The sequence below is a fragment of the Aquabacterium sp. CECT 9606 genome (assembly GCF_918741295.1).
Lineage (GTDB): Bacteria > Pseudomonadota > Gammaproteobacteria > Burkholderiales > Burkholderiaceae_C > Aquabacterium.
In genome coordinates this window covers 1,134,205-1,248,555 of sequence record NZ_CAKKNB010000001.1, presented here as the reverse complement: position 1 = coordinate 1,248,555, position 114,351 = coordinate 1,134,205, and the positions used below count along the sequence as shown (strand labels likewise).

Genomic DNA, 114,351 nt, shown 5'->3' with positions numbered 1-114,351 from the left:
GCAGGTTCCCCCGGTTGGTATCGAGCACAGGAATGGGAATGGCCAGGCCGATCACAGCCTGGTTGCGTCCGACCTGCTGATCCCGCTTGGCACCCAAGGTCAGGGTCACGTCCGGAACACGGCGCGCCTCCTCAAGCTCGACCATGGCTTGCCGCTTGTCGACCTCCAGGCGTGCCTGCCGCAGCACCGGCACATCTGACAACTGAGAAGCCTCCAGATTGCGAGCGGCTGGTTGGACACCCGATTGCCAGACCAGCGTCTGAGCACGAACGGCAGATGCTGGTCCCAGCAGAGCTGCCAGCCCTTGGCGAGCGGATCGAAGTTCGCTCTGCGCTTGAAGCAACTCCAGCCGGACACCAGCGTGAGCGACCTTTGCCCGCGTCTCGTCCACCGCAGAGACCTTGCCGGCCTGAACCCGCTTGGAGACCGCATCCGTGCCACGCATGGACAAGTCGACGGAGGCCTGCGCCAACTTCACCCGTTCCTGAGCGATGGCTGCGGCAAAGAATGCATCGGCCACATCCGCTCTGATCTGCGCGCGACGCCCTTCGATGTCCACGGCGGTTTGAGCCCGCGCGGCCTCGGCGACCGAGATCCGCGCTGAACGTTTACCGCCCAACTCGATGGGCTGGCTCAACTGCACCGTGGTCGTTCGGCTGTCTCGCCGCGTGTCTTCCAGCAGTGCCTGGACTTCAGGGTTGGGACGCGCACCCGCTTGAATGACGGCCCCTTCGCTGGCCGCCAGTTCCTGCTGATTCGCCACGATTTGCGGGCTGAACTGAAGCGCCAGCCTGATGGCTTCGCTCAGCGTCAGGGGCTGTGCCACGGGCACCGCCTTGTGCACGGCCTGCCCATCCGAATCGGACGGGCTAACTTGAGCAAAGGTGGTGGAAGAAAAAAGTGTGGCCGTGACCAACGCGAACGTTGTCATCGGCACCATGTGCCTGTACATCGAATTCTCCGGGTTGTGGGAACAACAACAAGAAGGAATCCGGCGAGAGAGGCCGTGGCCTCGCTATCTGAAGACAGGAAAAAAGCTTGCGCAGCAGCCGTCTCGCCGAATCAAACGGCGAGACGTATGTCGGGACGCTCGGGCCCCGCTGGAATGTTGGAGGCGTAGCCCTCGATCGAGTGGCCAAACCATTCCCTGCTAGACGCCACCTGGGGGGTGTGCGTCTCACTGACCGGCGAGGCAGCGCTCATGTGGCAGACAGTGCAGTCGTTGTCGGCACTGGCCTTCTTGTCGCTACCGCTCTTGTCCTTTGCGGCTTTATCGCCAGGGCGCTCCCCATGTTGCGGATCAAGATGGTTGTGCTCGTGGTGCCCGAAATGGCGCTGCGCGGCAGGGTTGCTTTCATGCTGACAATAGCTGGCCACCGCAGCCCAGGACATCTGGAGCGGAAACCAAATCAGCAGGAACAAGCAAAGCAATCGACGCATGGCGCGGCAAGTATAGGTTGAAAAAAATGCCTTGTGGATCAGAAATGAGTTGCGCCTGACAAATACACGTGAAGGAAGTTGCCTGGCATGTCCGTCGATAGAAGATCCAATCTCTTTGAATCCATTTGAATCCCTGTAGCGGCTACAGAGTCAATACCCTTCGCGAAGATTGTTGTGAATTTTTCCACAGGGCAATGAATCAAGCCTGTCTAGGTTGCTCGGTCTCGCTCTGAGCCACATGCCCGTCCACATTGCTGGCCTCCACACTGTGTGCATGCCGATCCGGCGCCGCTTTGGGATTGTCGACTTGGGGTTCTACGCCCTCGTCTTTGACAGCGTAGTTGCGCTGCGGCTCGCGATCTTTTTGAGGCTTCGCAACAGTCCTGGCATGTTTGGAAGTGGCACCCATGATGGCTCCTTTGCAATGACAACGAGTGTCATCGGCAAGGCATATGCCGATCTGGTTCGAATTGAATCCAATGTCATGCCAGACGCCAGAAGGCTGAAGCCACTATAGATTTTCCGACTCCCAGCCTTTCAAGGCGGTGTCTTGAAGATTACATTTTCGTCATGTTTGGTTCAGGCCGGTATTCATCGGCACACTTCGCAAACATGACAAGTGTGCAGGCGAAGATATTGGTCGTCGAAAACGACATTAAGACTGGCGATCACTATCGCCTAGGTTTGAGCGAGGCCGGATTCGCCGTCGACCTTGCCAAAAGCGGCATCGAGGCGTTGAAACTGGCATCGCTGCAAATGTTCGATCTCTTGATCATCGACACCGCCCTGAAAGGCATGACAGGCTGTGAACTGCTGCAGGCGCTCCGGCGTCAGGATTCGTTGATTCCCGTGCTTTTCTTGAATGGACGCGACCATCATGAGTGCCGCGTCAACACGCTCCAGCGTGGCGTTGAAGACTTCCTCAAAAAGCCGTTCTCCTTCTCGGAACTCTTGTGCAGCATCAGGACCATCCTGCGTGGACGCACGGTCGACGCCAGCAGCCTCCCTTCGATCTGCATCGGTGATCTGGAGTTGGACCTGTTGCGCCGCCGCGTGCACCGTGCAGGGACCCACATCGATCTGACGCCCAAGGAATTCGGCCTGCTGGAACTTCTGATGCGTCGCCAAGGGGAAGTCCTTCCGCGATCACTGATCGCCTCCCAGGTATGGGACATGCCCTTCGGGAGCGACACCAACGTCATCGATGTGGCCGTGCGTCGCCTGCGACTCAAGATCGATGAAGGGCAAGAGACGAAGATGATTTTCACGGTGCGAGGCATGGGCTACATGCTCGAAGCGCCCGAACAGTGACCGCATTCGAGGAACAAGAGCTTGATGTCGACCACAGGCAATTTCTACGAGGACAAGGCGGAGGAGTATTTTTCCCTCACCTTCGATGCCGACACGTCCGCACCCAGGGAACGCTTCCTGGCGAAGCTGCCTCGACGAGCACGTATCCTGGATGCGGGTTGCGGTTCAGGCAGGGATCTTCGCGCCTTCAAGCGTGCAGGCCATGTCGCTCTTGGAATCGACTCCTCAGTCGCCATGGCCAGCCTCGCTTATGCCTACTCTGGCGTCGAATGCATGGTGCTTCGTCTCGAAGACATTGCCTTTGAGCGCAGCTTCGATGGCATCTGGGCTTGCGCTTCCCTGCTCCACCTGCCAAGGGCGCAACTCGTTCCAGTACTGATGCGCCTGCACCAAGCACTCGTGTTTGGCGGAACGTTGTTCCTTGCTCTTCAAGAGGGACAAGGAGAACGCTGCATCGAGGATGGGCGACACTATGTGTACTACCGTCTCTCGGAGGTTCTAAACGCCCTAGGTCAGGCTGGTTTCGAAGCAAGCGAATCATGGCTGACAACCAGCTCCCCTCTTCTCTATGGCACGCCACATTGGATCAACGTCCTTGCCATCGCCAGTTGATATGAACCGTGCATAAGCCAAGGCTAATGCAACTTCAAGGTTTGATGCGCTGAATTGACACCGTCTGATCAAAGAAAGGAATCTTCATGCAATGCCCCGCTTGCAAAACCGTTCAACTTGCGATGAGCCATCGCGAGAACGTCGAAATCGATTACTGCCCGCAATGCAGGGGCGTATGGCTGGACCGAGGAGAGTTGGACAAAATCATTGAACAGAGCCAGCGCGACCCCGTGTCGACGCAGGCCCACATGGATCCCGGCATTTCGACAGGACGTGGTGAACACCATGGTCGGCGTGAACATGGCGGCGGCCATCAAAAGTCTGGTCATGGCTCCAGCCATGGAGGCAGTTTTCTGAGGAGACTGTTCGATTGATGTGCTGGCATTGCCGGAGCGATTTTGGTGACGGGAATAGTGGGCATCTGCATGCTCATGTCTCGTCATCCATCCTTGGCACACCCATTTGATGGTGATACATTTTTGCGATGCGCCGCCTGATTGCCATTTTCTTGTTGTTGATTGTGCCGCTGCAGCTTGGATATGCTGCGGCCGCGGCCTATTGCCAGCACGAGACTGGCAGTGCGGCCGGGCATTTCGGGCACCATGCGCATGAACACAGGGCGCAGGTAGGAGCCGATCAAGACAATGGCAAAGGCAAGTTGTCATTGCAGCTTGACCAGGATTGCGGCCTCTGCCATCTCCAGATGCCCCAGCTGCTGCCCCAGCACACCACGGTGACACCGACCTCCGTCGAGACTTCCCTCTACCGTGCACCGGTGATTGCGTATTCCTCGGCCGATCGCCGCCGTCTCGAACGCCCCAATTGGACATCCTCGCTGTAAATCGGCGAGCAGTTCGTCCATTCCTGGCTTCCATACGCTTCGAATGAATCCGTCATGAACTGACGGCTTCTGCTCGTCGAATTCCTCCCATCACGCTTGGAGAATTCGATGCGAAGTTCATTGGCCGTGCCCATGTTTTGCCATGGCAGACGCGGTAGTGCCCACCTGCCCTTGATTGCATCCATCCAGACAACGCCCGTAGCCACCGGAGCGCAGCGGCCAGTCCTGCGCGCGCAAGGGGCCCTTACATGACCACGCCCTTCACCCACAAGGAGTTGGGCCTGGTGTGGTTGGCTTTGGGACTGTGTGGGGTGCTTGCACTGCTTCTGTTTGCCTGGTGGCTGGCGCATCACCCTCCCAAGGTGACACCAACCTCACAGCCCAAGTACACCGATGCTCTCCGGCATCGACTGAACGGCAAACGATTTTCGGAACGGCAAGCGCCACCGAATTCGACCGGCACGGCATCGGGTACTCATGGTCAGCCGCCCGCTGGAAAACAAGACGGCAAAGCCAAAGGAAGAAGGCCATGAGCATACGTTCCACCCGTTTGTGGATGGCATGCCCCTCACTCCCTGAGCAAATGCCATGAGGTACACGACGCTCCGATCCTTCGGCTCCTTGCTGTGCATCCGGGTCGTGGCTGCGCGTCTCGCTGCCAATGATGAAGCTCCGTTTACGGCCCATTCATGGCGCGCGCCGGAGGTGGCAGCCCAGGTTCAGCCTTCAGGATCCAGCACCACATCAGATGAACTGATGCGCGCGGTGGTCTCCTGGCTGGTCTGCGAGTTGATGCTCCAACGCTCAGCCCTGCACTTCCGATTGTGCGGTCAAGCCATGACCGCCGGCCTGCACATCGCGCGTGCCACTTTGAGCTGGGATGGTCCGCACGGCAGGCGCAGCGCGGCGGTAAGCCCCCACAGCGGTTTGCTCGGCCCTCAAGGCATTTTCGAGCTACCTCCAGAAACCAGGATCACCGCCGTGTTGCACCTCCAGGGCCGCCGTCCAGTGACTGTCAGGTTTGTGCTACCGCCAAACCGACCTCCTTGTGCCTGCTGAGCATCAATCTTCGATCCGGCATCCGATTCAACACCAGAGACCGCATCATGATCAAACCCATCTCCATGAATCTGCCACTGCCCTCCACGCCGGCGGTGCCATCGCCCCGCTTGACGCCTCCAGTGGTTCCACCGACGAATCCTTCTGGGGAACAGGAGGAGGACGGTTTCAAAGAGCACGCGATCCTGCTGCGTTCCAAGAGGCAGGAAATACTGGCTTCCAACATCGCGAACGTCGATACCCCTCACTACCAGGCCAAAGACCTCGATTTCCGGACCAGCCTGCGGAACGCCGTGAACAACCAGCGCTCAGAGGGCACCGATCCCAGTGACCTTCGAAAGACGGCCGCGGGACACTTGTCGCAGTTGCCGCAACCATCAGGAAGCATATTCAACAGCACGGTGGCGCTTGTCTACCGCGTTCCGCTCCAGACCAGCCTGGACAGCAATACCGTGGACATGGACGTCGAACGTGGGCAAATCGCCGACAACGCCATCCGCTATCAGTTGGCCTTGCAGGCCTATGAGGATGAGTACAAGGAATTCCGGCAAGCTTCGATGACGGGAGGGACACGCTGATAGCGCTTGACTCTGTGCCCACTACAGGGTTTCTAATGCAGGTACGCGCTGACATGGCTTGTTGACTGCCTGTCCGCTTGGCCTTTCAGCACCATTGTTCGCCTTTCCCTATACTGCCCAACCATGCGCCGCTGGCTGATCTTGTTCCTGGTGTTTGTCCTTCCGCTCCAACTCAGTTGGGCGGCGGCTGGCATCGCCTGTGCGCATGAGACCGGCCCTGCCGCCGACCACTTCGGGCATCACGTGCATCAGCACCAGGACAGTGGCAAATCGGTGGAGCACGGAAAGTCAGTTGCCGACAAAGGCCAGGCCGATACAGATTGCCCATACTGCCATGTGAGCGTTCCAACGCCCGTCGTGGAGTTCCATTTCTTTGATGCTCCGCTGACCAGCTCGACCGCCTTGCCCGAACCGCTGTCCTGGCGGGCATGGGTATTCGAAGAGGCGCCCGAGAAGCCCAACTGGCGTATGCCCAGTTGATCCAGCTGAGCGCTCTTCCCCGCTGAAACCAACAGCCTCAAGCTTCCCGCGCCGCTGGATCCACCAGTTCTGACTTTGTTCAACTGGAGGACTCGATGCGCCATGTGCCATCACCCACTGATTGCCCTGCCTTGTCGGCCACCCTCCGGGACTGCTCGGAGGACTACTGCCGCGCTCGAAACGCTTCTCATGCGCCGCAGGCAATCCTGGTCCTCCGTAGATCCCTCTATCTGGAGTACCTCTCATGATCAAGTCACTGACTTGGGTATCACTGCTTCTGGCCCTGCTGGCGTCTGGATGCGCCAGCATGGACACCGACACTTACGGCCGCAAGGAAGGCTGGCGCAGGGCCCGTGTGGTCGAAGTGGGCGGCATTGAATCGCCCATGAAGACCCTGCAGACGGACTGCCGTTCGGAACTGGGTCCTAACCCGCCCTACACCCGGTTTGCCGTTGTTTCCTACAACGTGCGCGGTAGTCCAAGGAACAAGGCCCGGCGAATCTCGGCCATTCCCAATGATTTGGACCTCCAGGCCGACGACCTCGTCTTCGTCAACATTCAAAACTGCTTTGCGCCGTTGCGCAAGCGGGATGCGTTGGGTAACACCCCATGAGATGCCGGCCATGGATTCAACTCATCCCTGGGAGCGTCCTGATCAAGGCCGCTTCCCCAGGATACGGCTCGTTCATCGCTTATGCCCAAGGGCGCGTCTCTGATTCCGCTTCCATCAAAAAAGAAAGGTCGCGAAAATGACCCAGCCTCAAAAGCTTCGATTGGAAATCCCACTGTTGCTGCCCAGTCTCCCGGACATCAGGGATCGCTGCGTCAAGCTCCTGATCCAGACACTTGAATCGCGTGAAGGCATCGCCGCTGCTCACGTCGCTGATGCGGCCACCGGGGGCACTCCTGAGCTGTGCATCCACTACGACCCAGATGTCATCTCCCTGGGCAAAGTGCGTGACATCGCACGTGGGGCTGGCGCCAAGTTAACTGATCGTTTTGGCCACATGCTTTTGCGAGCGGGAACGAAACATCCCCGCGCAGCCCGAACTTTGACGGCAAAGCTCAAGGTCCTGAAAGGCGTCGTCGAAGCCGAAGTCAATGCCTCGGGTTCCGTCCGCATCGAGTTCGATCGGGAACAGGTCGAAGAGAAGGATTTGCGCACGATGCTCAGCGGCTTCGGCATCGAAGACCGCGCCTCTCTCTCGCCTGGTTCATCAACGTCCATCAAGGATGATGGACATGACCATCAGTCCCATTCCCATCCCGAAAAGCTCGCATCGGTGTCCGACCACACAGATCATGCGCACGAGCATGGTGACGGCCATGATCATTCGCATGGTGACGAGAAGCACGGCAAGCATGCATCAGGTGCTCATGAAGGCCATGACCATTCCGGTGGACTCTTCGGTGAAAAAACAGAACTGATCTTTGCCGCGATCGCGGGAGCCTTGCTGCTGGTCGGATGGGTGCTGGAATCACAGAAGCTGGCCACGGAAACCGTGAGCATGGCCTTCTTTGTGATGGCCTATCTGTTTGGCGGCTACTTCACCTTGCTGGAAGCCATCGACAACATCAAGGCCAAGCGCTTTGAGATTGACATGCTGATGTTGGTGGCCGCCGCTGGCGCAGCCGCACTCGGGCAATGGTTCGAGGGTGCCTTGCTGCTGTTCCTGTTCAGTATGGGGCACTCGCTTGAGCATTACGCCATGGGCAGGGCCCGCAAGGCGATCGAGGCGCTGGCCAAACTCGCCCCTGAAGTGGCATTGCGTCGGCGCGACGGCAAGAAAGAAGAAATCGCCGTGGCCCAACTGCAAGTGGGCGACACCGTCGTCGTGCGACCGAACGAACGGTTGCCCGCGGATGGCTTCGTGGTCTTGGGCGAAAGCAGCGTCAATCAGGCTCCCGTGACAGGCGAAAGCGTTCCGGTGGACAAGCGGCCTGTCCAAGACGCGCAGGCCGCGTTGCAAGGCTTCGACAAGTTGCCGCCGCAGCACCGCGTCTTCGCAGGGACCATCAATGGCTCGGGCGCGCTTGAAGTGGTCGTTGCGCGGCAGGCCAGCGAATCGACCATGGCACGCGTCGTCAAACTGGTCACGGAGGCTGAAACCCAACGCTCCCCTACTCAGAACTTCACTGAAAAATTCGAACGCGTCTTCGTGCCCCTCATCCTGGCGCTCGTGGGTTTGCTGCTGTTCGCATGGGTTGTCGTTGACGAGCCCTTCTCCGCGAGTTTCTACCGAGCCATGGCGGTGTTGGTTGCTGCCAGTCCCTGCGCGCTGGCCATTTCGGTTCCCAGCGCTGTACTCAGCGGCGTGGCCCGCGCGGGTCGAGGTGGGGTCCTGGTCAAAGGCGGTGGCCCGCTGGAGAACTTGGGCACGCTCACGGCCATCGCCTTCGACAAGACCGGCACGCTGACCGAAGGCAAGCCTCGCCTGACGGATGTCGTGGCCGCTCAAGGCGTCGACGAGAAGGAATTGCTGTCCATCGCTTTGGCCGTGGAAGAGCACAGCGATCACCCGCTGGCCTCCGCCGTGGTGGAAGGCGCCAAGCAGCGGTTGGGTGATGGCCATGCCGCACCCCAGGTCCAAGGCCTGGAAAGCATCACTGGCCGAGGTGTGAAGGCACGAATCGGTGGCGACGAGGTGTACATCGGCAAGCCGGTTCTGTTCGAAGAACTCAAAGGCGAAGCCGTACCGGCTGACTTGAAGACGGCCAATGAACGCTTGGTGGCCGACGGCAGGACCACCATGATCGTGCGACTGGGCGGGCGCTACCTCGGTGCGCTGGGCATGATGGACACGCCTCGGCCAGTTGCTGCTGAAGTGATGAAGTCCCTGCAGAAACTGGGGATCGAGCGTCTGGTGATGATCTCCGGAGACAACCAGAAGGTTGCCGAATCCGTTGCCAAGAGCGTGGGTCTGACGGAAGCGCGGGGCGACCTGATGCCGGAAGACAAGGTCAAGACGATCATGGACCTCCGGTCGAGCGCTGGTAAGGTCGCGATGGTGGGCGACGGCGTCAACGATGCGCCTGCCATGGCCAATGCCACGGTGGGCATCGCCATGGGCGCCGCTGGCTCGGATGTGGCTTTGGAAACAGCCGACGTGGCGCTCATGGCCGATGACCTGACCCAGTTGCCCTTTGCCGTCGGCCTGTCACGCCAGACGAGTCGCATCATCCGCCAGAACCTTTGGGTGAGTTTGGGCGTGGTGGCTGTGCTGATTCCGTCCACGATCCTGGGTTTGAAGATGGGCACGGCCGTGCTTTTCCACGAAGGCTCCACCCTCCTGGTTGTCATCAATGCGCTGCGCCTGCTGGCATTCAATCAGCCGGAATCGCTGACACCCGTCCCGTCCGACACCCCGAAGGCTTAAGCCACTGGCTTTCATCAAACAGAGAGGCGTCCAATGAAAATCGGCGATCTTGCCAACCTCACCGGCACCCAGGTGGAGACCATCCGCTACTACGAAAGGGAAGGACTCCTGCCCGAGCCCGCGCGCACGGCCACGAACTATCGCATCTACGATGTTGAGCACGTTGAGCGACTGGCCTTCATACGGCGCTGCCGCTCCCTGGACATGGGCCTCGACGAAGTTCGTGTCTTGCTTGGACTGAAGGACAAGCCCTCCCAGAGTTGCGAAGATGCCAACCGTGTGCTCGATGAGCACCTTGGTCATGTCACCCAGCGAATTGATGAGCTGGTGGCCCTGAAGGCACAGTTGGAGAGCTTGCGTTCCCAGTGCGGTGAGGCCAAGGAATCAGCCGACTGCGGCATCCTAAAAGAACTGAGCAACGGGAATCAACAGCCCTCGCAAACCGGCCACCAGCACATCGATTCGGTACATGGCCTTGGTAGATAGCCCCTCTCCCACGCCTCCCGCAGAAACTATAGGGTGGCGCAGAAGCGTGGTGCTTTGCATTTGGCAGCCAGTTCACGCTGAAATGCGCTCGGGCTCTTGGCTGTCCATGCATTTGTTGGCGTCGCCGCAATTCAGAGGCTTTTCTCGTTGCTGCATGGCTGGTCCAATCTCGTAGAACTGGATCTCGCCACCACCCTTGAGGTGTCGGCCAGATGGCCCATTTGCAGTGCATGAGCCATTGGCCTTGCCGGCGTCTCCACGCCGCGCGCATTGACAGAAATGCGAGCGCCCTCCCCGAATTTGAATGGGAAAACTGGCTACTTGCACATGGCAACGCTTGCTCTATGGCCTGGGCACACCCGTGCTCAGGCCACATCGCCGCCAATCCCCTTATCATTTGGCTGCTGCAGGTTCGTACCTCGGCCCGGCGTTTCCTCCCTGAGCCGGTGGCGCACCGTGATGACAGCGATGCGTCTTGTGCTCGCTGATCACCCGCTGATCGGCGGGCTTTTTTTGTCTCGCGGAAATTGAACTCCTCCATCTTGGCCGTACCGCGTCAGTACTCGCTATGAACTGGAGCCGAAATCCCCATGACAAAGCCCGCATTCACCCGTGACCATGCTGTACCCTGGCCCTAATCTGTACTCATGCGCTCATCCGAGCGATTGCCGAATCAGAGAACAGAGGTACGCACCATGCTCACCGCTGCACCGCCCGGATTTCAGGACTCTCGACACACCGCAACAGTGGAATCCCAGCCGTCCGACGTCATCGAAACGCGGCTGTGGCTGGAAGAACATGTCTGGCTTTATGGCGTGCTCAAGTCCGATCGCAACGTCGGCCCGATCTTTCGATTTCCTGACCTGATCAGTGCCTGCGTCTCCCAGGTCTTCTCCGGCCCCGAAGCGGCAAGACAGATCTTCAGCTTTCTCGGAACCGAGCTTGTGGCCCGCTCGCCCAATACGCCTCGTCGTCGGGAAGCCATGTGGCGACCGCAGTACGACTTGCTCCTTGAGTTGCAGCGCTCACCCGCCAATCGGCACCCCAACCCGAAGTTCCAGCTCGACCACTTGACCACCGCCTGCGTGGCGCTGTGTCAACAGGCGGATGAGACCGGCGCCAGCGTCCTTCAACAAGCTCGCATCAACATGGCACAGCGCTTCCGTCCAGAGCACGCCACACAGACCCGCTGAGGCCATCGACCGCCCAGCGCTCTGACCAGCACATGGCATGAAGAATCTCCAAACGATTCACGTGCCCTGACCACGCCAAGGTCGTCCAACCACGGCAGACCTGAACAAGACCTTGATCGGCACCGTGCCGGTCTCACCCCATCCGTCCCGCCGCGCAACGTGCATTGGCGGATTCATCGGTCTTGTTTGGAGTGCGCCATGCAATGGGGTCCCTTGTCTGGATGTCTTGCGCTGCTGAGCCTGCCGGCACACGCCCTGGCTTGCTGGGACGAGGCGGCGCATCGATATGGCGTGTCATCGCAATTGCTCTATGCCGTTGCAAAGGTCGAGTCGCACCTCAATCCAAATGCAATCAACCTCAGCCACCGCCAACGCACGGGCAGCTATGACATCGGGCTGATGCAGATCAACAGCTCGAACCTGCCTGCGCTGGCACGGTTCGGCATCACCGAAAGCGACCTGTACAGCCCTTGCACGAACATCCATGTGGGCGCCTGGCTGCTTGCCCAAACCCTGGCCAAGCAAGGGCTGACCTGGGATGGGGTGGGTGCCTACAACGCAGCGTGTACCCAACTCAAGGGAGTGGCCTGCCAGAGCGCACGCAGACGCTACGCCTGGAAGGTCTATCGGCAGTTGCACGCCTCGGCAATCCAGTCCCCACAGCCAACCGCCGTATGGCCGCAGAGCCGATCAGAGGCAAAGCAGCCCCTCTTCATCCTTGCCGCTCGGGTGTCGCCATGACGCGGGTACAGGACCTCGCCATGACCAGCGCCTCGGCAGCGGTGATTCTGTTTGCCTTCTCGTCTTGCACCTTGCCCGCCAAGCAGGGCCATGCAACCGCGATACCACAAGCTAAGCGGAACGCCTCACACATCGCGCAGCTTGAACGTGGCCGCGACGCGTACTTTGCCCAGTGCGTCGAGCCTGCCTGTCCTACCACCACACCCAAAACGCTGGCTGTGGCCGATGCACAGCCGCAGCCTTCGATGCGAGGCAACGCGCGCGCCCTTGCATCCGTCGCGCCAACTGAAGTGACCAAGCCTGCCCCGCTGCACAAGCCTCAGGTGCTGGTCCTGGAGTTTGCAACCGACAGTGCGGTGCTGACACCTGTACACCGGACCCTGCTGAACAGCGCAGCCAAAGCCCTGGGACGTGCCCAGCGTGTGCTCATCGTGGGACGCACCGACAACGTCGGCCCTGATGCGCCCAATCAGGCCATCGCGCTAGCTCGGGCTGATGCCGTTCGAGATCACATCAAGCGCATCAGTCCCTCACACCCCAATGACATCCGCATCGATGCCAGAGGCCTGTGCTGCTACATCGCCAACAACGACACACCTGAGGGCCGAGCCCGCAATCGTCGCGTTGAGGTCGTGTTCACAGCCTCATCCGAGGGTGGGCCATGACACACCAATGGCCCTCACCCGTGAGCCCGTCGCCCACCGCATCCCCCTCCTGAGACGTGCTCACACGTTCGCAGGATCGCCCCCGCCTGCGTCAGGCCTTGACGCGCAACCCAGCCAGGAGATTCCCATGCGCACAGCCATCATCCATCCCTTCGTCCCTGTTCGTCAAACTGTCCAACAGGATGATCAGCAAAGCAACCCATCCAGTGCCCGAGTCACCGGCAAGCCCACACACAAGCGCTGGCGTGTGGCCTCGGCGCTGGCCATGCTCACCCTGGGCTTGGGCCTGTCCATGCCTGGTTTCGCCCTCGACCTGGTGGCGTTCACCGGCATCACCGGGCCGCTGACATCCGCCCTCGCCCAGATCTCCGCGCTGGGGCCTAGCGTCAAGGCCCTGGTCGGCTTCGTCGGTTTCGTGGTCGCCCTGATCTCGCTGTCGGCCCTGCGCAATTTCGGGCCGGTGCTGTTCTACGTGGGCCTGGCCATCTTCGGTGCGGTAGGCCTGGTGATCGCGGGCGCCATCATGGGCGCCGTCGTCTGAGGTCAGCCCAAACCTGCAGGAGCCTGACATGCAAGCCGACACCTACATCCCCCGTCGCCTGGATGACCCCTGGAAGATCGGCTTCTGGGACATCGATGTGGCCGCCCCGGTGATCTTCTTTTTCTTTGTCGGCTACCTGTCGGGCACCAAGCTGGCCTTTGCGGCCTGCGCAGGTGCGGGGATCTTCCTGTCGCGCTGGATCGCCCGCATCAAGGCCGACAAGCACCAGGCCTTCGCGATGCACTGGCTGTACTGGCACCTGCCGCCCAGCCCCATGACCGCGATGCGCGCCACCCCGCCCTCGCACATCCGCCGCATGGTCGGCTGAGTCTGGAGCACGCCATGGACTTCGAGCGACTCAACAGCGACATCAAGGAGATGCGTCGCCGCAACCGCAGCCTGGGGCTCGCGGTGGGCGTACTGGCTTCGGGGCATGTTGTGGCACTGCTCGTCATCCTCAACCTGATTGGCACGGTGCGCACGGTGGTCGTGCCACCCACGATCGACAAGACCTTCTGGGTCAGCCGAGACAAGGCCAGTGGCGAATACCTGGAGCAGATGGGTGGTTTCATGGCCTGGCTGGTGCTGGACGTCACGCCCTCATCGATCGACTGGAAGAAAAACATCCTGCTCGGCTATGTGGAGCCCGACCAATACGGCCCGCTCAAGACCCGGCAGGAGGTCGAGGCCGAGCGGCTCAAGCGCATCAACGCCAGCACGATGTTCATGCCGCAGCAGTTGGTGCCCAGCGAGGACAAGCAAAGCGTCGTGGTGCGTGGCCGACTGCGCACCCTGGTCAATGGCTTCGAAACCGCCAACGACCTCAAGGCCTACCTGATCGAGTTCAGTTTCAACGGGGCACGCATGCACCTCAAGACCTTCAAGGAGGTTCCCAATGCGAGCTGATTTCAAGCGACGCCAGCAGCCCTCCACTTCGCTGACAAACCTGCTGCTGGCCCTGGTGACAGCCGTTGGGATGGCAACGGCACCAAGCCTCGTCAGGGCGCTCCAGTTGGTTGAAGCCCGCGACGGCGTCTCCGTTGAGGCCATGGTGTCGATCAAGGAGCCCACGCGCATCCGCATCGATGGCGCGCCCATCACCGATGTGTTCGGCAACATCTATTCGAGCAACTGCGCCAACGGAACCCCACCCCCCAACAACAGCCAGAACAGTCCGGCCATCAACCCCACGGGTGAACTGGTCCTCGAATGCGACAAGGACAAGGGCGAGGTCTACATCCGCCCCGTGGGCAAGTCCAGCAAGCCCATCAACCTGTTCGTCTCCAGCGCCCAGGCGACCTACACCCTGCTGCTGCATCGCTCGGACACCCCCGCAGACACCATCGTCATCCGGGATCCCAGTGCCAGGCTGCTGAAGCTGGACAACGCGAACCCAAGTCCCTCGGGTATGTCATTGGGCACTTCGGCCAACCACATCCGAGCCATGAAGGCCTTGCTAGTGGCGATGGCTTCTGACCGAGTGCCTCCCGAGGTGCGCGTTGAGGAGGTCAACCGCCTCGTCCCCCTGTGGCTCGAAGCGAGATTTTCCCTGATGCGTCGCTATGAAGGGCGAGGCCTGGTCGGCGAGAAATACCTGCTGCAAAACATCAGCCCGACCTTGATGGTGCTGGCCGAGCAGGAATTTGACCGCGAAGGTGCCCAGGTCATGGGCGTGTCCATCGAGAACTACAACCTGCAACCCGGAGAGACCACGAATGTGTTCGTGATCCGGCAGGAGGCCACGCGATGAACACGCCTTTCGACCAAGCAGCCAATGGGAGCGTCACCGGCTTGCTCGACCGCATCAAGGGGGCCGTGGGCAGTGCCCTTCAAAGGCTGTCTCCACGGCAACGCCAGTACGTCACCCTGGCCGCCATCCTGGTATGTGGTGTCGGCCTGCTGTGGCTGATCTTCGCCCTCACCGACACGCGCTCGCCCACCGCAGACGCCAAGAACAACGGCAGCGCGCAGCCTGCCACGGTCACAAACATCGGGGTGATGCCGCCGGGACAGCAGGTCAACCCGGTAGACCAATGGGTGGGCACCGCAGGGCGCAAGTTGGCGCAGTACGAGAACGAGCGCGATGAGCAGACCCGGCTCAACAAGGACCGGCAGGCGTTCGAGGCCCGCACCATGCAGCGCTTCGCCGAGCTGGAGCAAAAACTCACCTCGGCCAGCCAGGCTGCCAGCATGCCCTTGGCACCCAACGCTGCGGCAGCGTTAAACACGCCCGCGCCCCCAACGATGCCACCGGCATCCAGCCTGCCCCTTCCACCACCTCCGGCGTCCACCGCTCTGCCCCATGCAAATCCTCCGGGGCAGAGCATCAACATTCCCCCGCCGCTGCCGCCCGGCACATCGCCCGCAGGTACCATGCCCCTCGGTGATCCGGGCATGGCACCGCAGGACATGCCTCTCAATGCCCCGGTGTTGACGCGCGTTTCTCTGGTGGACCGGGAATCGGCCAAGGCCGCTGCAACAGGCGCCACGGCAAGCACCACAAACAATGCCACGCCCGGATCACCGTCAACGGCCGACACCCGCACCGTTTCGACCTTCCTGCCCGTCAGCTTCACGCGCGGCACCTTACTTGGTGGCCTGGATGCCCCCACGGGCGGGCAGGCCCAGTCCAACCCGCATCCGGTCCTGATCCGGCTCTCGGACAACTCGGTCCTGCCCAACCGCTTTCGGGGGGAATACCGGGACTGCTTCGTGATCGCGGCAGGCTACGGCGACATCAGCTCGGAGCGAGCCTACCTGCGCACCGAGAACCTGTCCTGCGTCCGCCCGGACGGCGCCACGCTGGAAGTCAAGATCCAGGGCAGCGTCTATGGCGAAGACGGCAAGGTGGGCATGCGCGGGCGACTGGTCACCAAACAAGGCCAGATGCTGGCCAACGCCCTTCTGGCAGGCGTGGTCAGTGGCATCGGCCAGGGCCTGTCAACTTCATCGACCACCTACAGCACCTCTGCTCTGGGCACGATCGCCAGCAGCGGTGGCAACAGCAGTGACGCCTACCGCGCAGGCATCGGCACCGGTGTCGGCAAGGCCCTGGACCGGCTGGCGCAGTACTACATCAAGCTCGCCGAAAACACCTTCCCGGTGATTGAAATCGATGCCAGCCGAGAGGTCGATGTGGTGATCACCAAGGGCGTGCGTATCGACGCGCCCATGTCGGCCAACGCCTACACCCGTACCGGCGGCACCCCCTCCCGCACGCTGTCGCGCTCGGCTGAGCCCGCCCCCGAAGACCGCTACCTGAAAGCCGCCAATGATGACAACTATTGACATGCGCCCGCCTCTGCGAGGCAGGCTTCAGGACGTGACGCTGATCTGGGCACTGTTCACGATGCTGGTCAATGGCATCGCCTGGGCGGGCGCTCCGCCATCTGAAGAGGCCCGCCTCCTGGCCGCACTCAGGAAGGCCAACCCCAGCACGCGCTTCACCCAGGTGCTGCCTTCGCCCATTGGCGGACTGTACGAAGTCTGGATGAACGGGAACGTGGCCTATGTGTCGGCCCGCCAGCCGCGCTACTTCGTGTTCGGCCATGTCTTTGACACACAGACCATGACCGACCTCACCGGGCCACGAATGGCCCTGGCGGCCAGGCGGGGCGCGATGGCGCCCGCTGCGCCTACAGCAGCAACTTCAGCACCGGCATCCACGCCAATTGCCTTCGACCAACTGCCTTTCGCTGACGCCATCAAGACCGTGCGCGGCAACGGCCAGAGGCAGATCGCCGTGTTCAGCGACCCGGGCTGCGGCTACTGCAAGCAACTGGAGCCTGAGCTGGCCCGGATCGACAACGTCACGGTCTACACCTTCATGCTGCCCTTTCAGGGTGAGGCCAAGCCCATCGCCCTCTGGTGCGCCCCTGACCGGGCTCAAGCTTGGCAGCGCTACATGGTGCAGGGCGATGCCACCGCGATCAATGCCCCAGGGCGATGCGATCACCCCATGGCCCGCAACCTGGCTTTGGCGCAGCGCATTGGTGTTCAAGCCACGCCCACCCTGATCTGGGCAGATGGCAGCCGCACCGAAGGCTACGTCGATCACCAGGTGATCCAGGCTCGCCTGAAACCGGCCACCTCGGAGGTTCAGCCATGAACGCCCACGGTCACCTCGCCACCCGCGCCCACCTCGTGCGCCTGATCTGGCTTCTGGCTTGCTTGCTGCTGAGCTTGTCGGGCTGCATGAACCTCTCTGGCCTGGGCGGCAGCTCCGACTACGCCTGCAAAGCCCCGGACGGGGTGACTTGCACCTCGGTGTCGGGCACCTATGCCAACGCCGTTCAGGACAACCTGCCCGCCCAGGTGGCCAAGCGCCGCATGGCCGCCAAATCCAATGGCGAGCCAGGTACCAATCCCGCACCCGGGTCGCCACAGCCTCGCCTTGCACCAGCGCGGGCGTCCGCCAAAGCCACTGTCCCGCCCGTGGCGCAGTCCCCCAGCCTGGCGCTGCCCCTGCGCTCATCGGCCCGGATCCTGAGGCTGTGGTTCAAGCCCTGGGAAGACGCCGACCGCGACCTCTACGACCAGGGCTATGTCTATGTCCAGATCGATGCGGGTCAGTGGCTGATCGACCACGCACAGCGCCAGATCCGAGACGCCTATGCGCCCATACGACCTCCGATGGGTGCCCCCGTCAAACCCGCCACGCCAGAACAGAGCACCTCGCCCGGGCGGCCCGCTGGCCAGCAGCGCCAGTCGCCGTACACCCCGGACAACCCAGACACAGGGCCCCTGCTGCCGCCCACCGACAGCCCTGACCCCAGCAACTGAACTGCCCTCAAAGGTTGCGCCATGCCTACCTCCTCAGTCACAGACACCTCAACAGTCACGACAGCAGCCAGCGTCTCCATGGACGCGGCCCGTACCGTGCGCAGGCCCGCACGCCCGGGCCTATTCGAGGCCATGGGCCTGGGCGCGCCACCAGACACACCGGCAGAGCAATTCGCCGCGTGGCTGCCCTACTCCGCCTACCTCGCAGACGAAAAAATCTTCGTCAACCGCGATAGCCTGGGCTTCATGCTGGAGGTCATGCCGCAGTCGGGCGCGGATGAACGCATGGCCGAGGTGCTGATCTCGCTGTACGCAAACTGCCCGACGGGCGCGGGCATCCAGTTCCACCTGTTCGCCTCACCTCACGTGCGCGGTCAGTTGCGCCGCTATGCCAACTTGCGAGTCGAAGACGAGGACCAGGCTGATAAGGCCAAGCATTGGGGGCGACCTGCCCGCAACGACAACCTCTTCCACACCCTGGCTCGCCAACGCGTAGGCCACCTGCTGCGCGGCGCGCAATCCTCGCTGACCTCTGGCTTTCACTACACGATCCGGGACTTCCGCCTGATGCTCAGCGTCACCCTGCCCGGTGACGCTCAGGACATGACCAGGCGCGAAGAGGTGATGGCCCAGCGCGAGTCCATGGCCTCCACGCTGCGTTCGGCCTCCCTGCCCAACCGCGTCTGCGATGCCGCTGACCTGATCAACTGGTGCGCACTGTTCACCAACCCTGACCGCATCTCGCAGACCGACGCGCCAGACCTGCACTACGACGACGGGCGCGAACTGCGCGACCAGATCATCGACTTCGACACCATCCAGGATCCCACCCCCAGCGGCCTGCGCCTGTGGAAGGAGACCGGATCGGACGAACTGGAGGCGCGCTTTTACTCCATCAAGTCCTTCCCTGAGCGCTTCGCCCTTTGGCAAATGGGCTCGCTGATCGGCGACCTGATGCAACCCGCCCTGCAGTACAGCGCGCCCTTCTTGCTGACCATGGGCGTGCACGTGCTCGACCCCAATGCCACCAAGGCCACGGTCACCGCCAACCATGTGCGCGCCACGCAGAACGCCAAAAGCAAGATGGCCGACGTGATGCCGGACGTGGGCAAGAAGCTGCAGGACTGGACGGCCGCCGCGCAGGCCATCGACACCGGTGGCAGCCTGGTCAGCCTGTACCACCAGTTGGCCATCTTCTCGCCACCGCGCAAGGCGGTGGCGGCCCACGAAGCGGCCAACGCCATCTGGCGTGGCCGGGGCTTTCAGCTCAATGCCGACGTGTACATGCACCGCCAGGCGCTGCTGGCCAGCCTGCCCATGACCCTCACGCCACGCTTTCATGGCGATCTGGCCAAGATGCGCCGCGTCTCGCGCAAGACCATGGCCAACGCGATCCACCTGGCTCCCCTAATCGCGGAGTGGCGCGGCACACGCACCCCCGCCCTGGTCTTCGGCGGGCGCCGTGGGCAGTTGATGACCCTCGACATCTTCGACAATGACCTGGGCAACTACAACTTCGCCATCATCGGCGCACCGGGTTCGGGCAAGTCGGTGCTGATGAACGAGATGGCCTGGTCCTACCGGGCCATCGACGCCAAGGTCTGGATGCTGGACCTGGGCCGCTCTTTCGAGAAGCTGTGCCGCAAGGCCAAGGGCACCTACATCGAGTTCCGCCCCGATGTGGACATTTGCCTGAACCCCTTCACCAACATCGTTGACATCCACGAAGACATCGACATGCTGGTGCCGGCCATCTCCAAGATGTGCTCCATGCAGCACACGCTGGAAGAGGTCCAGTACAAGGCCATATCGGCCATGGTGCTCAAGCTCTTCGCCGAGCACGGCAACGACCTGACCATCACGGCCCTGCGCGAGGCCTTCAAGACCGGCAACATCGAAGCCCTGGGCCTGGTTAACGACCAGCGCATCAAGGACCTGGCCGTGATGCTCAACCCCTACACCCGAGGCGGCCAGTACGAGCGCTTCTTCGAGGGGCCCAGCAACGTCGATTTCAGCAACGATTTCATCGTCATCGAAAACGAGGAACTCAAGCGCCGCCCCGACCTGCACGCCGTCGTCAACATCCTGCTGCTGCACCAGATCACTGGCGAGATGTACCTCAGCCGCAACCGGCGCAAGGTGCTGTTCATTGATGAGCTCAAGCAGCAACTGGGCGACATCGGGGCCGATGACCCCGTCAAGGCCGCCGTGATCGAGGAAGCGGCCCGGCGCGCCCGCAAATACGGCGGAGCCTTGGGCACGGCAACCCAGAGCGCCGACGACTTCTATGGCTCGGCCCAGATGGAAGCCGCGTTCAACTGTTCGGACTGGGTGTTCCTGCTGCGCCAGAAGCCCGAATCCATCGAGATGCTGGACCGCAAGGGCAGGCTGACCATGGATGAGCCCAAGAAGCGCTTGTTGAACTCGCTCAGGACCGAGGCGGGCGTGTACTCCGAGCTGTACATCTCCTCCCCGGTGGGCGAAGGGGTGGCGCGCAACATCCTGGATCCGGCCACGCACCTGCTGTTTTCCAACAAGCTGGAGGACAACGCGCCCATCGACGAGCTGCGCGCGCAAGGTCTGAGCATCGATGCAGCCATCACCGAACTGCTGCGGCGCCGGGGGCACACCGTATGAAAGCGATCAGCCTCATCCCTGCCCTGGTGCAGTCGCTGCTCACCCTGATCGTGGTCGCTGCCGCCTTGCTGCTCTATGACCGCACTGTGGTGCGCCCAGCGCTGCGCATCGGCATGGTCGATGTGGCCGAGGTGTACCGGCAAAAGGAAGCCGAGTTCACGCAACTGCTCACCAAGGCCGGCTCGGAAGACGATCGGCAAAACGCCATGCTGATGGCGCGCACCTTCGCCCAACGCCTGCCCATTGCGCTGGAGGAATTGCCCCGCGACTGCGCATGCCTGGTGGTACTCAAAGGCGCTGTGGCCGGGCCCACACCGCACACCGTGGACTTGACCGCTCAGTTGCGCCAGAAAGTGGGGATGCCATGACCTTGCAGATCGTCCGCATCCCGCCGCCCGTGCCCTGGCATGTGCGCAGCTATCGCCAAGCCCGGCAATCCTTTTGCGACCAACTGGCCCACATGCGTCGCCGCTGGTATCTCTACCTTCCGGTGTTCGCCATCTGGGCGCTGGCCTACGTCCGGTTGTTCCTGGATCCCACCCCACGCCTGCCCATTGTCTTCAACTGGACGCCCAGCCTGCCCTACCGTGTCGCCTATCGCGTGAGCTGGAAACAGACTGTTCCGCCCGCCTTGCACCGTGGTGACTACATCCTGTTCGCCTTCGCTGGCGATGCACAGCAGCACTACCCGGGCCTGCGCGGTCAGCCCTTCTTCAAGATGGTCAGGGGCCTGCCCGGTGACACCATCACCGTCCAAGACCGCATGGTGTTGATCAACGGCGAGTCGGTGGGGCATGCCAAGGCTCAGACCTTCGACCACCGTGGGCTCGATCCCATTCAGCCCACGGTGATCCCACCGGGCAGCTACTACGTCCAGGGCAGCAGCCCCGACAGCTTTGACTCGCGCTACCGCAGCAGCGGTCTGGTCCGCGCCGAGCAGGTCATCGGGCTCGTGCGGCCCCTGTTCTGAGGAACATGACATGCAAGCCTGTCCATGCCACCTCCAGCAACACCGCAAGTGCCGCAATGGCCGCAATGACGTGCGCCACTCGGCGCCTCGCTTGATCCTGTGCATCTGGATCGCTGGTTTGGCATCTGCAGCCCACGCTCAGGCCCAGACCACGCCCAAGCGGCCGGCCCAGCAACTGGCCGAAAGTCGCGCCCACATCAGCCCAGTCACTCAAAGCACAAGCACGCCTGCGTCCACGCCAGACGATGTGCCTCTGGAGGACTACCTGGCACTGCTGGCCCAAATCTCGCCTGCCGCGCGCGACGGCGCTCAAGCCTACTTGCGTGCGTTCGCGCAACGCTGCGGGCGGCCCCTCACCGCGCTGGAGTTGCGCATGGCCATTGCCCAGGGCAGCGGTGACCCGGTCCTCATGGGCATGGTCAGCGCCAGCCACCCCAGCCAACTGGCGCAGCGTGACGCCCTGCTGAGCCAACTCGCTCAACGCATCCGTTGCGACGGTCGGGGGCTGCCATGAAGCCCAAGAGCCCACAGTTGATGGTGATGGCCTGCCTGCTGACCATGACATGCGCAGGTGTGAGCTCATGCGCTTGGGGCGTGGACCTGGGCAGCATCGGTCCGACCTACCCGATCAGCGAAGCCAACCTGCTGGAGTTCATTGCGCAACGCCTGCGAGACAAGCAAGCCAGCGGTGAATTGGATCGCCTACAGGCACAAGCCCGTGAACGCGGCATTCTGGCGGTGCGCCAGCCACTGCCTGTGGCCGGTTTGCGCACCACGCAACAGCCGCGCACCTTCTACTTCGACCCTAGCTTCACGCTGGATCGCAACATCCTGGATCCCCAGGGGCACCTGATGTTTGCTGCTGGCTCGCGCCACAACCCGCTGGACGTGGTGTCCCTGTCCAGACACCTGCTGTTCTTCGACGCCCGTGATGCACGGCAGGTGAAGCGCGCACGGGAGTTGATCCAGCGCTACCGAGGCCAGGTCAAGGCGATCCTGACAGCTGGCTCCTACCTGGACCTGATGAAAGCCTGGCGCACGCCGGTTTACTACGACCAGCAAGGCGTGCTGACCCGGCGCCTGGGCATCGCACAGGTGCCCGCTCTGGTCTCGCAGGAAGGCAAGCGCCTGCGCGTGGATGAGTTAGGGGTGACACCATGACCCGATCCACCCCAAAAGCAAGATGGCGTCAATCGTGGGATCACATCGCGGTGATCCTGTTGATTTGCTTGCTGGCCATGACCAGCAAGCACAGCCACGCGGCGGGCATCGCCACCTGCACAGGCAAGTTCCCCAACCCCGTCACCGACATCTGCTGGAGCTGCATCCTGCCCATCAGCCTGGGCAGCATCCCCATCGCCAACTTCGGCGGCCAGGAAGACATTGCCAACCCAGGCAGCCCTGTGTGCAGTTGCGGCGTGAACCCGGTCATCGGTCTGTCTATCGGCTTTTGGGAACCGGCTCGCCATGTCGAAGTCGTGCGCAAGCCGTTCTGCCTGACCTCACTGGGCGGCATCGACCTGAACCCAGGCCTGCCTGCCCCGGAGGCCGCACGCTTCACCCACGCTGAAGGCGACGGAGATGGCGGCAGCTTCTACCAGGCCCATTTCTATGTGAACCCGATGCTCTATTGGCTGGAGGTCGTGACCGACTTTCCCTGCCTGGAAAAGGGCAGCTTCGATCTGGCCTATCTCACCGAGGTCGATCCGCTGTGGAACGACGACGAGTTGACCCTGATCCTCAACCCGGATGCGGTGTTGTTCGCCAACCCCATCGCGATTGCCGCCTGCGCCGCCGATTGCGTGGCCGCCTCACTGGGCTTTGGCATCAAGGAATTGTTCTGGTGCGCAGGATGCCAGGGCGGCATCTACCCGCTGGACGGCCAGGTGCCCTACCACTTGGGCGGTGTTCGCACGGCCGTTCTGCTGGCCCAGCGCCTGACCGCCAAGATGCACCGCGAATTGATCGCCTGGGGGTGGCATGGCACGCCCGGCCTGTGTGGCCCCTACTTCGAGCCCGTCATGGACAAGACGGCCTACAAGACACAACTCACCTACCCCATCCCCAACACCGAAAAGGACGGCGGCAGGTGCTGCCAGCCTTTCGGGCGCAGCACCGTGATCTGGGGGGCCGGCAAGGAATACCCGGTGCGTGGCGAAGACTTCGCCTTCATGTTGTTTCGCAAAAGGAACTGCTGTGTCGGCTTCTGACTTCCATCAAACCTCACGCTGGGGCTTCGGTCTTGGCCTGTCCATGCTGCTTGCACTGAGCGCACAGGCCCAAACCACACCGGTCATCACCGAAGCAGACATGGCTCGGGCCAGGCGCGCGCAACCCACCATCACGGACCAGGACATCGAACGTGCTCGGAAAGCGCACGGCGTGCCCAGCGCCGCAGACTTGGAACGTGTGCCCAACACAGCGGGACCAAGAATTGATGCGCTCCCGCAGCCCCAAGCCAAAGCGCCTGTGGACCTCGAAGCGCTGTCCAAAGCCTACGCCCTGCAGATGAAAACCGCCCAGCCCCCCGGCACCGGGGTGGGCAAGGACATGAGTGGTGGCCCGATCCTGATGGTGTTCATCAGCCTGTCGATGCCCGAGGCCACGCTCAAGAGACTGGTCAGCCAAGCGGCACGTGCCAAGGCATCCCTGCTGATCAGAGGCCTGCTAAATGGCTCCCTGCGCGACACCGTTGCGCGAACACAGGCATTGTTGGCAGGTCAGTCGGTGGCCTTCCAGATCGACCCGCAAGCTTTCGAGCGCTACGCCATCACACAGGTACCCAGTTTTGTGCTGGTGCGTGAGGGCGCTGACGGCACGCCCTGTGGTGATGGTGGTCGAGGCAGTTGTGCGCCGCCCAATGACCATGTCCGCCTAGCCGGAGACGTGAGCCTGGACTACGCCTTGGGCCACATTCAGCACCGCACACCCCGCTTCAGCAAGGATGTCGGCGCCTTCATCCAACGGCTCAAGGGTTAGGGATCGTCATGCTGCGCCGACTCGTCACCTGCTTCACCCTCTGGTGCTTCGTCACGGCGCAGACGATGGCACTGGCTGGGCCACACGAAGAAGGCACCGCCGCCGGTCAAGCGGCCAACCCGGTGATTCGGGGCACGGTCAGCAGGCCCAACGCAACGGCCAATGTGCCGGGATACACCCGCACGCCCGCTGAGGCGGCCTACTACGGCCAACCCAGCTTGTCAGGCCCGGCCAACGCGCGCCTCACCGCCTGCACCAGCACGCCCGATGACCCGGTGTGCCAGGCCCAACGCGGCGCGCTCAACTCGGCCAACACGCCACGCCCTGCCATTTCGCCCTACGACCCCGCAGTCATGGGCGCGCGGGACATCGCCGCAAACCCGTCTCTCGCCCTTGGCAGCCTCTCCTCCTATTACAGCGGCTGCGCCACCGCCGACGTCACCACACCAGCAGGCGCGGTCACCAAACAGTGCCAACGCTACAACGGTGTGGGCAACTACGCCACCCGGCGGGATCTGACGGTGCAAGTCGAACTCGTCCCCAGTTGCACAGCTGGCGACTGGTTTGCGCATGGTCAAGCCAATCGCAACGGTGCCGACTACATGGTGGCCGAGGCCCAGTGCCGCATCCGCACCGACCAGTTGCAACAATTTCGCTTCTATGCGGCAGGTGGCAACGGCGCCTGCATCGGGTGGCAAAACCTCGAACTGCCCAGCACGCCAGCTACGCAACCCGCGTTCGTCACCGACCTCTCACCACACTGGGGTGGCCATTGCTGGCGCCCCTTCAAGGTGGTCATGATGCCTGGATCCGGCTGTTCATCCGGCCAGTGCAACTACAACTTCCAGTTCGGCACGCCGGTCTATGCCTGCCCGACCGGCACCGTGCGCGGCGACCAGTTGCAGGCCTACTGGTCCAGCCGCATCCAATCGGCGGGCCCGGCTGATCGCTGCTTCACGCTCACCATGCCCCGCCCCCGCATGGGCTGTGACAGCGGCCCCTCTGTCGTGGTCAGCCGCACAGAGCCCCGCTGCGCTCAGGATGCGGGCGCGGCCAGCCTGGTCGGCGCTTCTGGCTGGAGCATCCCCTTGTCTTTCCAGCAGCCCACCATGAACCACATCGAAACCGATGTCTGGGATGACAAGAGCGCCCCACTCGAAGCAGGCGGACGCTGCACCGTTACCACAGCCGACAGGTGCGTGGATGGCCCCGCCACCAAGGTGATCGATGGCCGAGCCGTCACCCGCGCTTGCTGGTCCTACGAGCGCACCCTTTCTTGCACATCCGGTGCCCTCACAGACGAATGCGCCCCCTTGCTGAGCCAAGGCTGCACGCTGGGAAGCAGCACATGCAAGCAAACCAACGCTGCCACAGGCATGTGCGAGGTCTACCAGGACAGCTACACCTGCCCGGCCAGCGCCCAACCGATCACGACAGCAACCAACTGCCCATCCAATGTCTTTTGCCTGGGTGACAGTTGCTTCAACACGAGCTACACGAACGACGCGGACTTTGCCCGCTCCATGTCGATGCTGGAAGCCGCCCGAGAAGCCGGTGTGTACCTGGACACCAAGCTGATGCAGGTTTTCAAGGGCGAAGGCAACCACTGCCGAGACCGTCTGTTCAAAGATTGTTGCGACTCGGACAGCGCTGGCGCTGGGATGAGCAACCAGAGCACCTTCGGTGTGGGCTCACGCCTGGTATACGACGTGCTGATGAACTCCGAGAACCGGGAGTTCATATACCAGGGCATGTCCGCACTGCTCACCAGCGGCGGCTTCAGCGGCTCCTTCACCAGTTACGGCGTCACCGTGGCCGTCAACGGCACCGCTCTGCCCGCCGGATCGTCGGTGCTCTATGCAGGCGACAGCATGGTGGTCGCGTTCGATCCCTGGTCGCTGGCCATCGCTGTGGTGATCTACATCGTCATGTCGATGATGTCCTGCAATGAAGAAGAGGGCAAGCTGGCCATGAGAGAAGGCGCGGGGCTGTGCCACGCCACGGGGTCATGGTGCTCATCGTGTCTTCGCGTTCTTGGTGCCTGCGTGTCGTGCCTGGAGCACACCACAGGCAAATGCTGCTTCAACAGCAAACTCGCCCGGATAGTCAATGAGCAGGGGCGCATGCAGATTGGCAAGGGCTGGGGCAGCGGCCAGAACCCCGACTGCTCAGGCTTCACCATCGCTCAGCTGCAAAGCCTGGACTTCGCAGCGATGGACCTCACCGAGTTCTACGCCTCCATCGTGCCCAACAACCCGAACCTGGGTGCCATCCAAAGCGGCAACAGCGCCAAGGTGCCCAACTGCTACTACGGACAGGGGCGTTGCCAATGACACAGCACCTCAGGACACCGATCAAGGTCATTTCCATCACGGCGATGGCGATGGCAGTGAATTGCCAAGCACAAACGCAAACGCCTGAGAGATCGCCCGAAACGTCCGTCGGTCGAATGCCCGTCAAAGACGCCAGAGTGCTGATGGTGATGGCACTGCAAGCGCCAGACGGAAAGGCACACGGCACCTTGACAGGCGAATCTGCCGACGCCATCAGCCAGCGCTTCAAGGCCAACACACCCATCTCCATCGACGTCACCACCGACAAGCGCTACCGCCAGCCTGGTTGCAGCCGCCTGAAGGTGACCTTCTGGCAAGACGGTGTCTGGTTACCTGGTGCCCAGGCCCCTCGCAAACAATCCATCGAGTTCGGGATCAACTACTGCCTCGATGGCTTGCCGCCCAAGTCGCTGCAATGAGGAGATTGACATGCCTCGCCCATCTCGCCCGTCATGGGCGTCTCGCTCAGGTCTTTTCAGACGCCTTGCCAACATCGCCATCCTCGCCTTCGCATGCCTCAACGCAGCGCCCGAGGCAAAAGCGCAAGCCTTGCCAAAGCCGGACGAGCCCATTGCCACCCCTTACTGGTCAGATGCGTGGCGAGGATGGCACTTCTACGAAGATCCCGAACCCGAGCTACCTGACAACCCTGCGTCTCAACCCAAGACGCCCGCCCTCACGCCGCCCACTTCAGCAGCGCCCCCCACACCGGCCACTCGCCCGGCCAGAGCGCCCGAACTGGTCGAATTCGAAAGGCTACAAAAGGCGGTCGAGTCCTACCGCAACATCGCGATCATGCGGCCGACCGAGGCCAATGTGCGCCGCTACATGGAACTGGAAGCCAAGGTTGTGGCCAGAGCGTCCTACTTCGCCGACGTCGCCCAGCGCGTCGCCTGGGCCACACCGGAGCTGGACCCCACCGTACATGGCCGCCCAGTCAACGCCAAGGCGCTGGAGGTGTTCGACCGGGACCAGTTGCTCAGCCGTTCCCAATCCATCGCCTCACTGGGCAAGGACCACGTCCTGTTCTTTTTCTTCCGCAGTGACTGCCCGTACTGCCACGCCTTCGCCCCCACGCTGACGGCTTTCGAGGCGCGCCACGGCATCAAGGTGGTGGCCATCAGCGTGGATGGCGGCCCCATGCCTGGCTTTGCAGATGCCCGAGCCGACAACGGCATCGCCAACACCCTGAAGGTCACCCAAGTGCCAGCGGTATTCCTGGCCCAGCCCTACACCGGGCAGATCACACCCATTGGCTTTGGCGTGCTGTCTGAATCCGAATTGCTGGAGCGCATCACCACGGTGAGCACACCGGCTGCCCAGGCCATGTTGCCCAGCGTGAACAGGCAAGTCGTTCTGCAATAGGAGCAGATCATGATCCAGACACCGCACCTGCCCCTCCCGCACTTCAAGCGCGCTATCGCCGCATTGATGGCCATTCTGCTCATCGCGTCGCCGCTGCCCCTGCATGCAGGAGACCTCAATGCCGAGGTGAACAGCATGTTCAACAACCTGGGAGCCATCGGCAACTACACCGCACCAGGCGCCTTCCGTGGCCAGACCATGAACACCTACACCGGCGGCAGTCTGTTCATGCGCTCCCCCAACAAGGTGTACCAACTCGCCGCCATTCAGTTCCCCAGCGCCAAGGCGGGCTGCGGTGGCATCGATGTGTTCGGCGGATCGTTCTCGCACATCTCGGCCAGCGAGTTCAAGAACATGCTGAAGAACATCACCGCCGCCCTGCCCGGCATCGCCTTTCAACTGGCGCTCGAAGCCGTCTCCCCCCTCCTGGGCGGCTTGAGCAAGTGGGCCAAGGGCCTGGAGACCTGGATCAACAATGCCCGCATCAACTCCTGCGAAACCGCCAAGGCCATCGTCAGCACGGCGGCCGAGGCCACGGGGTACAGCTCGCAGGAGACCTGCGCCGACCTCGCCATCGAGATGGGCATGGAAAGCGACCGTGACGCGGCACGCAGGCGTTGCGCTTCCGACCGGCCCAGCATCCTCGCTTCGGCCCGCACCTCAGGCGATGCCAATGTGCGCAACAAGGCGCCCTTCGTGGGAAACCTGACCTGGAAGGCCCTGAAGTACACCGGGGTCTCCCTGGACGATCAGGAGCGTGAACTGATCATGAGCATGGTGGGCACCGTCATCTACCACCCGGAAGAAGCCGCCCGCGACCCGGAACCCATCGCCGCCACACTTACCTCGATCAGCCAGTTGCTCTATGGGCAAAGTGCTGGCGCTGGCGTGAACGTCACCCAGCACCTGCTCAAGTGCAATGACTACGTGAACTGTGATGCCGTGACCCTCAACACCACCTACACACACACGCCATTCACCGCCAAAGTCGAGGCACTGATGCGCTCCATCGCGGAAAAAATCGCCACCCGGACCGCCATTCCCAACAACTCGGCAGAAGTCGGTTTCGTCAACCAGACCACCGAGCCGGTCTACAAAATGCTGTCGGTGGGCGCGACCATCCCAGGATCGGGCCTGGCGGACAGCCTCATCGCCCAATACCGCGACGTGATCGCAGCGGACTATGCCTATGTGTTCCTGGAGCGCAATCTGCGCGTCGGCTTGGCTGCGCTCGACAAGGACTATCAACTGCAAAAGACACAGCGCGAACAGGCGGTCCAGATTCGTCAACGCGCCCTGGTCATGCTGCAGCAACTCTCTCAAGAGAAGAACCTCCTGTATCAGAAGGTCGGCTCTTACCGAGCTGTCTCCAGCCACCTGGAACAGTTGGAGCGGCAATTGCGATCCAGCATGCCGCAGCACGTGATGGACATGCTTGGGCAGCAGGCTGCTTACATGGCTCGTTGACCTTCACCGACCACAGGGGATGCCATGTGGGAGATCTACGCTTACCAGAACGCGGACAGCCTGTTCGGCGTCTTCAATGCAGCAGCGGCCATCCACGCCTCGGGCGACTACATGTCGGCCGTTGCCGCCGTGGCTTTCTGCGGCTTCGTGGCCGCCCTGATCGCCTACGCCTTTGCCCCTGAGAAGCTGCAAGGCTGGAAGTGGCTGGGCACAGTGCTGCTGGTGTTCTCCATCCTGATCCTGCCCAGGGCCACCGTGGGCATCGTGGACAAGACAGGCGGAGCCCCGGTCAAGGTCGTGGCCAACGTGCCCTTCGGCATGGTCATGCTCGGCAGCATCACCAGCACCATTGGCCACACCCTGACAAGCCTGTTCGAAACCGCCTTCCAGACCATTCCCGGCCCAGGCGCCTTGCCCAGCGAACTTACCTACGAGAAGAACGGCCTGATGTTTGGCAACCGGCTGATCAGGAGCACCAGCAAGGTGACGTTTCAGGATCCGAACTTCCGTACTGACTTGATCAACTTCATTCACAACTGCACGATGTATGACCTCATCGACGGAACGATTGGTCCTGCCGTGTTCTCGACATCCGCAGACGTCTGGCCCCTCATGGCCACGCCCAATCCTGCGCGCTTCAGCACGGTCACCAGCGCTGCGGGCATCGATGTGGACACCTGCCCCAACATCTACACAAACCTCAATGGCCGACTGCCAGCGCAGATCAACCAGATTCAGGGTCGCCTGGCCTTCGAGTTGAACCCCACCCTGCCTGGTGCCGCAGCCGCAGCCGTCATCGCCAACCAGATTCAGCAGGCGTACATCAAGAACAACATCGCCGATGCGGCCACCACCGCTGCCGACCTGATCCGCCAAAGTGCCATGCTCAATGCGATCAACGACACCAGCACCATCGTCGGACAGAAGGTCAACGACCCAGCGGCCATGGTGCTGGCCGTTGGCCGAGCACAAGCCGTCGCTCAGCAGAACGCCGCGTGGATCAACAACGGCAAGGTGGCCGAGCAAGCCCTGCCCGTGTTCCGCAACGTCATTGAAGCGCTCACCTACGCAATGTTCCCCTTGATGGTGCTGCTCTTGCCGCTGACCAGCGGGCGCGACACGATGCTGGCCTTCAAAGGCTACGCCGCCATCCTGATCTGGATCCAACTGTGGCCCCCGCTGTACGCGGTGTTGAACTACATGGCGTCCATCTACGCGGCCTACGATCTGGCTGCGGCTTCAGACATCGGCTCGGGCACCAAGGCCCTGTCTTTGCGAACCGCCTCGACGATCTATTCGGGCGCCATCTCAGGTGAGGCTGTTGTGGGCTACCTTGCAATCAGCATTCCTGTCATTGCCTGGGCGGCTTTGAAGAAGATGGAGGGTGTCGGGACCGCCCTGGTGGGTGGCTTGTCCGGCCTGCAAAGCATGCTGACCGGCAGCACAGCGTCTGCTGCCACCGGCAACATGAACATGGGCAATGTCACCATGGACCAGGCACAACTGGCACCTAACCGAACCTCGGCGTTCATGAGCAGTTGGCAAAGCGACTTGAGTGGTAACACCTTTTCGTCGAACAGCCTGACTGGGAGAACTGCCGTCAGCCTGTTGCGCAACCAGGGGTTTGCTTCGCGGGTGGTATCCATGCGGGTGTCTGAACAGGATGTGTCTGATGCGAGCAGGCAGGTCACTGCGGCACGCAGCGAAGCCTTGGCTGCCAGTTCGGATCGCTCCGCAGCCCTCTCCGAAGCATTCACGCGAGGACTGAGCAGCCTTCGCTCTGGCCGCAGCAGCAGCGGATCCACGTCCAGCAGCTTCGAGCAATTTGGAGAAACACTCAATCGCCTGGACCAGATCTCCAAGGGCATCGCCGACAGCACAGGGCTTTCACAGTCTCAGGTAGCGCGCATCGCATTTGGTGCGTCTGGACATGTGGGCGTTGACGGGCGCTTCGCTGGCGCAAAAGCCAATGCCAGCGCTGACAAGAGCTACCTGTCGGGCCTATCCGCCGATGAACGCAAGGTGCTGAGCAGTTTGACCAGCGAGCAAATAGCCGACTTCAAGCAATTCGGTGACCGAGTCTCCCGAGATTCGAGCTTCATCAACACCATCAGCAGCGACTCCCGAGAGGCCCGTGACATGGCGTCCAGGCTGACGAACACGGCCACGCGATCTGAACGTGCGGAGGCAAGCCTTGCTGAACGCACCGCTCTGTCAGAGCGCCTAACTTCCGCGTATGAAAAGGGCGAAACCATCTCCATCGACATTGCGCAGGATCCGCACAACCTGGAGATGTTCACTCGCTATGCAGAGCAATACGGGAGCGACAGCAAAGCGGCCCAGGCCTTGATGGCCTCAGAACTGGCCAGGCAGTCACTCAAGCCCAATCGGGTGTTCTCCGATGGCACGGCATTGCCATCTTCGTTTGAAGACGTTCAAGTTCAACACCGACAAGAAAAGGCCGACACAGCCTTGAATCCGGCGCTCGATGATCGCCATCGAAGCAATGATCGACAGGTGTCTCGCTTCGGCAAGTCTGCGCGTGCAGGCCAACCAGCCCCCGCCCCTGAGCCATCACCGGCAAGACAAGAGGTTCAGACCCGAGGTGCCGAGATACGCGCAAGTTCAAAGGCAGATCAAACCGGTTTCGATGCAAAAGCGGAGATCGTCGAGACCAATGATGGGGCGCTGGCATCGAAGAAGTCATTGCTTAGGCAGTCTGGCAAGCAGGTTATTGAGGACGCCGGAGCGGCGGTGGACAACGCGACGGGCATCGTGAAAGACCTTCTGAAAAAATAATCAGACTGGGTCATCGTGCGTGCCGCTCATGTTCGGATTCAAGTCGCTTTCAGGTGGCTTCATGAAAGGCGGATGCCCTTTGTCACGCCAGTAGTTCGCGGCCAAATCCTCTGACGTTACCCCCATCCCGTGGATCGGATCGACATCCCGCTTCGAAGTTCGCGCTCTGCCGCCAATGCTAGTCAGCGCCCCGCCGATGGCCGTGCCAAAAAGCATCCCAATGCCGATCATCACCACTCGTGTGCCCCACCCGTCCAATGCGGCTGAGAACAAGCCCACCAGACCACCTAAGGTAGGTCTGCATAAACCACCAAGCCATGTGCTTGGCGCAGACATGATGGCCTGAGACCATTGAACCCATGAAGCAGAGCAGCCTTGGATTGGGAACCTCGACGAAGCGCACGCGCCGTCGCGAGTTCCTCGACGAGATGGACCGGGTGGTGCCTTGGTCCGCCCTGGTGGCAGAGATCGCGCCATTCATGCCTGAAGGCAAACGCGGGCGCCCGCCGTTCCCGGTGGAGTCGCTGCTGCGAATTCACTTCATGCAGCAGTGGTTCACGCTGAGCGACCCGGCCATGGAAGAAGCGCTGCACGACATGCCGCTGTTCCGCGACTTCGCCGGTCTGGGCGGCTGGGATGACCGGCTGCCTGACGAGAGCACGATCTTGCGCTTCCGTCATGTTCTCGAGAAGAACAAGCTGGCCGAGCGCATCTTGGCCACCGTCAACTTGCTGCTGGGCGCCAAGGGCCTGATGCTGCGCAGCGGCACGGTGGTCGATGCCACGCTCATCTCGGCGCCGAGCTCGACCAAGAACGCCAGCGGTGAGCGCGACCCGGAGATGCACCAAAGCAAGAAGGGACAGCAATGGTTCTTCGGCATGAAGGCGCACATCGGCGTGGACGCTGATTCCGGCCTGGTGCACACCGTGCGCGGCACGGCCGGACACGTCAACGATGTGGTCGAGGCCAACAGCTTGCTGCATGGGCAAGAAACAGATGTCTTCGCCGACGCCGGCTACCAGGGGGCGCACAAGCGGCCCGACGCCAAAGCGGATGTGCAGTGGCATGTGGCCATGCGACCGGGCTTGCGCAAGTTGCTGGACAAGGCCGACCCCATGGATGCGCTGACCGATCAGGTCGAGCGCATCAAGGCCAGCATCCGCGCCAAAGTGGAGCACCCGTTCCGCGTCATCAAGCGCCAGTTCGGGCACGTGAAGGTGCGCTATCGCGGCCTGGCCAAGAACACGGCGCAGTTGCAAACCCTGTTTGCGCTGGCCAATCTGTGGATGGTGCGCAAACGTTTGACGGGGAGCCTGGCATGAGTGCGCCCAGTGCATGGGAAATGGGCGCGAAACGCGCCCACAACACCTGCCAGAGGTGCGCTCAGCCGCCATTGCGGTCATGTCAGCACACCCAATCATGGTCAGCACTCATTTGTGCAGACCTTCCCTAAAGCAATGAGGCTGAAGAAGATTGGTTTTCGCATTTGAGCACCTCGTACTTACCAACCTATAGCCGCTTAGGCATTGCTGCAACCCTTTCGACTCCTGCGTATATCCGTCAACAACACCAACTATTCCATTTCAAATCGGCTACTCAGTCCAGTGAGCAGATCGACAAACAAGAACTCACTCCGGCGTGAGCCTGGCCCGGCTCTGCTCGGCATACTCAGACCAGCAGGTGATTCAACGAAATAGAGTCAGTGATCATGGAATAGGGCTCTCAAGTAGTCAGCGAGCCTAGCGTGATGTTCGCAGAGACTCTAGTGATCCGGAACGTTGGAGTCGAAACACGGCCCCCTGTGGAGACGTGGCAAGAAACTCAATTTTTACAGGGCCGGATCAATAGGGTCGACGGCGCTCGGCCCGTCCAGCGTTTGAAGGCCCGCCGGAAATTGGCCGGATCGTTGTAGCCCAGCGTGTAAGCGATCTCCTGCACGCTCAGCTTGCCTGCTTGCAGGTATTGCATAGCCAGATGCTCGCGCACCTCATCCAAGATCTGCTGAAAGGATGTGCCTTCAGCCACCAGGCGGCGGTGTAGGGTGCGCGGGGTGAGATGGAACTGGCGGGCCACCACCTGAAGGGAAGGAAAGCCATGTTGGCGCGTCAGCAGGTTACGGCGCACCTGGATGCTCAAGGCCGCGTTCACATCGCGCTTGTCCAACTCTTCACGGCACAGGCGTGCAGCATCATCGAAGCTGGCCGGGTCAGCCGAGCTCAGCGGCAAGTCCATGGCTGCATCCGGCAACACCAGACCGCACCAGTCTTGGCTGTAACGCACCTCGCAACCAAACATGTCCCGGGCCAGATCTTCATACGCAGGCTCGACCTGTTTGAAGCACACACGTCGCACCTGACAAGTGCCCAAGGTGATCTGGTCAATCAGGTTCTTGATGGTCAACAAGATGGCTTCGCTGACCACGAGATCCAGCCCGTCGAGTGGGCGGGCCACAGGAAAGCCCACCCATACCTCGTCACCCTGAACCCGCTGCGTGACCGTCACCAGTGTGGTACGCAGCGGCAAGAAGCTCTCCAGCAGCGACACAACCTGACGCAAGGTGCTGCTGCTCAAGGCCGCGTAACCCAGCCTGCCGTGAGTGTTGATGCGCAGGCGCTCCCCCACGAGCAGGCCAAGAGCGGGCTCCTTTGCGGCGCCCAAGGCCGCATGCATCAACTTCAGAAAGGGCACGAAGCCCAAGCCCCGGTGGCCGTCGGCCAAGTCCGCCATTTGCAGATCGGCTGCCGCAAGCACCTCGGGCACATTCACCCCCATGCCAGACAGCATGTCGGCGATAAGGCGCACGTAGTGGAGGGGCAGTGCTGCGTTGTGCACGGTTTGATTTTTTGAAAAGCGCCAATTGTCAATAAATGACCTTTTTGTGTCAAGACAACCTACCCTTGATCTACCCCAGGATTCATAGGATACAAATACTTAGCGCCATCAAACTAACAGTACGCCAATGTTTTCGTTTTTCAAGAAGTCCGGCCCCAACCAGGCCAGCATCAATGGGGTGCCCATCATGGTCAATCCCAAGGAGACCTTGCTCCAGGCAGCGTTGCGCGAAGGCATTGATTTCCCGAACAGCTGCCGCGTGGGTGGCTGCGCAGCCTGTAAATGCAAGCTGGTCGACGGCAAGGTCAAGGAGCTGACTCAGACCGCCTACATCTTGTCGGACGAAGATTTGGACGCCGGCATGATCCTGGCCTGCCAGTCGGTGCCACAAACCAATGTCACCATCGAAGTAGACATGGCCGCCCAGCAAGCCCGCCGCACCGTAAGTGGCCGGGTGGTGGCCTGCACCGCACTCACCCACGACATCGTCAGCCTGCGCATCCAACTGGACGACTCGCTGCCTTACAAAGCTGGCCAGTACGCACAATTGTCGGTTGACAGCCTGCCCGGGGTTGATCGCAGCTACTCGTTTGCCACCGCCTCGCAGCCCAATTCCCAGGTCAGTTTCCTGGTACGCAAGGTGCCCAATGGCGTGTTCTCCAGCCATGTGCATAAACATGATCTGGTTGGACAGCGCGCCAGCGTGAAGGGCCCCATGGGCGATTTCTGGCTGCGCCCCTCTGACGCCCCCTTACTGATGGTGGCCGGCGGCAGCGGCCTGGCCCCCGTTCTGGCCATCTTGGAAGACGCTCTGGCCCAAGGCGTCAAACGCCCCGTCACCATCTTGTTTGGTGCCCGCCAGCAAGCTGACTTGTACGCTCAAGACACGCTGGAAGCCCTTCGCACCCAATGGCCTGCGGCCTTCCGCTTTGTGCCCGTGCTGTCGGCCGAACCCGATGGCAGCAGTTGGGCAGGTGCGCTCGGCAACGTTGACAGCGCCCTGGCCGAGCACCTGCCCTACGGTGCCCATGCCTACCTGTGCGGCCCACCCGTCATGGTCGATGCCGTCAGCGCAGTATTGCGCGACCGCGGCATCGCCAAAGAACAAATCCGCGCCGACCGTTTCACGACCTTGCACGACTCTACAGGAGCACAGTGATGATGAACATTCTGCACTACCTCAAGTATTTCCTATTCCATATCATCGGCCTGCTGGCTCTGACGATGGTCACCCTAGGTGGCGCTTACACCACCTACGGTCTGATCACCATCTTGGTTTTCTACATGGTGGGCGACGCTGTCTGTGGCGACGACACCACCACACCCACCTTCAAGTATCCCGGCATCTTGACTGCGCAGCTGTGGATGGCTTTGCCCTTGCTGTTAATGATCATCTTCGCATCGCTTTGGAGTGTGAGCTCCGGCGACGTGCTGGGCTATGGCGCCTGGGTGCAGCAGCTCACGGGCTTCGATGCCCTGGCAGCCCGCGAAAGCACCTTCTGGGGCCACCACATCTCGACCATCCTGCTCTCCGGCCTGATGATCGGCATGGTTGGCACCATCACCGCCCACGAACTGACTCACCGCACCTGGGATCCGATCTCGATGTTTGTCGGTCGCTGGTTGTTGGCTTTCAGCTTTGACACCATTTTCTCGATCGAGCACGTCTACGGCCATCACCGTTATGTGTCCACCACTGAAGACCCAGCCACCGCACCTCGCGGCCGCAATGTGTACTTCCACGTCCTGGCCTCGACCATCAAGGGCAACATCAGCGCGTGGAACATCGAGAAAAAGCGCCTCAAGCGCGATGGCCACGGCGCCATCTCCTTGCGTAACGGCGTGATCCGTGGTCACCTGATGAGTTTGCTGTTGGTAGCGGTGGCATATGCCATGGGCGGCTGGCCTGTGGCTGGCTTCTTCATTGCCAGTGCGCTGTGGGGCAAATCGCTGCTGGAGATCGTTAACTACATGGAACACTACGGCATGGTTCGCGACCCCAAGCTCCCGGTTCAGCCTCGTCACTCTTGGAACACCAACAAGCGCATCAGTTCATGGTCGATGTTCAACCTGACCCGCCACTCGCATCACCATGCCCAAGGCGAAGTGCCTTATCAAGACCTCAAGCCCTTCCCTGAAGCGCCCATGATGATCGGTGGCTACCTGACCACCATCCTGGTGGCCATGGTTCCGCCTCTGTGGTTCAAACTGATGGACCCCAAGGTCAAGGAGTGGGATCTGAAGTACGCCAGCCCCGAAGAGTTGAAGCTGTCTGAGGCCGCCAACAAGCGGGCTGGCTGGGGGCTCAAGGCTTCTGCTTGAGCCATGGCGTTGTAAAAATAGGGCTACGGTGGCAGACCTGTGATTGATGCTAGACCTGCATTCATGGCTTCTTCAAGTCGCTGTTTTCCATCCCCTGCTTGAATTGCTGCGTTTCGTGCGCCGCCCGGTGCCAGCATAGTAACCGCCCTGCCGCTCAAGGCGTACGCTCATGGCTTTCCATTGCGCCTGACAGACGCACCCGTGCATCGGGTACCAGCTTGAAAGAGGTACCTTCGAGGTTTTGCACATCGGTGGCCGACCTCGTGTGCGATCGTGTAGGGCTTGGGCAAAATCCTCCAGGCGCATGCTCAGCGTCGCCCTGTGTCGGTCTTGCAAATTCACCGCCACGCCCGTGAATATGGGCAGAGCCTGGCAACAGGGATGGCCAAAACTCTGGGTTTTTCCCCGGTGGATGCCATGATCGGCTTGCGCGACCCGCTGGCAATGCTGGTACTACGTGTGCCGTGGGCAGAGGTAGAGAGGTCGCTGGCTCCGCTATTCGCCCGCAAGGCGAGCATGGCAGCATGCCGACATGTTCGGCCCGACGCCGCGGACGTTGCCGACGGGCTCAGCGCGGCTCGTCGCGCGCGCCTGCCCCTTCGCCTGATGGTGGAGCCGCTATTCCAGGCGGCGCCATGCCTTCTGATGGATGACACGGGCGTGCTAACCGAGGAGACGGTGGTGCGCACGTTCTCGATCCTGAAGGCGACAGACCTTCTCAGCCACTCGCGATCAGTGTTGGGAGCTTATATTTCAGGCCGCTGAGGCCGTGTCCTGCATCTCATAGGTCTGGACCAAGCGCTTGCGTTGCGCCGGCAAAAAGTTGATGCGCGAGGCATCGCCACCGGTGGCTTTAACCACTCGCTTGTCCATCACGGCAAACCACAGCGGCGGCACGTAAGCGACCAGGAACATGCCCGTGTAGCCCAGCGGCAGGAAGGTCGGAATGTCGTGGAAGCTGCGCAGCGACTGGTAGCTGCGCGTCGGGTTGGCGTGGTGGTCGGAGTGGCGCTGCAGCTGGAAGGTCAGGATGTTGGACAGCACGTGGTTGCTGTTCCACGAGTGGTGCGGCTGGCAGTGTTCGTAGCGGCCATCGGGCTTCTTCTGGCGCAGCAGGCCGTAGTGCTCGATGTAGTTGGCCGAGGTCAGCATGAAGGCGCCCAGGAAGGCCAGCACCATCAGCAGCACCAGGGCCTGCGTGCCCAGCCAGGCGGTCATGCCGCCCCAGACGATGGCGGTGCCGATCCAGCCCTGCACGATCTCGTTGTCCAGGCTCCAGGCCGACTTGCCCTGGCGCTCCAGGCGCTCGACCTCCAGGTCCCAGCCGCGGAAGTAGGCGCCGGGCATCTCGCGGAACATGAAGCGGTAGATCGTCTCGCCCATCTTGGACGAAGCCGGGTCTTCCGGCGTGGCCACGTGGCGGTGGTGGCCGCGGTTGTGCTCGATGCAAAAGTGCGTGTAGGCGCCCAGCGAGAGGTTGAACAGCGCGGCCTTGCGGGGCAGCCATTCCTTCTTGTGGCCCAGCTCGTGGCTCATGTTCATCACCAGGCCCAGCATGAAGCCGTTGATGATGACGGTGGTGACCACGCCATACCAGGGCACCGCGTGCGTGCTCAGGAACCACACGTTGAACAGCGTGGTGGCCCAGCCCACGGGGATGGCCAGGTAGATCATCCAGCGGTAGAAGGCGCGGCGCTCGAGGTCGGGCACGGCGGCTTCAGGCGGGTTGCTGGTGTCGTCGCCGATCAGCCAGTCCAGGATGGGCACCAGCACGAACAGCACCAAAAAGGGCAGGACGTACCAGGCGGCGTGGTCCTGGCCCATCAGGTGGGCCACCGGGCCCGTGGCCACGATGGCGGGGATCAGGGCTGGCAGCAGCCAGAGGGGCTTCTTCGGGTCCCGGTAGGACGCGGCCAGCGGGTCGGGCAGCACGGCGCTCATGTTGTTGTCTCCTCGGTGTGAGTCGGTGAAATGGAGTGATGCGATCTTGCGAGCGCAGGCCGAAATGGGGTACCGTCTGCGCTGGCAACTTATCGTCATTTTGTGACACTCACCGTGAGCACCCGAACCCCTCCCACGCAGGCGGCCGACTGGCTGGCGCCCGCGCTGCACCCCATCTACGCCCGGCTGATCTGCGCCGAGATGCGCCGCCGTGGCTTCGACGAGGCGCAGATCCTGTCCGGCACGCGGCTGAACTGGGCGTCACTGCACGAGGGCAACCGCTACCTGAGCTTCGACGAGGTGACCCGGCTGATCCGGCGCGCGGTGGCGCTCACGCAGGAGCCCTGGCTGGGCATCACCGTGGGCTGGGGCACGCAGCTGTCGGCGCACGGGCCGGTGGGGGTGGCGGCCATGTCGTGCGACAACGTGGGGCAGGCGCTGGCCCTGATCCAGCGCCACGCCGGCTTGCGTCAGAGCCTGATCTCGCTGGAGGTCGACCAGCAGGGCGACGAGGTCACCCTGTGGATGCGCGAGCACCTGCAGGCCCCGGATGTGCGCGAGTACATCATGGGCCACCTGATGGGCGCGGGCCTGCGCCTGCTCGACACGCTCACGGGGCTGGACATGACCCGCGTGGCCCGTGTGGAGTTCGCCTTCCCGGAGCCGCCGTGGGCCGATGCCTACCGCCGCTGGTGGCCTTCGGTGCGCTTTGGCATGGAGCGCTCGGCCATGGTGTTGCCGCTGTCGCTCCTGAGCCACCCGGGCCTGGCCCCTGACCCGCAGACCCACCGCATGGCCTTGCGCGAGTGCGAGCGCCTGTGGTCACAGCAGAACGACCCGCGTGACCGCCTGGGGCCCGTGGGCGACCGCATCTTGAGGCTCTTGCTGGCCTGCGAGGGCGGCTACCCGACCCTGAGCGAGTTGGCCGAGCGCGAGCACGTCTCCAGCCGCACCCTGATCCGCAAACTGGGCGACGAGGGCCTGACCTACCAGCAGCTGCTCGACCGCGTGCGCGAAGACCTGGCCTGCTGGTGGCTGCTGCACTCGGACATGAGCGTCGAAGCCATCGCCGACCGGCTGGGCTATCAGGACACGTCCAATTTCAGCCGCACCTTCCGGCGCTGGGTGGGCATGCCGCCGAGCGACTTCCGGCGATCAGCGGGTGCTCAGACCTTGAACACCGCCACCGACTGAACGAGCTCGGCAGCCTGGTGCTGCAGGCTCTCGGAGGCCGAGGCCGACTCTTCAACCAGGGCCGCGTTCTGCTGCGTGCCGTGGTCCATTTGCTGGATGGCCTGGCCGACCACCGACTCCCCGGCTTGCTGCTCGGCGCTGGCCGTGCTGATCTCGGCCACGATGGTGTTGACCCGCCCGATGGCATCCACGATCTGGACCATGGTGTCACCGGCCTGGTTCACCAGCGTGCTGCCTCGCTCGACGCGCTCGGCGCTGGCCGTGATGAGGTGCTTGATCTCGCGGGCGGCGCCAGCGCTGCGCTGCGCCAGCGAGCGCACCTCGGCCGCCACCACGGCGAAGCCTCGGCCTTGCTCACCTGCGCGGGCCGCTTCCACCGCCGCGTTCAGGGCCAGGATGTTGGTCTGGAAGGCGATGCCGTCGATCACCGAGATGATGTCGGAGATCTTGCGCGAGGCCTCGTTGATGCCCTGCATGGTCTCGACCACCTCGCGCACGACCCCACCGCCCTGTTCGGCGACCTGAGCGGCCGCCTGGGCCATGGCGGTGGCCTGCAATGCGTTCTCTGCGTTGCGCTGCACCGTGTGCCCCAGGTCCGACATGGTGGAGGCGGTTTGCTGCAGCGAGCCGGCTTGTTGCTCGGTGCGTTGCGACAGGTCCTGGCTGCCTTGCGAAATCTGGGCGCTGGCCGTGGCCACGGCTTCGGCGTTGCCGCGCACCCGCGTGACCACCTGGGTCAAGCTGGCCTGCATGTCGGAAAGCGCCGCCAGCAGGGGCGTGAACTCGTCGCGCTGATCTTCGTGGATGGTGGTGCTGAGGTTGCCATCGCGCACGCGCTCGGCCACCTCCCGTGAGCGATCCACCCGCATCTTCAGGGTGCGCCCGATCCACCAGGACAGCGTCACCATGGCGCCGCCGATGAACAGGAACACGCCCAACAGCACCATCAAGGTCTGCTGGATGCTCGATTGGATGTGCGCGATGTCGCGCTCGGCGCTGTCGCGCTGGTAGCTCACGGTCTCCGCCAGTTCTTTGAGCAGCGCGTTGCGAGCCGGGATGGTGTGGTCGACCAGGTAAGCAAAGGCCTCGTCCTTGCGGCCCTCGGCGATGAGCTTGACGTTGGCCTCCCCTTGGACCCAGAAAGCCTGCACCGCTGGCGGGATGGCCTCAAAGCGTTCCTTGCCGGCGCTGGTGAACAGTTGCTGCTCATAGGTCTTGAGCAGCTGCTCGATCAGCTGGCGTTTGGTTTGCACGTCCTGCAAGGCCGCGTCGCGTTCAGCGGGCGTGCGCGCCAGCATGGCGTGGCGCAGTTGCAGCGAGGCGCGGGTGACGTTGAGCTCGACCTGGGCGATCTCCGAGAGTTGCGGGATGCGGTGCTTGGCCGTTTGATCGCTGACGGTGGAGACGTCCTGCAGCCGCCAGACCGTGAACAGGGCGGCCCCGATCAGGCCGGCGCAAACCAGCACCGAAGCCAGGGCGATGCGGGCGGCAAGCCCGCGCGCACCGAAAAATGACATGTCGAGCTCCTTTCAGCATTCGTCGTTGTTGCCGGCGCAGAACCAGAGAACTGAAGACATCGTTCGGAGATTCGGTCGCAAATTGATACATCCAGCGCATTCAAACCTGCGAATCTGAAAAAACTGCCCGGGGAATTGGGTGCAGGCGAGGGGCGCCGGCTTCTTACAATCGCCCCATGCCTTTTGTTCACCTCCGCGCCCACACCGAGTTCTCCGTCGTCGACGGCACCGTCCGCATAGACGACCTGGTCAAGCTTGCAGCCAAGGTTCGAGGTCGGGCACGGCGGCCTCGGGCGGGTTGCTGGTGTCGTCGCCGATCAGCCATTCCAGGATGGGCACCAGCACGAACAGCACCAAAAAGGGCAGGACGTACCAGGCGGCGTGGTCCTGGCCCATCAGCTGGGCCACCGGGCCCGTGGCCACGATGGCGGGGATCAGGGCTGGCAGCAGCCACAGGGGCTTCTTCGGGTCCCGGTAGGACGTGGCCATCGGGTCGGGCAGCACAGCGCTCTACACATCCACCGCCGCGAACTGGGTCTCTACATCGCCACCATCGCACCCAATCTCGCCCAGGCTGCGCTGCTCGCCATCCTCGTGCTGGTGCCGATGACCTTCCCTTCCGGTACCTGATCCCCACCCGAAGCCATGCCATCGGGCTGCGCGAAGCCATGTCTATCTCTCCACTTTATTACTTCGTCGAGATGGGCTACGGCATCCTGCTTCAGGGCGCGGGATGGGACATCCTGTGGGTTTGGCGCTGCTGCTTGGCATGGCGATCTTCGGGTTGGGCGTGTGGCGATTCAAGCGTCAGTTTTGATTCGTAAACCAGTCATGTCTCGACCGTGGGTCACGCGCTGCCTCCCAAGTCTGCAGTCCCCACGGGAAACAGGAAGCGCCCAATGCACGCCAGCTTATTGTCCAGGCGCAACTGCACCGAGACCGTTGTGATACGTCGTCCCGCCCGCACAATGTGGGGCACCGCGCAAATCGTGCCGGCGAAAGCCGGTCGCAAGTAATCGAAGGTAAGCGTCGAGCAAGCAGGTAACTCGACCCGCGCCAGGGATCGTGCAAGATGGGTAGCCGCGACCACTTCTCCAAAGCTGGCAAGTACACCACCATGGAAGGTCCGGATCAGGGGATTGCCGACATGATTTTCGCAAAAGTCCATGAGGTAGCGTGTCTCGCCCTCAACGACCTCCTCCCGCATACCCAGAAACCGATGGAAGGGCACCGCCGGCACGAGGACCATTGCTGCCTCTGCACAATCTGTCATTGATTTAACCACCCTCGTCATGCCGCACTCCTGTCCGTCGTATCGAAAGCCGGTCCTAACGTATCGATGGCAAAGGATCCCGTCACCGTGGCAAGCGGCATCTCGTCACCCGCCGCATAAGCCCGGCCGGAGACAAAGGCCACGCTGTCTGTCCAGCCGATGCATTCGACCACCGCGCGCAGGCCGCTGCCCGCCGGAATGGCACGAAGGTAATCGACGCGCAGGTCAATGGTGGCGATAGGCCTGAGCGAGCGTAGCGCGGAGAAAATCGCCAGTCCACACGTCGTGTCAAGCAGGGTCACGAGTGTGCCCCGATGCAACGCTCCAAGGCCGTCGGCCAGAGCCTCAGAAAACGGCATCACCATCTCCGCCTTGGCGTCGGCCACCGCCACCACGTCGACGCCGAGGGCGTTGAACAGTGGATGCTGACTGCCGAAAAAAGCTTTTGCCATGGCAGCTTGGTCCAGTTGCGGCTTCATATGCGACATGCCTGCTCCTCAATTTGCACTGTAAATGTGTTCACTCAATAGATCAGAGCAGCGTCGATATAGCGACGCTCCGCCGCCCGTACGGCTTGCAGGGCATCTGCGAGCAATTTCGTAGGGAAGCATTCACTCTCGGAGCCTGCTTTCAGCGCCAGCGCCAGCGATGTCCAGCATGCGGCACAGTCTGTCATAAGCTGCGGCAGTTGCAGATCGCTGATGCGTGGATCAGCCGATGCGGCTTCGTTCAGAAATTCTGCGTACATTTTGCGAAAACCGCCGCCGCCCGTGCCGCGCCGTTCGATGATTTGATAAGCAAAACGCGTCGTCCAGCGCCAGTCGCCCTCGCGTTCCCAGCGACCAAGATCGGCCAGCCAGGTATCGAGCGCGGCCACGCCGGCATAAGGTCCGCCCTCCAGCAGTAAACGTGCGTTGTGGCGTATGGCTTCAGCCACCCGCTCGACCGAAAGCCGCGCATGAATGGCGGGAGGCGCGAACAAGTTGCCAGCATGAAAAAAAGGAGGCAGTTCCGCGAAGCGGGCACGGGCCAGATCGGAACGTGCCACCGGGATGGGCGCGGGGCGCTCGGTATCGGTCACCAGAATGCAGCCGTCCGCCGGTTGGCGCTGCCAGGCAACGATGGCGTGGCCGGGAAAATGCGTCCGGCTGGTAAAGTACGGCAAGTGAAAAATATCGGTCAGGAGCAGGGCTGGGCGCCCCTGGTCGAGCAAGCCATCCAGCGCCTGCGCGCCCTCCTCGACGGAGCTGTAACTTGTCCAGGCGAACGGTACGTCCAGCGCCTGGAATACCCGCTCCTCATATCCCAGCGAGCGCACATGGACCAGAAAAGGTACCGGGGCATCAGGCAGCGTCAGGTATGTGATGCCCAGCCCCGAGCCCAGCCCAAAACACATGGCCTCGGTCAGCGTCGTGCCATGGAACTCAAGCAAGTCCCGGATGGCCGAACTCCCGCAATGGCGGCCGGACCGATGGGGAATGTCGGGGGCCTGTGCCATATCTGCTGTGTGTAATGTCACTATCGACTTACCCTTCTTAAAGAATGATGAATGAACTTGGGCTCATATCGCTCCGTCGCAATTTGCGTTGCCGTAACCATTGGCCCATCCCATTACCCAAAAACGTTTCAGGTCAGGCTGGTGACCTCAGAACTTGCTTGAGTCAAGCCTGCACCAGAACCCGTTCACCTAACTGTACCCGAGGCCTTCACCAAACCGATCATACGAGCCTTTCTGGACAGGCCCCAGATCCATTTCACTGGATCGCCCCTGCCCAGCTAACACCTATGACTCTCACATTGAAGGCCAATAGGAGGTGTCATGAGCAAACTACGTTACACCCCAAAATTCAATCTTGAAGCGGTCAAGCAGGTCACAGAGTCTGCTGCGGCAGGTTACTGGTGGGCACTTCGCGTAACCCAATTTCCCAAAGCGCAGGAGGCCCATTCGCCCCAGGCCTTGAGATTGTTCGGCCCGGCGGCCTCATTGCGGTACCCGCTCTGGCCGCCCGCCGCAGCGCAGGCTGACCCTGGCACGCTGCAAAACGCCCGCCTGGGCACCATGCGCGCGCATCTTGCCCCTCATGTCGGCGCGCCTTGCGCCACCAACCACACCAATGTTTTGGCGTTGTAGGCCACGCACTTGAGCGTGATCGCCAGCTCGTTTCTGGCCAGCGTCATGGCCCGAACCACTTTGCCACCCAGCTGCTCCAGCCCGGCAAACACATGTTCGACGCGGGACCTTGTCTTGTTGATGCTGCGGTTGCGCGCGCCCAGCCGCTGTCGGGCTTTCTGGCCTGGCTTGGCTCGCCGGGCGATACCGTCGCCCAACTGGTGTCGGGCCAGCAATTCACGGTTGGCCTGCGCGTCATAACCCCGGTCTGCCAACACGCGTCCTCGGGTGTTGCCCGCGTCTAGCACCTCCCCCAGCGATTGACCATCGTCCACATTGGCTGGCGTCACCACGATGCGGCGAATCAGCTTCCAGCGTGCGTCCACGTTGCTGTGCACCTTGTAGCCATAAAAGCTCTTGCCATGCTTCTTGGTCCAGCGCGCATCTCGGTCGGTGTGCTGCAACCGCTTCGTGCTCCAACCCTCAGGTGCCTGGCCTTCGTTGAGCGCCTGGCGCTCTTCGCTGAGGGCCTGCGTGATGGGCGCTTGCACGATACTGGCATCCACAATCTGCCCGCCACGCGGGAGGTAGTCCTGCTGCTGCAACTGCTGGCTCACCGCAGCGAAGATGACCCGTCCACCCAGACCGCCCTTGGCCAGGCGTTGCTTGAAGCTCCACAGCGTGCGCGCATCGGGAATGTGGAGCTGGCCGTCGACGCGGCAAAACCGCTGAAAGCTCATGCGGTCGAGCATCTGGTGCTCGCACTCCTCATCGCTGAGGTTGTACAGCGCCTGCAGGAACTCCATTCGCACCATGACCTCGCTGGCGTAGGGCGGTCGACCGCCCTTGCTGCGCTCTGCACGTGGGCACGCCGTCTCAACCGATTGGGCCACTGCACTGAAGTCGATCAGTCCATCCATCGCCGCCAGGTTGGCAACGTAGCTGCCCAACTTGGCTTGCCGATGTGCCTGCACAAACAAGTCGGTGTCGGGCGGGTCTTGAAAGAAGACCGATGGCTTGATGCGCGGTGTGACCATGATCAGCATCTTGCCGCGTCAGCTAGCGCGGCGCCAGTGGGTTTCAAGAAGTGCCCTGGTAAGTCACCAAGACCAATTCCCCTAGAAGAATAAGGAGATTGCCTACCTTCTGATAGATAGATAAACTTAGCAACCTGTCCACAACACAAAAGACACTCCATTCGACTTTTCCAACCTGAAGAAATACCTCGCCTTGCTGCTGGCGCTCCAGCAGCCATGAAAGGCTTCCAAGAAATGGACAAGGCAGCACTGGCAGAGGGCGCCATCTCAAAGAAACACAAAGAGTTGATCGCAATCGCTGTGGCACTTACCACGCAGTGCGGCTACTGTCTGGAGGTTCATCGCAAGGCAGCAGTTGCTGCTGGTGCCAACGAGCAAGAACTGGCTCAGGCAACCTTCGTGGCCGTAGCACTACGTGCTGGCGCTGCTCTCACCCATGGCACGCATCTGATAACCGACCCTGCGTGAATTCACAAACCCATGAACCCATGAACCCATAAATCATGAAAATCTACGACTTTGAAGGCTTTCCCAACCCCGCCCGTGTGCGCATTGCCCTTGCCGAAAAAGGCGCCACTGACAAGATGCAATTTGTGCATGTCGACGTTTTGAAGGGCGAGCACCGCCTGCCCGGCTTTTTGGCGATGAATCCCAACGCTACCGTGCCTGTGCTGGAATTGGGCGACGGCACCACCATCAGCGAATGCACGGCCATTACTGAGTACATCGACCATGCATTCGACGGCATTTCGCTGACTGGCACGACCGCCAAGGACCGCGCGGTGATCCACATGATGCAGTGCCGCGCCGAACAGGGCGTGATGGACGCCGTGGGTACCTACTTCCACCATGCCACACCCGGCCTTGGTGCGCTGGAGCTGTACCAGAACAAAGAATGGGGTTTGAAGCAGCGTGAGCGTGCCATCGCCGGCATGCGCTATTTCGACAGCGTGCTGGCAACGCAGCCCTTTGCAGCCGGCCAGCACTTCTCAGTCGCCGATATCACTTTGTTCGTGGGCCTGAATTTTGCTGACTTCGCCAAGATCGAGTTGCCTGCGGACTTGCCTCATCTGAAGGCGTGGCGCGCTCGTATGGCCCAGCGCCCCAGCATGGGTGGCTGATTCGAACAGTCTCAACTGCCTTCACCTGACCACCCAAACGGAGTACCGATGGACCTCATCAACGCCCAGTTCGACCAACGGGTGCTACTGCATGGTGCCGACCTGCCCTGGGTGGACTCCCCTGTGGCAGGTGTACAGCGCAGAATGCTCGACCGCATAGGCGGTGAGGTTGCCCGAGCAACCTCCATCGTGCGCTACGCACCCGGCAGCCATTTCAGCCCGCACACCCACCACGGTGGTGAAGAGTTCCTGGTGCTTGACGGGGTCTTCCAGGACGAGCGCGGCGACTACCCTGCCGGCAGCTATATCCGCAACCCGCCCACCACACGACACACGCCAGGCTCCGAGACCGGTTGCGTGATCTTCGTGAAGCTGTGGCAGTTCGACCCGGCGGACCGCACCCCGGAGGTGATCGACACCAACAAGATCGGCCGTGTGGACGACGCCACCCGCCCCGGCGTGGCGGTGACGCCCTTGTTCGAGGACGAGCGCGAAACTGTGAGCCTGGAGACCTGGCTACCCGGCACACGGCTTGACGCCGTGATGCCTGACGGCGCGGAACTGCTGGTGCTGTCCGGCGGCTTCACAGAGGGCGCAGACGAACTGCGAGCCTGGTCTTGGTTGCGCGTCCCTCGAGGGGGGCGACTCACCGCCATCGCTGGGGCGCAAGGCACCACCGTCTGGGTCAAAACGCGCCACCTGAGCTTGGTGCAAGTCCCACCTTCGGCTTGACTAGCACTTGGCAAAGCGATATCGCAAAAATATGTACGGTTGAGACAACGGTACCATGGCTAACAAACGTACCGAACTGCAAACCCTGGCGCAGGCCATCGTCCAGCGATCGGGCTTGCGCGAACTGAGTTTTCGCCAACTCGCCGAACAGACGGGCGTCAAGTCGTCTAGCGTGCACTACTACTTTCCGGAAAAGCACGACCTCACCGCCGTGCTGATCACCAGCTACAGCGAGGCCTTCGCGCAGCGCTTGACAGCCATTGCCAACAAGCCTACAGCCTTAAAACGCAAGCTGTCAGCCTTTATTGACCTATTTGAAGAAGCTGCTCAGGACGACAAGCTGTGCCTGTGCGGCATGTTGGCCGCCGAGTTGTCCTCACTCGACGAGCACTGCCGCAGCCTCTTGAGCGGCTTCTTCAAACAGGCAGAAGCTTGGTTGGCCCAGATCCTGAAGCAACATAAGGGCGAACTGCTTAACCCCCTGCCCCCAAGCCGGTTGGCCGCCGTGATGATGTCCGGGCTGGAAGGCGCCTTGTTGCTGGACCGCGTGAACAGCGCTGGAGACCACTTGCATGCACAACGCCAACTGATCAACTCGTTTGCGGCCGGCACGGCAGTCTGAGACGGCACCACTTTCCGCGACAGGCTCACGCAGCAGCCCGGCTCGCCCACAAACGCCCGCCGGGACTGTCGACCATCCCGCAGCCCCCCATATCCCTTCGGCAAACGGACTGCGCGCCAAGACCGGGAGTGGCTTATTGCGCTTGAAGATGGCCAAGTTTTTCCCCTGACGCCAGAGATCCTTCGTAAGCAATGGGATGGACGCCCCCACCCGATGACGGCAGAGTGGCGCGTGTCGGCCACTTGAAACGGAAGGAGCGTCCACCATGCAGACACGACAATTGGCATCGACCTGGCCAAGAACGTATTCCAGGTCCACGGAGCGAACGAGCGCGGCAAGGCGGTGTTGCGCAAGCAGTTAAGGCGAGACCAGGTTGCCGCCTTCTTCGCGAACATGACGCCGTGCCTGATCGGCATGGAGGCTTGCGGCAGCGCTCACCACTGGGCTCGCAAGCTGCAGGAGCTTGAGCACACCGTGCGGCTCATGGCGCCTCAGTTTGTGAAGCCCTGTGCCTCTCCCAGCTTTCGGTACTTGGTCGAAATCGTCTGAAGCTTCTCGACAAAGGTGTGGGTAGGCGCGTAGCACGGCACGTCAACAGCTCGGTTGTCTGCCACTAATACGCCGCGTGCGCTTGCTGTATCCCACGCCCAGGACGAGATTGTCACCGGTCTGTTGGGTGCGGTGTCATCAAAGCCGAGCTCCAGCAAGATCCCGTCTTTGACACCTGCCAATGGGGCCGTGCGCGCTGCATAGGACAGGCGAATGCCACCGCTGCGCATCTTCTCGTCGTCGAAATCTTCATCACGCGCGACTTGAAAAATGCCCGGGATTCTGATTTTAGTGGCCAGCCAGTCATAGAAAGCCCGACGGGACGAGACATGAGCGACCTTGTTGTGATGGCGGCCGGTCTTGACCTCCAGCTCTTTGGGAGGCGCGATCCGGATGTCGATGTCCTCCGAGAATCGGTGGATGACACCGAAGCCCTTGGACAAGGATGTGCCGCCCTTGAGTTCGAAGTTGAACCCCTAAGTTCGCAGCCCCAAAAGGCAATGCATGATCCAGTAGTCCTTCCCGACCAATGTCGGATCAAGGCTTCGTTCGTCAGCGACCACGGCAAGCAGGTCGCCGAAGTCCTTGCGGTGATGCAGAAATTCAGGCACTCAGCCAACCTTTGGCTCGCTTGCGGGTCGCCACAGAGCCAAACGTCGAGAGCGCGCGTTTGAGCTTGTCGAGGTCAAACGAAGACAGCTTGCTCTGCGCTTGCCGCAAGACAGCATCGCGATCTTCAGCCAACTGCTCAAGGTTGTTGAGCAGATCGACAAACAAAAACTCCGGCGTGAGCTTTTTGGGGAAACGTGGTTTCACCCGGAAATCGAACTGCCGATTGCCCAGCTTGAACACACCATGCCGCTTGTGGTTGTAGACCAGTGTGCGGTTGTATAGCTGCGTGGTACCCAGGCCCACAGCGTTGTATGCCGAAGGCGAGAACACGAGGAAGTCACTGTCGCGAAGAAAGCTGCCAACCACCTCGGCATCCTCAGGCGGTACAGGACCGAAGCTGGACACCCTCGGCACGTAGTACATGCCCTGCGCCAATTTCTTCACAAGCCCCTCGGCGACCAACTCACGCACGTGACGGTCCACCGCATTGCTCATCTCTGCCAGATCCTCTCGCCGGTACACGCGCCCGGGGCGCAATAAGGCAGCCAGCCGTTCGGCGGCACCGCTTACCAGCATCCTCGATGGAGCAGAAACGCTTTCCACGATTGATTTCTCATTGAAATTTCATGCAATCTTAGGAGGAAATGGCGATCTTTGCAAGGCACCCAGCGTCGCCGGCCACGCTGTGTGCGGCGAGGCGGCTACCGCGAGGGGAAATCGCTGTCGACATCCAGATGACCAGCGCTTCCCGACGAGATAATGCAGCCACCAGTTGGGAGCAGATGAGCACGTCGTCAAGCACAGACCATTTGGGTAGCTAAGTGGGTAGCTAGACGCAAAAATCAGCAAAACTCAGACAAAAACATCAATAAATTCAACGCGCTAGAAAACTCATGAAACTCTCCACCTGGAACGTCAACTCCCTGACCGTGCGCCTGCCGCAATTGCTGGACTGGCTGGCCGCCAACCCGGTGGACGCCATCGTGCTGCAGGAAACCAAACAGACCGATGACAAGTTCCCTTTGGCGGAGCTGGCGGCCGCGGGCTACCAGGCGCATTGCTTCGGCCAGAAGACCTACAACGGCGTGGCCCTGCTGACACGAGACAGCGTCGACAGCAGCACCGTGCTCAAGAACATCCCCGGCTTCGACGACGACCAAGCCCGCGTGATCGTGGGCACCGTGGCGCATGCCACCCTGGGGTCAATCCGGGTGGTGGGTGGCTACTTCCCCAACGGCCAGGCGCCCGACAGCGACAAGTTCGTCTACAAGATGGGCTGGCTGGAAGCACTGAATCAGTTCATCAAGCAAGAGCTGCTCATGCACCCAAACTTGGTCCTGATGGGCGACTTCAACATCGCGCCCACCGACGCCGACGTGCACGACCCGGTCCTGTGGGCAGGCCAGATCCACTGCACCCCACAAGAGCGCGAGCATTTTCAAAGGCTGGTGGGATTGGGTCTGCACGACGCGTTCAGGTTGTTCGAGCAGCCGCCCAAGCCCTGGAGCTGGTGGGACTACCGCAACCTGGCTTTCCGCAAGAATCAAGGCCTGCGCATCGACCACATCCTGGTCAGCGACGCGCTGAAGCCGCATGTCACCGCCTGCATGATCGACAAGGTGCCGCGCAAAAACGAACGCCCCAGCGACCACGCGCCGGTGATCGTCACGCTGGGCTGATCAGCTTTCCAGAAAGCGCCGGAAAGGTGCCGGCAAGCCAATCGAAGCCAGCTTGGCCAAAGGCACCCAGCGGCCCGCGATGTCGGTGTCGGCGCCGCTGCCGTGGGGCATCAAGGCCTCGTTCAAACCAGTGAGGCTGACCGAGCGCATGGGGTGCAAGCGCCAATCCAGGTGGGTCAGCACGTGGTTGACCACCGGTTGCGCTTCGGGCTCGGGCAAGCCCAGCGCCGCTGCCGCGGCCAGCAGATCGGCTTCGCTGTCGAACAGGGGCAAGGTCCACAAACTGGCCCACACGCCCGTACCAGGGCGCTGCACCAGCCACACGGCATCGCCCTGCTCCACCCACAGGCACCAGCTTTCGCGCTTGCTGCGCTTGAGCTTGCGCGTCTTGACCGGGTAGGTCTCAGGCGCCCCCAAGACACGCGCCTGGCACAGGTCAACCCAGGGGCACATCAGGCAAGAAGGCTTGCGCTGCGTGCACACCGTGGCGCCCAAGTCCATCAAACCTTGCGTGTACGAAGGCATGTCACGGCCCCGGCGCGGCAAGACCAATACCGCCGCTTGCCAAAGCGCCTTCTCGTTCGCCGAGAGAGCCAGGTCCTGCCCCCAAGCCATGACCCGCGTCAACACGCGCTTCACATTGCCATCCAGGATGGTGGCGCGCTCGTCAAAGCAGAAGGACGCGATGGCCGCCGCCGTCGATCGGCCAATGCCCGGCAAAGTCTCCAGCAATTCAGCCGTGGCGGGGAATTGCCCACCATGCTCGACCATCACCGCCTGAGCGCACTTGTGCAGGTTGCGGGCACGGGTGTAATAACCCAGCCCAGCCCACAAGGTCAGCACGTCGTCAAGCGGCGCTGCGGCCAGCGAAGCCACATCCGGAAAACGCGCCAGAAACCGGTCAAAGTACACCAGCACGGTGCTGACCTGGGTCTGCTGCAGCATGATCTCGGACAGCCAGACGCGGTAGGGATCTCGCACGCCTTGCCACGGCAAATGGTGCCGCCCTTCCTGGCGCTGCCAGGCCACAAGGCGGTCCGCCAAGTCAGGATTGAGCGCCTGGGCCCGTTGCTGCAACTCGTGTGAAGAATCGACCATCAACAAGGCGGCTTGGGTAGCCTGCCGCCTCATGCCCCTTGCGATACCTCGTCAGCGCCCGACAGGTTCAGGGAAATGGGCTCGATGTGCGCGGCTTTCAGATACTCGGACACGGACGCATGGCCCTCTGGGCCACCCAGCACCACCTCGGCTTGCGCCTGGGCCACCAACTCTTCGATCAGCGTGTTCAAACGCGTCTGCAGTTGCAGCACCCGCTCGTCTTGCGCCTGGACTTCCTGCAGGCGGGTGTCCAGTTCATTGGACGCCGACTGGATGCGGTCCAGCGATTCATAGCGGCGCTTGAAGTTGCGGCGGCGCTCACGCAGTTGGCTGTCCACTTGGGCGGAAGCCGTCTTGTTCCAGAGCTCGATATCGTTGCTGACGGTCTCGAACACCACCCGCAAACGCGAGATCAACATGCGGCGGAACTGCTCCTGGAACCCCGGCTGGGCCAGGCGGAAGGCCTGACTCAAGCCCAGGTACTGCACGTAATTGCGCTCGATCAGCGTCAGGTCGTCCGTGTACTTGCGCACATCCAACTGCTGCTCGGCCAGCAAGCTGAAGCCAAACTCGGCATTGAGCTTGGCGAACGAAGCCACCAACATTGAATGGGTTTCGTCATTGCGCTGCTGGGCCTGCTCGATCAGCAAGCGCAAGCGCCCGCATAAATCCACAAATGCTTTTTTGGCGCCCAGGGGCAGCCAAGAACCACCCAGCACCTGCCCCAACACATCCACTTCTTGGCGCAAACGGTCGGACGACAAATCATGCAAAGCCGCCTTCAGCATGCGCGAATGCACGCTGCGCATGGCCGACAAGCGGGCCGTGCATTGCTCAAACTCGGTGGCTTCGGCCTGCACGCGCTGCAACATCAACTGGACCTTGCCAGTGCTCTTGCCACGCAAGCCGCGCAACTCGAGCAATTGCTCGGCATGCTGGCGGCGCAGCTCGCCAAACCGGCGGCCCAACTGCGATTGAAACTGACGCGCACCCTCGATGGCCGAATCGGCCAGCATCTGGCGCCGCTTGGGCAAAAGGCCTTCCGACAAGGCGGTTTCGAAGGACTCCAGGCGGCTGGCACTCAGGCCGGCGGCATCGCCACCCAGGCGAGCGGCCAGCGCTTGCCGGGCCGAAATCGGGAACACGTGTTCTGGCGGGATTTCAAGCGTCTGCGCCACGCTCTCGCATTGGCGGTGGATCACGTCCTCCACCTGCTGAGGCGTGCTCAGCGGGTCTGACAAGGAGTCGATCTTGTTCAAAGCGACAAAGCGGGCCAGCGCAGGGCCACACAGGTGGTCTCGCCAGATGCTCAAATCGGATTTGGTGACGCCCGTGTCGGCGCCCAGGATGAACACCGTGGCATGCGCTTGGGGCAGCAGGCCCAGCGTCAGTTCAGGTTCCGTGCCGATGGCGTTCAGGCCAGGAGTGTCCAGCACCACCAGCCCGCGTTTGAGCAAGGGGTGCGGCAGATTGATGCGGGCGTGGCGCCACACCGGCACCTCGACCTTGTCACCCTCTTGCAAAGGAGGGTTGTCTTCAACACGCTCGTCGTCCCAGAAGCCCAGCAACTTGGCTTCTTCCTTGGTCACCAAGCGGGTTCGCACGACCTCGCCCAAAGCCTGGGCCATGCCATCGGGGTTGCTCAGGTCAAGTGCGATGTGGGTCCAGGCCTGGGGTTGCAGCCGAAACTCGGCCAGGGAAGCCGCCTGCAGCCGGGTATCGATCGGCAGCAGGGACAGGCCCACCGGATCTTCCGCGTCGTAGCCCAATTCCACCGGGCACATGGTGGTGCGGCCGGCCGAAGCGGGCATCATGCGCCGCCCCTTGTCCGAGAAGAAGATCGCGTTGATCAGCTCGGATTTGCCGCGCGAAAACTCGGCCACGAAGGCCACCATGAGCTTTTCGCCAGACAAGCGATGGCGCATGGCCTCGAACCATTCAGCCGACGCTTCGTTGAGCAAGTCCTGCTCGCGCGCAAAGCGCGCCAGGTCAGCAAGCTTGGCATCGGTGGCAACGCGCCACTGTCCCAGGGCGTCCAGGTTACTGGCGAAGGTAGGCATCATGGGAGCTCATCCTAGCGTAAGGCGCCAATGTAAAGACGTGAAAAGGCCGCCTGTAACCACGCCTTACTATTTTTTCTGGCAAACCGGGCAAAAGAACGTCGAACGCTGACCTTGCAGCATTCGACGAACAGCAGTCGCGCAGTTCCGGCAAGGCTCGCCTTCACGGCCATACACCCGCGTGCTGAGCTGAAAGTGCCCCAGGCTGCCATGAGCGTCCTTGAAATCGCGCAGGCTGGAGCCGCCCATGGCCAGTGCCTGGTGCAGCACCTCTTGCACCGCCAGCACCAGCCGATCACAACGGGCGCGGCTGAGGCGGCCAGCGGCCAGTTGCGGGTCAATGCCGGCCATGAACAAGGCCTCGCAAGCGTAGATGTTGCCCGCGCCCACCACGATGTCGCCCGCCAGCAAAGCCTGTTTGATGGAAACCTTGCGGCCTTTCAGGCGCTGGTGCAGGTAGGCCCCCGTCATGGCTTCGTCAAACGGCTCCAGCCCCAAGCCGGCCAGCAGGCGCGCGGGCAGGCCCGATGCCATGGAGGCGCCCCACACCACCGCACCAAAACGCCTTGGATCGGTCAGCCTCAGCAAACCTGCGGTGGTGTCCAACTCGAAATGGTCATGCGGGCCCGCGGGCCCTAATGACTTCGCAAAGCTCAAGGCGCCCGACATGCCCAAGTGCACCAGCAAGCCTTCGGGCGGGCTTTCAGCGGAAACGCCAGCCGGGCTCAAGGGCACCCACAAATATTTACCCCGGCGCAACACGGCACCGACCGTGGCGCCCTCCAATCGGCCAGGATCACAACCCAGGGGCCAACGCAGAGGTTTGCCCATGCGCAGCGACAAAACCTGGGCACCCAGAATTCGGGACGCAAAACTCTGGCGGGTGACTTCAACCTCGGGCAATTCAGGCATGGACCGCATTATCGATGCCGTATCAATAGAATGGCCACAACCACGGAGAGTCCATGCCTGCACTGACCGCCACCCCGCTTCCCCATTCTTTGAAAACCCTCAGCCGGGCTTTGGCCCTGACAGGGCTGTTGCTGGGTGGTCCTGCCTTGGGCTGGGCGGCCGGCGCTGCAGCGCCCGCGGAGGCCGAATCCACGCCGGCATTTCAGAACTCGCGCATGGACAGCGCCTTGTTCTACCAAACACTGGTGAGCGAGGTCCAGGCCCGCAGCGGCAACGTCGGAACTGCCTACCAGATCTACCTCGAGCTGGCCCGCAAGCACCGCAACCCCGAGCTGTTCAAACGCGCGGTTGAAATCGCCCTGCAGGCCCGAGCGGGGGAAGAAGCCCTGACGGCGGCCAAGGCGTGGCGTCAGGCCTCGCCGCAATCCAAAGAGGCCGCCGAATTCAACGTGCAGATTTTGTTGGCGCTGGGCCGCAGCAAGGACTTGGTCGATCCGCTCAAATCGCTCATCCAACTCAGCCCCACGCCGCAGCAACCAGCGATGATCGCCTCGCTGCCCCGCTCGCTGGCCCGATTGTCTGACCGACAAGCCGCCGCCCAGGTCATTGACGAAGTCACCCAGCCATGGCGCACGCGACAGCCCGCGCTGGCCGAAGCCTGGGTGGCCAGCGGTGAAGGCTGGCTGGCCGCCAAGGACACCAACAAAGCCATGGACGCGGCCAAGAAGGCCAAGGCGCTGCAGCCTCAAAGCCTGGGCGCCGGCTTGCTGGCCATCAACCTGATGGAGGAGGCCCCCGGCGCCGAAGACCTGATCCGCCAACAACTTGAACGCAGCGATGCCCCCCCACTGCTGCGCCTGGCCTACGCACGCAAGCTCGCTGGCTTGCAGCGCATGAGCGAGGCGGCCGAGCAACTGGACGCCGTGGTCAAGGCACAGCCTGACCAGATCAGCGCCTGGCTGACCCTGGCCGCGGTGCGCCTGGAACTGCACCAGCCCGACCAGGCCGAAGTGGCCCTGCAGCATTTCCTGGCCCTGAAAAAGCCCGCATCCGGCAAATCAGCCGGTGGCGACACCAAAACTGGCGCGCTTGACCCGGTGCAGTTGGCCGTGGATGCCGACACCAGCGAAGAGCAGGCCTACACCCTGTTGGCCCAGGTCGAAGAGCAACGCGGCAACTGGCAAGCCGCGCTTGAATGGCTGCAACGGGTGGAAAAATCCGACACCAGCCTGCTCATCCAGAGTCAGCGCGCCAAGCTCATGGCCAAGCAAGGCAAATTGGCAGAGGGCCGCGCCTTGATCCGGGCCATGCCTGAGAGTGAACCACGCGACGCCTTGGCCAAGTTGCAAGCTGAAACGCAACTGCTGCGCGACCTCAATGAATGGGATGCCGCCTACGCCGTGATGGCCGAGGCCAACCAGCGCTTCCCCGACGACGCCGATTTGCTCTATGAGCAGGCCATGCTGGCCGAGCACCAGCACAAGTACGACGAGATGGAAAAACTGTTGCGGCGGGCCATTGAGCTCAAGCCCGACAACGCCAACGCGTACAACGCCCTGGGCTACAGCCTGGCCGACCGCAATCTGCGCCTGGACGAAGCCCGCGCCTTGATCCGCAAGGCGCTGGACCTGCGCCCTGGCGACCCCTTCATCACCGACAGCCTCGGTTGGCTCGAGTTCCGCAGCGGCCGGATCAATGAAGCACTGGCCCTGCTGCGCCAGGCCTACAAGGCCCGCCCCGACCCCGAAATCGCCGCCCACTTGGGCGAGGTGATGTGGTCGCAAGGCGAGCGCGACGAAGCCATCAAGGTCTGGCGCAAGGCCCAGGCACGCGATGCCAAGAACGAGTCCTTGCTCGACACCATCAAGCGCCTGCAAGTCCAGCTGTGAGCTTCAAGCATGCCTCGATTGCCACTGTGCTGGTGGCTTGCCTGAGCGCTTGCTCGCAGTTCCCTGGGCGGCCGCCCGGCACAGTGCCACAGACCACGGCTGCGGGCCAATTGGCCCTGCAAGGCCAACTCAGCGTCAAGCTGCAGGCCTTCCAAGGCCTGGAGGCCAAAGGCGTGAGCATGGGCTTCTTCTTCAACGGCGGACCACAAGGTGGACAGTTGGACCTGATGACCCCCATGGGCAGCCAGGTGGCTCGCGTGCACTGGACCGACACAGAGGCCTGGTTGCAAACCGACCAGGGCAACCGCCACTTCAGCACCCTGGGCGAGCTCAGCCAGGAAGTGCTTGGGGAACCCCTGCCTTTGGCCGCCTTGATGCACTGGGTGCAAGGCCAGCCCGCGCCCGACCTGCCAGCCCCCATCAACACCCAGCCCAACTCGTTCGAGCAAAGCGGCTGGCAAATCGACACCACCGACATCGGCATCGGACGCCTCATCGCGCAGCGCCCCGCCAATGCAGCACTGCGCGGCGTCACCGTCCGCATCAGGCTCGACCGCTGACACCGCCATGGCCAGCCTTCACAACCTGCCCGCACCCGCCAAACTCAACCTGTTCCTGCATGTCACGGGCCGGCGTGATGACGGCTACCACCTGCTGCAGTCAGTGTTCGTTCTGATCGATTGGGCCGACACCCTGCACATCGACACCCGGGACGATGGCCAATTGCACCGCCACGACCTGGGCCCTGCCCTGCCAGCCGATGACCTTTGCCTGCGCGCGGCAAAGCTGCTGCAGCAGGAAAGCGCCACTTCGCAGGGCGCCGACATCCAGATCGACAAGCAGGTGCCCTGGGGTGCCGGCATGGGCGGGGGCAGCTCCGACGCGGCCACGGTTTTGCTGGCACTGAACCAACTTTGGGGCCTGCACTGGAGCCGTGACCGCCTGGCCGAGCTGGCCCTTCGGCTTGGCGCCGACGTGCCATTTTTCATCCACGGCCACAATGCCTGGGTGGAAGGCATTGGCGAGCAAATCATGCCGATCGCCCTGCCGCCTGAGTTGATGGCCACGCGCCTGGCGGTCCTGAAACCCCCTGTCGCCGTGCCGACACAGGCCATTTTTACCAGCCCCCATCTTTCTCGCAACACGGAAGCTGCTACAATTTCGCTCTTTCTTGCAGCGCCCAAGTGCTTTGGCCGCAACGACTTGCAAGCTCCCGCAGAGCACCACAGCAGTCAGATCAGCCAGGCACTTGAGATCATGCGGAAACGCTTCGGCAACAGTCGCATGACCGGTTCCGGCAGCGCGGTGTTCTCCTGGTTGGGGGCGCCCGCGGCAAACCAGTCATTCACACCCGCTGATGTGTCTCTCAATGATCCCACTTGGGCCGGACGCCTCTGCCGCGTTCTGGGTCGTCACCCGCTGTTTGATGTTTTGACCTGATTTTTTCCAGTGTCATGCACAAACAGCGAAAAAGAACCCAAGAACTTGCGGTAGTCGCAAAAAACCGGCTATAATGTGAGGCTTCTCGCATGAGAGAACAAGCTACCGGTTTCGGTGATCAGCGCTGAAAAGCAAAGGCACCGGATCCTGTGTAGGGGAGTCGCCAAGTTGGTTAAGGCATCGGATTTTGATTCCGACATGCGAAGGTTCGAATCCTTCTTCCCCTGCCAAAGTTCTTCAAGTACGTTCCAAAGAACGCACGCACATTGCCCATCACCTCCGCCTGCGGTTGAAGTTCGGCCGCACCGATCCAGGGCAAGGCGCATGGGCAAGATGCAATTCACCGCCATCTGCCGCCGCCCATGCTATCCGACACCGTACTGTTCACTGGCAACTCCAATCCGGCGCTTGCCCAAGAAATCGCTTCGCACCTGGGTGCTGAGCTTGGCAAGGCCGCCGTTGGCAGCTTCTCGGATGGCGAAACCACGGTCGAGATCCAGCAAAACGTGCGCGGTCGTGAAGTTTTCGTGGTGCAGTCCACTTGCGCGCCCACCAATGACCACCTGATGGAGTTGTGCATCATGGTCGACGCGCTCAAGCGCGCCTCGGCCCAGCGCATCACCGCCGTCATCCCTTACTACGGCTATGCCCGCCAGGACCGCCGCCCGCGCTCCACCCGCGTGGCCATCTCGGCACGTGTCGTCGCCAACATGCTCGAAGCCGTGGGCGTCAACCGCCTGCTGACCATGGACCTGCACGCCGACCAGATCCAGGGCTTCTTCAACATCCCGGTCGACAACATCTACGCATCGCCCGTGTTGCTGTCCGACCTGCAATCCAAGGGTTACGACGACTTGGTGGTGGTCTCGCCCGACGTCGGCGGCGTGGTCCGCGCCCGTGCGCTGGCCAAGCAACTCGGTTGCGACCTGGCCATCATTGACAAGCGCCGCCCCAAGGCCAATGTCTCGGAAGTGATGCACGTCATCGGTGAAATCGATGGCCGCAACTGCGTGATCATGGACGACATGATCGACACCGCCGGCACCCTGGTCAAGGCGGCTGAAGTGCTGAAAGAGCGTGGCGCCAAAAACGTTTATGCGTATTGCACGCACCCCGTGTTCTCTGGCCAGGCCATCGAACGCATCAAGAATTCGCAACTCGACGAAGTCGTCATCGCCAACACCATTCCCTTGAATGATGCCGGCAAGGAGTGCAAGAAGATCCGCCAACTGTCGGCCGCCTTCCTGTTCGCCGAAACGATTCGTCGCATCTCCGATGGTGACTCGGTCACCTCCCTCTTCTCGGAGCAGAACAACAACTTCTGATCCGATTTTCCTGACCGCTGAGGGCGCGAGCCCGAAGGTGGTCTTTTCCCAAGCGCCTGGTCGCGGGCGCTTTATCCATATTGGAGTTATCCATGAAATTCACCGCTTTTGAGCGTAGTCTGCAGGGGACCGGAGCGAGCCGCCGCCTGCGTCTCGTCGGCAAAGTTCCTGGCATCGTTTACGGTGCTGGCGAAGCCACCACGATCGAAGTCGATCACAACGCGCTGTACCACGCCATGCGCAAGGAAGCCTTCCACTCGTCCATCCTCGAGATGGAACTGGCTGGCAACGTGCAAAAAGTCCTGCTGCGTGATTACCAGCTGCACCCTTACAAGCAACAAGTGCTGCACGTTGACTTCCAACGCGTTGATGCCACCACCCGCATCCACAAGAAGATCCCCCTGCACTTCATCAACGAAGCTGATGCACCTGCGGTCAAGATCGACAAATGCACCATCACCCACGTGGTGAGCGAGCTGGAAGTGGAATGCCTGGCCGAGCAGTTGCCTGAGCACCTGACCATCGACCTGGGCGCCATGACCAAGGGCCAAACGCTGCACCTGAACGACGTCGATTTCGGCGCCGGCATCAAGGTCCTGACGCACGGCCGCAAGAACCCCGCCATCGCGACGGTGGTCGAGCCCGTGGCTGAAGAAATCATTGCTGCCCCCGTGGCCGCCGCTGAACCCGCCAAGGGCAAGAAGGGCAAGAAGTAATCTTCTTGTTCTCTTGAGCACACAGCCCCGTCAAGCCCCGCTTTGGCGGGGCTTTTCTTTTGGACAAGTCCCATTCATCATCGCAGCCCATCATGATTCGACTGTTTGTTGGCCTGGGCAACCCCGGCCCTGAATACGAAGACACCCGCCACAACGCCGGTTTCTGGTGGATCGACGCGTTGGCACGCCGCCTGAACGTCAACCTGGTGGCCGACCGCAGTTACCACGGCTTTGTGGCACGGGCCAACCTGCCCGGCGGGCCAGTGTGGCTGCTGCAGCCACAAACCTACATGAACGTCTCGGGCAAATCCGTGGCGGCCCTGGCCAAGTTCTTCAAGATCCTGCCCAGCGAAATTTTGGTGGCACATGACGAACTCGATTTGCTGCCAGGCCAGGTCAAGCTCAAGCACAGCGGCGGACACGCCGGCCACAATGGCTTGCGTGACATCCACGCACAACTCGGCTCGCCCGACTATTGGCGGCTTCGCCTGGGCATCGGCCACCCGGGCATCAAAACCGAAGTAGCGGCCTATGTGCTGCGCAAACCGCCTCAGGCCGAGCGGCAGGCCATCGAGAAATGCATCGACCAGGCCCTGGGCGCCACCGAAGCCTTCATCGTGGGTGACATGCCCAAGGCCACCTTGCTGGTCCACGCCCAGCCGCCCCGACCCAAGCCACCGCGGCCCCCACTCGCACCGCCAGCGGGCGACCCCAAGCCTGAGTGAGCCATTCAAATATCTATAAAAAAGGGAGAGAAAAATGCGCAAAGACCAGCGCCCATCACTTTGCGGACGCCATGCGCTGCTGATGTTGACCAGCACGCTGTGGCTGGCCGCAACATGCGCCCATGCCGCGCCCGCTTACCGTTGCGAAGAGGCCGGCCAAGTGCGCTACCAGCAGCAAGCCTGCGACGGCGGGCGCGCCATGGAGGCCACCGACCAGCGCACCACGGCACAGCAACAACACACCGCGCAAGCCGCGCAAACAGCCGCCAAACTGGGCAAGCAGTTGGAGCGAGAGCGGCGTCGGCAAGAAAAGGCATCGGCAGGCCAACGGCCCATTGCCATGGATCGCCCCGATCGCCAACCCAAGTGGAGCAGCCCGTCAACCCAAGGTCAGACCTTGAAGCGGTCACGCCCATTCACGGCCAAAGTGCCCAAGGACAAGAGTCTTTCGGCCAAATCAGGCTGAAGAGTTGGACAAGGCCTTGTCTTGAGCGGCCAGCCCTTGAAGGCGTTTGTACTTGGCCATCAATTCGTCGGCCGACTCTGTGTAGACCGGGTCGACCGGGATGCATTCCACCGGACAGACTTGCACGCACTGCGGCTCGCCAAAGTGGCCAACGCATTCCGTGCAGCGAGCCGGGTCGATGACGTAGATGGACTCACCCATCGAGATGGCTTGATTCGGGCACTCCGGTTCACAGACATCGCAATTGATGCATTCGTCGGTGATTTTCAGGGCCATGATTCAGCCGCCAGTCTGCGAAGCCACCAAGCGGGCCTTGAGTCGGTCCAGGACGCTGGGCGCAACGAACTTGGAGACATCTCCACCCAGCATGGCGATCTCGCGCACAAACGTACCCGACACGAATTGGTACTGGTCTGATGGCGTCAGGAACACGGTTTCAACATCGGGCATCAATTGCCGGTTCATGCCCGCCATCTGGAATTCATACTCAAAGTCGCTGACTGCCCGCAGGCCCCGCACCACCACCTTGCCGCCATGTCCGACCACGAAATCGCGCAGTAAGCCGGCAAAGGCGATGACCTCGACATTGGGGTGGCTGGAGGCCAGCTCCTGCGCCATGGACAGACGTTCTTCCACGCTGAACATGGTGCGCTTGTGGTGCCCCGCCGCCACGGCCACGATGAGCCGATCGAAGAGACGGGCCCCGCGGCGCATCAAATCGGCATGACCCAGGGTCATGGGGTCGAAGGTGCCAGGGTACACGGCGGTCAGGGGCGAAGATGAAGGCATCGGCGCAGGAATATCAGAACCAAAGGTTGCCAGTTTAGTCGCCAGCCGCCGGGCGCGACACGCCCAGGGCACCCTCCACACGTTGAAAAAGGTGATAGTGCACCGCTCCGGCACGCCCTTGGCGGTGCACACGCAGGCCCTGTACCGCGCCCGCAGGGCCCGCGGCATCTGAAAACGCCTGGGGTGATTCCAGGTAAATCCAGCCGCCTTCGGGCACGCATTGGCAAGCGGCCAGCAAGGCTTGCTCGAACAGGTCCGCGTCAAAAGGGGGATCCAGCAACACCAGGTCAAAGCCAGGCACCGTGCCTGAAAGCCGGGCCATCCAGGTCATGGCGTCCGCCTGAACGATCTGAACCTGGGTCGCTTCCAGCTTGGCTTGTGTGGCCCGCAACGATTTGATGAGCAGGGGCTCGCGCTCCAGCAGGCACACCGATTCGGCCCCTCGCGAGGCTGCCTCGAACCCCAAGGCGCCACTCCCGGCAAAGGCGTCCAGCACCCGCCAGCCGCTCAAATCCTGGCCCAGCCAGTTGAACAAGGTTTCACGCACCCGGCTTGGCGTGGGGCGCAAGCCGGCGACCACTGGCACGGCCAACGGCGTGCGTTTCCAACGGCCACCAATCAGGCGCACCTCCTGCGCAGCATGGGTTGCCACCTTTTCAGCGGCCTTTTGCGCGGCACCGGCAGGACTGATGGCAGTCTTGCCAGACGTTGGTGCGCGGGTGGAGCGAGGTGGCTTCATCAAAAAGAGGTCCGTGGGAAAACTCCGATTGTAGAAACCCCCACCCTACAATCTGCGCATGTTCAGTTTCATCAAGAAAAAGCTGGGCCTGGGCGGCAGCCCCGCACCAGCAGACCCACCGTCCACCTTGCCTCCTGAGGCACGCTCAGCGCCCGCCGCTGCTCCTGTCAGTGCTCCTGTGGTGGCACCGAAGGCTCCCGTGGCTGTGCAACCCGCGCCCGCGCAGATCCCGCCCGCCCCTGAGCCTGTGGTTGAGCGGCGCTCGTGGATGGACAAGCTCAAGGCAGGCTTGCGCAAAACCAGCTCCAGCATTTCACAGGTCTTCACAGGCACGCAGATCGACGATGCCTTGTACGAAGAGCTGGAAGCCGCCTTGCTGATGGCCGACGCCGGCGTGGCCGCGACAGAGCATTTGCTGGCCGACCTCAAGCGCCGCGTCAAGGAAGCCAAGGCCAGCGATCCCGGGGCCGTGAAAGTGTTGTTGATCGAAGCCATCACCGACCTGCTCAAGCCGCTTGAGAAATCGCTGGCAGTGGGCCAGCACACCCCCACCGTGATGATGGTGGCGGGCGTGAACGGCGCGGGCAAGACCACCACCATCGGCAAGCTCACCCGCCACCTCAGCGATTCCAACCAGCGCGTGCTGCTGGCCGCCGCCGACACCTTCCGTGCGGCCGCGCGCGAACAGTTGCTGGTGTGGGCCGACCGCAATCGCGTGGACATCGTCAGCCAGGAAAACGGCGATCCTGCGGCCGTGACGTTTGATGCCGTGCAGGCAGGCCGTGCACGCGGATGCGATGTGGTCATCGCCGACACCGCTGGCCGCCTGGCCACGCAACTTCATTTGATGGACGAGTTGCGCAAGGTCAAGCGCGTGATCGGCAAGGCCATGGAGGGTGCGCCTCACGAGGTCCTGCTCGTGGTCGATGGCAACACCGGGCAAAACGCGCTCTCTCAGGTCAAGGCCTTCGACGAGGCGCTGGGCCTGACCGGGTTGGTGGTGACCAAGCTGGACGGCACGGCCAAGGGCGGCGTGCTGGCCGCCATCGCACTGTGGTCACGTGGCCGCCCAGGCGGGGCCGTGCCGGTGTACTTCGTGGGCGTGGGCGAGAAGCTGGAAGACCTGCAGACCTTCAACGCACGCGAATTTGCACAGGCCCTTTTGACCTGACCTGAACGCGCTGCTCAGTGGCGAGAGGTGGAAGCCTCTTCCAGCGGCATCGGGCTGGATTCCAGGTCATCAAACCAGGTGGACGGGGGCGGCTCTTTGCGCTCGGCTTCGTCGTCGGCAAAATCATCCGGGTTGAAGTCGTTCTCGTCTTCACTGACGGACATGCCGTGCATGGCACCGGCCGACTGCATGGAGGCCACCACGGCCGCGGCTTCCGCACTGCGACGCGTTTGACTGTTGGTACCCACGGGCCGCTTGGGCATCGTCAAGGCCGCGCCAAGCAAGGCTTCGCGGGCCACCGCTGGGCCCGGCAAGGCACCTTCCAGCCAGACATACACCGGGATGCCGGCAGCGGCCAGCACACGGTCCATGCGGGCATGGCGGCGCACCGTTCGAGGCTTCTCTTGCTTGACGGGCTGGCGCAACTCGACCACGGCGATCACTTGGGATGAGTCATCGCACACCACCAGATCGGCACAAATGGAGCCCACGCGGCGCAACCATTCGCTGTAAGAGTTGCGTGTAGGCACGCGCAGAAATCGGGCCAAAGGCACCTGCGCCAGCACCATGTGTTCGGGCAAGGCTTTGCGCAAGACGTGATAAGCCTCACGCTCCGAGCGGGTCAAGACCCGCGTCGATGTCGGGCTCCAGGCAGCCAGGGTGTCTCCGGCCTCGACTGATGAGGTGCCACCCACCCGGCGCTGCGACTTGGGGGCACCGCCGCGCGATTTCAACGCCAACGCCACACCGCACAGGCCCATCAAGACCAGAATTGCCAGAACCGCTGGCCACCACGCATTCAAAACTGCCATTGAAACCATCCACGCCCGAAAAACCAATCGACACTAACCCGTTGGACGGGCCTCATCGACAACATCGGCACATGGCCGTCAATACTCAAGCGGAAAGTACCAGCCCCGGCCCCGAGGGTCAATGCGGGCTTGCAGTCGATGCGGTGACAAAGCGTTTCAAACGTAGGCAGGGGTTGAGGCTGCTCAGCGCCCGCCCATGCCGGGCAGGCCCTTCATGCCGCCCATGCGCTTCATCATCTTCATCAGGCCGCCGCCTTTCATTTTCTTCATCATCTGGCGCATCTGGTCGAACTGGTTGAGCATGCGGTTGACGTCCTGGATCTGCACGCCGGCACCCGCGGCGATGCGGCGCTTGCGACTGGCCTTGCTCTTGCCATCCATCAGCAGCGCGGGCTGGCGGCGCTCTTTGGCGGTCATGGCATTGATCATGCCTTCCATGCGACGCATGTCGCGCTCGGCCTTGTCCATGTCGGCGCCACCGGCCTTGCTGGCCAGTTCGGACGGCAGCTTGTCCATCAAGCCGGAGAGGCCGCCCATCTTCTTCATCTGGCTGAGTTGCGCCAGGAAATCGTCCAAATCGAAATCAACGCCAGACTTGACCTTGTCGGCCAGCTTCTGCGCCGCCGCCACATCCACACCCTTGGTGACTTCCTCCACCAAGGCAACAATGTCGCCCATGCCCAGCACGCGTCCGGCATGGCGGTCGGCGTCAAACACTTCCAGGCCATCGATCTTTTCAGACACGCCCGCGAACTTGATGGGCACACCGGTGATCTGGCGCACCGACAGGGCTGCACCACCGCGTGAATCGCCGTCCAGCTTGGTCAGCACCACGCCGGTCAAGGGCAAGGCATCCTTGAAGGCCTTGGCCGTGTTGATGGCATCCTGGCCCTGCATGGCGTCGACCACGAACAAGGTCTCGACCGGGTTGAGCAGGGCATGCAGTTCCTTGATTTCGGCCATCAAGGCTTCGTCGATGGCCAGCCGTCCGGCCGTGTCCACCAACAGCACGTCAAAGAAGTGCTTGCGCGCATGGTCAATGGCGGCCGTGACGATGTCGCGCGGCTTTTGATCTGGCGTGGACGGAAACCACTCGGCGCCGGCTTGTCCAGTCACCATCTTGAGCTGCTCGATGGCGGCCGGCCGGTACACGTCGGCGGACACCGTCAAGACCTTCTTCTTGCGCTTTTCAATCAGGTGCTTGGCCAGCTTGGCCGTGGTCGTGGTCTTGCCGGCGCCTTGCAAGCCCGCCATCAGGATGATCGCCGGGGGTTGCGTCGCCAGGTTCAGGTCGGCCACACCATCACCCATGGTGGCGGACAGTTCTTTCTGCACCAGGCTGACCAGCACCTGGCCGGGCGTCAGCGATGCCACGACTTCCTGGCCCAAGGCCTTGTCCTTGACGCGTGCAATGAAGTCGCGCACCACCGGCAGGGCCACGTCGGCCTCCAGCAAGGCCATGCGCACTTCGCGCAACATGTCCTGCACATTGGTCTCGGTGATGCGAGACTGCCCGCGCATGGTTTTGACCAGGCGGCTCAGTCGTTCGGTAAGGTTGGATGCCATGGGATGCGTTGAGTGCGGTGATGCGCGAGATGGAGACCGGGCAAACAAGCCCGGGCGACCTTAAACTGTGTGGATGATTCTATCGCCCGCCTCTTTGACCTTTTGGCCCAGTGCCATCGCCGTGCTGGCCTATGGCCTGGCCAGCGTGCTACCCGAAGGCCAGGGCCAGCCGGCTTCCACCCAGAGCCGGCGCATCTGGGGCGCGCTCGCGCTGGCATGGCTTGCCCACGCTGTCTCCATTGTCCTGGACACCTTTTCCTGGAACACCGCCCACCCCGCCGCGCGTTTCGGGTTCGCGCCGGCCTTGTCGGTCACCACCTGGTTGGTGCTGGCGGTCTACGCCATCGAAAGCCACCGCTTGGGCCTGCCCGCAGTGCGCCGCGCATTGGCCTGGCTGGCGGCCGCCACCGTGGCCTTGTCCTGGGCTTTCCCGGGCCAGGAACACCCCGGCAGCGGCTCCCCATGGGCGCCCCTGCACTGGATTTCGGGGTTCGCCTCTTACGGATTGATTGGCGCGGCATTGATGCACGCAGCCTTGATGCGGCTGGCTGAAAAACAATTGCGGGCCCGCCCCGGTTCGCCCGCTGCCAAGCCCATTTCGCTCGGCACACCGCAGGCCTTGGGCATGCCCCTGTTGAGGCTTGAATCCCTGACCTTGCGTTTCGTGGCCGCGGGCTTTGCCATGCTGACACTGACGCTGGTGCTGGGCATCTGGTCGTCCAACCCCTGGCGCTGGGATCACAAATCCGTGTTCTCTGTGCTGTCCTGGCTTGTTTTTGCCATCTTGCTCGTGGGCCGCTATCAATTCGGCTGGCGGGGCCGTCAGGCTGTGCGCTGGCTGTACGCCGGCTCCACGTTGTTGCTGCTGGCTTATGTGGGCTCTCGCTTCGTGATGGAAGTGGTGCTGCACCGTTCGGCCACTGTCTAAAGAGTTCCTCAGTTCACCATGATCAAATACCTGTTGCTGGGCCTGTTGGCCGCCTGGCTGTTCTACCTGTGGCGCAAGCCGCGCGTTGGCACCACGCCCGCCGACAAGCCAGCGCCGCCAGCCAAACCCCAATCCATGGTGGAGTGCGCCCACTGCGGCCTGCACATGCCGGCCAATGAAGCCTTGCTTGGCCAGCGGCCCAGCGGAGTCGACTATTTTTGCAGCGAAGATCATCGCCGCGCCGGCCCGCGCGCTCGCTGATGCCCAAACCAACGCCACCCTCAGACCAGGCGTTGAATGACGCCGCGGGGCGCTCTGGCCCTGAAACCCAGGGATCCTGGTTCGGAGGCAACGGGCACGAGGGCGAGGCCTCCACCGTGGCTGCGGGGGCGCACCAACTGGACAAGGCGGCCCCCTCGTCGGCCAGCAAGGCCAACCGAGGAGAACGCCGACCCCCGTCGTTCTTTCGCATCTACCGGGCCTTCCTGACCGCGCGCGCGGTGTTGGCCATTCTGTTGATCGCCATCACCGCAGGCGCCTGGCTGCTGGGCAATCGTCCTTCGGCCTGGGTGCTTGGGCTCACTTTGTCTTACAGCGTTTTAACCTTGATGGTGTGGTCGTGGGCCGCCCGGCACCCGCCCAAAGACCCCGATCAGCGCAACCTCAAGCATCGGCAGGCGCTGGCCACCATCGGCATCGACCTCACCGCCTTTGCCTGGTTGAATTTTCTGACCAGCAGCAACCTCAACTCGCAGGCCTTGTTGGCCTTGCCCGTGTTGATGGCCGCCATCTTGATGCCCCGCATCATGTCCCTGGGCGTGGCCGCTGCAGCCACTTTGAACCTGCTGGCCGCCGCCTGGCTGCAATCAGCCGAGGGTGGCAACCTGTCGTCCTTGATGACACAAGCGGGGCTGACAGGTTTTGGCCTGTTCGCGGTGGCCGTGATGGGCAGTGAACTGGCTGGCCGGCTGGCCCGCGAGGAACGCACCGCCAAGGGCAGCCTGGAGTTGGCACGCCAACAGGCCCAGCTCAACCGGCTGGTGATTGAAGAGATGGCCGAAGGCGTGATGGTGACCGACCGCCAGGGCCGTGTTCGCACAGCCAATCCGGCTGCGCGCCGCTTGCTGGCAGTTCAAGGCAGCACCCCGCCGCCGCCATTTCAATTGCGGGGCGTGCCCGCATGGCGCCCATTGGTGCAGGCGGTCGAGCAGGCCTTCGCCAACCCTTTGCATGCCGATGTCGGCCAGGAGTTGAGCCTGCGTTTTGACGACCAGTCCAGCCGCGCCTTGCGTCTGCGCGTGCGCTTCACCAAAGGCCGGGACGGCCAGGCCATCGAAGACGTCTGCGTGATGTTCATCGAAGACCTGCGCACGGTGTTGGCCCGCCAACGCCAGGACAAGCTTGCAGCCATGGGCCGCATGTCCGCCGGCATCGCCCATGAAATCCGCAACCCGCTGTCCGCCATCGCGCAGGCCAACGCCTTGCTGGGTGAAGACGCCACCACCCCCACGCAAAAGCGCCTGACCCAGATGGTGGCCGACAACGTGGCCCGCCTCAAGAACATCATTGACGACGTGCTGGCCGTGGCCCCCGGTCTGCGCCCACCGGCGCCAGCGATCGACCTGCTGGAAACCGTGGCCGCCATCTGCAACGAATGGCGCCAGACCCAAGGCCTCGCCACCGGCCCCGACAGCCTGTGTGAGATTGATCTGTCTGCCTGCAAACCGCAGATTGGCCGCCCTGCGCCCAAGGTCCGCTTCGAGCCTGATCACCTTCACCGCGTGCTGGTCAATTTGCTGGACAACGCCTTGCGCCACAACAGCGGTCAAGCCGGCGCGATTCTGGTGACGCTGCAATGGCAAAGGGACGTGCAAGCCGGCGGCCCCTTGGTGTTGTCGGTGCGAAGCGATGGCGAGATCATCAGCCACGACACCGAGCAATCCCTGTTCGAGCCCTTCTTTTCCACGCGCAGCCGGGGCACCGGACTGGGCCTGTATATTTGCCGTGAGTTGTGCGAGCGCCATGGTGCCAGCATTGATTACCGCCAGCATCCCGGCGCCGTGCGCCACCGCAACGAGTTCTTCGTGACGATGCCCCTTGAACCATCCATCACCGCATGACCGCTCCGACTCTCTACAGCCTGCTGGTCGTTGACGACGAGCCCGACCTGCGCACCTTGTACGAGCTCACGCTGCTGCGCGAGGGCTATGACGTGGAAACGGCGGGCAATGTGGAAGACGCCTGGCAGCACCTGCAGGACCGCACCTACAGCGCCATCATCACGGACATGCGCCTGCCCGATGGCACCGGCCTGGACTTGCTGCGCCGCATCGATGCCGAAGGCCGGCGTGAAAAAGCCATCGTCATCACCGCCTACGGTTCGGCCGAAAACGCCGTCGAGGCACTCAAGGCCGGCGCCTACGATTACCTGACCAAGCCCGTCGATCTGCGCCAATTTCGCGCCGTGGTGTCCTCGGCCTTGGGTCGCACGCCCTCCGCCGCATTGCCCACGCCGGCCTCGGTGCAAGAGCCGGCCACCACCCCACTCACCGCACCACCCCTGGCATTGCACCGGGGCGCACGAAAGGCCGAGGCCACCGCCCTGTCAAGGATGGTTGGCAACTCTGATGCATTGCAGCATGTGCGAGGCCTGATCGACAAGGTCGCGCGCAGCATGGCGCCTGTCTTGGTGTGGGGCGAATCAGGCACGGGCAAAGAACTGGTCGCGCGCGCCATCCACGATGTCAGCAGCCGCCACCAGCAGCCTTTCATCGCAGTCAACTGCGGCGCCATCCCCGAGCAACTGCTGGAAGCCGAGTTCTTTGGCTATCGCAAAGGCGCCTTCACCGGCGCCAACGAAGACCGCGAAGGTTTCTTCCAGGCCGCGCATGGCGGCTCCCTGTTCCTGGATGAAATCGGCGACCTGCCCTTGTCCATGCAGACCAAGCTGCTGCGCGTGATTCAGGAGCGCGCGGTGCGCCCGGTCGGCGCCGTGGCCGAAGTGCCCGTGGACGTGCGCATCATCAGCGCCACCCACAAAGATCTGGCCGCCGAAGTGGCCGCCAAACGCTTTCGCCAAGACTTGTTCTATCGGCTCAACGTCATCCAGATCCCCCTGCCCGCTTTGCGCGAAAGGCTGGAAGACCTGCCCAGCCTGTGCCTGCGCATCCTTGAACGCATTTCGGCTGAATCCGGTCTCAGCGCGGTACCGCAGTTGGGCCGAACCGGCTTGGTCGCCTTGCTGAACCATCCTTTCCCAGGCAATGTTCGCGAGTTGGAAAACATCTTGCACCGCGCCGTGACCTTGAGTGGCCACCAACTGATCGAAGCCAATGACTTGGGCTTGCCCAACGCCGCACCAAGCAATGCAGAAGACATCGTCACAGCCGATTTCCTCACGCCATCAGCCCTGCTTGGCGAGAGCCCGGTTGCGCAAGCAGCCCCGCCCGTGACACCTGCGCCCCAACCAGCGGCACTGCCTTCTGACCTGGTGAGTCACCTGGACCAGGTCGAGCGCGACATCCTGGTCCAGGCCCTTGAAAAATACCGATTGAACCGCACCGCCGCCGGTGCCAGCCTGAGCCTGAGCCTGCGCCAGATGCGCTACCGCATGGCCCGCCTGGGCGTGAAGGTCACCGACCAAGGCATCGTGCTCGGGGAACGCTTCGACCCCGAAGCCGACGCTGAGTGAGCACCCCCATGGCCTCCGACTTCTGGCCACAAGGTTGGTGCCCACAAGCCCGCCGCATCGACTCACCCAACTTTGGCCCGCGCCCACCCGGCACTCCGGTCAATCTGGCGCTGATCCATTCGATCAGCTTGCCACCCGGTGTTTATGGCGGTGACGAGATCGAACGGCTGTTCACCAACCGCCTGGACTGGAACGCCCACCCCTACTTCCAGCAGATCCGGGGCGCCGAAGTCTCGGCCCATTTCGTGATCCGACGCGATGGTGAATTGCTGCAGTTCGTGTCCGCCCATGACCGGGCATGGCACGCGGGCCAATCATCGTGGCGGGGCCGCGACAACTGCAACGATTACTCCATCGGCATCGAGCTTGAAGGGCTGGAAGACCACCCCTTTGAAAGGGTTCAGTACCAAGCCCTGGCCGACCTGTTGCAGCAAGCCATCAAGGCTTACCCGATCGATCAGATCGCGGGCCATGAGCATGTGGCCCCAGGTCGCAAACGCGACCCTGGCCAGGCCTTTGACTGGCCTGCCCTGCAAGCCTTGCTGGGCTGGGATCAGCAGTGCTTTCCCACGGGTATCACATCGCCTTGAGCATGCCCAGCCAGGGCTGCCCCGATCCGCAATTTCCCTGAATTAACCCCCCGATTGCGGGGGCGGGCAAAAATAGCGTTATAGTCACACCCATACGCTACCTGTAGTGCCAAAAGCACTTTAAAACACCAGATATAGTGTTTACAGTCACCAGCGTGACAGAGCAGATCAAGCGCAAAACTAAGGCCTCCCCGTCGTTTCCAGGAGGCCTTAACTCCGAAGGGAATCACATGCAAACGACCCCGTCCAGCACTGGCCAAACCACGGCCAACGTCTTCCCCACCAGCCCCAGCGATGTCGCCAACGCGCCTCGCCAGTCGGCCTATGCCGGCTACCAGATCATCCGCCGCAACGGCGCGGTCGTTTCTTTTGAACCGAACAAGATCGCCGTCGCTTTGATGAAGGCCTTTTTGGCCGTTCACGGCACGCAAGGCGCGGCCTCGGCCAGCGTGCGCGAAACCGTTGATGGTCTGACTGAAAACGTCGTGCGCGCCCTCATGCGCTCACGCCCCGGTGGTGGCACGTTCCACATCGAAGACGTGCAAGACCAGGTCGAATTGGGCCTGATGCGCGGCGGCCACCATGAGATCGCCCGCGCCTACGTGCTGTACCGCGAACGCCGTTCGCAAGAGCGCGCCCAACAAAAGGCGACCGCCCCCGCCGTGGCGCAACCTCTGCTGACCGTCATCGACCGCGGTCAACGCATCCCGCTGGACTTGGCCCGCCTGGAAGGCTTGATCGAAGCCGCCTGCGAAAACCTGGGCGCTGACGTCAAGGCCGCCCCCATCCTGGCCGAAACGCACCGCAACCTGTACGACGGCGTCGCCCTCGACGAGGTCTACAAGGCCGCCATCCTGGCCGCCCGCACCCGCATCGAACACGATCCCGGCTACACGCACGCCACCGCCCGCCTGCTGATGCACACCATCCGCCGCGAAATCCTGGGCGACGAAGTCACCCAAGGCGAGATGGCCACGCGCTACGCCGAATACTTCCCTGCTTATATCAAGAAGGGTGTGCAAGCCGAACTGCTCGACGAAAAGATGCAGCAGTTCGACCTGGCCCGCCTGGGCGCCGCCCTGAAGGCCGAACGCGACCTGAACTTTGATTACCTCGGCCTGCAAACCCTGTACGACCGCTACTTCCTGCACACCGAAGGCCAGCGCATCGAAATGCCGCAAGCCTTCTTCATGCGCGTGGCCATGGGCCTGTCGCTGAACGAAATCGACCGCGAAGCCCGCGCCATCGAGTTCTATGAAGTGCTGTCGTCCTTCGACTTCATGTCGTCGACCCCCACGCTGTTCAACGCCGGCACCCGCCGCTCGCAACTGTCCAGCTGCTACCTGACCACGGTGCCCGACGACCTCGACGGTATTTATGAGGCCATCAAGGAAAATGCCCTGCTGTCCAAGTTCGCTGGCGGCCTGGGCAACGACTGGACGCCCGTGCGCGCCCTGGGTTCCCACATCAAGGGCACCAACGGCAAATCGCAAGGCGTCGTCCCCTTCCTGAAAGTGGTCAACGACACGGCCGTGGCCGTGAACCAGGGCGGCAAGCGCAAGGGCGCCGTCTGTGCGTATCTTGAATCGTGGCACCTGGATGTCGAAGAATTCCTGGAGCTGCGCAAGAACACTGGCGATGATCGCCGCCGCACCCACGACATGAACACGGCCAACTGGATCCCCGACCTGTTCATGCGTCGCGTGATGGAAGGTGGCCAGTGGACCCTGTTCTCGCCCGCCACCTGCCCCGACCTGCACGACAAGTTCGGCAAGGACTTCGAAGAGGCCTACACCCGCTACGAAGAGAAAGTTGCACGTGGCGAAATCAAGCTCTTCAAGCAACTGCCCGCCAACGACCTGTGGCGCAAGATGCTGTCGATGCTGTTCGAAACCGGCCACCCCTGGATCACCTTCAAGGACGCCTGCAACGTGCGCTCGCCACAGCAGCACGTTGGCGTGGTTCACTCGTCCAACCTGTGCACCGAGATCACGCTGAATACCAACGGCGGCGAAATTGCGGTCTGCAACCTGGGCTCGGTCAACCTGGCCCAGCACATCCTCAATGGCGACCTCGACCACGACAAGCTGAAGAAGACCATCACGACCGCCATGCGCATGCTGGACAACGTGATCGACATCAATTACTACGCTGTTAAAAAGGCGCGCGATTCGAACCTGCGCCACCGCCCCGTCGGTCTGGGCATCATGGCCTTCCAGGACAGCCTGTACCAGATGCGCATCCCGTACGCCAGCCAGGCCGCCGTCGACTTCGCCGACCGCTCGATGGAAGCCGTCTGCTACTACGCCTACTGGGCGTCGACCGTGCTGGCCGAAGAACGTGGCCGCTACTCTAGTTATAAGGGTTCGCTGTGGGACCGCGGCATCTTGCCAATCGACTCGCTCAAGCTGCTGGCCGAACAGCGCGGCGGTTATGTCGAGGTCGACACCTCGCACACCATGGCCTGGGATGCTCTGCGCCACCGCATCGACACACACGGCATGCGCAACTCCAACTGCGTCGCCATCGCGCCCACCGCCACCATCTCCAACATCGTGGGCGTGGACGCCTCGATCGAACCTTGCTTTGGCAATCTGTCGGTCAAGTCCAACCTGTCGGGCGAGTTCACCGTGGTCAACCAGTACCTGGTCCGCGATCTGAAAAAGCTTGGCCTGTGGGACGACGTGATGGTGATGGACTTGAAGCACTTCGACGGATCACTGCGCCGCATCGACCGCGTGCCTGAAGAGCTCAAGAACCTGTACGCCACCGCCTTCGAAGTCGAACCCGTGTGGCTTGTCGAAGCCGCTTCGCGTCGCCAGAAATGGATCGACCAGGCGCAATCGCTCAACATCTACATGGCCGGTGCCTCGGGCAAGAAGTTGGACGAGACCTACAAGCTCGCCTGGTTGCGCGGCCTCAAGACCACGTACTACCTCCGCACCGTTGGCGCCACGCACGCCGAGAAGTCCACCGTGTCACGCGGTCAACTCAACTCGGTGTCCAACATGAGCGGCACATCGGGCAGCAATGCTGCACCGCAAACAGCCGAGCCTCAAATGAGCGAGCCTGCCACCGACATCAAGTTCTGCGCGATCGACAACCCCGATTGCGAAGCCTGTCAGTGATGCATTGAACAAGGCCTCGAAAGAGGCCTTGTTCATCTCGCGGCTTAACTTTGTTGATTCAATGAGAGCACTTCGACGCAAGACCGCAACAAAGTGGGCCTTGTACTGTCAAGAAGTGCTTGGTGTTTTTCACAACACCCTTTCATAATTCGAACCCATAGGATGTATACACCATGTTGGTCTGGGAAGACGACGCACCTTCAAGCTCTTCAGTATCTGGCGCTTCCGCTCCTTCATCGCAACGCGATGTCCGGGATGTGAATGCGTCGGCCCTTCAAACTGTGACAGCTGCATCCTTCAACCACCCCGTTCCAAGCACCGCATCGGCCGCAGCAGCGCACGTGCAACGCGCGGCTGCGCCCGTCGCTCGCCGCGTCAATGCTGCCGATAAGCGCATCATCAATGGTCAGACCGACGTCAACCAGTTGGTGCCGTTCAAGTACAAGTGGGCTTGGGAAAAGTACCTCGCCACTTGCGCCAACCACTGGATGCCGCAAGAAGTGAACATGTCGCGCGACATCGCCTTGTGGAAGGACCCCAATGGTCTGACCGAAGACGAGCGCCGCATCGTCAAGCGCAACCTCGGATTCTTCGTCACCGCCGATTCGCTGGCCGCCAACAACATCGTGTTGGGCACCTACCGCCACATCACGGCGCCCGAGTGCCGCCAGTTCCTGTTGCGCCAGGCTTTCGAAGAGGCCATCCACACCCACGCGTATCAATACATCGTTGAATCGTTGGGCCTGGACGAGTCCGAAATCTTCAACGCCTACAACGAAGTCCAATCGATCCGCGACAAGGACGAGTTCCTGATCCCCTTCATCGAAGCGATCATGGACCCGAACTTCCACACCGGCACTCCGCAAACTGACCAGACCTTGCTCAAGTCGCTGATCGTGTTCGCCTGCCTGATGGAAGGCCTGTTCTTCTACGTCGGCTTCACGCAGATCCTGGCCCTGGGTCGCCAGAACAAGATGACCGGTGCCGCCGAGCAGTACCAGTACATCCTGCGCGACGAGTCCATGCACTGCAACTTCGGCATCGACCTGATCAATCAGTTGAAGCTTGAGAACCCGCACCTGTGGACCGCCGACTTCAAGGCCGAGATCAAAGCGCTGTTCCTCAAAGCTGTCGAACTTGAATACCGATACGCCGAAGACACCATGCCACGTGGCGTGCTGGGCATGAACGCATCGATGTTCAAGGGCTACTTGCGCTACATCGCCAACCGCCGTGCCGCACAGATTGGGCTGGAAGAACTCTTCCCGAACGAAGAGAACCCCTTCCCGTGGATGAGCGAAATGATTGACCTGAAGAAAGAACGCAACTTTTTCGAAACCCGAGTCATTGAATATCAGTCGGGCGGCGCCCTGAGCTGGGATTGATCCTTGCACAGAGCACCGCACCGGCGTACCCCATTCATCACACCGCGCTCAGATCCTAGGGGGCGTTGGGTGATGAATCGCTGTACCGCATTCAGCGGTGCAGTGCTCTTTGCAACTTGATCAAGGAGATCCGTATGGCAACTGCGAAAAAAACAGCAGCAAAGAAAGCTGCTCCGGCCAAGAAGGCCGCTGTGAAGAAGGCCGCTCCGGCCAAGAAAGTCGCTGTGAAGAAGGCAGCGCCGGCTAAAAAGGCCGCCGTGAAGAAGGCAGCTCCCGCCAAAAAGGCGGCAGTGAAGAAGGCAGCACCGGCCAAGAAGGCCGCTGTGAAGAAGGCAGCTCCTGCCAAAAAGGCAGCGGCCAAGAAGGCGCCCGCCAAAAAGGCAGCGCCGGCCAAGAAGGCCGCAGTGAAGAAGGCAGCTCCCGCTAAAAAGGCAGCCCCCGCTGCCAAGAAGCCTGCCGCCAAGAAAGCTGCTGCCAAAAAGCCTGCCCCTGCCAAGCCTGCCCCTGCGGCCAAAAAGCCCGCTTCGGCCAAGCCTGCCGCGAAGACCACGCTGAGCCCCCAAGCCGCGTGGCCCTTCCCGACTGGCAACAAGCCCTGAGTTCAGCCGCAAGGTTGAACTGGCGGATGGCACCAGCCCTCCGCCTTCCAAACCCGGCTTCGGCCGGGTTTTTCTTGGTCTGATGAACATGGATCCGCTCATTCTGGCCGCCTGGCCCTGCCTCAGACTGGAAGGCAAAGCCCCACGCCAACGCCTCGTCATCGACGTGAGTGTCTCGCCCAATGCCAAACGCACCGAGGTGGTGGGCTGGCACGATGGCGCCTTGCGCCTGCGCCTGGCCGCCCCACCCGTGGATGGTGCCGCCAACGACGCCCTGCAACGCTGGCTGGCCTCCCAGCTCAAGCTGCCCCAATCCCGCATCGAACTGGTGAGAGGCGCCACGGCACGGCGCAAACAGTGGGCGCTGGACACACCCCTGGAGCACGTTTGCCAGTGGCTGGAAACACTGACTCAATCGGGCCAACTCGCCCCTTGGCCACTTTGAAGACCGCAGAACATCGGATGGCGGACCAGGAAAGCCCTGCATTGCCTTAAGCTACACGGTTTGACGAAAGTAACTCGCAAAGCGAGCATTCCATGGCCCAGTACGTTTTCACCATGAACCGCGTCGGGAAGATCGTTCCCCCGAAGCGCCAGATCCTCAAAGACATCACCCTGAGTTTTTTCCCGGGCGCCAAGATCGGCGTGCTGGGTGTGAACGGCTCGGGCAAGTCCACCTTCCTCAAGATCATGGCGGGCGTGGACAAGGACATTGAAGGCGAAGCCGTCCCGATGCCCGGCATCAAGATCGGCTACCTGCCCCAGGAACCGGTGATGAACGCGGAGCAAACCGTCCGTGAAGCCGTTGAAGAAGGCATCGGCGGGGTCCTGGCCGCCAAGAAGCGCCTGGACGAGGTCTATGCCGCCTACGCCGACGAAAACGCCGACTTCGACGCCCTGGCCGCCGAGCAAGGCGAGCTGGAAGCCATCATCGCGGCCGGCGGCTCCGAGAACACCGACCTGCAACTCGAGCTGGCCGCCGACGCCCTGCGCCTGCCCGCCTGGGATGCCGTGATCGGCCAGTTGTCCGGCGGTGAAAAGCGCCGCGTGGCCCTGTGCCGTCTGCTGCTGTCCAAGCCCGACATGCTGTTGCTCGACGAACCCACCAACCACTTGGACGCCGAATCGGTCGACTGGCTGGAGCAGTTCCTCAGCCGCTTTGGTGGCACCGTGGTGGCCATCACCCACGATCGCTACTTCCTGGACAACGCCGCCGAGTGGATCCTCGAACTGGACCGCGGATCGGGCATCCCGTACAAGGGCAATTACTCCGACTGGCTGGACCAGAAGGGCAAGCGCCTGGAGCAAGAGCAAAAGACCGAAGACGCCCGCGCCAAGGCCCTCAAGCAAGAGCTTGAATGGGTGCGCAAGAACACCAAGGGCCGCCAGGCCAAGAGCAAGGCCCGCCTGGCCCGCTTTGAAGAGTTGAGCGACGTCGACTACCAGAAGCGCAACGAGACCAACGAAATCTTCATCCCCGTGGCCGAGCGCCTGGGCAATGAGGTGATCGAGTTCACCGGTGTCTCCAAGAGCTTTGGCGATCGCCTGCTGATCGACAACCTGAGCTTCAAGGTTCCCGCGGGCGCCATCGTCGGCATCATCGGCCCCAATGGCGCCGGCAAATCAACCTTGTTCCGGATGATCCAGGGTGTCGAGCAGCCCGACAGCGGCACGGTCAGCATCGGCAAGACCGCGCAACTGGCTTTTGTCGACCAGAGCCGCGAAGGCCTGGCCGCCGACAACACCGTGTGGCAGGACGTCTCGGGCGGCCTGGACAACATCGTGGTGGGCAAGTTCGTGATGCCATCGCGCGCCTATTTGGGCCGCTTCAACTTCAAGGGCAATGACCAGCAGAAGCTGGTGGGCAACCTGTCGGGCGGTGAACGTGGCCGGCTGCACCTGGCCAAGACCTTGGCGCAAGGCGGCAACGTGCTGATGCTGGACGAACCCTCCAACGACCTGGACGTTGAAACCCTGCGCGCCCTCGAAGACGCGCTGCTGGAGTTCGCGGGCAGCGCCATGATCATCTCCCACGATCGCTGGTTCCTTGACCGCATCTGCACGCACATCCTCGCCTGCGAAGGCGATTCGCAGTGGTTCTTCTTCGACGGCAACTACCAGGAGTACGAAGCTGACAAGAAGAAACGCCTGGGCGAAGAAGGTGCGCGCCCCAAGCGCGTGCGCTTCAAGCCCATTCGCTGATCACCGAATCGCGCATCTCCCAAGCCCGCTTTCAAGCGGGCTTTTTTTCAGCGAATCGCCCGCGAGGCAGGGGTCATCCCTAGGGTTTACGTCGTCGCCGCGTGAAGCGGGGGGGCTAGAATTTCGTGGAGTAATTGGCGCCGTTCGCGCCCTTGAAAAACCCTCCTGGAGACCCCTCAATGATTCCTCGGATGACCCGAATCCTCACCGCCTCCGTGGTGGCTCTTTCCACCTTGACCATGAGCGGATGTGCCTTGCTGGAGTCGGGCACCAGTGGCGTTACCCTGAACATCCTGGAAGAGGGCTTCACACCGCCAACACTCAAGCTGGGCGATGTGGACATGGGCTGCACCTTCGCCCTGGCCAACGGCCCCTTGGTGGGCGCTGCGCGCAACTTCTACGGCGATCCCTCTCTGATGGAAACCGTGATGCTGCAATCGGCCGCCGTGTGCTCCGACGCCCGCGCCATCGAAGAAGAACTGCGCTACATCCGTGCTTCGCGTGAAAAGCGCTCGGATGAAGCCCAGGATGCACGCATTGCACAGAAGCGCCTGATGGCCTTGTCGGCGCACCGCCAGGTCATGTCGTTTGAGCGCATGCGCGCCAAGCTCGAACAAAAGTACTTCTTCAAGTACGGCACCAACTGCCCCAAGTTCAAGCGCGATTTTGACGAAATGGTGTACCTGCTGGGCTCGGTCTCCGGCGTTCAAGCCGTTCAGAGCGACATGGGCGCGCAACAAGCCGTGGGCGTCTCCCTGGACATCCCTCCTCAGGTTGAGTTCGCGATGACCTGCCTGGACAACAAGAAGTGGTGGGGCGCCCCTCAAGCACTGCGCGCTGCACTGTGGAGCATCATCCCCGGTGGCGCTGAAGGCAAGGACGTCAAAGGCACGTTTGAAACCAACATGGCCATTGGCGAAAAGGCCGGTGTGCGCCTGCCTCACGTGATGGCCGCCATTGCCGCGCAATCGGCCGACGATCCTGTGGCCGTGCGTGCCGCCATCAAGCGTTTTGCCAGCATCGAGAACTTCAAGGTCAACTCTGACTACCGCCTGGTGGACTCGATCGCCGAAGCTCAGATGATCATCATCTCTGACCGCATGTGGACCCAGAACACGGGTTCGCGCACGCCCATCAACAGCCTGGGCAAGTTCTGGGACGACAAGGCAGGTGGTGCCGCCATTGATGCCGATAGCTTCCTCAAATAAACGCATTTAACGCGTTGAATTTACTAGGGAAAATCCTTCCCCCGTGGGTGGGGGTCGGGGTTTCCCTGGAGGAACGTTTGGGCGGCTATAGTTACAAAGTTAACGATCGCGGCCACAGCCGTGGTCAGATTTTTATGCACTGAAAAACAAGTGTAGTTGGCGCCGAACACACCGTCGGCGCATGTTTTTTCTGGTACCTAGGAGACTTCATGAAGATGGTCAGAACCATGAGCAAAATCAGCGCCGCTGCCGTATTGGCGCTGGGCGCCATGTCAACAGCCCAAGCCGCCCAGAAAATCTGCGTGTATGACCTGTTGGGTGCCTCTGGTGACCTCTTCAGCATGGCCAAGGACTACGTGATCGCAGCTCAACGACATGGTGTGTCGATCGAGCTCAAGGGTTACACCGATGAACGTGTGGCGACGGAAGACTTCCGCACAGGCCAATGCGATGGCGTGATCGCCACGGCGTTCCGCACGCGCCAGTTCAACCAGGTGGCGGGCGCCATCGACTCGCTGGGTGCCACCACCATCGTCAAGGACGGCAAGATCGACATGGCGGCCAGCTACGAAGTGGTGCGCCGCATCGTGCAGACCTTCTCCGATCCCAAAGCTGGCAAGCTGATGATCGACGGCAACTACGAAGTCGGCGGCGTGGTGCCTTTGGGTGCCGCCTACCCGGTCGTCAACGACCGCAAGATCAACACCGTGGAAGCCCTGGCCGGCAAACGCATTGCCTCGTTCGACTACGACAAGGCCCAGGCTGTGATGATCCAGAAGATCGGAGCCCAGCCCGTGTCGGCCGACATCATGAACTTCTCTTCAAAGTTCAACAACGGTTCGGTGGACTTCATCGCCGCCCCCACGCTGGCCTACAAGCCACTGGAGTTGCACAAGGGCATCGGCAAGAACGGCGCCATGGTGCGCTTCCCGATCCTGATCCTCACCTACCAACTGATCCTGAACAAGACCAAGTTCCCTGAAGGCTTCGGCGACCAGTCACGCGACTATTGGCTGACCCAGTTCGACCGCGCCTTGCAATTGGTCAAGCAATCCGATGCGAGCATCCCGCCCGCCACCTGGATGGACCTGAGCTCCGAGAACGCCTACAAGTACACCTTGATGCTGCGTGAGTCACGGATCGACATCGCTCAGAAGGGCTTGTACGACAAACGGGGTTTGAAAATCATCAAACGCATCCGCTGCAGCGTGAATCCTGTGGATCCCGAATGCGCGACCAAATCAGAAGAAGACTGGAAATAAAGGTCTTGGCCACATGAGGGCCTGACTCCAAACCAAAACCGGGGGCCCAAAGCCCCCTTTTTCCTAATGGTGGACGCATTTTGCTGCGTTGCACCAACTGAGCGAACATGATCACTTCTAATTCTCGACAAGTTCTGGGCCGTTCACCACTGGAATGGTTCTCCAGCCTCCCGGTGTTTGCACTGCTGCTGCTGACCTTGATCATTGGCACCGGTGAAATGGTGCACGGTCAGTTGCTGCGTTTGGGTGAGTCCATGTTCGGCGACTCGAAAGCCCAGGTTCAGTACTTCATGCTGCGGGCAGAGCCCAGCAAGCCCACTTGCGATGCCAACCAGGACATCGAGGTCGAACTCAAAAAACAGTCCGAGGCGCCAGCCGCCAAGGGCGACGATGACATCGACAATCTTTTCGGTGATCAGGCCCCAGGTGATCCAACAGTGGCGCGCCGCTCCATGGAACAGGCCATTGCCATCTGCAAGGCCAAGCATGATCTTTACAACCGGGTGAAGGAGCACCAGACCCCGCAAGTCAAGGTCTATCGAACGATCGAGACCAGCTTCTTCGGCCTGTTCCAAGTGGGCACCGACAACCGTCCGCTGATCCTTCTGCTGATGGTGTCGATCGCTGCCATCACCACCACGCTGGGCTTTCACCACATCGGTATCCGTCCTGGTCACTACACCCGCGACTACTTGTTGCAGTCGATCACCCAGGCCATTGCATCGGGCTTGCTGCTGTACTCCTGCATCAGCTACTACCAGATCCTCAACAACTCTGGGGTGCCGGTCGAGCATGCGCTGCTCCATTACACCTGGATGGTTTTTGCCGCGATCCTTCTCTTGATCAACCTCAAGCGCATCGTGATGCCGGTGAAATCGCCCCACGGCGAAGGCACATGGGGTGGGGCTTTCCTGGCCATCCCTCTCTACGCCAGCATGGGCATCATTGCCGGCTCGTATTTCCTTCTGCACAACCACCCGGCTGGCCTGGCCATCTACGTCAACCAGTTGATGGAGCTGCCCACCATCTTCCTGAACCTGGGCTTGTTCATCTGGGCGGGCATGCTGCTCAAGCAAAGCCGCATCGTTGACTTGTTCATGGACCTGCTGCGTCCGTGGCGCCTGTCGCCCCAGTTGCTGACCTACATCATCTTGCTGGCGGCCGCCGTGCCCACCGCCTACACCGGCGCATCGGGTATTTTCGTGATCGCAGCGGGTGGCATCATCTACCACGAGGTTCGCGCTTCGGGTGGTTCGCGTCAGTTCGCACTGGCCGCCACGGCGATGTCCGGCTCGCTGGGCGTGGTGTTGCGCCCTTGCTTGCTGGTGGTGCTGATCGCCGCGCTGAACAAGCAAGTGACGACCAATGGCCTGTATCACTGGGGCTTTTACGTCTTCCTGCTGACCTCGACGCTGTTCTTCCTGACCTCTCAGATGTTGCGCACGCAGCGTGCCTCGATCGAGTCCTTCCGCGTGGCGATCCCCGCCACCCTGCGCGCCGTCATTCCCACCCTGCCCTATGTGGGCGTGGTGATTGTGGTGGTGGCCCTGTACGAGTACGCGCTGGACACCAAGCTGAATGAAATCACGGCCCCCACGATCATGCCGGTGATGTTGTTGATCATCCTGATCTTCGACAAGATCATCAACAAAGGCAAGACCGAGATCACGCCCGATTACGCCAGCCACCGCCAGCCAGGCGTGGAGCGCTCCATCCGCTTTGCCACCAACGAAACCATCGGCCACATTGGCGCACTGCTCAGCCTGATGACCTTGTCGCTGGCCATGGGCGGCGTGATCGAACGCTCGGAAGTGATGAACAACTTCCCGCACGTCTTCGAGAACCACTGGACGGCCATGGCCTTCCTGGTGGTGACCAAGGTGTTCCTGGGCATGATCATGGATCCGTTCGGTGCCGTGGTGCTGGTGTCGGGCACCCTGGCCCCGATCGCCTTCGCCAACAACATTGATCCGGTTCACTTCTGGATGATGGTGCTGGTGGCTTTCGAGCTGGGTTACCTGCTGCCTCCCGTGGCCTTGAACCAGTTGCTGACCCGCCAGGTCATCGGCGAACCCGAGATCAAGGTCGCCGACGGCGAAGTCAAGCACCTGGGCTTCTACCGCCGCTACGAGCGCTGGATTCTGCCCATGGTCGTCATGACCATTGGCTTGTCCATTGTGGCCTTCGGCCCCCTGGCGGTGCACGACTTCCCGCAACTGGCCTTCGTCAAAGACTGGTTCCCGCACCCGGCCCAGTAAGCCCAGCGGCAACTTCGTCGTCACAAACCCGGCCCCTGCACTCGCAAGGGCCGGGTTTTTTATTGATACTGGCCATTGGCATGCCATTCCCAAGTCGTTCATGAGTCTGCACCGCGTCCGCTCCTCCCTGTTGATCGTCACCCTGGTCCTGTCCATGTCAGGTTGCAGCACCTTGCAAAGCGGTGCCGTGCAATTGATTGGCTGGACATCGCCGCCCACCACCCCTCCGACCGCGGCCACCCCCGCTCAAACGCCCGTCACTGGAACGGCCCCTGCTTTTGAGTCGGTCATCAAGGGTGCCGAGCGCATGGACGGCCTGCTGCCCTTGTGGAAGCGACAAGACAAGGTCTGGATCGAGCTGACGCCGGCCAATCTGGGGCGGGCGTTCTTCCTGTCACCCACTGTGGTGACGGGCATTGGCGAGGCCGGGGTCTTTGGCGGACTGATCACCAGCCGGTCGGCCCAGGTGGGGCGTCCCCAATGGGTGGAGTTCCGCCGGGTTCAACAGCAGGTGCAGTTGCTGGCCATGAACGCCGCCTACACCGCGCAAAAAGGCACGCCACAAGAGCTGGCCGTTCAGGCGGCGTTTTCACCCAGCCTGCTGGCCAGCGTGGGTGTGGCCAGCGCGCCTCAGGCCCAAACGGGCGCCATCCTGATCGAGGCCAACCCCTTGTGGGTGAACGACATGCTGGGCCTGGGGCTGCAACTGCAGCGGGCCTACAAGCAAAGCTATGCGCTGGATTCTCGTAACTCGGCGCTTTCGGTGGCGCGCACGCAAAGCGATCACCTGAGCTTTGACATCCTGCACCACTTTGCCACCAGCTCCATCGCCTCGGGCAGTGGCGCGCCAGGGGGCTTGACGCCCGGCGTGCCCACCTCCGTGCCCGACCCGCGCAGCCTGTTCATCAACGTCCGCTACAGCCTGAGGTCCTTGCCGGAAACCGCCATGAAACCGCGCGCGGCCGACCCCCGCGTTGGCTATTTCACCACCACGGTGGCCGACTTCACCCAGGACCTGGCACGCACCCCCCGGCAACGCTTCATCAGCCGCTGGCGGCTTGAAAAGAAAGAGCCGGACGCCGCCATGTCCGATCCCGTGCAACCCATCATTTACCAGCTTGATCCCAACATCCCCCTGGCCTACCGCCCGGTCATCACCGAAGGCATCCTGGCGTGGAACAAGGCCTTTGAAGCCATCGGCATCCGGAATGCGATCCAGGTGCGTGTGCCCGCGTCTGGCAGGGTGGACGAGGCATCGGGGGCCGCCCGGGCCACGGTGCGCTGGATGACCAACAGCCAACCTGGCTTCGGCGCCATCGGGCCCACCCACGTGGACCCGCGCACGGGCGAAATCCTGCAAGCGGACATCGCCCTCGAAAGCCTGTCTTCCCGTGCGATCCGCACCTTGCGAAGCGAGATCATCATGGCGCCCTCCGCGCATTCGGCCGGGGACCAATGCGAGCACGCAGCCGAAGCTGCCGAACAACTGGGCTATGGCCTGGACCTGATGGCCGCTTCATCAGGCCGGCTGGACCCGAACAGCCCGGACGTGCAAGCCTTTGTGCTGGCCTACCTGAAAGACACGACCATGCACGAGGTTGGGCACACCTTGGGCTTGCGGCACAACTTCAGGGGCTCGCGCTGGCACACTGCCGAGCAACTGGCCGACCCCGCGCTGACGCTGCGCGAAGGCAACAGCGCCTCGGTGATGGACTATGCCCCCATCAACCTGCCTTTGCCCGGACGGCCAGCGCCAGCAGCCTTTCAAACCACCCTGGGGCCTTATGACTATTGGGCCATCGAATATGGCTACAAGCCTTTGGGCACCGACGAAGCAGCCGCGTTAAAGCAGATCGCCCAGCGCAGTGCCGACCCGGCTTGGGTGGACAAGCTCGATTTCGGGACCGACGAGGACGAGTACCTCGGGCTCGACCCCCAATCGCTGACCTTTGACCTGGGCCGCGATCCCGTGGTCTTTGCCCGCCAGCGCCTGGTCATTGCCAAGGACCTGATCGCCCGGCAAGTACAAGAAAAAGCCAGCCCGCCAGAAGACCCCAGCCTGCTGCGCCAACGGGTCACGTATGCGCTGCGAGACGTCGCCCGCACCTCGCAGATCCTGCTGCGCCAGGTGGGTGGCCTGGTCACTCGCCGCAACGCGGTGGGCAGCGGCCGGGATGCCCTGGACCCCTTGCCCGCCGCCACCCAACGCGCGGCCCTGGACCTGATCGCCGCTGAGCTGCTCTCGCCCCAAGCCCTGAGCCTGTCGCCTGGGCTGCAACGCCGCATGGCCCCGGACTATTTCGAGCGGATCGAAGGCAACGGTGCGCGGACGGATTTCTCCATCGCCGACACCCTGCTGTCACTGCAACGCCTGGTGCTGGACACCTTGATGGCGGACGGCCTGGCCGACCGCATGCTGGACAACATCGACCGCACGCGCGATCGCCGTGAAGCGCCACTGACCCTGCGGGAACTGCACCAGCGGGTCAAGGACGCCGTGTGGGGCACCTCCGTGACGGCCGCACAGGGTGACGATGCGCCCTGGCGGCGCAACCTGCAGCGCGAGCACGTGAACCGGTTGTCCGCCTGGGTGCTGCGCTCGGCCAGCAACCGGGCCGACGTGCGCTCGGTGGTCCGTGAGCAAGCCCGCGCCCTGCTGACGGCGCTGAAGGCCAGCCCCTGGGGCGGCAGCTCATCAAGCACGGCCGAAGCCCACCGCCGCGATTGCATTGAGACCCTGGAGCGGGCGCTCAACGCATCGGTGGTTCGCACAAGCCCCTGAAGGAGGGAGACCGGCAGGCCTGACAATGGGCGCTGCCACTTCTTGCCCACCATGGACCTGCCCACGATTTTCTCTGCCTCCGGCCCCCTGGCCCGCGCCTTCGATGGCTACCACGTGCGCCACGAACAGATCGAGATGGCCCAGGCGGTGGCCCAAGCCATCCACGATGCCAGCACCGTCGTGCTGGAAGCCGGCACCGGCGTGGGCAAAACGGCGGCCTACCTGGTGCCCTCTCTGCTCGAAGGCGGCAAGGTCATCGTGTCGACCGGCACCAAGGCCCTGCAAGACCAGCTCTTCCACCGCGATCTGCCCGCCGTGCGCGCGGCCTTGGCCGTGCCTGTCAAGGTGGCCTTGCTCAAAGGCCGCAGCAACTACCTGTGCTGGCACCACCTGAACGGCGCCAACCAGGACGCCATGCTCAGCAGCCGCCAGGAGGTCAAAGACCTGGGCCTGATCAACCGCTTCATCCACCTCAGCCCCACGGGCGACAAGGCCGAATGCCCCACCGTGCCCGAGCACGCCACCATTTGGGCGCGGGTCACCTCCACGCGCGAGAACTGCCTGGGCAGCGAGTGCAAGCACTACACCGACTGCTTCGTGATGAAGGCCCGGCGTGAAGCCCAGGACGCGGACGTCGTCGTGGTCAACCACCATCTGTTTTTCGCCGACCTGATGCTGCGCGAAGAGGGCGTGCCCGAGTTGCTGCCCAACGCCCAGACCATCATCTTTGACGAAGCCCACCAGCTGCCCGACACCGCCACGCTGTTCTTTGGCGACTCGGTCTCGACTGCCCAGTTGCTGGACCTGCTGCGCGACACGCTGGCCACCGGCCAGACCCAGGCCCGCGACGGCGCCAAATGGAACGATGTGCTGGCCCCGCTGGACCGCGCCACCCGCGACCTGCGCCTGTGCTTCGGGCCGCAGACGCAGCGCCTGGCCCACCCTCAGCTCGGCGCCGCCCACCCTCTGCACGCCGCCCTGCTCACCTTGCGCGAAGCCTTGTCCGAGGTGCGCGACACGTTGGAATCCCAGGCGGACCGCAGCCCCGACCTGGCCCAGTTGCAGCGGCGCGCCCATGCCTTGATGCAGCGCCTGTCGGCCTGGGGGGCCCCAGAGCGCGCCAACGAGCCCGAGCTGTGCTGGGTGGATGTGGGCAGCCACGGCCTGCAATTGCACCGCACCCCCATCTCCGTGGCCGACGTGTTCCGGCGCCAACGCCTGGGCCTGGCCGACAACGCCTTTGAGACCGAAGCAAACGAAGACAGCAGCGACGAGTCCAAACCGCCCGCCGAGGCGCCGCGCCGCGCCTGGATCTTCACCTCGGCCACCCTCGCGGTCAAAAACGATTTCACGCATTTCACCCAGGCCTTGGGCCTGGAAGATGCGCACTGCCTGGCCTGGTCCAGCCCTTACGACTACCCCTCGCAGGCCATGCTGTATGTGCCCGAGGGCCTGCCCCCACCCAGCGCGGCCAACCACACCGAGGCCCTGGTTGACGCGGCCTTGCCGCTGATCCGCGCCAACCGAGGGCGCGCCTTTGTGCTGTGCACCAGCCACCGCGCCGTGCAACGGGCGGCCGACCACCTCAAGAAACTGTTCGAAGAAGGCGGCGACCCCTTCCCTGTGTTGCGACAAGGCGATGCGCCCCGCCCCACCTTGCTGGACGACTTCCGGCGCGCGGGCAACGCCGTGCTGGTGGGCAGCCACAGCTTTTGGGAGGGCATTGACGTGAAGGGCGATGCGCTGACCCTGGTGGTCATCGACAAGCTGCCCTTCGCGCCGCCCGATGACCCGGTGCTGGCCAAGCGTTTGGAGCTTCTGGAGAACGAGGGCGGCAACCCCTTCATGGAGCACCAGGTGCCCCAAGCCATCATCGCGCTCAAGCAGGGTGCAGGCCGCTTGATCCGCAGCGAGACCGACCGGGGCGTGCTCATGATCGGCGACGTCAGGCTGATCGAAAAACCTTACGGCCGGCGCATCTGGCAAAGCCTGCCGCCCATGAAGCGCAGCCGCAAGCAAGACGAAGTGGTGGCTTTCTTGAACACTCTGTGAGAGCGTACTTCAGACCTCGAGGTTGTCGATCAGGCGGGTCTTGCCCAGCTTGGCGGCGGTCACCACCACCAAAGGTTCGCTGCCCAGCAATTCATCCGCCGATGGCGGCAAGAGGTCGCGCTGGCGTCGGATGTTGACGTAATCCGGCACCCAGCCCTGCTGGCCAAGCTTTTCCATGGCCTGCGCTTCGATCTTCGCCAAGCCCTCGCAGGGCAGCCCGGCCCGGCCCGCCCGAACCAGGTCCCGCACCCGCTGCAAGGCCTGCGACAGCTGCACCGCTTGGTCGCGTTCTTCGGGGCTCAGGTAGCCATTGCGGGATGACAGGGCCAAGCCATCATCGGCCCGCGCCGTGTCGCCACCTACGATGTCGATGGGCCAAGCCATTTGCCGCACCATGCCCTTGATCACCATCAGCTGCTGGTAATCCTTTTTGCCGAACACCGCAGCGCGAGGCTGCACGATGTTGAACAGCTTGGCCACCACGGTGCACACGCCCGTGAAGAAACCGGGGCGGAACTCGCCTTCCAGCAGATTGGCCAAGGCCTCTGGCGGCGTCACCTTGTAGCCTTGAGGCTCGGGGTACAACTCGGCCTCGTCGGGCGCAAAGACCACGTCGCAACCAGCACCGGCCAACAGCTCGGCATCGCGGGCCAAGGTGCGTGGGTAGCGGTCAAAATCCTCGTTCGGGCCAAACTGCAGGCGGTTGACGAAGATACTGGCCACCACCATGCCACGCCCCCAGCCGCCCTGGTCAGCGATGCCGCGGGCCTGGCGGATCAAGGCCAGGTGGCCTTCGTGCAGATTGCCCATCGTGGGCACGAACACGGGGGCGCTGGTGGCCTCGGCCACGGTGGCGCGCAGCTCGGAAATGGTGTGGATGATCTTCATGATCAATAACCGTGGATGGCTTCGTCAGGAAAACTGCCGTCCTTCACGCTCGACACAAAGCGACGGATGGCGTCGTCGATCGAACCGCCCTCGGCCATGAAGTTGCGAACAAAGCGTGGCAGCTTGCCCCGCGTGATGTTGAGCATGTCGTGCAGCACCAGCACCTGGCCGGCGGTGCGTTGGCCCGCGCCAATGCCGATGGTGATCATGCCGGGGTTGTCGGTCTGCACCGCCGCGGCCACGTCGGAGGGCATCAGCTCCAGCACCGCCATGGCGGCGCCGGCCTGCGCCAACTCCTTGGCATGGCGGCGCAAGGTCTCGGCGCCCGCGGCATCGCGGCCCTGGATGCGGTAGCCGCCCAAGGCGTGCACGCTTTGCGGTGTCAAACCCAGGTGGGCACAAACGGGGATGCCCCGCTCGGTCAGGAAGTGCACCGTGTCGGCCGTCCAGCCGCCGCCTTCCAGCTTGACCATGTGGGCGCCAGCCTGCATCAAAGCCACGCTGGAGCGCAGGGCTTGCTCGCGGTTTTCCTGGTAACTGCCAAATGGAAGATCGGCGAGCACCCAGGTGTTGCGGTTGCCTCGCACCACACAACGCGTGTGGTAAATGATCTCCTCCAGAGAGACGGGCACCGTGCTGGACTGGCCTTGCACCACCATGCCCAGCGAGTCGCCGATCAGGATGCAATCCACACCGCAGTCGTCCAGCAGCCGGGTCATTGACGACTCATAGCAGGTCAACATGGTGATTTTTTCACCCTGCGCATGCATCTCACGCAGGCGGTGCAGGTTCAAGGGCTTGCGGGCAGGCAAGGCAGCGGGGGTCACTGAACTCATTTCACGCGGGTCTGGTGCCAAAGTGGCGCGATTCTAGGCCGACAAGCCACCGCTTGCGCGGGAAATTCTGCAAGCGCCCATCCGCGACTGGGACTAGCATGGTGATTTCTCGTCTGGATGGTTGGACAAGGCATGACCGGGTTGTGGACACAGCTGAACGAAATCGGGCTGGAGAAAGTTTTCCTGCTCCTGATGGGTCCGATTTTCGCAGCCTGCATGGCCTTCGAAGCCTGGTGGCTGAACCGTCGGCGACAGCAAACCTACACGGTCAAAGGCACGGCCATCAACACCAGCCTGGCCTTGAGCCACGCGGTGGCCGATGGCATTGCCTGGGCCCTGCTGGTCGGTTTGTTTGACCTGATTTACCAGCACCGCCTGTTCGACATCCCCATCACTTGGTGGAGCGTGTTCGGGCTGCTGGTGGCCCAAGACTTTTGCTACTACTGGTTCCACCGCGCCAGCCACCGAGTGCGCTGGATGTGGGCCAGCCACGTGACCCACCATTCTGGCGAGACCATGAACCTGGCCACCGCTCTGCGGCAAAGCCCCACTTACCCCATCTCTGGCATGTGGGTGTTCTGGCTACCGTTGGCCTGGTTGGGGTTCGAGACGCGCCACGTGATCCTGGTGGTGGCCGTGAGCCTGGCTTATCAATTTTTTGTGCACACCGAGTTGGTGCGCAAGATGCCGCGGTGGTTTGAAGCGATCTTCAACACGCCTTCGCATCACCGGGTGCACCACGCCCGCAACCCGCAGTACCTGGACCGCAACTACGCGGGGGTGCTGATCATTTGGGACAAGCTGTTTGGCAGCTTCGTGCCCGAGGAGGCGCCCTGCGACTATGGCATCGTCAAACAGATCCACACCAGCAACCCGCTGGTGATGATGTTCCACGAGTGGCAGGCCATGGGACGCGATGCGATGCGGCCAGGCCCGCTGTGGTTGCGCTTGAAGCACCTGTGGGCGCCGCCCGATTGGGAGCGCACCGAGCGACGGTGACCGATCAGGCTGGGTGGTAGGCCAGGCGCACGTAGATGGGCGCAAACGCTTCGGCCTGGGTGATCTCGAGCAGTCGCTCCTTGCCCAGCTCCAGCAGGGCGATGAAGGTCACCACCAGCACAGGCGGGCCGCGCGTCACATCGAACAGGTGTTCAAACTCGACAAAGCGCTGGCCTTGCAATCGGCGCAGCACGATGCCCATGTGCTCGCGCACCGACAGTTCTTCGCGCGTGATGATGTGGTGCGTGTTGAGCTTGGCGCGCTTGAGGATGTCGGCCCAGGCCTCGCGCAAATCCACCAGCGCGACATCGGGATGGCGCACGCGCACCGACGGGTCGTTGTGCACCTGCACGCGCAAAAAATCGCGGCCCAGTTGCGGGATGCGGGTCAGCCCGGCCGCCGCCAGTTTCATTTGCTCGTATTCGATCAGGCGACGGACCAGTTCGGCGCGTGGGTCCTCGGCCTCTTCGCCGTCTTCCGACTTCTTGGGCGGCAGCAGCATCCGAGACTTGATCTCGATCAGCATGGCCGCCATCAGCAGGTAATCAGACGCCAACTCAAGGTTGTGCTTGCGGATCTGGTCAACGTAGGCCAGGTACTGGCGCGTGACGTCGGCCAGCGGGATGTCCAGGATGTTGAAGTTCTGCTTGCGGATCAGGTAGAGCAGCAAGTCCAGCGGGCCTTCAAAGGTCTCCAGGAAAACCTCGAGCGCATCGGGCGGGATGTACAGATCCAGCGGCATCGAGAACAAAGGCTCGCCGTACAGACGCGCCATCGCCACGCGGTCAACGACCTCGGGCAGGTGGTTCTCGTCCAGGACTTGTTCGCTCACGACCGTCAGTCGCCCTTGGTTTGGTAAACGTAGGGCTGCTGCGCCACATTCGATTCGCGGAAATCCTGCTGGGCGTCGCGGTCGATGGCCTTGTCCCACAGCAGGGAGCGGCCCTGGCGTTGGCGATCTTCCAGCTGGGGGTCGCGCTGCTTGAGGCTGTCAATGAACTGGGTCACGTCAGACTTGTAGGGCTTCCAGAAAAGCGGCATGGTGGGCACCAGTCAAAAGAGGGAATCAATCCGGCATTTTATGGGCAGCGCGCCGCCTGGGGGCCCGCGTCGCCCACAATCAAGTCCTTATGCAGGAAATCGAACTTAAATTCCAGATCCCGGCCGACTCACTCGGGCCTTTGTCGGCCGAGATTGAACGCTTGCCGGGCCACGCGCGGGAGCGCCTTCAAGCGCATTACTTCGACACGCCCGATCGCCGGCTGGGCCAGGCACGCAGCGCCTTGCGTTTGCGCAAGGAAGGCGAACGCTGGGTTCAGACCCTCAAGGCCTCCGGCGCCAACACCATGGTCCGCCTGGAGGACAACCAGCCCGCGCCCGCACCGGCCGAAGGCAGCGCCGCCCAGCTTGATTTGAGCCTGCATTTGGGCTCGCCCGCCGAGGCGTCCCTGGTCAAGACGCTGGCTTGGGATCCAGCCCAAGACCGCCGGGGCGAACAAACCGGCCTGGTTGAGCTGTACCGCACCGACATCCACCGCCAGACCGCCCGATTGAGCGCAGGCCAGGGCACGTCCCAGGCCGGCGTGGTGGAACTGGCACTGGACCTGGGCCACATCCACGCGGGCCACTTGAGCGTGCCGGTGCGCGAACTGGAAATCGAACTGGTCGACGGCCATCCCATGGCGGTCATCCACGTGGCGCGGGATTGGGTGGCACGGCATGGCCTGTGGCTGGACACCCAGACCAAGGCACACCGGGGCGACCGCCTGGCGCGTCAGGCGGCTGGCAAGGCGCCTCCGGCCGCCGCACCACAACACCCCAGCACGCCTTTCGAGCTGGCCACGACCCTGGAGCAGCTCACCGACGCCATGAGCGCGTTGGCCGCCAGCCAAGCCCCTGATCCACAGCAGATCGACGCCTGGCGGCAAGCCTTGCAGCGGCTAGTATCGCTGGGCCCACAAGGTCAAACGCGGGATCTGACCGCCTTGCTGCAAGCCCTTGAGCGCCCCGACCAGGCCATCACCCTGGCACGTTCGCCCGACACCACCCTGCTCTGCCTGAACCTGTTCGCGTCACTGCTGTGACCGGCGCGCAAGGGCATCAACGCACCCGCATGCCCGGCTGGGCGCCGGGGAAAGGCTCCAGCACATAGATGCCGGGGTTGGCCTTTTCATCGGCGTGCGAGCCGGCCAGCACCATGCCTTCGCTGATGCCGAACTTCATCTTGCGCGGCGCCAGGTTGGCCACCATCACCGTCAGCTTGCCAACCAGGTCTTCGGGTTTGTAGGCCGACTTGATGCCGCTGAACACATTGCGCATCCGCCCCTCACCCACATCCAGCGTCAAACGCAGCAGTTTGTCGGAGCCTTCGACGTGCTCGGCATTGACGATCTTGGCGATGCGCAGGTCGACCTTGGCGAAGTCGTCGATGGTGATGGTCGGGGCGATCTCTTCGCCGCCGGGTTTGGGTGCTTCAACCACGGCAGGGGCCGGCGGCTCGAACAAGGCTTCCAGCATCTTCGGATCGACCCGGGTCATCAGGTGTTCGTATTTGCGGATGGTGGTGACGGGCGTGGCGCGCTCGGCCCAGGTCAGGGGCTGGTCAAAGCCCAGGAAATCGAAGGCGCGGCGGGTCACGTCGGGCAGGATGGGGCTGAGGAACAGCGTCAGGTACTTGAAGCCTTCCATGCAAGCCGACAGCACTTCGTGCAAGGCGCTGTTGGCGGCATGCTGGGCGCTGTCCTTGGCCAGCTCCCAGGGCTTGGCGGTGTCGAAGTACTGGTTGATCTCGTCGGCGGCGGCCATGATGTCGCGCAGGGCCTTGCCGAACTCGCGCTTGTCGAGCGCTTCGGCGATCACAGCCTCGCGGCTGATCACGGCCTGCAGCGGGATCATCTCTTGCAGCTTGCTTTCGTCGCCCGAGCCCAGTTGCGCCAGATTGCCTTCAAAGTACTTGTGGATGAAGTTGGAGCAGCGGCTGGCGATGTTGACGTACTTGCCCACCAGGTCGCTGTTGACGCGCGCCACAAAGTCTTCAGGGTTGAAGTCGACATCCTCGACCTTGCTGTTGAGCTTGGCGGCGATGTAGTAACGCAGCCACTCGGGGTTCATGCCCAGGCCCAGGTACTTGAGCGGGTCCAGGCCGGTGCCCCGGCTCTTGCTCATCTTGTCGCCGTTGTTGATGGTCATGAAGCCGTGCACATTGACCTGGTTGGGCAATTTGCGGCCACTGAACTTCAGCATCGCGGGCCAGAACAGCGTGTGGAAATAGGTGATGTCCTTGCCGATGAAATGCACCTGCTCCACCGCCGGGTCGGCCATGAACTCGTCGAAGCTGCGGGTCTCGCCATACTTGGCCTTGGGGCCGCCGTGGGCAAAGTAGCTTTTGAGCGAAGCCAGGTAGCCGATGGGCGCGTCCAGCCACACGTAGAAATACTTGCCCGGCGCATCGGGGATCTCGATGCCGAAATAAGGCGCATCGCGGCTGATGTCCCAGTCGCTCAGGCCACCTTCGCCGTTTTCATCCTTGGTGAACCATTCGCGGATCTTGTTGCCGACCTCGGACTGCAGCTTGCCATCCTGCGTCCAGGCCTCTAAAAACTCGGCGCAGCGCGGGTCGGACAGTTTGAAAAAGTAGTGGTCGCTGGTCTTGCGCACCGGGGTGGCGCCGCTCAGGGCCGAGTAGGGGTTCTTCAGTTCGATGGGCGAATACACCGCGCCGCACACCTCGCATGAATCGCCGTACTGGTCTTTCGCGCCGCACTTGGGGCACTCGCCCTTGATGAAGCGGTCGGGCAGGAACATGCTTTTTTCAGGGTCGAAGAACTGCTCGACCGGGCGCACGCTGATCAGGCCGGCCTCTCGCAAGGCCACGTAGATCTCCTGGGCCAACGAGTGGTTCTCGGCACTGTCGGTGGACGACCAATGGTCGAACGCGATGTGAAAGCCGTCCAGGTACGGCTTGCGGCCCGCCGCGATGTCTGCAACGAACTGTTGCGGCGTCTTGCCAGCTTTTTCAGCCGCGATCATGATGGGGGCGCCGTGGGCGTCGTCCGCTCCAACGAAGTGAACGCGGTGCCCTTGCATGCGCTGGAACCTGACCCAGATGTCGGCCTGGATGTATTCCATGATGTGGCCCACGTGAAAGTGGCCGTTGGCATAAGGCAGGGCTGTCGTGACAAAGAGCTGACGTGGCATGGCGACAAGGGCTTGGGGAAAGTCCTTGATTTTAGGCCGCGCTAGACTGCCCGCCTGGATTAGTTTTATTGCCCTGTTCCCATCCTGCCTGCCCATCGCCTCCGCCAGCATGACCCTACCTGCACCCACCGCCTTAGAAACCGCCGCGCGCGCCGCCCTCAGCGCCGTCACCGATCCCCTGACCGGTCAGGATTGGGTCAGCGGCAAGCAGCTCAAATCCCTGCGGGTGGAGCAAGGCCAGGCCACGGTGGACATCACCTTGGGTTACCCGGCGGTGTCACAGTGGCCCGCCTACACGGCCCTGGTGATGCAGGCACTGGACGATGTGCCCGGCATCACCGGCGTCGAAGTGAATTGGGCCACCCAGGTTCAAACCCATGCGCCCCCTCGTGGACAGGCGCCCCTGGCGGGGGTGAAAAACCTGATCGGCATCGCCTCCGGCAAAGGCGGCGTGGGCAAAAGCACCACCGCCATCAACCTGGCCCTGGCGCTGGCTGCCGAGGGCGCCAGCGTGGGCATGCTCGACGCCGACATCTATGGCCCCAGCCAGCCCCTGATGATGGGCCTGAGCGGCCGCCCAGACAGTCCCGACGGCAAGAGCATCGAGCCGCTGCGCAACCACGGCCTGCAGATGATGTCGATCGGCCTGCTGATCGATGAAAACGCCCCCACCATCTGGCGCGGCCCGATGGCGACCCAGGCGGTCGAACAACTGCTGCGCCAGACGCGCTGGGGCACGCCAGACAAACCCCTGGACTACCTGATCGTCGACATGCCGCCCGGCACCGGCGACATCCACCTGACCTTGTGCCAGCGCGCACCGCTCACCGCCGCCGTGGTCGTCACCACGCCGCAGGACATCGCCCTGCTGGATGCCCGAAAGGGCCTGCGCATGTTCGAAAAAGTGGGCGTGCCGGTGCTGGGCGTGGTCGAGAACATGGCCACGTACCACTGCCCCAATTGCGGCCACGAAGCGCACATTTTTGGCGAAGACGGCGGCAAGCGCCTGGCCGAGGAAACCGGCGTGCCCTCGCTGGGCTCCATGCCCCTGGACCTGACCATCCGCCAGCAAGCCGACAGCGGCAATCCCACCGTCGCCGCCGACCCGACCGGCAAGGTGGCGGAGCTGTACAAAGGCATGGCCCAACGCCTGGCCGCCGGCCTGTCCAAGCTGCCCAAGGACTATTCGGGCAAGTTGCCAGGCGTGACCGTCGTGCCCAAAGCTGATGCCTGAAAACCACCGCCCTGGCCATGACTCAACGCACTGACGATGCCTGGTTCGATCTGGTCCCCCAGGCTCTGATCGAGTTTGACGAGCATGGCCATTTGCTGCGAAGCAATGCGGCTTTCGCCGGCCTGTTCGGCAAGGCACCCGCCCCTGGCGCTTTGCTGAGCCATGCGCCCGAAGCCCTGCAGCGGCTCACCGGTTGGGATGCCCCCTTGGCCCTGATCGGGCTGGCCCCGGGCGCCCCGCCGCTGACCAACCTGGCCTGCATCGACCAAGGCACCCCGAACCAGCGGTATCTGCGCAGCCATGTGCACGCGCACCCCGCCGTGCCGGGTCTGCCAGAGCGTTTTCTGTGCGTGGTGCACGACACCAATCCCATGGCATTCGTGGTGCAGACCCCGCAGCCGCCTGACTTCACCAACACCAGCGGCGAACCCACCGGCCTGATGGAGTTCGACCAGGACCAATTGCTGCACGAGTTGCGCACCATCCTGGAAAGCAGTCCTGCCGGCATCGCCTACCTGCGTGACAACATCCTGGTGCGCTGCAACCGGCGCTTCGAACGCATGCTGGGCTTGAGCCCCGGCACCTTGACCGGCCAGCACCTGGAGGCGCTGCTGGACAGCGATCCGCGCATCCGCCGCGTGGTCGATCAATCCACCGTCGAGCTGCAGAACACCGGGCAGTTTGAAAGCGAACTGGAGATCGTCGCGCCGGGCTTTCCCACACGCTGGTATGCCCTGTCGGTGCGCCGCATTGGCCCCCGCTCCGACCCGCTGGAAGTCATCGCGGTGCTGTCGGACATCACGCGCATCCGCTCGCAGCAAGCGCAGCTGGAGGCCCTGGGCCGCGACCGCGACCTGATGTTCACCATGTCCGGCGTGGGCATCGCTTTCGTGCGCGATGGCCTGGTGCAAAGCGCCAACCCGGCCTTGGCCAGCTTGCTGGGCCTGGACCACCAGGACATGGCCGGCCGGCCGCTGACCAGCCTGTACATCACCGATATCGACACCAGCACCCTGGCCAGAACCGACGACCAGATCCTGGCGCAACTCGCCGAGCAAGGCCACTGGCAAGGCGAGCGCGCCTTGCGGCATCCGCGCGGCACGCCGCTGTGGGCCGAAGTCAACCTGCACCTGGTCAAGCCCGACCAACCCGAAGAGGGCTTCATCGCCTCCTTCGTGAACGTGGATGACCGTCACCGGGCCGAGCAGAACCTCACCCTGCAAGCCGACCGCACCCGCGCCATCCTCGACTCGGTGTTCGTGGGCATCGTCACGCTGGACTCGGGCGGCATTGCCTGGATGAACCGCTCGGCCCGACGCATGTTTGGCGGCGACCTGCCTGATTTTCTGGGCCACCCGCTCAGCACCGTCGCCACGCCAGACATCGACCACCCCTTCCGCCTGACCGGCTACCTGGACGACCTGCTCGATGGCCAATCCCACACCTTCGAGTGCCAAGTCATGGGCCGCGACGGGCGTGTGTTCTGGGTGGTGGGCAACGCTGTGGTCACCCTGGGCGAGTTCAACGAGCGCCAGATCACCTATGCCCTGATGGACATCGACCGGCGTCGTGAGGCCGAAGCCCTCACGGTCGAGGCCCAGGCCACCTTGCAGCGGATCATCGAGATGGCGCCCATGACCATCACGCTGTGCGATGCCAAGACCCTGACCGTCATCCAGGCCAACCAGGCCGCCTCGGCCTTCATGAAGATCGAGCCCGCCAAGGCCGCCGGGCTCACCCCTGAAGAGATCCATGGTGCCGACCGAGGCCGCCAGTTGCGCGCCGACATGCTCAGGGCCCTCGATTCAGCCAAACCACTGCAACGAGAGTACAAATTCGAGCAAGGCTCTGGCATGCAGACCTGGGACGTGAGCTACCTGCCTCTCTCGCACGATGGCCAGACCGCCGACCAACTGCTGCTGGTGGCCTCCGATGTGAGCGAACAGCGTGCCGCCGAGCAAGCCCGCCTGGAGGCGGCCATTGCGCAGCGTGAAATGCTGGTCAAGGAAGTGCACCACCGCATCAAAAACAACCTGCAGGGCGTGGCCGGCCTGCTGCAGCAGATCGCGGCCCGCAAGCCCGAAGTGGCCTCGGCCATCTCCGAAGTGGTGGGCCAGGTGCAGGCCATCGCCCAGGTCTACGGCCTGCAAGTAGGCGCGGGCGGGCCCCTGCGCCTTAAAAACGTCATTGAAGCGATTGCGCAGTCAGTGCAGCGCACCTTCAGCCGCACCATCACCTTGGAGGTGGAGGGCAGCAACGCCTCGGAATGGCAACTGCCCGAGGCCGAATCCATCCCCATCGCACTCAGCCTGAATGAATTGCTCACCAATGCGCACAAGCACGGCCGGGCTGCCGAGGCCCTGACCTGCACCATGATCTGCAGCGAACTGCAGGTCTGCATCGAGATCCGCAACACCGGGGTGTTGCCCGAAGGCTTCAACGTGCACCGCGTGCCCGGTGGCGTGTCGGGCCTGGGCCTGGTCCGCGCCCTGCTGCCCCGCCGCAGTTCCAAATTGAGCATGATCCAGGAAGGCGAACAGGTCGTGACCCGGATCGAACTGAATCCGCCAGGCGTCAGTTTGGTGCCCACCCCCCACATCCTGGGTGCTCCCTCTGGTCAGCAGATTGCACTTTGGCCACAATGAAAGAGGAATGCCGTGCAAAATAGAAAAATAAGCGCCGATGGACGGTCGACAACATGGTGAAGCAGTCTTGACGTGATCTGAGACCGGGGTCTCCGTAGCGTTCCAGGGCTTCCGGGCCCAATGAGGATGTACGTGAATCACAAAGGCAAAATTTTGGTGGTGGACGATGATCGGCTGGTGCTGGCCACGTTGACCCACGGCCTGTCACAAGCCGGCTATGAGGTGATCGATGCCGACAATGGCGACGACGCGATCCTGCTGGCCCACGAACACAAACCCGAACTGGCCCTCCTGGACATCCGCATGGAAGGCAAAACCGGCTTCGATGTGGCCGCCTACTTGCGCGAGTACTGCCAGATCCCTTTCATGTTCCTCTCAGCGTTTGCCGATGAAGCCACGGTGGCGCAGGTCAAGGAACTCGGCGCGGTGACCTACCTGGTCAAGCCCCTGGACATCCAGCAGATCGTGCCCGCGGTGGAATCCGCCTTCGCCAACCGGCGCAAAACGGCCGCCGAGGCCGAGGCTCAGGCCACGGAAACCACCACCCAGGCCAAGTCGTCTGCCTCATTGTCCAGCGCCGATCCACTGGCCCAGACGGTGGCCCTGGCCGTGGGCATCGTCATGCACCGCCACTCACTGGGGCGGGGTCAGGCCCTCGATCGGCTGCGCAAACAGGCGCAGCAAGAAGGCCGCTCGGTCGAGGCCTGGTGTGAACGCTTGCTGGATGCCCAGGAAGTGCTGTCGGGCCTGGGCCCCTTGAGCTGACTGCGAAGAACCGGGGCGCTCAGCCCTGTCGGCCCTGGGCCTGCGCCTGGGCAGCACTGATCAGCGTGAAGTAAAAACAAGCGCCTTGCCCTGACTGGGCTTCCGCCCACACCCGGCCTTCGTGGCGCGAGATGATGTTCTTGACGCCCGCCAGCCCCACCCCCGTGCCCGGAAACTCCTTGGCACTGTGCAGGCGCTGGAACAAGCCGAACAGCTTGTCGGCGTGCTGCATGTCAAAACCAGCCCCGTTGTCCTTCACGTAGAACACGGCTGGATTGGTGGCGGGCATCACCCCCACTTCAATGCACGGATGCTCTACCTTGGCGCTGTACTTCAAGGCGTTGCCCATGAGGTTGTCCAGCACGCGCCGCACCAGCGTGGGATCGGCCTCGGCCACCATGCCCTCGGCCACTTTGAAATCCGCACGCCGGCTGGCCTGCCCGGTCACCAGGCCCTCGTCACGGTCCAGGTCAGACAAATCCTTGACGACCTCCTTGGCCAGCACACTGAGGTCAATGCGTTCACGCGCCACGGGTTCGCGGGCCAGCTGGGCCTGCGCCAGGATGGCGTCAATCATGCCGTTCATGCGGCTGGAGGCTGCCAGCACACGGTCCAGGTGGTCGTTGCCCACACGGTCCAGCACCTTGCCGTAGTCCTCCTTGAGGATGCGCGTGAAGCCGTCGACCACGCGCAAGGGCGCCCGCAGGTCGTGCGACAAGGCGTAGCGCAGAACTTCCTGGTCGGACTCGCTCATGGCGGGCACCCGGTCAGCGCAGGGCGGGAGCGCGGCCTGATCGGCTTCATTCACCGCCTCAACAGCCGGAGCCAGGGGTTCAAGCGGCGGAATCTCGGCGACTGGCGCCGGCAACCAAACCAAGGCCGTTGCCCACACCACACACCACAACAACAGGAACAGGCTATGGGCCCAGACCGGTGCGCCCAGCAGCACCATCGCGACAAGCGTCAACAAACCCACCGCGCCCCACCCCATCAAAAGGACTCGAGACTCGCGGCGGAAGGATTTCTGGCTTGAAAAAGAATGATGACCCGGCATTCAAATCATTGTAAGAAGGACCGCAAGGGGTTTCTTCTGCTGGTTGACCATTTCACTGTGCCTGTAAAGTCCGTGATTAGTTAACGATTAGACACAGTATGCCCCTGCGGTCTCCAGGCAAGGGGGCTGACTTACCCAAGGATCGTCACGCGATATCCCCGAACAAGGAAATCATGCGCTTTACCTGGACCTTTATTCTCACCCTGAGTGCCTTGGTCATGACGACCGTGGCGGTCGTGGGTTGGGGTTTGAGCGGGCTTGGACTGGCTTTGGCTGGCTGGGCATCCGCTGGCATCGGCTATCTGGCCCGCCAGCGCCAGGAGCCCGCAGCCGACCAGCCGGGCACCACGCGCCCGCCCGAAGCCGCCATGGACGAGGAATTGCTGGCCAGAGTGTCGCCTGAAGACAACGCCGAGGCGCACCGCTGGTTGGCACTGAGCCAGGAAATCGTTGAGGCCGCCCATGGTGCCAATTCCCTGGCTCAAGCACTGCAGCGGGTTGGGCAAACCCTGCACCAGCACATGGGCTCCAAGGCCTGGGTCTGCCTGCGGGTGGACGGCTGGAATGGCGAATCAGCCTTATTGCGCCCGTGGGTCAACGCCGACAGCGACGCCGGCGACATCATCGACGTCACGGCCATTGCCACCACCCACCGCGACGAACGCCCCTTGGGGCAGGCGCTGACCTCCCTGAGGCCCAGCTCGGCCCAGGGTGCCAGTGAGCTGCCGGCCTTGTCCAGTTGCCCCTGGCGCTCGCCCCAGACGCACAAAGTGCTTGCCGTGCCCGTTTCGGTCGAAGGCTGGCCCCTGGCGCTGTTGGAGTTTGACGACCCCCAGCAGGACTGCGTGGGCCTGTCTCACGTGCTGGACATCGCTGCCATCCAGCTGGGTTTTGTCGCCCAGCGCGATGCCAACCTGGCCCACATGGCCACCAGCGCCGAGCACCTGGGTCGCCTGGCCCTGGTCGCCTCGCGCATCAGCAGCGGCGTGGCCATCACCGACCGCCACGGCACCATCGAGTGGATCAACAGCGCCTTCGTCGCCCTCACCGGCTGGCCCGAGGACAAGGTCCTGGGCCGCAAGCTGGGCGATTTGCTGGAGCAAGAGGTCAGCGCCCCCACCACCGTGCGCGAACTGGAAGACCATCTGGCCCGCGGCGTACCTTTCCGCCTGGCCTACGAGGCCGCCCGCCAAGGTGGTCAGCTCATCACCCGCTACTGGGGCGAAATCGACGCCATCCAGATGCTGGACGAGTCGGGCGGCCGCAGCCAGTACGTCTGCCTGTTCAACGACATCACCAAGCGCAAGGCCCAAGAACACGTGCGCGAACAGGAGCGCGAGTTCCTGGAGGCCCTTTTGGGCAACCTGCCCGTCAGCCTGTTCGTGCTTGATCCGGTCAACCTCAACGTGGTGGCCATCAACCGCTACACCGAGATCGAGTTCAAGCTGCAACGCGATCAGGTGGTCGGCAAATCGATCACGCAGGCGCTGGGCGAGTCGGTGCTGCACCTGACCGAAGGCCCGATGCAGCAGGCCCTGGAAACGGGCCAGACCATCGAGCACGACTTCCAGTGGCAAAACGCCTCGCAGCAGCGAATCGTCAATGCCCGCCATTTCGCGTTGCGCCACAGCAATGGCCGCCCCCGCCTGTTGATCTCGCTGGTGCGCGACATCACCGCCGCGCGGCAAGCCCAGGCCGATCTGGAAGAGTCCGAACGCCGCTTCCGTGAACTGGTCGAGTCCATGGACGATTGCGTCTACGTGGCCAGCGAGCACCGCGCCAGTTACCTCTACCTCAGCCACCGCACGCAAGACCTGTGGGGCGTGTCGGCCGAAGACATCCTGGCGCACCCCGACCGGCTCAAATCCCTGGTGGTGCCCGAAGACCGGCCCTTGTTGATCGAACAAGAGGCCATGGAAGACCAGGATCAGCCGACCGACGCCCTGCTGCGCCTGCAGCACCCTGAAAAAGGCCTGCGCTGGTTGCGCCACCGCACCCGTGCCCGCCGCCTGCCCGATGGCCAGTCGCGCATCTACGGCCTGGTGTCGGACGTGACCGACGAGCATGGCCAAGCGCTGGAGCTGCAACGCGCCCGCGACATGGCCGAGGCCGCCAGCCAGGCCAAGAGCCAGTTCATGGCCAACATGAGTCACGAAATACGCACCCCCATGAACGGCATCCTCGGCATGACCGAGCTGCTGCTGGGCACCCCGCTGAGCGACAAGCAGCGCCGTTTCGCGCAGGCCGTTTACCGCTCGGGCGAAAGCCTGCTGGAAATCATCAACGACATCCTGGACTTCGCCAAGATCGAGGCAGGCCGCCTGGAGCTGGCCACCTGCGACTTCGTGCTGCGCACCTTGGTGGAAGACACCTTGGAGCTGATGGCGCCCCGCGCCCACGAGAAGGGCCTTGAGCTGAGCTTCCGCGAACAACCCGGCCTGCCCTCCGTCATCCATGGCGATCCGCTGCGCTTGCGCCAGATCCTGACCAACCTGGTGGCCAACGCCATCAAGTTCACCGAACACGGCGAGATCGTCGTCGACATCCGCCGGGCCATTGGCGGCGGGGTCGAGCTGCCCAAACCCGGCAGCATCGAAACCATGGAGCTGGAGTTCATGGTGCGTGACACCGGCATCGGCATCCCGTCCGAGGTGGTGCCCCGCCTGTTCAGCGCCTTCGTGCAAGCGAATGGCGGCATGGCGCGGCGCTACGGCGGCACGGGCCTGGGCCTGGCCATTTCCAAGCAATTGGTCGAGCTGATGGGTGGCCAGATCGAGGTGCACAGCGCACCAGGCGTCGGCTCCGAGTTCCTGTTCCGCGTGCCCGTCTGCGTTGGCACCACGCAGGCCGACATGGCCATGCTGGAAGAGCCCGACATGCCCTCCTACAACGTGCTGGTGGTGGATGACAACGACACCAACCGCACCGTGATCGAGAACATGCTGACCGCCTGGGGCATGAACGTGGTGCAAGCCATCGATGGCCGCGAAGCCCTGAATGTGCTGATGGCCCACCCCACGCAAGATGCGCCTTTCGACCTGGCCCTGGTCGACATGAACATGCCCAACCTGGATGGCATGGGCCTGGCCGAGGCCGTGCGCACCAGCGGCCGCTACCCCAAGCTGAAAATGATCTTGTTGTCGTCGGTGTCATCACCCGATGACGTGCGCCGCGCCCAGGATGTGGGCTTCCAGCGTTTCGTGGCCAAGCCCTTGCGCAAGGCCGAATTGCGCCAGGCCATCCTGGGCATTTCCGCAGACCGCGGCGATGCGAACCAGGAAGCCACCCGCATCAACAAGGCCGTGCTGGTCATCGAGGACAACACCGTCAACCAGGAAGTCTGCTCTCAGATGCTCAAGCGCCTGGGTTGCGAGGTGCGTGTCGCAAGTTCAGCCCTGGAAGGCCTGCGCCGCCTGGGCGAGCAGCGCTTCGATCTGATCCTGATGGACATCCAGATGCCCGGCATGGACGGCGTCGAGGCCCTGGGCTGGTTCCGCCGGGGATCCAATAACCGCTTCTCGTTTATCACACCGTCGGACACCCCGGTGATTGCCGTCACGGCCAATGCGCTGGAGGGCGACGAAGAACGCTTCCTGGGCCTGGGTTTTGACGACTACCTGTCCAAGCCCTTCCGCCAGAGCCAGCTGCACAAGGTGCTGGTGGAACATACCCACATCGACCCCATTGACCTGCCCGAGGCACCCATCACGGTGCCCACACCACTGCACGATGATCTGGCCGGCCCGGCCGCGCCAGAGGATCTGCATGGCACCACCGATGAGTCCCTCAATGCGGGCTGGGCAGACGTCCTTGACCGCCAAGCCTTGCAGCGCCTGCAAGACCTGGACCCCAAGGGCGAGAACAAATTGATCGAGCGAGTGTCAAAAGCTTTTGAAAATTCTGTCGGGCGGATGCTGCCGCAGCTCGAAGATGCCACCAAAGTCGGCGATCATGCAGGTATTGCGCATGTGGCGCACACTCTCAAATCATCGTCAGCCAGCATCGGTGCGCTCAAGTTGTCGCAGATGTGTGCCGAAATTGAAGCCATGATCAGGCGTCCTACAGGTGAAGATCTGACTAATCGCATCAGTGCCATTCGGCCCGAGGTGGAGCGGGTGATCGCAAGCTTGCGCCTCTTGCTGGAGGCCCAACTGTGAATCGGCTCACCTCCGTCGGGACCGATGATTCCGCCGAGCAGCCCAAAGTGCTGCTGGTGGATGACGACGAAGTCAACCTGCTGTTGACTTCCATCGCCCTGCGCGAGCGTGGTTTTTCGATCACCGAGGCCAGCTCTGGCGAGCAAGCCCTTCAGATCATCAGCGAATGGTTGCCCGACGTGGTGGTGCTGGACGCCGTCATGCCCGGGCTGGATGGTTTTTCCACCTGCCAGGAACTGCGGCACCTGCCCGGCTACGAATCCGTGCCCGTGCTGATGCTGACGGGCCTGGACGACGAGGCCTCGATCACACGCGCCTATGAAGTGGGCGCCACCGATTTTTTCATCAAGTGCACGCAGTGGAGCCTGCTGGCCGGGCGCCTGCGTTACCTGCTGCGCGCCTCGCGCACCCGGCATGAGCTGGAGCGCAGCAAGGCCACGCTGGCACGCGCTCAGGATCTGGCCCGCATGGGCAGCTTCGATTGGCGCCAGGGCGTGACCGACATTGTCTTCTCGATGGAGGGCATGCGCGTGTTCGGTCTGGGCGGCCGTGACCGCCTGGGGCTCAAACGCATCCTGCGCATGATTGCGCCCGAAGAGCGCCAAGGCTTCCAGCGCATCCTGCGCGAAGTGCTGGACCACGGCACCGTGCTGTGCAACGACATCCAGGTCAACCTGCACGATGGCCGCCAGCGCATCCTGCACATCGAGGCCGAACCCGAGTTCAATGAAGTGGCCGCCCTGATCGGCTACACCGGCATCGTCCAGGACGTGACCGACCGGCGCGTGGCCGAGGACAAGATCAAGCACCTGGCCAACTTCGACACGCTCACCGGCCTGCCCAACCGCCGGCAGATCTTCTGGCGCAGCGAGCGCGCCATCGAGCATGCCAAGCGCCTGAACCACCACGTGGCACTGTTGCAGATTGGCGTGGACCGCTTCAAGATCATCAACGAGAACCTGGGCCACCACGCCGGCGACGAACTTCTGATCGAAGTCTCGCGCCGCCTGCGCTCGTGTGTGCGCCATTCCGAGCAGGTCATGGAAGGCAACATGGAGATGACCGGCATGCGCGGTCATCGCACCCTGGAGGCCGTGGGCCGACTGGGCGCTGACGAATTCGTCGTGCTGCTGCCCGAGATCGCCAACGAAGCCGAAGCCATGGAAACCGCCAACTGCATCCTGCAGGCCCTGCGCGACCCCATGATGGCTGCTGGCCAGGAATGCTTCATCACCGCCAGCATCGGCATCGCCCTGTTCCCGGCCCATGGCCTGAGGGTGGCCGACCTGCTGCGCAACGCCGACGTGGCCATGGACCTGGCCAAGAGCCAGGGCCGCAACAACGCCATGGTCTATGACCTGCAATTGGCCAGCAAGGGCCGCGTGCGCCTTGACCTGGACACCGCCTTGCACAAGGCCCTGGAGCGCGACGAACTGGTGCTGTACTACCAGCCCAAGATCGACGTGCGCACCAGCAAGATGGTCGGCGCCGAGGCGCTGATGCGCTGGGTGCGCGACGGCAAGATCATCCCCCCCATCGATTTCATCCCGCTGGCCGAGGCCACAGGCCTGATCAACGCAATGAGCCTGTGGGCCATCACCCAAGCCGCACGGCAGGCCAAGATCTGGCAAAAGCAGTTCGGCTTCGATGCCTCCATCGCGGTCAACCTGCCCAGCCGCCTGTTCGAGCTGCCCGACCTGGTCGACAAGATCCAGGCCATCCTGGAACAGGAAGGCGTGCCGCCCCATTTCATCGAGCTGGAGATCACTGAAACCGGCCTGATGAAAGACCTGCAAGGCGTGGTGCCCTCGCTGCACCGCCTGAACCAGATGGGCATCGAGATCTCGATCGATGACTTCGGCACCGGCTATTCGTCGCTGGCCTACCTGACCACGCTGCCGATCAGTGAACTGAAAATCGACCGGTCGTTCGTGCACGACCTGGGCACCACGCCGCAGAGTTCGGCTGTGGTCTCGGCCATCATCGCGCTGGCACGTGCCCTGGGCCTGCGTGTGATTGCCGAAGGTGTTGAAGAGGCCTCTCAAATGGAGGTGCTCTACAACCTGGGCTGCCACATCTGCCAAGGCTATCTCTTCGCGCGGCCGATGCCGGCGGCCGACGTGGACACGTGGCTGACCAACACCGAGGCCGACCAAAGCCTGCCACGCGTTTCACTGCTCACCGGTGAGATGGGCAGTTCGGCCGTCAGCAGTACCCCCGTCTAGTCACAGAGGAATCGATCATGGGCAGTTCATCGGGAAGTGGCGCTGCAGAGCAGGCCCCCGCGCAACTCGCCAAGGCTGCCCTGCGCCAACTGGCCGAGAAAAGGCTGGAGCCCACACCAGAAAATTTCCGCAAGGCCTACGAGGCCGAGCAAGGCGCAAGCTCCCAAGCGACCGAGCCCGCGCCGCTCGATGTGGCCCCGGCCATGACCCCAGCCGCCGATGGCGAGCGGTGGTCGCAACTGATTGGCCGCATCGTGCGAGGCGCCGAGCGCGGTGGTCGCCAATGGACCGCAGGCCGCAAGAAAGACAGCCTGCAGCGCGTGCTGGAAGGCAGCAGGAATTCCGCCGACCGCCTGCACCAAAGGCTGACCCAGTTGGTGGGCAGTTGGGACAGCGACACGGTGGACGATGGCCTGCTCGAAGTGATGGAAACCGCCGATGGCAGTGCCGCCGCCGGCGCGCCCGAGTCTCCCCCTGCGCCACCATTGGCCGCATCGACGGCCCCCGTCAACCAAGCCACGGCCGCGGCGCCCGCCCAGACCGGCGCCTGGCCCGCACTGGCCGAACACGCCCTGTCGCAAACGCAGGGCGCCTTGGTCACGGCACTGCCCGACAGTCTGGGCCAAGCCCTTGAAGCCAAAACCGCGCTGCAAAGCGCCCTGGCCCAGGCCCGCCAGCCCGGTTTGGCTCAGCTTGACGTGGACGCCACGCGTGAGCAAATCACCCAGGCCTGCGATCAAGCCCGGCGCATCATCGAACACCGCTACCACCTGGTCGAGCAACTCAACGACCTGTGCCACACCCTGACCGAGAGCCTGGTCGAACTGGCCGAGGACGACTCCTGGGTGCAGGGCCAATGCCAAGCCATGCAGTTCCAGTTGGATGAAGGCCTGCACAGCCGAGGTGTCAAGCACATGCAGGATCTGCTGGAAAGCACCCGGCAACGACAAAAGCAGCTCAAACAGGAGCGTGACTCCGCACGCCAGTCGCTCAAGCAGTTCATCCAGCAGATGCTGCAAGAGATCGCTGCCCTGGGGAGCACCACCGACCGCTTCCAGCAAAGCCTGGGGCGCTATGCCGAGACCATTGGCCAGGCCGATTCGCTGGAAAGCCTGGCCGGCGTGGTGCGCGACATGGTCGATGAAAGCCGCGAAGTGCATGGCCTGGTCAACCAGGCACAGACCCGCATGCAGGCCGAGCACGAGCGCGCCACCGAACTGACCGACCGCGTGCGTTCACTGGAAGATGAGATCCGCCGCTTGTCCGACGAAGTGTCCACCGACCCGCTCACCCAGATCGCCAACCGGCGCGGCCTGGCCAAGTCGTTCGAGACCGAACGTGCGCGCATGCAACGCAGTGGCGGCGTCCTGGCGATCGGCCTGCTTGACGTCGACAATTTCAAGAAGCTCAACGACCAGATGGGGCACCACACGGGTGACCTCGCCTTGCAGTTTTTATCGCGCCGCGTGAGCGAATGCCTGCGCCCCAGCGATTCGCTGGCCCGCTATGGCGGCGAAGAATTCGTGGTGCTGCTGCCCGACACGCCCGTGGACGAAGCCCAGCAGGTGCTGACCCGCCTGCAGCGCACCCTGAGTGCCGAGTTCTTCACGCAAGACGAGAAGAATGTGTTCATCACTTTCTCAGCCGGCGTCACGCAGTACCGCACCGACGAGGCCATCGAGGCCGCGCTCGACCGCGCTGACGTGGCCCTGTACGAGGCCAAGCAAACGGGCAAAAACCGCACCTGCGTGGGCTGATACGGCGTTCAGTCCGATCGCAGCAGTTGCTGCAAAACGCCCGGCAACTGGTCGGGCAAATCGTCGGCGATGAGCCCGGCGCCAAACGCCCTCGCCGCCTCGCCATGCAGCCACACGGCGGCAGCGGCCGCGTTGAGCGCGCCCATGCCTTGCGCCAGAAGCCCGGTGATCAAGCCTGCCAGCACGTCGCCCGACCCGGCCGTGGCCAGCGTTGATGGCGCATTGGTGTTGACCAGGGCCACCCCATCCAGCGCCGCGATCACCGTGTCCGCCCCCTTGAGCACCACCACGGCGCCACAGCGCTGTGCCGCCCAGCGCGCCCGGCTGAGCTTGTCAGGCGAGGGCAAGGCCTTGGCCTGGGGAAACAAGCGCGCAAACTCCCCTTCATGCGGGGTCAACACCACCGGCCCGCGCGCCGCCTTGATGAGCGTGAACAGGGCGTCGGGGTCGCTTTCGAAAGCCGACAGCGCATCGGCGTCCAGTACCACCGGGCGACCACTCGCCAAGGCCGCTTCCACCAGTGGCCGCACGCCCCTGGCCAAGCCACCCGCGGCACCCGGGCCCAGTAGCACCGCACTGATGCGGGCATCGCCCAGGACCTGGCGCAAGCTCGCAGCCTGCTCCACGGCGTCGGCGCCGCCCAGGGTGCGGACCATGATGCTGTTCAATGCGGCCGCGTAGACGGCCCAGGCCGATTCAGGCACGGCCACCGTGGTCAAGCCCGCGCCCACTCGGGCCGCCGCCCGCGCTGACAAACGTGAAGCGCCTGTCATCACACCGCCCCCGTAGACCAGGGCATGACCGCGCTGGTACTTGTGGTGATCGGCCGTCAGCGCGGGCCAGTCGGGGCGCCAATGGTCCGGCGTGTTCTCAAATGTGGTGGGCTTGACGAACTCGCCCACGTCGGCCCTCAAGCCAATGTCGGCCACCACCACCTCGCCGCACAAAGCCCGGCCAGGCAGGATGACATGGGCAGGTTTCTTGCGAAAGAAAGTCACGGTCAACGCGGCCTTCACGGCACCGGCGCTTTCGCCGGTGTCGCCGAAGACGCCACTGGGCACATCCACGGCCACCATCGGTAGACCAGCGTGCGCCACCGCCTGCAGTGTGCGCGCCGCCATGCCGCCCAATGGCCGGCTCAAGCCCGAGCCAAACAGGGCATCGACCACCAGCCCAGCACCCTCAAGCGCCTCGGGACGCACCGGCACGCACGAGGCCGGATCCCAATGACGCGCCTGGATCAAGGCATCGCCTTTGAAAGCCGACCATTCGCCCAGCAAGGCCACGAGCACAGGCCAGCCGGCCTCACTCAAACACCGGGCGATGACCAGGCCATCGCCGCCGTTGTTGCCCGGCCCGCACAGCACCACGACCGGCCGGGTGGTCCACCGGGCCAGGATCGCATCGGCCACTGCCCGCCCGGCCCGCTCCATCAGCACCTGGCCAGAAACACCCGCCTGCATCGTCAAGCCCTCGGCCTGCACCATCTCTGCCACGGTCAAAAGCGCTGTTCGTTCCATGCTTTGCACCACCTTCTCCAAACGATCATCAGAGTCTGCACTACCTGGTTCTGGTGGCGGGAAAAGTCGAGCAGCTTTTCACGCTCATGCACGCGGTGTGCAACACAAAGTGCTTGGCCCTCTTGCACCAAGCGGGGCATTTGGTACACACTGCAATGGCGGTCAACGATGGGATTTTCATCAACCGCATGGCACACCGGGTAACGGTGGCTTCATGGGTGCATGGCTTGCTTCACCGCAAGCTGACAGGGTGGATCTGTCAGCATCACGCCGTTGGTAGACGGCTCCCCTGATCATTGGGGGACACGACCCGCCAGGACCACCCCGGCAGGTAAGACGACCCGATCGTGGTCATCGACTCAGAAGCCCGGCGTTTTTTGAACGGCCGGGCTTTTGCTTTGGGGCCAATGCCGCCGACAATCCTCGCTTGCCCCCCGATTCCAGCCAAGGCGCCTTGCATGCCCACCCCGCACGAACAATTCTTCAGCCTGGTTCATGAGCACCTGAACCAGCAGACGCTGGTCAAACTGGTGCTGGGCAATTACGTTGGCCCGGTCATGGACCTGGTCCGCGTTCAGGTGCGGCCCATTGTCATCAAGGGTCAGGCGTGCCTGTCTTTTGTACACCGCCACCAGACCAAGGACATCATCAAGAACCTGCCCGTGGACGAAGGTTTCGCGGCATTGCAAGGCATGGTGGGCCAGGATTTTCGCAACGCCCATTTGCTGACCCCGACCGAGGAAATCCAGTTGGCCATCAGCAAAAAGGGCAAGGCCACCTTGCGCTTTGGCAAGGCCGACCACCCGGAACCCACCAGCCAGGAGCACAACCGCCAGAAAGAACGCCTGCTGGCACTGGAGCGCCCCTTCTTGACCGCCTTGGGCGTGACCGACGCCAAACAGGCCTTGATCCCGGCCATGTCACGCAAGTGGAAGCAGATCAACAAGTTCATCGAGGTGTTCAGTCGCGCGCTGGCCTCGTCACAGCTGGCCCAGGCCCGGAACATCCATGTGGTGGACTTTGGCTCGGGCAAGGGCTACCTGACCTTCGCCATCCACGATTACCTGCAAAACAGCCTGGGGCTGGATGCGCAAGTGACGGGCGTGGATTTGAAGCAGGACATGGTGGAGTTGGGCAACAAGGCCGCCAGCAAGCTGGGCCTGCAAGGCCTTCGCTTTGACCATGGCGATGTGCGCAATTACCAGGCTGGCACCGTCAATGTGATGATCGCCTTGCACGCCTGCGACATCGCCACCGATTACGCCATCCACATGGGCATCCGCACCGGGGCCGACATCATCATGTGCTCGCCTTGCTGCCACAAGCAGATCCGGCCGCAATTGCTGAGCCCCCATCCGCTTCGCCCCATCTTGCAACACGGTGTGCACCTGGGCCAGGAAGCGGAAATGCTGACCGATGGTCTGCGGGCTTTGCTGTTGGAAGCCTGTGGCTACGACACCCAGGTGTTTGAATTTGTCTCGTTGGAGCACACCAACAAGAACAAGATGATCCTGGCGACCAAGCGAGCTTCAGGCGATCCGGACAAGGCCGCTGAAACTTTGGTGCAGATTCAGGACATCAAAAACTTCTACCAAATCCAGGACCACTGCCTGGAAGGTTTGCTGAAGGCTGAGGGACGATTGCCCTCAGCCTCTGCTCTCAAGACTGCTCATCCTGCGTAGCCCGCTTGGCCAAGGCGGCCCCACCACGCAAACCCAGCGCGGTGAAAACCGCCACCACGGCCACGGTGGCCACGATGCCCAGCCACTGGGGGGCGCCCACGGCGGTCAACGGTGTTTCAACCAGACCCACACCCACGGGCAAACCGACCAGGAAACCGGCAATCACGCCCAGCTTCTCGTAGCCCAGGCCCTTGCGGTCGGCCTCTGCGTCATGACCAGACCCGGGTACGACGTCGTACTTCAGACTATGTTGCGCCATGATTCACCCCATTTGTTGCGATGCAGCAATCCTACATGAATATGCCGCGTTATAGATGTAAACCCTTAGTAACAGTGCGCCAATGGGCCACAACCACCTTGCCACCGGGGGTAATTCGTTGTTTTTCGGACGCTGCCGCTTCA

Annotated in this window: 104 protein-coding genes, 1 tRNA gene and 2 pseudogenes (2 of these 107 cut by a window edge); 76 read left to right on the top strand and 31 right to left on the bottom strand. The window is 62.6% G+C overall.

The annotated features are described in order from the left end of the window. The 3 genes from LQ232_RS05840 to LQ232_RS05830 all read right to left on the bottom strand — a co-directional run. On the bottom strand, window positions 1–952 hold the 5' portion of the coding sequence (locus LQ232_RS05840; RefSeq protein ID WP_083505682.1) for a TolC family protein. It extends 347 nt beyond the left edge of the window; the window shows 952 of its 1,299 coding nt (coding positions 1–952); its start codon is at window positions 950–952; its stop codon lies beyond the left edge, outside the window. A 110-nt stretch (window positions 953–1,062) separates the two neighbouring features. Further along, window positions 1,063–1,440 carry a cation efflux protein, CzcI family gene (gene czcI, locus LQ232_RS05835; protein ID WP_058085857.1) on the bottom strand — a complete coding sequence of 126 codons (378 nt, stop codon included), beginning with the start codon at window positions 1,438–1,440 and terminating at the stop codon, window positions 1,063–1,065. Window positions 1,441–1,639: 199 nt separating this feature from the next. After that, window positions 1,640–1,849, bottom strand: coding sequence for a hypothetical protein (locus LQ232_RS05830; protein ID WP_137839858.1), 210 nt, complete (start codon window positions 1,847–1,849; stop codon window positions 1,640–1,642). A gap of 161 nt (window positions 1,850–2,010) precedes the next feature. Between LQ232_RS05830 and LQ232_RS05825 the strand changes: the two genes are divergently transcribed. The 32 genes from LQ232_RS05825 (at window position 2,011) to LQ232_RS05670 (ending at window position 32,656) form a co-directional block, all read left to right on the top strand. Beyond that, window positions 2,011–2,751 carry a winged helix-turn-helix domain-containing protein gene (locus LQ232_RS05825; RefSeq protein WP_281262567.1) on the top strand — a complete coding sequence of 247 codons (741 nt, stop codon included), beginning with the start codon at window positions 2,011–2,013 and terminating at the stop codon, window positions 2,749–2,751. A gap of 24 nt (window positions 2,752–2,775) precedes the next feature. After that, complete coding sequence (locus LQ232_RS05820; RefSeq protein WP_109036407.1) at window positions 2,776–3,363, top strand: bifunctional 2-polyprenyl-6-hydroxyphenol methylase/3-demethylubiquinol 3-O-methyltransferase UbiG; 588 nt, start codon at window positions 2,776–2,778, stop codon at window positions 3,361–3,363. Window positions 3,364–3,449: 86 nt separating this feature from the next. Continuing rightward, on the top strand, window positions 3,450–3,737 hold the full coding sequence (locus LQ232_RS05815) for a zf-TFIIB domain-containing protein (protein ID WP_083505683.1): 288 nt from the start codon (window positions 3,450–3,452) through the stop codon (window positions 3,735–3,737). 110 nt (window positions 3,738–3,847) lie between these two features. Next, entirely contained in the window at window positions 3,848–4,204 is a 357-nt protein-coding gene (gene czcI, locus LQ232_RS05810; RefSeq protein WP_058085862.1) for a cation efflux protein, CzcI family, read from the top strand. A gap of 248 nt (window positions 4,205–4,452) precedes the next feature. After that, the gene (locus LQ232_RS05805; protein ID WP_133611161.1) at window positions 4,453–4,737 is read left to right on the top strand and encodes a hypothetical protein; all 285 of its coding nucleotides are present in this window, start codon (window positions 4,453–4,455) and stop codon (window positions 4,735–4,737) included. 573 nt (window positions 4,738–5,310) lie between these two features. After that, complete coding sequence (flgB, locus tag LQ232_RS05800; RefSeq protein ID WP_230179382.1) at window positions 5,311–5,841, top strand: flagellar basal body rod protein FlgB; 531 nt, start codon at window positions 5,311–5,313, stop codon at window positions 5,839–5,841. 123 nt (window positions 5,842–5,964) lie between these two features. Further along, complete coding sequence (locus LQ232_RS05795; protein ID WP_058085864.1) at window positions 5,965–6,321, top strand: DUF2946 family protein; 357 nt, start codon at window positions 5,965–5,967, stop codon at window positions 6,319–6,321. A gap of 307 nt (window positions 6,322–6,628) precedes the next feature. After that, on the top strand, window positions 6,629–6,934 hold the full coding sequence (locus LQ232_RS05790; protein WP_230179381.1) for a hypothetical protein: 306 nt from the start codon (window positions 6,629–6,631) through the stop codon (window positions 6,932–6,934). Window positions 6,935–7,070: 136 nt separating this feature from the next. Next, window positions 7,071–9,698: a heavy metal translocating P-type ATPase gene (locus LQ232_RS05785; protein WP_058085866.1), complete on the top strand. Its 2,628-nt coding sequence runs from the start codon at window positions 7,071–7,073 to the stop codon at window positions 9,696–9,698. A gap of 33 nt (window positions 9,699–9,731) precedes the next feature. Further along, entirely contained in the window at window positions 9,732–10,184 is a 453-nt protein-coding gene (cadR, locus tag LQ232_RS05780) for a Cd(II)/Pb(II)-responsive transcriptional regulator (RefSeq protein WP_058085867.1), read from the top strand. 695 nt (window positions 10,185–10,879) lie between these two features. Continuing rightward, complete coding sequence (locus tag LQ232_RS05775) at window positions 10,880–11,377, top strand: hypothetical protein (protein ID WP_109036403.1); 498 nt, start codon at window positions 10,880–10,882, stop codon at window positions 11,375–11,377. 198 nt (window positions 11,378–11,575) lie between these two features. After that, a complete protein-coding gene (locus LQ232_RS05770; RefSeq protein WP_058085869.1) occupies window positions 11,576–12,118 on the top strand; it encodes a lytic transglycosylase domain-containing protein in 543 nt (180 codons plus the stop codon). 20 nt (window positions 12,119–12,138) lie between these two features. Then, window positions 12,139–12,783: an OmpA family protein gene (locus tag LQ232_RS05765; RefSeq protein WP_159098908.1), complete on the top strand. Its 645-nt coding sequence runs from the start codon at window positions 12,139–12,141 to the stop codon at window positions 12,781–12,783. Between the two features lie 127 nt (window positions 12,784–12,910). After that, on the top strand, window positions 12,911–13,324 hold the full coding sequence (locus tag LQ232_RS05760; protein ID WP_230179380.1) for a hypothetical protein: 414 nt from the start codon (window positions 12,911–12,913) through the stop codon (window positions 13,322–13,324). A 28-nt stretch (window positions 13,325–13,352) separates the two neighbouring features. Beyond that, window positions 13,353–13,652, top strand: coding sequence for a type IV conjugative transfer system protein TraL (gene traL, locus LQ232_RS05755; protein WP_035033923.1), 300 nt, complete (start codon window positions 13,353–13,355; stop codon window positions 13,650–13,652). Between the two features lie 14 nt (window positions 13,653–13,666). Next, complete coding sequence (gene traE / locus LQ232_RS05750) at window positions 13,667–14,230, top strand: type IV conjugative transfer system protein TraE (protein ID WP_109036397.1); 564 nt, start codon at window positions 13,667–13,669, stop codon at window positions 14,228–14,230. Then, window positions 14,220–15,074, top strand: a complete 855-nt coding sequence (locus LQ232_RS05745) for a type-F conjugative transfer system secretin TraK (protein ID WP_230179379.1) — start codon at window positions 14,220–14,222, stop codon at window positions 15,072–15,074. Before traE ends, LQ232_RS05745 begins: the two co-directional genes overlap by 11 nt. Continuing rightward, window positions 15,071–16,612 carry a TraB/VirB10 family protein gene (locus LQ232_RS05740; RefSeq protein WP_230179378.1) on the top strand — a complete coding sequence of 514 codons (1,542 nt, stop codon included), beginning with the start codon at window positions 15,071–15,073 and terminating at the stop codon, window positions 16,610–16,612. Before LQ232_RS05745 ends, LQ232_RS05740 begins: the two co-directional genes overlap by 4 nt. A gap of 34 nt (window positions 16,613–16,646) precedes the next feature. Beyond that, the gene (locus LQ232_RS05735) at window positions 16,647–17,432 is read left to right on the top strand and encodes a DsbC family protein (protein ID WP_230179377.1); all 786 of its coding nucleotides are present in this window, start codon (window positions 16,647–16,649) and stop codon (window positions 17,430–17,432) included. After that, window positions 17,429–18,106 (top strand): type IV conjugative transfer system lipoprotein TraV, encoded by a 678-nt coding sequence (gene traV / locus LQ232_RS05730; protein WP_230179376.1) that lies wholly within the window; start codon window positions 17,429–17,431, stop codon window positions 18,104–18,106. The genes LQ232_RS05735 and traV overlap by 4 nt, the downstream gene beginning before the upstream one ends. A gap of 21 nt (window positions 18,107–18,127) precedes the next feature. Then, window positions 18,128–20,743, top strand: coding sequence for a type IV secretion system protein TraC (gene traC / locus LQ232_RS05725; protein WP_230179375.1), 2,616 nt, complete (start codon window positions 18,128–18,130; stop codon window positions 20,741–20,743). Next, window positions 20,740–21,111 carry a hypothetical protein gene (locus LQ232_RS05720; protein WP_035033915.1) on the top strand — a complete coding sequence of 124 codons (372 nt, stop codon included), beginning with the start codon at window positions 20,740–20,742 and terminating at the stop codon, window positions 21,109–21,111. The genes traC and LQ232_RS05720 overlap by 4 nt, the downstream gene beginning before the upstream one ends. Next, window positions 21,108–21,713, top strand: a complete 606-nt coding sequence (traF, locus tag LQ232_RS05715; RefSeq protein WP_109036386.1) for a conjugative transfer signal peptidase TraF — start codon at window positions 21,108–21,110, stop codon at window positions 21,711–21,713. The genes LQ232_RS05720 and traF (LQ232_RS05715) overlap by 4 nt, the downstream gene beginning before the upstream one ends. Window positions 21,714–21,723: 10 nt before the next feature. After that, a complete protein-coding gene (locus LQ232_RS05710; protein WP_230179374.1) occupies window positions 21,724–22,227 on the top strand; it encodes a hypothetical protein in 504 nt (167 codons plus the stop codon). Further along, window positions 22,224–22,874 carry a type-F conjugative transfer system protein TraW gene (traW, locus tag LQ232_RS05705; RefSeq protein ID WP_230179373.1) on the top strand — a complete coding sequence of 217 codons (651 nt, stop codon included), beginning with the start codon at window positions 22,224–22,226 and terminating at the stop codon, window positions 22,872–22,874. The genes LQ232_RS05710 and traW overlap by 4 nt, the downstream gene beginning before the upstream one ends. After that, complete coding sequence (gene traU / locus LQ232_RS05700) at window positions 22,871–23,923, top strand: conjugal transfer pilus assembly protein TraU (RefSeq protein ID WP_256450022.1); 1,053 nt, start codon at window positions 22,871–22,873, stop codon at window positions 23,921–23,923. Before traW ends, traU begins: the two co-directional genes overlap by 4 nt. 43 nt (window positions 23,924–23,966) lie before the next feature. After that, entirely contained in the window at window positions 23,967–24,692 is a 726-nt protein-coding gene (gene trbC / locus LQ232_RS05695) for a type-F conjugative transfer system pilin assembly protein TrbC (RefSeq protein WP_230179372.1), read from the top strand. An 8-nt stretch (window positions 24,693–24,700) separates the two neighbouring features. Beyond that, window positions 24,701–27,025 (top strand): type-F conjugative transfer system mating-pair stabilization protein TraN, encoded by a 2,325-nt coding sequence (traN, locus tag LQ232_RS05690; protein WP_230179371.1) that lies wholly within the window; start codon window positions 24,701–24,703, stop codon window positions 27,023–27,025. A 116-nt stretch (window positions 27,026–27,141) separates the two neighbouring features. Next, on the top strand, window positions 27,142–27,444 hold the full coding sequence (locus LQ232_RS05685) for a hypothetical protein (RefSeq protein WP_230179370.1): 303 nt from the start codon (window positions 27,142–27,144) through the stop codon (window positions 27,442–27,444). A 10-nt stretch (window positions 27,445–27,454) separates the two neighbouring features. Further along, a complete protein-coding gene (traF, locus tag LQ232_RS05680; protein WP_230179369.1) occupies window positions 27,455–28,390 on the top strand; it encodes a conjugal transfer protein TraF in 936 nt (311 codons plus the stop codon). A 9-nt stretch (window positions 28,391–28,399) separates the two neighbouring features. Next, window positions 28,400–29,857 (top strand): conjugal transfer protein TraH, encoded by a 1,458-nt coding sequence (locus tag LQ232_RS05675; RefSeq protein ID WP_230179368.1) that lies wholly within the window; start codon window positions 28,400–28,402, stop codon window positions 29,855–29,857. 24 nt (window positions 29,858–29,881) lie between these two features. Further along, window positions 29,882–32,656: a conjugal transfer protein TraG N-terminal domain-containing protein gene (locus LQ232_RS05670; RefSeq protein ID WP_133611177.1), complete on the top strand. Its 2,775-nt coding sequence runs from the start codon at window positions 29,882–29,884 to the stop codon at window positions 32,654–32,656. Here the strand turns inward: LQ232_RS05670 and LQ232_RS05665 are convergent, their stop codons facing one another. Beyond that, complete coding sequence (locus tag LQ232_RS05665) at window positions 32,657–32,887, bottom strand: hypothetical protein (protein ID WP_230179367.1); 231 nt, start codon at window positions 32,885–32,887, stop codon at window positions 32,657–32,659. It abuts the gene before it with no gap. Window positions 32,888–33,015: 128 nt separating this feature from the next. Between LQ232_RS05665 and LQ232_RS05660 the strand changes: the two genes are divergently transcribed. Beyond that, window positions 33,016–33,978, top strand: a complete 963-nt coding sequence (locus tag LQ232_RS05660; RefSeq protein ID WP_133611178.1) for an IS5 family transposase — start codon at window positions 33,016–33,018, stop codon at window positions 33,976–33,978. Window positions 33,979–34,477: 499 nt separating this feature from the next. Here the strand turns inward: LQ232_RS05660 and LQ232_RS05655 are convergent, their stop codons facing one another. Continuing rightward, window positions 34,478–35,488 carry an AraC family transcriptional regulator gene (locus LQ232_RS05655; protein WP_230179366.1) on the bottom strand — a complete coding sequence of 337 codons (1,011 nt, stop codon included), beginning with the start codon at window positions 35,486–35,488 and terminating at the stop codon, window positions 34,478–34,480. 127 nt (window positions 35,489–35,615) lie between these two features. Here LQ232_RS05655 and LQ232_RS05650 point away from each other — a divergent pair, with 127 nt between their 5' ends. From LQ232_RS05650 to LQ232_RS05640, 3 genes are all read left to right on the top strand, one after another. Further along, a complete protein-coding gene (locus tag LQ232_RS05650) occupies window positions 35,616–36,647 on the top strand; it encodes a 2Fe-2S iron-sulfur cluster binding domain-containing protein (protein WP_133608664.1) in 1,032 nt (343 codons plus the stop codon). Continuing rightward, on the top strand, window positions 36,647–37,810 hold the full coding sequence (locus tag LQ232_RS05645; protein ID WP_230179365.1) for an alkane 1-monooxygenase: 1,164 nt from the start codon (window positions 36,647–36,649) through the stop codon (window positions 37,808–37,810). Before LQ232_RS05650 ends, LQ232_RS05645 begins: the two co-directional genes overlap by 1 nt. Window positions 37,811–38,092: 282 nt before the next feature. Continuing rightward, window positions 38,093–38,575, top strand: coding sequence for a hypothetical protein (locus LQ232_RS05640; protein WP_125245594.1), 483 nt, complete (start codon window positions 38,093–38,095; stop codon window positions 38,573–38,575). Here LQ232_RS05640 and LQ232_RS05635 read toward each other — a convergent pair. Further along, the gene (locus LQ232_RS05635) at window positions 38,564–39,751 is read right to left on the bottom strand and encodes an alkane 1-monooxygenase (RefSeq protein ID WP_125245595.1); all 1,188 of its coding nucleotides are present in this window, start codon (window positions 39,749–39,751) and stop codon (window positions 38,564–38,566) included. The two genes, LQ232_RS05640 and LQ232_RS05635, sit on opposite strands and share 12 nt — an antisense overlap. Before the next feature lie 114 nt (window positions 39,752–39,865). Here LQ232_RS05635 and LQ232_RS05630 point away from each other — a divergent pair, with 114 nt between their 5' ends. Further along, window positions 39,866–40,945 carry an AraC family transcriptional regulator gene (locus tag LQ232_RS05630; RefSeq protein WP_125245596.1) on the top strand — a complete coding sequence of 360 codons (1,080 nt, stop codon included), beginning with the start codon at window positions 39,866–39,868 and terminating at the stop codon, window positions 40,943–40,945. Here the strand turns inward: LQ232_RS05630 and LQ232_RS23580 are convergent. The 6 genes from LQ232_RS23580 to LQ232_RS05595 form a co-directional block, all read right to left on the bottom strand. Continuing rightward, complete coding sequence (locus LQ232_RS23580) at window positions 40,918–42,462, bottom strand: methyl-accepting chemotaxis protein (protein ID WP_125245597.1); 1,545 nt, start codon at window positions 42,460–42,462, stop codon at window positions 40,918–40,920. The genes LQ232_RS05630 and LQ232_RS23580 overlap by 28 nt on opposite strands. A gap of 249 nt (window positions 42,463–42,711) precedes the next feature. Beyond that, window positions 42,712–42,966, bottom strand: coding sequence for a hypothetical protein (locus tag LQ232_RS05615; protein WP_230179364.1), 255 nt, complete (start codon window positions 42,964–42,966; stop codon window positions 42,712–42,714). 343 nt (window positions 42,967–43,309) lie between these two features. After that, window positions 43,310–43,756, bottom strand: a complete 447-nt coding sequence (locus LQ232_RS05610; protein WP_199758685.1) for a PaaI family thioesterase — start codon at window positions 43,754–43,756, stop codon at window positions 43,310–43,312. Continuing rightward, on the bottom strand, window positions 43,753–44,223 hold the full coding sequence (locus LQ232_RS05605; RefSeq protein ID WP_199758686.1) for a PaaI family thioesterase: 471 nt from the start codon (window positions 44,221–44,223) through the stop codon (window positions 43,753–43,755). Before LQ232_RS05605 ends, LQ232_RS05610 begins: the two co-directional genes overlap by 4 nt. Before the next feature lie 35 nt (window positions 44,224–44,258). Continuing rightward, entirely contained in the window at window positions 44,259–45,233 is a 975-nt protein-coding gene (locus LQ232_RS05600; protein WP_125245599.1) for a BtrH N-terminal domain-containing protein, read from the bottom strand. A 581-nt stretch (window positions 45,234–45,814) separates the two neighbouring features. Continuing rightward, a complete protein-coding gene (locus LQ232_RS05595; RefSeq protein WP_125245601.1) occupies window positions 45,815–46,882 on the bottom strand; it encodes an IS5 family transposase in 1,068 nt (355 codons plus the stop codon). Between the two features lie 216 nt (window positions 46,883–47,098). Between LQ232_RS05595 and LQ232_RS05590 the strand changes: the two genes are divergently transcribed. From LQ232_RS05590 to LQ232_RS05570, 5 genes and pseudogenes are all read left to right on the top strand, one after another. Then, window positions 47,099–47,350: a carboxymuconolactone decarboxylase family protein gene (locus LQ232_RS05590; RefSeq protein ID WP_125245602.1), complete on the top strand. Its 252-nt coding sequence runs from the start codon at window positions 47,099–47,101 to the stop codon at window positions 47,348–47,350. Window positions 47,351–47,385: 35 nt separating this feature from the next. Next, on the top strand, window positions 47,386–48,003 hold the full coding sequence (locus LQ232_RS05585; RefSeq protein ID WP_125245603.1) for a glutathione S-transferase family protein: 618 nt from the start codon (window positions 47,386–47,388) through the stop codon (window positions 48,001–48,003). Between the two features lie 48 nt (window positions 48,004–48,051). After that, entirely contained in the window at window positions 48,052–48,735 is a 684-nt protein-coding gene (locus LQ232_RS05580) for a cupin domain-containing protein (RefSeq protein WP_125245604.1), read from the top strand. 55 nt (window positions 48,736–48,790) lie between these two features. After that, window positions 48,791–49,357 (top strand): TetR/AcrR family transcriptional regulator, encoded by a 567-nt coding sequence (locus tag LQ232_RS05575; protein WP_125245605.1) that lies wholly within the window; start codon window positions 48,791–48,793, stop codon window positions 49,355–49,357. Window positions 49,358–49,636: 279 nt separating this feature from the next. After that, window positions 49,637–49,864, top strand: a pseudogene (locus LQ232_RS05570) (IS110 family transposase); the annotation flags it as partial. On the opposite strand, the pseudogene LQ232_RS05565 reads toward LQ232_RS05570, so the two are convergent. Together LQ232_RS05565 and LQ232_RS05560 are read right to left on the bottom strand one after the other, a co-directional pair. Continuing rightward, window positions 49,849–50,361 (bottom strand): annotated as a pseudogene (locus LQ232_RS05565) (nucleotidyl transferase AbiEii/AbiGii toxin family protein); the annotation flags it as partial. The pseudogenes LQ232_RS05570 and LQ232_RS05565 sit on opposite strands and share 16 nt — an antisense overlap. Before the next feature lie 148 nt (window positions 50,362–50,509). Further along, complete coding sequence (locus LQ232_RS05560; protein ID WP_230179362.1) at window positions 50,510–51,121, bottom strand: hypothetical protein; 612 nt, start codon at window positions 51,119–51,121, stop codon at window positions 50,510–50,512. 290 nt (window positions 51,122–51,411) lie between these two features. Here LQ232_RS05560 and xth point away from each other — a divergent pair, with 290 nt between their 5' ends. Next, window positions 51,412–52,197 (top strand): exodeoxyribonuclease III, encoded by a 786-nt coding sequence (xth, locus tag LQ232_RS05555; protein ID WP_230179361.1) that lies wholly within the window; start codon window positions 51,412–51,414, stop codon window positions 52,195–52,197. Here xth and mutY read toward each other — a convergent pair whose 3' ends face one another. The 3 genes from mutY to mutM form a co-directional block, all read right to left on the bottom strand. Beyond that, the gene (gene mutY / locus LQ232_RS05550; RefSeq protein ID WP_230179360.1) at window positions 52,198–53,295 is read right to left on the bottom strand and encodes an A/G-specific adenine glycosylase; all 1,098 of its coding nucleotides are present in this window, start codon (window positions 53,293–53,295) and stop codon (window positions 52,198–52,200) included. 29 nt (window positions 53,296–53,324) lie between these two features. Beyond that, complete coding sequence (locus LQ232_RS05545) at window positions 53,325–55,358, bottom strand: dynamin family protein (protein ID WP_230179359.1); 2,034 nt, start codon at window positions 55,356–55,358, stop codon at window positions 53,325–53,327. Between the two features lie 66 nt (window positions 55,359–55,424). Further along, complete coding sequence (mutM, locus tag LQ232_RS05540; RefSeq protein ID WP_230179358.1) at window positions 55,425–56,267, bottom strand: bifunctional DNA-formamidopyrimidine glycosylase/DNA-(apurinic or apyrimidinic site) lyase; 843 nt, start codon at window positions 56,265–56,267, stop codon at window positions 55,425–55,427. Window positions 56,268–56,320: 53 nt separating this feature from the next. On the opposite strand from mutM, the gene LQ232_RS05535 reads away from it, so the two are divergent. The 8 genes from LQ232_RS05535 to LQ232_RS05500 all read left to right on the top strand — a co-directional run bounded on the left by LQ232_RS05535 (window position 56,321) and on the right by LQ232_RS05500 (window position 62,828). Then, on the top strand, window positions 56,321–58,156 hold the full coding sequence (locus LQ232_RS05535) for a tetratricopeptide repeat protein (protein ID WP_230179357.1): 1,836 nt from the start codon (window positions 56,321–56,323) through the stop codon (window positions 58,154–58,156). After that, on the top strand, window positions 58,153–58,716 hold the full coding sequence (locus LQ232_RS05530) for an outer membrane lipoprotein LolB (protein WP_230179356.1): 564 nt from the start codon (window positions 58,153–58,155) through the stop codon (window positions 58,714–58,716). The genes LQ232_RS05535 and LQ232_RS05530 overlap by 4 nt, the downstream gene beginning before the upstream one ends. 7 nt (window positions 58,717–58,723) lie before the next feature. Further along, on the top strand, window positions 58,724–59,596 hold the full coding sequence (gene ispE / locus LQ232_RS05525; protein ID WP_230179355.1) for a 4-(cytidine 5'-diphospho)-2-C-methyl-D-erythritol kinase: 873 nt from the start codon (window positions 58,724–58,726) through the stop codon (window positions 59,594–59,596). Window positions 59,597–59,749: 153 nt separating this feature from the next. Further along, a tRNA-Gln gene (locus tag LQ232_RS05520) sits at window positions 59,750–59,826 on the top strand. A 132-nt stretch (window positions 59,827–59,958) separates the two neighbouring features. Further along, complete coding sequence (locus LQ232_RS05515) at window positions 59,959–60,921, top strand: ribose-phosphate pyrophosphokinase (protein ID WP_230179354.1); 963 nt, start codon at window positions 59,959–59,961, stop codon at window positions 60,919–60,921. 92 nt (window positions 60,922–61,013) lie between these two features. Continuing rightward, window positions 61,014–61,637, top strand: a complete 624-nt coding sequence (locus LQ232_RS05510; RefSeq protein ID WP_230179353.1) for a 50S ribosomal protein L25/general stress protein Ctc — start codon at window positions 61,014–61,016, stop codon at window positions 61,635–61,637. 92 nt (window positions 61,638–61,729) lie between these two features. Beyond that, complete coding sequence (gene pth, locus LQ232_RS05505) at window positions 61,730–62,362, top strand: aminoacyl-tRNA hydrolase (RefSeq protein ID WP_230179352.1); 633 nt, start codon at window positions 61,730–61,732, stop codon at window positions 62,360–62,362. 34 nt (window positions 62,363–62,396) lie between these two features. Continuing rightward, the gene (locus LQ232_RS05500; RefSeq protein ID WP_230179351.1) at window positions 62,397–62,828 is read left to right on the top strand and encodes a hypothetical protein; all 432 of its coding nucleotides are present in this window, start codon (window positions 62,397–62,399) and stop codon (window positions 62,826–62,828) included. Here the strand turns inward: LQ232_RS05500 and LQ232_RS05495 are convergent. From LQ232_RS05495 to rsmD, 3 genes are read right to left on the bottom strand one after another with little or no spacing between them, the layout of a single operon-like run. Then, window positions 62,820–63,104 (bottom strand): YfhL family 4Fe-4S dicluster ferredoxin, encoded by a 285-nt coding sequence (locus LQ232_RS05495; RefSeq protein ID WP_230179350.1) that lies wholly within the window; start codon window positions 63,102–63,104, stop codon window positions 62,820–62,822. The genes LQ232_RS05500 and LQ232_RS05495 overlap by 9 nt on opposite strands. A gap of 3 nt (window positions 63,105–63,107) precedes the next feature. Next, on the bottom strand, window positions 63,108–63,617 hold the full coding sequence (gene coaD, locus LQ232_RS05490) for a pantetheine-phosphate adenylyltransferase (RefSeq protein WP_230179349.1): 510 nt from the start codon (window positions 63,615–63,617) through the stop codon (window positions 63,108–63,110). Window positions 63,618–63,651: 34 nt separating this feature from the next. Continuing rightward, window positions 63,652–64,356, bottom strand: a complete 705-nt coding sequence (rsmD, locus tag LQ232_RS05485; protein WP_230179348.1) for a 16S rRNA (guanine(966)-N(2))-methyltransferase RsmD — start codon at window positions 64,354–64,356, stop codon at window positions 63,652–63,654. 58 nt (window positions 64,357–64,414) lie between these two features. On the opposite strand from rsmD, the gene ftsY reads away from it, so the two are divergent. After that, the gene (ftsY, locus tag LQ232_RS05480; RefSeq protein ID WP_230179347.1) at window positions 64,415–65,527 is read left to right on the top strand and encodes a signal recognition particle-docking protein FtsY; all 1,113 of its coding nucleotides are present in this window, start codon (window positions 64,415–64,417) and stop codon (window positions 65,525–65,527) included. A 14-nt stretch (window positions 65,528–65,541) separates the two neighbouring features. Here ftsY and LQ232_RS05475 read toward each other — a convergent pair whose 3' ends face one another. Together LQ232_RS05475 and ffh are read right to left on the bottom strand one after the other, a co-directional pair. Then, window positions 65,542–66,339 carry a DUF2726 domain-containing protein gene (locus LQ232_RS05475; RefSeq protein ID WP_230179346.1) on the bottom strand — a complete coding sequence of 266 codons (798 nt, stop codon included), beginning with the start codon at window positions 66,337–66,339 and terminating at the stop codon, window positions 65,542–65,544. 183 nt (window positions 66,340–66,522) lie between these two features. Beyond that, window positions 66,523–67,905: a signal recognition particle protein gene (gene ffh, locus LQ232_RS05470; RefSeq protein ID WP_230179345.1), complete on the bottom strand. Its 1,383-nt coding sequence runs from the start codon at window positions 67,903–67,905 to the stop codon at window positions 66,523–66,525. Window positions 67,906–67,978: 73 nt separating this feature from the next. Here ffh and LQ232_RS05465 point away from each other — a divergent pair, with 73 nt between their 5' ends. The 15 genes from LQ232_RS05465 (at window position 67,979) to LQ232_RS05395 (ending at window position 89,990) form a co-directional block, all read left to right on the top strand. Beyond that, complete coding sequence (locus tag LQ232_RS05465) at window positions 67,979–68,833, top strand: inner membrane protein YpjD (RefSeq protein ID WP_230179344.1); 855 nt, start codon at window positions 67,979–67,981, stop codon at window positions 68,831–68,833. Between the two features lie 18 nt (window positions 68,834–68,851). Continuing rightward, window positions 68,852–69,094 carry a PP0621 family protein gene (locus LQ232_RS05460; RefSeq protein WP_371820109.1) on the top strand — a complete coding sequence of 81 codons (243 nt, stop codon included), beginning with the start codon at window positions 68,852–68,854 and terminating at the stop codon, window positions 69,092–69,094. Continuing rightward, window positions 69,094–70,953, top strand: coding sequence for a nitrogen regulation protein NR(II) (locus LQ232_RS05455; RefSeq protein ID WP_230179343.1), 1,860 nt, complete (start codon window positions 69,094–69,096; stop codon window positions 70,951–70,953). Before LQ232_RS05460 ends, LQ232_RS05455 begins: the two co-directional genes overlap by 1 nt. Beyond that, the gene (locus tag LQ232_RS05450) at window positions 70,950–72,524 is read left to right on the top strand and encodes a sigma-54 dependent transcriptional regulator (protein WP_230179342.1); all 1,575 of its coding nucleotides are present in this window, start codon (window positions 70,950–70,952) and stop codon (window positions 72,522–72,524) included. Before LQ232_RS05455 ends, LQ232_RS05450 begins: the two co-directional genes overlap by 4 nt. Window positions 72,525–72,532: 8 nt before the next feature. Further along, complete coding sequence (gene ampD, locus LQ232_RS05445; protein WP_230179744.1) at window positions 72,533–73,114, top strand: 1,6-anhydro-N-acetylmuramyl-L-alanine amidase AmpD; 582 nt, start codon at window positions 72,533–72,535, stop codon at window positions 73,112–73,114. A gap of 230 nt (window positions 73,115–73,344) precedes the next feature. After that, window positions 73,345–76,242 (top strand): ribonucleoside-diphosphate reductase subunit alpha, encoded by a 2,898-nt coding sequence (locus tag LQ232_RS05440; RefSeq protein WP_230179341.1) that lies wholly within the window; start codon window positions 73,345–73,347, stop codon window positions 76,240–76,242. Between the two features lie 173 nt (window positions 76,243–76,415). Continuing rightward, window positions 76,416–77,627 carry a ribonucleotide-diphosphate reductase subunit beta gene (locus tag LQ232_RS05435; protein ID WP_230179340.1) on the top strand — a complete coding sequence of 404 codons (1,212 nt, stop codon included), beginning with the start codon at window positions 76,416–76,418 and terminating at the stop codon, window positions 77,625–77,627. A gap of 134 nt (window positions 77,628–77,761) precedes the next feature. Continuing rightward, window positions 77,762–78,226, top strand: a complete 465-nt coding sequence (locus LQ232_RS05430; RefSeq protein WP_230179743.1) for a histone H1-like DNA-binding protein — start codon at window positions 77,762–77,764, stop codon at window positions 78,224–78,226. An 88-nt stretch (window positions 78,227–78,314) separates the two neighbouring features. After that, window positions 78,315–78,671, top strand: a complete 357-nt coding sequence (locus tag LQ232_RS05425) for a DUF167 domain-containing protein (RefSeq protein ID WP_230179339.1) — start codon at window positions 78,315–78,317, stop codon at window positions 78,669–78,671. 92 nt (window positions 78,672–78,763) lie between these two features. Next, on the top strand, window positions 78,764–80,428 hold the full coding sequence (ettA, locus tag LQ232_RS05420; protein ID WP_230179338.1) for an energy-dependent translational throttle protein EttA: 1,665 nt from the start codon (window positions 78,764–78,766) through the stop codon (window positions 80,426–80,428). A gap of 191 nt (window positions 80,429–80,619) precedes the next feature. Beyond that, window positions 80,620–81,636: a hypothetical protein gene (locus LQ232_RS05415; protein ID WP_230179337.1), complete on the top strand. Its 1,017-nt coding sequence runs from the start codon at window positions 80,620–80,622 to the stop codon at window positions 81,634–81,636. A gap of 227 nt (window positions 81,637–81,863) precedes the next feature. Further along, window positions 81,864–82,898, top strand: a complete 1,035-nt coding sequence (locus LQ232_RS05410) for a putative solute-binding protein (RefSeq protein ID WP_230179336.1) — start codon at window positions 81,864–81,866, stop codon at window positions 82,896–82,898. Window positions 82,899–83,005: 107 nt separating this feature from the next. After that, complete coding sequence (locus LQ232_RS05405; protein ID WP_230179335.1) at window positions 83,006–85,156, top strand: TRAP transporter large permease subunit; 2,151 nt, start codon at window positions 83,006–83,008, stop codon at window positions 85,154–85,156. Window positions 85,157–85,256: 100 nt separating this feature from the next. Next, window positions 85,257–87,938 carry a zinc-dependent metalloprotease gene (locus LQ232_RS05400; RefSeq protein WP_230179334.1) on the top strand — a complete coding sequence of 894 codons (2,682 nt, stop codon included), beginning with the start codon at window positions 85,257–85,259 and terminating at the stop codon, window positions 87,936–87,938. Window positions 87,939–87,989: 51 nt separating this feature from the next. Continuing rightward, on the top strand, window positions 87,990–89,990 hold the full coding sequence (locus LQ232_RS05395; RefSeq protein WP_230179333.1) for an ATP-dependent DNA helicase: 2,001 nt from the start codon (window positions 87,990–87,992) through the stop codon (window positions 89,988–89,990). A 9-nt stretch (window positions 89,991–89,999) separates the two neighbouring features. Here the strand turns inward: LQ232_RS05395 and panC are convergent, their stop codons facing one another. Both panC and panB read right to left on the bottom strand, forming a co-directional pair. Further along, a complete protein-coding gene (gene panC / locus LQ232_RS05390; RefSeq protein WP_230179332.1) occupies window positions 90,000–90,878 on the bottom strand; it encodes a pantoate--beta-alanine ligase in 879 nt (292 codons plus the stop codon). Between the two features lie 2 nt (window positions 90,879–90,880). Then, window positions 90,881–91,714, bottom strand: coding sequence for a 3-methyl-2-oxobutanoate hydroxymethyltransferase (panB, locus tag LQ232_RS05385; RefSeq protein ID WP_230179331.1), 834 nt, complete (start codon window positions 91,712–91,714; stop codon window positions 90,881–90,883). Window positions 91,715–91,846: 132 nt separating this feature from the next. On the opposite strand from panB, the gene LQ232_RS05380 reads away from it, so the two are divergent. Continuing rightward, a complete protein-coding gene (locus tag LQ232_RS05380; RefSeq protein WP_230179330.1) occupies window positions 91,847–92,713 on the top strand; it encodes a sterol desaturase family protein in 867 nt (288 codons plus the stop codon). A 4-nt stretch (window positions 92,714–92,717) separates the two neighbouring features. Here LQ232_RS05380 and LQ232_RS05375 read toward each other — a convergent pair whose 3' ends face one another. Both LQ232_RS05375 and LQ232_RS05370 read right to left on the bottom strand, forming a co-directional pair. Beyond that, window positions 92,718–93,488, bottom strand: a complete 771-nt coding sequence (locus LQ232_RS05375) for a ScpA family protein (protein ID WP_230179742.1) — start codon at window positions 93,486–93,488, stop codon at window positions 92,718–92,720. Window positions 93,489–93,550: 62 nt separating this feature from the next. Then, window positions 93,551–93,754 (bottom strand): DUF3460 family protein, encoded by a 204-nt coding sequence (locus LQ232_RS05370; protein WP_230179329.1) that lies wholly within the window; start codon window positions 93,752–93,754, stop codon window positions 93,551–93,553. An 89-nt stretch (window positions 93,755–93,843) separates the two neighbouring features. Between LQ232_RS05370 and LQ232_RS05365 the strand changes: the two genes are divergently transcribed. Continuing rightward, the gene (locus LQ232_RS05365; protein ID WP_230179328.1) at window positions 93,844–94,797 is read left to right on the top strand and encodes a CYTH domain-containing protein; all 954 of its coding nucleotides are present in this window, start codon (window positions 93,844–93,846) and stop codon (window positions 94,795–94,797) included. Window positions 94,798–94,813: 16 nt separating this feature from the next. On the opposite strand, the gene metG is transcribed toward LQ232_RS05365, so the two are convergent. Next, a complete protein-coding gene (gene metG, locus LQ232_RS05360) occupies window positions 94,814–96,910 on the bottom strand; it encodes a methionine--tRNA ligase (protein WP_230179327.1) in 2,097 nt (698 codons plus the stop codon). A 109-nt stretch (window positions 96,911–97,019) separates the two neighbouring features. Between metG and apbC the strand changes: the two genes are divergently transcribed. The 3 genes from apbC to LQ232_RS05345 all read left to right on the top strand — a co-directional run bounded on the left by apbC (window position 97,020) and on the right by LQ232_RS05345 (window position 101,554). After that, window positions 97,020–98,144: an iron-sulfur cluster carrier protein ApbC gene (gene apbC / locus LQ232_RS05355; RefSeq protein WP_230179326.1), complete on the top strand. Its 1,125-nt coding sequence runs from the start codon at window positions 97,020–97,022 to the stop codon at window positions 98,142–98,144. Between the two features lie 17 nt (window positions 98,145–98,161). Continuing rightward, complete coding sequence (locus LQ232_RS05350; protein ID WP_230179325.1) at window positions 98,162–100,789, top strand: PAS domain-containing protein; 2,628 nt, start codon at window positions 98,162–98,164, stop codon at window positions 100,787–100,789. Between the two features lie 126 nt (window positions 100,790–100,915). Next, entirely contained in the window at window positions 100,916–101,554 is a 639-nt protein-coding gene (locus LQ232_RS05345; RefSeq protein ID WP_371820106.1) for a response regulator, read from the top strand. Between the two features lie 19 nt (window positions 101,555–101,573). Here LQ232_RS05345 and LQ232_RS05340 read toward each other — a convergent pair whose 3' ends face one another. Then, on the bottom strand, window positions 101,574–102,545 hold the full coding sequence (locus tag LQ232_RS05340; RefSeq protein WP_230179323.1) for an ATP-binding protein: 972 nt from the start codon (window positions 102,543–102,545) through the stop codon (window positions 101,574–101,576). Window positions 102,546–102,781: 236 nt separating this feature from the next. On the opposite strand from LQ232_RS05340, the gene LQ232_RS05335 reads away from it, so the two are divergent. From LQ232_RS05335 to LQ232_RS05325, 3 genes are read left to right on the top strand one after another with little or no spacing between them, the layout of a single operon-like run. Next, window positions 102,782–106,765, top strand: coding sequence for a response regulator (locus tag LQ232_RS05335; RefSeq protein ID WP_230179322.1), 3,984 nt, complete (start codon window positions 102,782–102,784; stop codon window positions 106,763–106,765). After that, a complete protein-coding gene (locus LQ232_RS05330) occupies window positions 106,762–108,990 on the top strand; it encodes an EAL domain-containing protein (RefSeq protein ID WP_230179321.1) in 2,229 nt (742 codons plus the stop codon). Before LQ232_RS05335 ends, LQ232_RS05330 begins: the two co-directional genes overlap by 4 nt. A gap of 17 nt (window positions 108,991–109,007) precedes the next feature. After that, window positions 109,008–110,747: a diguanylate cyclase gene (locus tag LQ232_RS05325; RefSeq protein ID WP_230179320.1), complete on the top strand. Its 1,740-nt coding sequence runs from the start codon at window positions 109,008–109,010 to the stop codon at window positions 110,745–110,747. A gap of 8 nt (window positions 110,748–110,755) precedes the next feature. Here the strand turns inward: LQ232_RS05325 and LQ232_RS05320 are convergent, their stop codons facing one another. After that, window positions 110,756–112,267 carry an NAD(P)H-hydrate dehydratase gene (locus LQ232_RS05320; RefSeq protein WP_230179319.1) on the bottom strand — a complete coding sequence of 504 codons (1,512 nt, stop codon included), beginning with the start codon at window positions 112,265–112,267 and terminating at the stop codon, window positions 110,756–110,758. A 458-nt stretch (window positions 112,268–112,725) separates the two neighbouring features. Here LQ232_RS05320 and LQ232_RS05315 point away from each other — a divergent pair, with 458 nt between their 5' ends. After that, a complete protein-coding gene (locus LQ232_RS05315; protein WP_230179318.1) occupies window positions 112,726–113,949 on the top strand; it encodes an SAM-dependent methyltransferase in 1,224 nt (407 codons plus the stop codon). Here the strand turns inward: LQ232_RS05315 and LQ232_RS05310 are convergent. Both LQ232_RS05310 and LQ232_RS05305 read right to left on the bottom strand, forming a co-directional pair. Next, a complete protein-coding gene (locus tag LQ232_RS05310) occupies window positions 113,927–114,208 on the bottom strand; it encodes a hypothetical protein (RefSeq protein WP_230179317.1) in 282 nt (93 codons plus the stop codon). The genes LQ232_RS05315 and LQ232_RS05310 overlap by 23 nt on opposite strands. Window positions 114,209–114,348: 140 nt before the next feature. Beyond that, a protein-coding gene (locus LQ232_RS05305) for a hypothetical protein (protein ID WP_230179316.1) crosses the window boundary here: on the bottom strand, window positions 114,349–114,351 show its 3' portion. 342 nt of this gene lie beyond the right edge of the window; only the last 3 of its 345 coding nucleotides appear in the window; its start codon lies off the right edge, out of view — the gene reads right to left on this strand; it ends in the stop codon at window positions 114,349–114,351.

Bases quoted from the DNA above. Each gene is read 5' to 3' on its own strand.
- czcI (WP_058085857.1), bottom strand. From the start codon at position 1,440: ATGCGTCGATTGCTTTGCTTGTTCCTGCTGATTTGGTTTCCGCTCCAG.
- LQ232_RS05830 (WP_137839858.1), bottom strand. From the start codon at position 1,849: ATGGGTGCCACTTCCAAACATGCCAGGACTGTTGCGAAGCCTCAAAAA.
- LQ232_RS05825 (WP_281262567.1), top strand. From the start codon at position 2,011: ATGTTTGGTTCAGGCCGGTATTCATCGGCACACTTCGCAAACATGACA.
- LQ232_RS05820 (WP_109036407.1), top strand. From the start codon at position 2,776: ATGTCGACCACAGGCAATTTCTACGAGGACAAGGCGGAGGAGTATTTT.
- LQ232_RS05815 (WP_083505683.1), top strand. From the start codon at position 3,450: ATGCAATGCCCCGCTTGCAAAACCGTTCAACTTGCGATGAGCCATCGC.
- czcI (WP_058085862.1), top strand. From the start codon at position 3,848: ATGCGCCGCCTGATTGCCATTTTCTTGTTGTTGATTGTGCCGCTGCAG.
- LQ232_RS05805 (WP_133611161.1), top strand. From the start codon at position 4,453: ATGACCACGCCCTTCACCCACAAGGAGTTGGGCCTGGTGTGGTTGGCT.
- flgB (WP_230179382.1), top strand. From the start codon at position 5,311: ATGATCAAACCCATCTCCATGAATCTGCCACTGCCCTCCACGCCGGCG.
- LQ232_RS05795 (WP_058085864.1), top strand. From the start codon at position 5,965: ATGCGCCGCTGGCTGATCTTGTTCCTGGTGTTTGTCCTTCCGCTCCAA.
- LQ232_RS05790 (WP_230179381.1), top strand. From the start codon at position 6,629: ATGGACACCGACACTTACGGCCGCAAGGAAGGCTGGCGCAGGGCCCGT.
- LQ232_RS05785 (WP_058085866.1), top strand. From the start codon at position 7,071: ATGACCCAGCCTCAAAAGCTTCGATTGGAAATCCCACTGTTGCTGCCC.
- cadR (WP_058085867.1), top strand. From the start codon at position 9,732: ATGAAAATCGGCGATCTTGCCAACCTCACCGGCACCCAGGTGGAGACC.
- LQ232_RS05775 (WP_109036403.1), top strand. From the start codon at position 10,880: ATGCTCACCGCTGCACCGCCCGGATTTCAGGACTCTCGACACACCGCA.
- LQ232_RS05770 (WP_058085869.1), top strand. From the start codon at position 11,576: ATGCAATGGGGTCCCTTGTCTGGATGTCTTGCGCTGCTGAGCCTGCCG.
- LQ232_RS05765 (WP_159098908.1), top strand. From the start codon at position 12,139: ATGACCAGCGCCTCGGCAGCGGTGATTCTGTTTGCCTTCTCGTCTTGC.
- LQ232_RS05760 (WP_230179380.1), top strand. From the start codon at position 12,911: ATGCGCACAGCCATCATCCATCCCTTCGTCCCTGTTCGTCAAACTGTC.
- traL (WP_035033923.1), top strand. From the start codon at position 13,353: ATGCAAGCCGACACCTACATCCCCCGTCGCCTGGATGACCCCTGGAAG.
- traE (WP_109036397.1), top strand. From the start codon at position 13,667: ATGGACTTCGAGCGACTCAACAGCGACATCAAGGAGATGCGTCGCCGC.
- LQ232_RS05745 (WP_230179379.1), top strand. From the start codon at position 14,220: ATGCGAGCTGATTTCAAGCGACGCCAGCAGCCCTCCACTTCGCTGACA.
- LQ232_RS05740 (WP_230179378.1), top strand. From the start codon at position 15,071: ATGAACACGCCTTTCGACCAAGCAGCCAATGGGAGCGTCACCGGCTTG.
- traV (WP_230179376.1), top strand. From the start codon at position 17,429: ATGAACGCCCACGGTCACCTCGCCACCCGCGCCCACCTCGTGCGCCTG.
- traC (WP_230179375.1), top strand. From the start codon at position 18,128: ATGCCTACCTCCTCAGTCACAGACACCTCAACAGTCACGACAGCAGCC.
- LQ232_RS05720 (WP_035033915.1), top strand. From the start codon at position 20,740: ATGAAAGCGATCAGCCTCATCCCTGCCCTGGTGCAGTCGCTGCTCACC.
- traF (WP_109036386.1), top strand. From the start codon at position 21,108: ATGACCTTGCAGATCGTCCGCATCCCGCCGCCCGTGCCCTGGCATGTG.
- LQ232_RS05710 (WP_230179374.1), top strand. From the start codon at position 21,724: ATGCAAGCCTGTCCATGCCACCTCCAGCAACACCGCAAGTGCCGCAAT.
- traW (WP_230179373.1), top strand. From the start codon at position 22,224: ATGAAGCCCAAGAGCCCACAGTTGATGGTGATGGCCTGCCTGCTGACC.
- traU (WP_256450022.1), top strand. From the start codon at position 22,871: ATGACCCGATCCACCCCAAAAGCAAGATGGCGTCAATCGTGGGATCAC.
- trbC (WP_230179372.1), top strand. From the start codon at position 23,967: ATGCTGCTTGCACTGAGCGCACAGGCCCAAACCACACCGGTCATCACC.
- traN (WP_230179371.1), top strand. From the start codon at position 24,701: ATGCTGCGCCGACTCGTCACCTGCTTCACCCTCTGGTGCTTCGTCACG.
- LQ232_RS05685 (WP_230179370.1), top strand. From the start codon at position 27,142: ATGCCCGTCAAAGACGCCAGAGTGCTGATGGTGATGGCACTGCAAGCG.
- traF (WP_230179369.1), top strand. From the start codon at position 27,455: ATGCCTCGCCCATCTCGCCCGTCATGGGCGTCTCGCTCAGGTCTTTTC.
- LQ232_RS05675 (WP_230179368.1), top strand. From the start codon at position 28,400: ATGATCCAGACACCGCACCTGCCCCTCCCGCACTTCAAGCGCGCTATC.
- LQ232_RS05670 (WP_133611177.1), top strand. From the start codon at position 29,882: ATGTGGGAGATCTACGCTTACCAGAACGCGGACAGCCTGTTCGGCGTC.
- LQ232_RS05665 (WP_230179367.1), bottom strand. From the start codon at position 32,887: ATGATCGGCATTGGGATGCTTTTTGGCACGGCCATCGGCGGGGCGCTG.
- LQ232_RS05660 (WP_133611178.1), top strand. From the start codon at position 33,016: ATGAAGCAGAGCAGCCTTGGATTGGGAACCTCGACGAAGCGCACGCGC.
- LQ232_RS05650 (WP_133608664.1), top strand. From the start codon at position 35,616: ATGTTTTCGTTTTTCAAGAAGTCCGGCCCCAACCAGGCCAGCATCAAT.
- LQ232_RS05645 (WP_230179365.1), top strand. From the start codon at position 36,647: ATGATGAACATTCTGCACTACCTCAAGTATTTCCTATTCCATATCATC.
- LQ232_RS05635 (WP_125245595.1), bottom strand. From the start codon at position 39,751: ATGAGCGCCGTGCTGCCCGACCCGCTGGCCGCGTCCTACCGGGACCCG.
- LQ232_RS23580 (WP_125245597.1), bottom strand. From the start codon at position 42,462: ATGTCATTTTTCGGTGCGCGCGGGCTTGCCGCCCGCATCGCCCTGGCT.
- LQ232_RS05610 (WP_199758685.1), bottom strand. From the start codon at position 43,756: ATGACGAGGGTGGTTAAATCAATGACAGATTGTGCAGAGGCAGCAATG.
- LQ232_RS05605 (WP_199758686.1), bottom strand. From the start codon at position 44,223: ATGTCGCATATGAAGCCGCAACTGGACCAAGCTGCCATGGCAAAAGCT.
- LQ232_RS05600 (WP_125245599.1), bottom strand. From the start codon at position 45,233: ATGGCACAGGCCCCCGACATTCCCCATCGGTCCGGCCGCCATTGCGGG.
- LQ232_RS05595 (WP_125245601.1), bottom strand. From the start codon at position 46,882: ATGGTCACACCGCGCATCAAGCCATCGGTCTTCTTTCAAGACCCGCCC.
- LQ232_RS05590 (WP_125245602.1), top strand. From the start codon at position 47,099: ATGAAAGGCTTCCAAGAAATGGACAAGGCAGCACTGGCAGAGGGCGCC.
- LQ232_RS05585 (WP_125245603.1), top strand. From the start codon at position 47,386: ATGAAAATCTACGACTTTGAAGGCTTTCCCAACCCCGCCCGTGTGCGC.
- LQ232_RS05580 (WP_125245604.1), top strand. From the start codon at position 48,052: ATGGACCTCATCAACGCCCAGTTCGACCAACGGGTGCTACTGCATGGT.
- LQ232_RS05575 (WP_125245605.1), top strand. From the start codon at position 48,791: ATGGCTAACAAACGTACCGAACTGCAAACCCTGGCGCAGGCCATCGTC.
- xth (WP_230179361.1), top strand. From the start codon at position 51,412: ATGAAACTCTCCACCTGGAACGTCAACTCCCTGACCGTGCGCCTGCCG.
- mutY (WP_230179360.1), bottom strand. From the start codon at position 53,295: ATGGTCGATTCTTCACACGAGTTGCAGCAACGGGCCCAGGCGCTCAAT.
- LQ232_RS05545 (WP_230179359.1), bottom strand. From the start codon at position 55,358: ATGATGCCTACCTTCGCCAGTAACCTGGACGCCCTGGGACAGTGGCGC.
- mutM (WP_230179358.1), bottom strand. From the start codon at position 56,267: ATGCCTGAATTGCCCGAGGTTGAAGTCACCCGCCAGAGTTTTGCGTCC.
- LQ232_RS05535 (WP_230179357.1), top strand. From the start codon at position 56,321: ATGCCTGCACTGACCGCCACCCCGCTTCCCCATTCTTTGAAAACCCTC.
- ispE (WP_230179355.1), top strand. From the start codon at position 58,724: ATGGCCAGCCTTCACAACCTGCCCGCACCCGCCAAACTCAACCTGTTC.
- LQ232_RS05515 (WP_230179354.1), top strand. From the start codon at position 59,959: ATGCTATCCGACACCGTACTGTTCACTGGCAACTCCAATCCGGCGCTT.
- LQ232_RS05510 (WP_230179353.1), top strand. From the start codon at position 61,014: ATGAAATTCACCGCTTTTGAGCGTAGTCTGCAGGGGACCGGAGCGAGC.
- pth (WP_230179352.1), top strand. From the start codon at position 61,730: ATGATTCGACTGTTTGTTGGCCTGGGCAACCCCGGCCCTGAATACGAA.
- LQ232_RS05500 (WP_230179351.1), top strand. From the start codon at position 62,397: ATGCGCAAAGACCAGCGCCCATCACTTTGCGGACGCCATGCGCTGCTG.
- LQ232_RS05495 (WP_230179350.1), bottom strand. From the start codon at position 63,104: ATGGCCCTGAAAATCACCGACGAATGCATCAATTGCGATGTCTGTGAA.
- coaD (WP_230179349.1), bottom strand. From the start codon at position 63,617: ATGCCTTCATCTTCGCCCCTGACCGCCGTGTACCCTGGCACCTTCGAC.
- rsmD (WP_230179348.1), bottom strand. From the start codon at position 64,356: ATGAAGCCACCTCGCTCCACCCGCGCACCAACGTCTGGCAAGACTGCC.
- ftsY (WP_230179347.1), top strand. From the start codon at position 64,415: ATGTTCAGTTTCATCAAGAAAAAGCTGGGCCTGGGCGGCAGCCCCGCA.
- LQ232_RS05475 (WP_230179346.1), bottom strand. From the start codon at position 66,339: ATGGCAGTTTTGAATGCGTGGTGGCCAGCGGTTCTGGCAATTCTGGTC.
- ffh (WP_230179345.1), bottom strand. From the start codon at position 67,905: ATGGCATCCAACCTTACCGAACGACTGAGCCGCCTGGTCAAAACCATG.
- LQ232_RS05465 (WP_230179344.1), top strand. From the start codon at position 67,979: ATGATTCTATCGCCCGCCTCTTTGACCTTTTGGCCCAGTGCCATCGCC.
- LQ232_RS05460 (WP_371820109.1), top strand. From the start codon at position 68,852: ATGATCAAATACCTGTTGCTGGGCCTGTTGGCCGCCTGGCTGTTCTAC.
- LQ232_RS05455 (WP_230179343.1), top strand. From the start codon at position 69,094: ATGCCCAAACCAACGCCACCCTCAGACCAGGCGTTGAATGACGCCGCG.
- LQ232_RS05450 (WP_230179342.1), top strand. From the start codon at position 70,950: ATGACCGCTCCGACTCTCTACAGCCTGCTGGTCGTTGACGACGAGCCC.
- ampD (WP_230179744.1), top strand. From the start codon at position 72,533: ATGGCCTCCGACTTCTGGCCACAAGGTTGGTGCCCACAAGCCCGCCGC.
- LQ232_RS05440 (WP_230179341.1), top strand. From the start codon at position 73,345: ATGCAAACGACCCCGTCCAGCACTGGCCAAACCACGGCCAACGTCTTC.
- LQ232_RS05435 (WP_230179340.1), top strand. From the start codon at position 76,416: ATGTTGGTCTGGGAAGACGACGCACCTTCAAGCTCTTCAGTATCTGGC.
- LQ232_RS05430 (WP_230179743.1), top strand. From the start codon at position 77,762: ATGGCAACTGCGAAAAAAACAGCAGCAAAGAAAGCTGCTCCGGCCAAG.
- LQ232_RS05425 (WP_230179339.1), top strand. From the start codon at position 78,315: ATGGATCCGCTCATTCTGGCCGCCTGGCCCTGCCTCAGACTGGAAGGC.
- ettA (WP_230179338.1), top strand. From the start codon at position 78,764: ATGGCCCAGTACGTTTTCACCATGAACCGCGTCGGGAAGATCGTTCCC.
- LQ232_RS05415 (WP_230179337.1), top strand. From the start codon at position 80,620: ATGACCCGAATCCTCACCGCCTCCGTGGTGGCTCTTTCCACCTTGACC.
- LQ232_RS05410 (WP_230179336.1), top strand. From the start codon at position 81,864: ATGAGCAAAATCAGCGCCGCTGCCGTATTGGCGCTGGGCGCCATGTCA.
- LQ232_RS05405 (WP_230179335.1), top strand. From the start codon at position 83,006: ATGATCACTTCTAATTCTCGACAAGTTCTGGGCCGTTCACCACTGGAA.
- LQ232_RS05400 (WP_230179334.1), top strand. From the start codon at position 85,257: ATGAGTCTGCACCGCGTCCGCTCCTCCCTGTTGATCGTCACCCTGGTC.
- LQ232_RS05395 (WP_230179333.1), top strand. From the start codon at position 87,990: ATGGACCTGCCCACGATTTTCTCTGCCTCCGGCCCCCTGGCCCGCGCC.
- panC (WP_230179332.1), bottom strand. From the start codon at position 90,878: ATGAAGATCATCCACACCATTTCCGAGCTGCGCGCCACCGTGGCCGAG.
- panB (WP_230179331.1), bottom strand. From the start codon at position 91,714: ATGAGTTCAGTGACCCCCGCTGCCTTGCCTGCCCGCAAGCCCTTGAAC.
- LQ232_RS05380 (WP_230179330.1), top strand. From the start codon at position 91,847: ATGACCGGGTTGTGGACACAGCTGAACGAAATCGGGCTGGAGAAAGTT.
- LQ232_RS05375 (WP_230179742.1), bottom strand. From the start codon at position 93,488: ATGGCGCGTCTGTACGGCGAGCCTTTGTTCTCGATGCCGCTGGATCTG.
- LQ232_RS05370 (WP_230179329.1), bottom strand. From the start codon at position 93,754: ATGCCGCTTTTCTGGAAGCCCTACAAGTCTGACGTGACCCAGTTCATT.
- LQ232_RS05365 (WP_230179328.1), top strand. From the start codon at position 93,844: ATGCAGGAAATCGAACTTAAATTCCAGATCCCGGCCGACTCACTCGGG.
- metG (WP_230179327.1), bottom strand. From the start codon at position 96,910: ATGCCACGTCAGCTCTTTGTCACGACAGCCCTGCCTTATGCCAACGGC.
- apbC (WP_230179326.1), top strand. From the start codon at position 97,020: ATGACCCTACCTGCACCCACCGCCTTAGAAACCGCCGCGCGCGCCGCC.
- LQ232_RS05350 (WP_230179325.1), top strand. From the start codon at position 98,162: ATGACTCAACGCACTGACGATGCCTGGTTCGATCTGGTCCCCCAGGCT.
- LQ232_RS05345 (WP_371820106.1), top strand. From the start codon at position 100,916: ATGTACGTGAATCACAAAGGCAAAATTTTGGTGGTGGACGATGATCGG.
- LQ232_RS05340 (WP_230179323.1), bottom strand. From the start codon at position 102,545: ATGGGGTGGGGCGCGGTGGGTTTGTTGACGCTTGTCGCGATGGTGCTG.
- LQ232_RS05335 (WP_230179322.1), top strand. From the start codon at position 102,782: ATGCGCTTTACCTGGACCTTTATTCTCACCCTGAGTGCCTTGGTCATG.
- LQ232_RS05325 (WP_230179320.1), top strand. From the start codon at position 109,008: ATGGGCAGTTCATCGGGAAGTGGCGCTGCAGAGCAGGCCCCCGCGCAA.
- LQ232_RS05320 (WP_230179319.1), bottom strand. From the start codon at position 112,267: ATGGAACGAACAGCGCTTTTGACCGTGGCAGAGATGGTGCAGGCCGAG.
- LQ232_RS05315 (WP_230179318.1), top strand. From the start codon at position 112,726: ATGCCCACCCCGCACGAACAATTCTTCAGCCTGGTTCATGAGCACCTG.
- LQ232_RS05310 (WP_230179317.1), bottom strand. From the start codon at position 114,208: ATGGCGCAACATAGTCTGAAGTACGACGTCGTACCCGGGTCTGGTCAT.